Raw genomic sequence first — 85586 nt, 5'->3', positions numbered from 1 at the left:
AATTTCACCCTGACAGGAAGGAAAAAGAAAGCGTGTTTTGCAGCCTGTATTAACCCCACACTGCTTAATGAAACTTATCGACTACCACGATGAAAACTTTAAAGACAATTTGAAATATAAATTCACAACTGTGACATCAGTCTGTTTAGGCGCTGTTTTACGACTTTTTTATGGTTTAGTATTAACAGTTAAGCCCATAATAGTTAGGGGGCGAATAATTTAAGCAGGTTTTTTGCTGACTTTTTTTTACATTTGAAACCAGAAAAAATATAAAATTTAAAAATCTTTACCAAGAATAAAAGATTTTAAAATCAATAAGTTGGTTGATCTGCCTTCCGGCGGGTATTTATTAACATCTTAAAGATTTGATAATCACCCCTGAAACTTAAATTCGCAGAAAAAATACGTTACTTTCTCTTAACATCGCCAGCTTAGTGATTAACATTCTAGTTATAATTTGTATTAGTTAATTACAGAGATTAAATAATATTTCTATGAAACTCGCTCCCTGAGAGGTACGTTTAATCTGATTAATCTTTTTCAACTATTTGGAAACAGGCTAACCAAACATGCAATATATGACCTTTCTTCTTGCTGCATTAATTTTCTGCGGCTCTGCCGCCGCCGCGCCAGCGTCAGAACCCGTTTCACTACTCTCTCGGGCACTGCATGAGAGAATGCTGTTAATGAAGGATGTTGCAGCCTTCAAAAAAACGCACAATAAGCCGATTGAAGACCTGGCTCGGGAACAGGATGTGTTAGCCGAAGCCAAAGAGAAATCGGCAAAAGCTGGCCTCGATCCACAGTCTGTGACCGCTTTTTTTCAGGGACTGATGGATGCAAGTAAAGCGATTCAGTATCGTTACCTGGCAGACTGGTTGAGTGCTCCGCATGCCGTCCCACCCGCCAAAGATCTGGCAGAGTTGCGCCAGCAGATTAATCTGTTAGACGGACAGATTTTGCAAGCCATCAACCAGCAGCTGTCACAGGGTGGTTTTACCAAAGGCGATTTAGCTCAGCTACATCAGCAGCTAAATGTCCAGCATCTGAGTGATAACGACATCAATAACGTTTTGCTGGGGCTGGAGCACATTCGGCTCAAAAAATAACGGTCCGCCGCGCGCGGCGGAATGCACGTCCAACATCCTTGAACGTCTTCTCATACGTTTGCAACGTGACAGGTTATCTACCTTAACGGGTACCGCAATTTTTACTCTAAGAATCCTTAACTCCCCGAAGCGTCAGCAGGAAGTTGACGCTTCGTAACCCGGCAATTGCGCCTTTCGCGGTGAAAGCACGCTCATCCGGGTTACCTGCGTTTCTTCATTGCTGAAAGCCTGCAGGGCTGTTTAAAGAAAGGTAGGGAATGTCACGATTTATATGGCTGTAGCCGACTACGTCGGGCGTAAGGGGCCGTTCATCATCTGCGCCATCTTTTACGTCCTCTGGCGCCGTCATGCCGCTTAAGCGCCATTCGAAACACGGCTCTCACTGCATGCAGGGGTTAATTCAGATTAAAACGTCCGCTTTGTGCTGTGAGTTCAACCGATAGATGCAACACATTTATTGAACCCTTCTGCGGGTGATTCATAGTCTGGCGTTTTTCTCGGTCTTTCGTTGAGCTGCCTGGCAACACTGTTTAGTCTTTGCTGGCTGTGAACCGATAAGTCAGTTCCCTTTGGAAAATATTGTCTGAGCAACCTGTTCGTATTTTCATTTGAGCCACATTGCCAGGGGGATTGAGGATCGCAGAAGTAAATCTGGATGTCTGCTGCTACAGTAAACCGGGTGTGGCAGGTCATCAGTTCTTAAAGGAGCCTCACCCCTGATTGTTTAGAGCGTTGATACTCTCGGAAGCGCTTAAAAACAGGGCATAAATAACCGTCGCAAGCACTTTTTTTTGACAGTCAGTAAAAAACTGAGGTTTTTAGCAATAATATTTTTTTAGAAAAAGTATGAAAGTGACGCCTTTTTCCAGGGGCAAAATTAAATAATCCTCCCACTTTATGTCACTGCTCACTTGCAGGCAGGTAACAACGAAACAAATCGATTGGAAATTAATCAACTGTGATAGTATGAGTTTCATTCCTCTAAAGGGTAACCACCATGTCTCTTCTCGATTACGCCAGGAAGTTCATGAGTGCTCCGTCCACGGTAGTCTGTCCTGCCTGCGGTTTAAGTTCCTCCCAGCCTGCCTCAAAGATTCGCCTGAAACAGGCTATGCTTTGTCCGGGATGTAAATCTCTCTTTGTCTCTCCACGTTAGCACCTGACTTTCAGATCCGACGATCTTCCCTGTTATACCGTAAAGACCTGGACCTGCAGCTGATAAATCCCTGATGCCTTACGCCCATCCTGAGAGAACGTTTCTGAACTGATTTCTCAACTGCTCCTGCGCGTTAATGTCGCATGAGAGCAAGACTATGAAAATAAATCCTGGGGCATGGTTTCGCCGCGCCCGTATCATGACAAAAGCGCCAGGGCGCGCATCGTTTTCTTCCAATGACCCTATGGGGGAAAACACTCCGCGCCCGGAGCTGTTCTCAACGCCTCAGCTTGAGCGTTATGGTCAAAAGCTGGCGCATACGCATAAATTGTCGCCGGACAAGATGCCGTACTACCTGCTCAAACGATTAAGTGATAACGAAGCCGTTATTACACAAAACTGTTACACGCTTAACGCCGGTAAAAAAACCAGCATTATGCCCGCTGGGGAGTGGTTGCTGGACAACTACTACCTGATTGAGGAGCAAATTCGCAACGTCCGCCAGCACTTGCCGACCAGCTTTGGCAAAGGTCTTCCTTCACTCGCGTCTCCGCACCCTTGTCCGCGTATCTATGATATTGCTACCGAGGCGGTTGCGCATGGTGACGGACGCTGGGACACCGCCAGTCTGACCAGCTACATCGGCGCCTACCAACAGGTCACGCCGCTGACGTTAGGGGAAGTCTGGGCGTTGCCCGGTATGTTGCGACTGGCGCTGATTGAAAATCTGCGTCGGGTCAGTATTGAGGTGGTTCAGGCTCAGCAGGAACGCAGCCTTGCTGACAGCTGGATAACGCGGATGACCGACTGCGCCGAACATGCGCCAGCTGACCTCATTCTGGTGATCGCCGACATGGCGCGTTCCCGACCGCCACTGAGCAGTGCCTTTGTCGCGGAAATGGTTCGTCGTCTGCACGGGCAGGGGAATGCGCTGGCATTACCCTTGGGCTGGGTAGAACAACGCCTTGCCGAGCAAGGCCTCACAACCGAGTTACTGATCCATCGTTTCAACCAACAGCTTGCGGCCAGTCAACTTTCCGTCAGCAACAGTATTGCCGGGTTACGCCTGCTCAATGAAACCAACTGGGCTGATTTCGCCGAGAACATTAGTGTGGTTGAGCAGACGTTACGTCGCGATCCGGCGGGCATATATTCCAGTATGCATTTTGATACCCGCGATCATTATCGCCATGTGATTGAGATTCTGGCCCGGGAAAGTCAGCTCAGTGAGCCCGACGTGGCAAGCCGCATACTGGCGTTGTCAGCATCAACCCAACCGGGCATGCCCTCTCATCACATTGGATATTATCTGATGGGAGAAGGGCGGCGTCAGTTAGATCACCATTTGTCGGTGGCGAGCTCTGGCCTCAAACGCTTGCGGCACAGTCTCAACAGATATCCTCTGTTATCCTGGCTTGGGAGCATGAGCCTGTTAACCACGGCGGCCACCGCCGCAATATTGTATGACACAGCGAGTCTGGGCATGGCCTGGTGGTTGTTACTGCTGGCTTTACCTTTGATTGTGGCGTTGAGTCAGTTGGTCAGCGATATACTCAGTGAAGCGACGACCCGCTTTCGGACTCCCCGACCGCTGCCACGAATGGACTTTTCTGACGGGATTCCGGTGACATCCTCCACGCTGGTGGCGATCCCCTGCATGCTGACGAGTCACGCCGGCTTCAGCACGCTCCTCACAAGCCTTGAAGTGTGCTGGCTTGGCAACCAGGACGATAACCTCTGTTTCGCGCTTCTTACCGATTTTGCTGACGCGGCGACTGAAAGTACGGATGAACAACGCGCACTGTTTAGTCAGGCGATGTCAGAAATGCACCGGCTTAACCTGCTCTATCCTTGCCGCCATCAGCGCTTTTATTTGCTCCACCGCTCGCCTGAATGGAATGCATCGCAGGGGATCTGGATGGGTTATGAACGCAAACGGGGCAAGCTGGCGTTGCTGAACAGCTGGTTACGTCATCCAGACACGCAATTTTCCAGCGTTGCGGGCATGCCCGCGAACCGCTTACCCGGACAGATTAAGTATGTCATCACGCTGGACAGCGACACGCTCCTGCCACGTGATACCGCGCATAAGCTGGTCGCAACGATGGCGCATCCGTTGAACAAGCCGGAATACGATCCGCGATGTCAGCGGGTCGTCAAAGGATACGGTATTTTACAACCGGGGCTGGCAGAAGAGATGCCGCGTAACGGTCAGGGCCGCTATGCCGCGATGCGCAGCAGCGTACCGGGTAATAACCCTTATTCCATGATGTCTTCAGATATCTATCAGGATCTGTTTGAAGAAGGCTCCTTCGTCGGCAAGGGAATTTACGACGTGGATATTTTTGTCCAGGCCACGGCCAACACCTGCCCGGAAAATCTGGTGCTCAGTCACGATCTTCTGGAAGGATGCTATGCCCGCGCCGGGCTGCTGAGCGAGGTCTTACTCTACGAGCAGTACCCGAACAACTATCTGTCCGACGTCGCACGCCGTACGCGCTGGATCCGTGGCGACTGGCAACTGCTTAACTGGCTTAAGCTGCGGGTCCGAAAAGCGGATGGGACGCGGGATAAAAACCCATTGTCGGCGCTCTCTCGCTGGAAACTGTTTGATAACCTGCGCCGCAGCCTGGTCGCCCCCGCACTACTGGTGCTGCAGTTTAGCGCGCTGCTGTGGGTGCCGAATCCGGGATACTGGCTGGGCGTTCTGGCCCTGGTCTGGCTGCTGCCTGCTGTGCTCTGTATCCTTATCGATCTTGCCAACAAGCCGCATCGTCGTCCTCTGAGGCAACATCTGGTGCTGGTTACGGCGGGGGCACTGAAGCGACTTTCCCGGATCGGACTCAATTTTATTTTATTGCCCCATGAGGCGGGCTATTCGCTGTATGCGATCGCCGTAACGCTCTGGCGCCTTGGCATCAGCCAGCGCAACCTGACGCAATGGTCAAGCCACAGTCCGGACAGCCTTCAGTCCCAACTTTCTGCCTTTCGTTTTTATCGGGTAATGTGGCTGAATGTGGCTTGTGGTGCGGCACTCACGCTTCTGACGCTGTTAGTGGCGCCACAATGGCTGACCCTGGCCCTGATCATCAGCCTGTCATGGTGCCTGGCACCGCTATTATTGAGTGGACTGAGCCGCCCGCCAGCGCGTAAGGCGTTTCTGCCTGACCCGCAACAGAAACGACTTCTGCGTCAGACCAGCAGAGAAATCTGGGCGTTTTTCGAGACCTTCGCGACGGCGCAGGAAAACTGGCTTCCCCCGGACAATTATCAGGAAATCCCGGAGCCCAAAATCGCGCATCGCACGTCACCCACCAATATCGGACTGTCCTTGCTGGCGAACCTTACGGCCTGGGATTTCGGTTATCTCTCTGGCGCGGATGTCCTGCAGCGCATCACGCAGACGCTCGACACGCTGGATAAGATGGAGCATTACCGGGGACATTTGTATAACTGGTATGACACCCGCACGCTTGCGCCACTCAGCCCGCGTTATGTTTCCAGCGTTGACAGCGGCAATATGGCCGGCCACTTACTGACACTGCGCGAAGGGCTGTCAGCCATGCGTCATCAGCCCGTTTTCAACGACGTACGCCTACTGGAGGGGCTGAATGATACTCTGCATGTGCTGGAAAAATATTGGGGCCATAACGCGCCAGCCAGCCTGGGCGTGCTGCGCACGCAGTGCCTTAATGCTGCATCGTTACCTTCAGGGCAGTGGTTAAGCGAACTCAAAAAAATGCAGGTGCACGGCAACGAACTGGCCCGGCTGTCTCAGGAGGAAAGCCGCGTGGTGGTGCGCTGGACGGCGCATCTGGTCAGTCAACTGCAGCAGCTCTGTGATGAATGGACGACGCTGCTTGGCTGGCTACCGGTGACATATCATGCACAGGCCCTGCCTACGCTGAGTGAGCTGGCTGGCGGAATCACCCTTGAGGCGGTTATCGCGCCGACAGCCGTTATGACCCAGGCCCGGCGGCGACTGGCGATTATCAGCGAACTTGAACAACGTCTCGCTGACCATGCGCGAATGGATTTTACGTTTCTGTATAACACGGCTACCAGCATGCTAAGTGTGGGCTACAACTGCGATACCAACACGCTGGATAAAAGCCACTACGATCTTTTGCCTTCAGAAATCCGCCTGACCAGTTTTGTCGCTATTGCGACGAATCAGCTGCCGCTTAAAAGCTGGTATGCACTTGGCCGACTGTTTACCACCATCGATCATGAAACTGCCCTGATGTCCTGGAGCGGTTCAATGTTTGAATATCTGATGCCGAATCTGGTGATGCCAACCTGGCACGGCAGTCTGCTGGATGAGATGAGCAAATCTGCGGTAATCAGGCAGATAAACTGGGGCAAAGAGCGTGGCGTGCCGTGGGGCGTCTCTGAGTCTGGCTACCATGCGTTTGATGTTCAACATAATTATCAGTATCAGGCATTTGGCGTACCCGGCCTTGGTCTCCGGCGCGGTCTCGCCGACGATATGGTGGTAGCCCCTTATGCCACGCTGCTGGCGCTGTTGGTTTCACCGCAAAAGGCCTGCGACAATCTGCTCAGGCTGCAGGAAAACGGCGCGCGCGGCGAATATGGTTTTTATGAAGCGTTGGACTATACGCCATCGCGACTGGCAACCGGGCAGCTTTTCCTGGTTGTTCAATCCTGGATGGCGCACCATCAGGGCATGGCTTTCCAGGCGCTGGGGCATCTGCTGCTTGATGCCCCTATGGCCGGGCGATTCATGTCGAGTCCGGCGTTCAGATCGGCCAGCTTGCTGTTACAGGAGCGCGTACCCGATGAGGTTGAACTCTACAGCCCGCGTCGTCATTTTGAGTCCCATGAGGGAAGAATTAAGCCTGTGCGCTATGAACCGCGAATCTTCATGCATGCGGATACGCCGACCCCCGAGATACAATTATTGTCCAACGGGCATTACCATCTAATGATAACGCCAGGCGGTGGGGGATACAGTCGCTGGAACAACATCGCATTGACACGCTGGCGCAGCGACAGCACCCGTGATAACTGGGGAACGTTCTGCTATATCCGGGATCCGCTCACTGACGAGGTGTGGAGCAATACCTGTCACCCTCTGGGGGCCAGTGCGGACATCAGCGATGAAATCATCTTTACCGATGCGGGGGCCGAGTTCAGGCGCGTGCTCGGCTCGCTCAGCGTGAAAACCCGGGTTGTGGTCTCACCGGAAGATGACATCGAACTGCGTCGTGTCACCCTGATGCATCGAGGCCGAAGCCCACGAACACTCGAGCTGACGACCTATGCTGAAGTGGTGCTTGCCTCGGACATCAGCGATCAGGCGCACCCGGCGTTCAGCAACCTGTTTATTCAGACGGAAGCCGATCCCAGGCATGATGCCATTTTGTGCCACCGGCGTGCACGCTCGCCGGATGAACAGAGCCCGTATCTGTTTCATATGATGGTGGTGCATGGCGATTGTTCAGAGAACGTTTCATTCGACACCGACAGAGCGGGATTCATCGGCCGGGGAAAAAGCCCGGCTGATGCCCAGGCGGTCAGCATGAACGGACCGCTCAGTAACACGTCCGGTGCCGTGCTGGATCCGATACTGTCGATACGCCACGCGATTACGCTCCAGCCCGGACAGCCGGTGACCATTGATATCGTTTTTGGCGTCAGCGAAAACCGTCAGCAAAGCCTCGCGCTGATGGAAAAATACCGCGATCATCCTATCGCCGATCGTGTGTTTGAACTGGCCTGGTCCCACAGTCTGGTTGTGTTACGGCAGATGAATGCCAGCGAAGATGACGCAACTTTGTTCAACCGCCTCGCCAGCGCGGTACTTTATCCCTGTCAGGAACTGCGCGGTGACGAACAGGCCATTAGCCGAAACCGACGTGGTCAGTCGGGCCTGTGGGGTTGGGGGATCTCAGGTGATTTGCCGATTGTGCTGATCAGCCTGACCAGCGAGGAAAAAATTGCTTCTGTCACCACGCTGATTCAGGCACATCGCTACTGGCGACTGAAAGGGCTGGAGGTGGATCTGGTGATTCTTAATAACAGCCCTGGAGGCTACCAGCAGGCGCTGCAGACGCAGATTATGGATTTAATCTATGCCGGTTCTGAAGCCAGCCTGTTAGATAAACCCGGGGGGATTTTTGTCCGTAACGGTGAGCATTTGTCTGCCGAAGACAAGCAGTTGCTGATGAGCGTGGCCTGTCTGAGCCTGGACGATCGCGCTGACGGCATCAATGAACAACTTAACCAGCGTATTCATGCGACAAAAAAACGCGTCAGGCCTTTTGTGCCCTCGGTGACGTCAGAGAGCAATCATCACGCCGACTGGATACCGGAAACTCACCTGTTGCGCCATTTCAACGGATACGGTGGCTTTTCTCAGGACGGTCGCGAGTATCAGATCCTGCTGAGAGAAAACCAACCGACGCCAGCGCCCTGGTCAAACGTGCTGGCAAACGAGAACTTTGGCAGCGTGATTTCTGAAGCAGGCCAGGCCTACAGCTGGTTCGAAAATGCGCACGAATATCGCTTAACGCCGTGGGAAAACGATCCGGTAAGCGATCGTAGCGGGGAGGCATTCTATCTGCGTGATGAAGAAAGCGGCGCATGCTGGTCACCCATGACCCTGCCCGTGCGCGGTCAGGGCGATTATCTTACCCGCCACGGTTTTGGTTACAGCGTGTTTGCCCACCGTGAAAATGGACTGGACAGCGAACTGACAGTCCTGGTGGACGAGCAGGCGCCGGTTAAGCTTGCAATACTGAAGCTCAGCAACCATTCGGGCCGTACACGCAAATTGTCTGTCACCGGCTACGTGGAATGGACACTTGGGGCAACGCGCAACCACTCTGCTGCGCATATCATCACGCATTCGCCCGGCCTCGCGGGGGGAAGTGCGGTCATGGCCAATAACTTCTACGGTGCTAATGGCGGGGAACGCACCGCCTTTTTCGCCGTTAACGATCCTCAGAGTACGGTAACGGGCGACCGCCGCGAGTTTATCGGGCGTAATGGCTCACTGCGCGCCCCGGCCGCCATGACGCTTCGCAGACTCTCGGGTAAAACGGGAGCCGGGCTTGATCCCTGTGCCGCGCTACAGTCGACAACCTCCCTTATTGACGGTGACCAGAAAACATATGTTTTTGTCCTCGGCGTGGCCGATAACCCGGCACAGGCACAGGAAACGCTTGCCCGTTTTCTGCATGAGGATCATGCGCGTCAGGCGCTGAATCAGGTTCACCATTTCTGGCACAACGTGCTTGATAAGGTGGTTGTGCAGACGCCCGACAGCAGCGTTGATTTGCTGGTAAACGGCTGGCTGCTGTACCAGACATTAGCCTGCCGCATCATGGCGCGCAGCGGCTACTATCAGTCCGGTGGGGCATTTGGTTTCCGCGATCAGCTGCAGGATACGCTGGCGCTGAGCCACGTTGCACCGGAGCGACTGCGCAGCCAGATCCTGCTGTGTGCCTCACGGCAGTTTATTGAGGGGGATGTGCAACACTGGTGGCATCCTCCGCAGGGTAATGGCGTGCGAACCCGCTGTTCGGATGACTACCTGTGGCTTCCGCTTGCGGTTTGTCACTATGTGGATACAACGGGAGATACTGGCGTGCTGGCGCAGCAGATTCCCTATCTTGAAGGGCGTCCGCTCAAGCCCGGCGAAGAATCAGTTTATGATACGCCGGTTATCAGCCACCTCGAAGAGACGTTGTGGCAGCACTGCGTAAAAGCGATTGAGCGGGGGCTAAACTTCGGCCAGCACGGCCTGCCGCTAATGGGGGCAGGTGACTGGAATGACGGGATGAATCTGGTCGGTATTGAAGGCAAAGGTGAAAGCGTCTGGCTCGGCTTTTTCCTCTACGATATTTTGCAACGCTTTGCGGCGCTGGCTGAACAGCGCCAGGATGAACGCGTGGCAGCATTGTGCTATTCAGAAGCGCTGAGCCTGCAAAAAAATCTCGAATCTTACGCCTGGGATGGTGCATGGTATCTCCGCGGCTACTTTGACGATGGTACGCCGCTGGGGACAATAGAATCGCAGGCGTGCTGGATCGATGCGATTGCACAAAGCTGGTCCGTTTTGTCCGGCGCAGCTGATCGAGTGCGCAGTGCGCAGGCTATGCAGTCACTCGACAGCTATCTGGTGGATAACGATGCAGGATTGATCAAGTTGCTAACGCCACCGTTTGATGGTCATGGTCCTAATCCCGGTTACATACAGGGTTATCTTCCGGGTGTGAGGGAAAACGGCGGGCAGTACACGCATGGCGCCATCTGGGCGGTCATGGCGTTTGCCCGGATGGGACAAAAAGCGCGAGCGTGGCAACTGTGGTCAATGATCAATCCGGTAAACCACACGCTGCAGACTGAAGGCGTTAACATCTACAAGGCGGAGCCCTATGTGATGAGTGCAGATGTGTACAGCGTTGCACCTCATACCGGCCGTGCCGGGTGGAGCTGGTACACCGGTTCCGCAGGCTGGGCCTACCGTCTGGTGACTGAAGAGTTACTCGGAATAAAACGGCACGGAGAGACGCTGGTTATTCGCACTCACTTACCTGATGACTGGCCTTCGATCAGCCTGTCCTATCAACACGGGCGCAGTCAGTATTACATTAGGATTTCTCGTCACGACGGTGAACCTCGAGTGACTATGGATGGCACGCTCCTGCCGGATGACAGCATTCCTTTGCGGGATGATGGACAAAATCACAATGTCGATATTATTCAGCGCTGACCGTCCGCTCTGTGCCAGAAGCAGACATTGATAATTCAGCGTTACTGTGGTTATTTGGGTGCAGGCAAAGCGCCCGCCCCCAAAAAATCTCCCAAAGAAGCCGCATAGTTTCTCCCAGACATCAGGCTAACCCTGGTATATTGATGCCAAAAACCTGCAAAAGAAGAATAATATTTAGCGTCACGATAATCACTGTGCCAATTACCGATAATATTACTGTAAGTTTATTATTTACAAACTCTCCCATAATGTCGCGGCGGCGAGTAAACATTACCAGCGCTATCATGGGCGCTGGCAAAGCCAGACTCAGGACAACCTGACTGTAAACCAGGGCATCTGTTGCATTAACTCCCATTGAAACCACGACAAATGCGGGGATCATGGTTACCAGACGGCGTAACCAAACAGGAATGTAGAACCCCACAAATCCCTGCATAATCATCTGACCCGCCAGAGTTCCAACCACTGAACTTGAAATGCCCGACGCAATCAGAGACAACAAGAATACGCCTGCAGCACTAACCCCCAGTAAAGGTGTCAGCGTGTGATAGGCCGTCTCAATTTCAGCAACATCACTGTGTCCAGCATGGAATGCACTCGAAGCCATGATAACCATCGCAATATTGACCAGTCCTGCAATACTCAGTGCAATCACAACCTCAATATTTGAGAAAGACAGTAATTTGCGGCGTTCACTTGAATTTTTTGCTGGAGTGCGGCTCTGCGTTAACCCTGAATGAAGATAAATAGCATGCGGCATCACCGTTGCCCCGATAATTCCTACGGAAATGGTTAACGCCTGGGCATCAGGCAGCTTCGGAATGACCATGCCAAGACCTGCTGCAGTTCAGTTGACTGGGGCAATAAACATCTCGATCAGGTAACACAGCGCAATGACGGCAACCAGTCCACCAATCATCAGTTCTAACGGCCTGAACCCGCGTTTTTCAACCAGCAACAATGTGTAAGTGATCAGCGCGGTAATGCCCATTCCTACCAGTAAGGGGAGATGAAACAGGATTGATAGCGCCAGCGCACCGCCAAGAAACTCAGCCAGATCGGTTGCCATTGCAGCAATTTCGCTGACAACCCACATGCCCCATACCACGGGTGAAGAAAACTGGTCACGGCACATTTCAGCTAAATTTTTATTAGTGACGATACCGAGTTTCGCCGACAGAGCCTGGAAAAGCATGGCGATAATGTTGGCCATCACGACCACCCAAAGAAGGGTGTAACCATACTTTGCTCCTGCCTGAATATTTGTCGCAAAGTTTCCTGGATCCATATAAGCGATAGACGCAATAACCGCAGGTCCGGCAAAAAGTAACGGCGTCATTAAACGGCGTTGACGACCGGATAACACTTCTGCAATCGAACGATTGGTTCGTTCAGTTAAGGTTGAAGACCGAGTGGATCCGGACATAACGTTACTTACCCCTGTTTTGTATTTTTAGACTAATTTAAGAACCAAATCATAGCACTTGCTATACTTCATAGCGGAAGCTAATTTCATGATGAAATTAGTGCTATTCTGTATCTGAATGTAAGGGAAAGGTGAACGACTTGTTTCAGTTAAGTACTTAAGTACCACACCAACGCGAGCAATACTGGGAAGAATCAAAGGGGAATGTTCGCTTTTTTTCATAGTGGGCACTGCGCTTAGTAAACTCGTCTGCTTAGTGCCATAAGCGAAAGCAGCTAACAACAATTGTGTTGCCAACGGGGGAAAAAACGCAGGGTTCTCAGGAAGATGGCTGGAAGAACAAAATCATTAGAAAATGGCCCGAAAAGTGACCTGCTCCCCGTTATTTGACACAGCTTGAGCAAAGTCCGCTTTGTGCCAGAAGCGGAACTTACTTAGATCGTGCTATGTTAGTTTGCCGGGAGCAGGTCAGCCAGCTTGACAAGAGGCGCTGGCCCCGATTTAGCTTATAAGCACTGCGCTCACTTATGAGGCCGGGCTTTTTGTTAGCGTAGAATCAACTTCAGTATTCTGTTGCTATATAATTCGAGGTATCTAAACAGCGCCACCTCGCCCGTTATCAGCCTGAAGAGAGTACAGCTCAAAAGGTCATCTTTGTAACGTAAGTAATTCTTTCTCTAAGCGGTCAAGACATCCCGAGTTTATGTCTGAAGGAGACGTTGCACCTGTCAGTGTCATTGTCACTTTCATATCTTCAGCATACAGCCGTAGTAAATGTTCTACTCCTTGTTCTCCGGCTGCGGCAAGAGCATAAATGTACGCGCGCCCCAGTAAAACTCCTTTCGCCCCAAGAGCAAGCATGCGGATAACGTCAACGCCAGACCGAATACCAGAGTCCACTAATACGGTGAGATCGTCTCCAACGGCATCTGCCACACGTGGCAGAGCTCTTGCTGTTGGAACTGCGCCATCCAACTGCCTTCCGCCGTGATTAGAAACGACAATACCATCAGCGCCAAGCCTTACTGCATTACGTGCATCCTCAGGTTCGAGAATTCCCTTAATGATTAGGTTCCCTTGCCAGCTTTCGCGAATCCACTCCAGATCTTTCCAGGTGATAGATGGATCAAAATTGCTGCTGATGAATCCCATATAGTCGGCCATCTTCATCTTATGTCTGGTATAAGCCTCAATATTACCAAAGGATAGAGGACGGCCTCTCAGCCCGACATCCAGAGCCCATTGAGGGTGAATGCACGCCTGTACATATTGCCTAAGCGTCGACATCGGTCCAGACATTCCGGAACGTTTGTCACGGTATCTGGAGCCAGGTATGGGCATATCTACAGTAAACACGAGAGTCTTCATACCTGCGGCCCACGAACGCTCAAGCGCATTGCGCATGTATCCGCGATCCTTAAGCACATAAAGCTGCGACCAGAGTTCTCCAGATGCATGGCTCGCAACTTCTTCAATAGAACAAACTGATACGGTAGAAAGCGTATAGGGAATACCTGTTTTAGATGCAGCTCGAGCTGCCTTGACTTCCCCACGACGGGCATACATGCCAGTAGCTCCAACAGGACCCAATGCTATGGGTAAGGACCATGATGACCCAAGTACTTTGGTGGAAAGATTAGTTTCACCGACTCCACAAAGAACCCGCTGGCGAAGAGCTACGGATGACAGTTCGTAAGCATTGGCATTCATTGTATTTTCTGCCACAGCCCCACCATCTATGTAATCAAAGAGAAATCTTGGGATGCGCATACGTGCAGCTTCACGATAATCAGCGGGCGATGAAACTATCATTTTATCTTTTCCTTATTTAATAGAATCAGGTAGACGGTCTGAATACAGAAAAACTATATGCTTCATAAAGCCATTGCAGAAATGAATTTTTAGAACCGAAATCATTCCTTTTAGGAATGCCTTGAGTTTGAAGCTGATTATTTTTCCGGCGATATATAAGAAGACGTATTCAATGAATTTATCAGTGCTTACGGGGAAGAGCTTCTCGTCCGAGAGTGCAACACCCAACATTAAGGGTGGGATTTGATTACATTCCGGGCGCTACTACAGCATCAGGGAGGACATATGGTGTTCGAAAGGGTTGTTATGTTCATTATGTCAGAACTTCCATGTCTCTATCATTTTGACGTCCGCTGTTCGCTCATAGCAGACATATCTAAATTGTTTAATTGAACGTGCCAACATCAGACCAGCGCAGGATTGACCGGATCGTTCTCTTTCAGACACAATCGAAACGACGCTTCTGATGTGTCGGGGATACTTACTCAGAAACCGGCGGAATGGTTGTGGACTGTAGTTGTGCTAAACCCCGGCTCAGCTATGGCGTTTTGTCATTTATAGGGAGTAAACATGGAAGTAACGGTAGAAATGTGTCCGCCAGATGAATGGGAATCCATGGTGAAAATTTTTACCGAGATGGAAGAGCACTACTATGGTAAGGGCATCATTCAGAAAACACTGTTGAAGAATTATCTCCGCAATCGACTCTTCAGTCAGCTCTCCGGTACTCAGGTGCTCAGGGCTCGCCGCGATGCAAATATCGTTGGGCTGGCGTGTTGCAGCATTCTCTATCCTTCGCCCCGGTACAGTGGAGAGTTACACATCAAAGAGCTGTATGTTTCACGGAGTGAGAGAGGTAAAGGCACTGGGGAATCCATAATGCGCTTTATGGCAAAACTCGCTCTTGAGCATGAGTGTCGTAGCCTTAGCTGGAATGCCGAGAAATCAAACGCCGGAGCAAACCGTTTTTATCAATCTTTAGGGGGCAGAATAAATGGCGATATTGTGAATTATTATCTCCATGGTGACCTCCTGAGTAAACTGGCTTCCGGCAGTTTGGCACCGTCTGGAGGCTGTACCGGTTAGTCTCTCGCACTGATTTGGCTTGCCTGCAAGGCAGAGGCAACTGCGTAATATTGATGCCGTGTCCGCTCTGTGCCAGAAGCGGACATTACCAACCAGTTGATTAGCGGGTAGCAGGTCATCATGACCGCATTCTTATGCTAAATTTGGGTTTCGTGCATACAATAAAAGGATACGTATGAGAATCGATATCTGTGGAGATTCTGACATTCCCGATCTGGCAAAGATTTTTGTCGAGATGGATTCTTATTATTTCGGGAGTGAAGCGGCCAGCTATGAAGAAATGCTCTCTTATCTGACCCACAGGTTTTTTTCCGTCTATTCCGGAGTAAGTGTCGTAGGAGCATGGAAAAACGGAGTCCTTGTCGGATTTGCAACGTTCACACTGATGTTTCCTGCTCCAAAGTGCTCCGGTCAGGCATATATGAAAGATCTTTTCACTTCAGCGGCGGTTAGAGGTCAGGGAGTAGGTAAATCACTTATGCGATTTATTGCGGCTTTCGCCGTTGAACATGGCTTCACGCGATTTGACTGGACCGCTGAAACCACCAACCCGAAAGCTGCCGAATTTTACTTGTCCCTTGGGGCTTCTTTCATCAAAGAAAAGCAGTATTTTCGATTGGATCATCAGCGTTTAGCTGCGTTTGCTATGCACAACACACATCCCTAAAGCCTATCCCGGCTTAGAAGCTGCACTTCATGGCCGGGACGTTATTTTAATTTGGCAGAATTGCCGGTCTTCATCATGTTGACTTCCGCCTCTCGCTCATAGCGGACCTCCAGCTCGGTCAGCCTGTCCGCTTTGTGCCAGAAGCGGACCTTATAAACACTAAGGTACGATCGTTTAGGGGCAGTCTATGGTGAGTTATTATAGTGAGAACTCATCACGACCTAAGAAGATCGTAACAGATTCAGCCCCCTTGAGAGCGCAACATATAAATCAGTTGTGGACAATCCATCCGAGGCGTTCAGGCAGAGGCCAGCGCATGACTTCGCCGGTCCCTTCCTGAAAGGCAAGCATCAATATCTGTCGCGTGTTCTTTGGGACCAGAGGGGCACTCGCCCAGCAAATTGCTGACATGGGCTGCTACTGAAAATATGTTATTTCTCCAGGAGGATAAAAGTTGCGAGGGTGAACGAACTGAAGGTCACGGATGTCTGCGACTGGACATACGTCCCTAACCAGCAGTGTCGCTTGATTAATACAGAAAATGCTCGGTATGCCGGTCGCCAAAAAGCATGATGCCGAGCCCGGTCAGCATGACCAACACGCCGCCCATCTTGATGAGCGAAACCGGCCGTCTTATGGTGCCCAACAGACCAAAATGGTCGATCACCTGTGATGAGAGCAACTGTCCGACAATCGCCAACCCGAGCGGGGCTGAAAAACCGATTTTTGGTGCAAGTACCACATAGCTGAATAACGCACAGGCACCGATCTTTCCGCCCGTCAGACTCCACAGAGGCTGTGAAGGGATGGCAGCAAGGGCGGTGAAAACCCCTCCACGTAGCAGAGAGTAAACGCCGAGGCTCAACGCTACGGCCGTAAAGGAAAACAACGCGGCGGTGACCGGGTCGCCCTCGAGCCCTTTTGCAAGCTGGCTGTTCAGTGTTGTCTGCAGGGTAATACCCAGACCTGCTGCAAAAGCCAGTACGTAATAAATCGCGCTCATGCTGTTCATCTCAGTTAGTTTGCCTGCACCAGCGGCAGGAATTTTTCCGCAAAGATGTCAGGCTCATACCCTGCTGCCGCAAAAAGGTGTTCGCTTGATTCATCAATGGCTGCGCGAAGGCGTTCACTGTCCACACCCGCTTTCCCGGCTAACGCGGTCTGAAACGCAGAATGGAGGTCGGAGGTAAAAAACACCAGATGGCGGGGTGTAAAGGTATTGATCCCGTCGAACATAAATTCAAACACCTTGCTGGTTTCAGGGTTAAGCAGACCGCTGAAAGGATAGCGCTGGCGCAGGTCTCCGACGTTTTCCGGCGCACACCTGGTCTGTCAATGAGCTCGGGAGATGTCATCAGGGCGTGATGAAGCCGGGTGATGAGCCTGACAATGATGTTTGGGTTTGGCTCCCGCTCAATACGAATCCCCATGTCTATAAGGGTTTGGCAAGGGGGAACGCATGATGGAGTTATGGCGCGCATAGCGCCCCCGCTTTTTTGCTTCTGTTGTGTCCATAAGATGCGCGTCTGTGGAGGAGGATGGGGGCATTTTTTTCAGGCGGGCTGAACCAGGATGGTTGCTGCTGCTCCGCCAGAAAAAAGGCTATTCGTGATTCAGGAAAATATTTCCCATCGAATCAACGCGTTGAAATCAAGTAATTAATCTCGGATCGTTCCAGAGACGAAATCCTCCCTCGAATGCCAGTGTGTTGTCGCCTTTCCGGCACTTTGGCGGGAGTGAGTCGAGTTCATCTACGTTTCCTCCGCCTAAAACCACGTAGTCAGGCTGCAACGCGGTGGTCAGCATTTCCACCACGTCAAAAACCCGCGCCTGCCATTTTTTGTTCCCCTTTTTTACCCGGTAGGCTTCACCTACGTAGTGTTCGTAGCTATTGCCTTTGCGATAAGGTAAGTGAGCGATCTCCATGGGCTGAGCGACGTTTTCGATGATCATCGCAGCCCCTAGTCCCGTGCCAAGACCGAGGAACAGCATGCGTCCGCCCTGATAGGAACCCAGCGCCTGCATCAGGGCGTCGTTGACGATACGAACAGGGCAGCCAAATGCGCCTGCATAGTCAAACCCCACCCAGCCCTCACCGAGGTTGGCGGGCTCCCGAATGGGTTTATTGTCCGCGACGGGACCCGGAAATCCCATCGCAATCACATCATAGGACATGCCTTCAGCCAGGGTCTTAACCGCGGCAACCATGTCTGCGGCCGACATGTTTTTTCCACTATCTGCCTTCTTTTTTACCCCGCCAGTGCTGGAGAGGATCTTCACATGGCTTCCGCCGATGTCGATGGACAAAACAACATGATCTTTCTTTTTTTTAGTTTGCCGCGTCATTGGTAATTCTCCATAGGCTCAAACGGGATCGACCCAGCCGCCGGGGGGCATAAAGTCCGCCATAGCGGCAGGCCCCCAGGTTCCTGGTTTGTAGGCAGGTGGAACGGTTTTATCCTTCAGTATAGGTTCGACGATTTTCCAGGCCAGCTCTGCTGCATCCTGCCTGGTGAAAAGCTGACGATCGCCCGCCATGGCATCGCCAATCAGCCGCTCGTAGGGCGCCATATCGCCCAGACCATCGTCCAGCGCGGTGAGTTCGACCGCTTCACCCCGCATCTTTTCGCCGGACGCCTTGCGTCTCGCGCCAATGCCGATCGTAATATCCGGGCCGAGACGAAAGCGGATATAGTTGGCGGGCTCGTCGGTAATTTCATCGAAAAGGGTAACTGGCGGTCGCCTGAAGCGCACAACCACTTCCGTGGCATGCGCGGGTAAATTTTTCCCAGCACGAATATAGAAGGGAACGCCACTCCAGCGCCACGTTGTAATCTGAAAGCGAACCGCAGCGAAGGTCTCCGTCGGAGAAGACGCGGCGACACCCGGTTCATCGGTATAGCCTTCAAACTGACCCCGAACCACGTCATCGTCTGACAGAGGCGGCATGGCCTTTAACACCTGGACTTTCTCATCAACCAGATCGTCGGATGCGCCGGAAGAGGGTGGTTCCATGGCAAGTAACAGAAGCACATTAACCAGGTGATTCTGGATCACATCACGGATGCAGCCAACTTCGTCATAGAATTTGCCGCGTCCCTTGATGCCGAAGTCCTCAGCCATGGTGATCTGAACGCTTTCGATATGTTCACGATTCCATATGGGTTCAAGGAAGCTGTTCGCAAAGCGAAAGTAGAGGAGGTTCTGGATAGCCTCCTTGCCCAGAAAGTGGTCGATGCGGAAAATCGCGTCCTCATCGAAAACCTTGTGCAGCACCTCGTTCAGCTGTTTTGCCGAAGCGAGATCGCGGCCAAACGGCTTTTCCACCATAAGTCGGGCGTTTTTCGCGATACCGGCCTCTGCCAGCCCACCCGCAACCGTTTCGAACAGGGAGGGGGGAATGGCAAGGTAGTAGAGCGGGTTATGATGACCGGCAAGCGCCTCGCGCAGCCCGTCGAATGTTGACTGAGATCGATAATCGCCTGAAACGTAGGAAAGCCTGTCCGCCAGTGCGGCAAAGACCGCCTGATCGACCACATCGACATGTTTTTCAACCGCCTCTTTTGCACGCGCGATCAACTGGTCACGCGTCCAGTCTTCAAATGCAACACCGATAATGGGCGTACTGAGCGTTTTACGCTTCACCATTGCATAGAGAGAAGGGAAGATCATCTTGTAGGCAAGATCGCCGGTGACACCGAACACTACCAGCACATCTGATCGTTGCTGCGCCATCGCTGTGTACCTCCGCGTTACCTGGTTTTTTCCAAATGGCCGCCGAAGGCGTGCCGCATGGCTGAGAGGACTTTTTCGGCAAACAGTGCTTCGCCACGAGAAGAGAAACGCCCGAAAAGAGCAGACGCGAGAACCGGAGCAGGAACGCCCGTGTCGACAGCCGCCTGCAATGTCCAGCGCCCTTCACCGGAATCAGACACGCGGCCATCATAATGGTTGAGATTCGGGTCCTGTTTCAACGCTTCGGCTGTCAGATCCAGCAGCCAGGAGCCGATCACCGAACCATGTCGCCATACCTCTGTAACGGCGGGAAGGTTGATATCAAAACGATAATATTGCGGACTGGAAAGGGGCGCGGTTTCCGCATCAGCCTCCCGCTCGCCGGTTCCGCTATTGGCGGCCTTTAAAATGTTCAGGCCTTCGGCATAGGCGGCCATGACACCATATTCAATGCCATTATGTACCATCTTGACGAAGTGTCCGGCGCCTGCTGGCCCGCAATGAAGATAACCTCTCGGCGCCGTGCCCAGGGCCGCATCTTCCGCAATGTTCTGACCGGCACCGGGCGCAAGCGACGCAAAAATCGGGTCCAGGCGCTTCACGGCCGCCTGCGGGCCGCCAATCATCAGGGAGTAGCCACGCTCGAGGCCCCAAACGCCACCCGATGTGCCGACGTCGATATAGTCGATTCCGAGAGGTGAAAATTCCCTGGCGATATCGATAGCTTCACGGTAAAAGGAGTTGCCCCCATCGATAATAGCGTCGCCCTTATTCAGCGCTGCTGCGAACTCCCGCGCAATCTTTGGTGTTATCGCCGCGGGGAGCATGAGCCAGACCGCGCGCGGCGCCTCCAGCTTCGCAATCAGATCGCCAGGGGATAACGCGCCGGTTGCGCCTTCTTTAACCAGTGCGTCAACGTTATCGGCGTTCACGTCGTAAACGACGCATTCGTGGCCCTGTTTAAGAAGGCGACGTACCATGTTGGCGCCCATGCGGCCGAGACCTACCATTCCAATCTGCATATCATTCTCCATTGCCAATGCGGGTTTGATCGTTCGGTTCATTTACGACGTGAACGGTAAAATCGGTGTTTTCCCAATGTTCAACGTCAGGCCAGTAAAAGGTAAAGACAACACGGGTTCCTGCGGTTTCGTGCTGTACAGGCAGGTCCACGTAATAGGTTCCAAGCCCCGATGAGCGCGCCGGGGAGTCAGAAACGGTAGCCCAGTCATCCGTACTCCAGTGCACCAGGGCGTTCGCTTCCGTTTCCAGCCTCAGTTGCTTCCCGACAGGAAGGGAGGATACGCGGTTGTTAAAGCGCCATATGCGCAAATGCGATCCGGTCTGATTTCTGATATAGCGTTCAACGCCTTGGGGTGGCATATCGAAGACCGCGCCATCGCGAAGCGATCGCAGCAGTTTAATATGTTCGGAATGTGCCCAGACAAGCGGCATGGCGCTACCGGAAGGACGCCCGAAGAACAGCGCCTTATCGGGAATATCGGGGCCGTCCCATACCTGTTCCGGTAACAGCCCGCCCGAGCCTGCCGATTTTTCCAGCGTGGCCAGGAGCGCCTCAGCCGCGTCGTGCCTGCCCGCTGCCAGCTCGTAATGCGCGCGTTCGCCCGCCAGCAGAGGCCATGGACGCCCCTGGCCGATACCGTCGAACGGCGCGCCGTCTGCGTGTTCGCCATAGCCATCACCGGTGTACCGATACCACAATGGCCCCTGAGGTAAATCGACCCGAAGACTGTGGTCAATAGCCTTTATCGTATCAAGGATGTGCGGGTCGTCCGCTGCACGCAGGCCGAAACGCACCAGTGCCAGGGCATCCGGGCTCAGCACATCAGCGGTCGGCAGAAGCGCCCGATCCGGTGTCTGGTTGCGAATCTCGGTATTGCCGGATGCGCTGACCTCATCCGTTGCGCCCGACGGCGCGATGCGGACATAGTGACCGGAAATGCCAATCGAGGTGCAAAAATGGGGATCCCCGGCAAAGGTCCATTTTTCAATCTGCTCATTCCAGCAGTCTGCGGTTTCTCGCAGGTGGTTTGCCGCCGCTTCATCTCCGTCTATCGAAAGCAGATCCGCGGCGGCAAGCAGTGCAGCGATCTCGACCGCCAGGGTAAACGGACTGTAGCCTGAGTCTTCCTCCCAGCGGTCCTCCGCGGTCGCCGGGCCGTTGGTCAAAATGTAGCAGGCCGCGCGGCGTAGCATAGGCATAAAGCGTTTCTGCGCTTTATTGTCGAGATAGCCGAGTCTGCGCAGCATATCCATAAGCAGAAGGGGGAATGCACACTCATCCATCTGGATGCCTGGCCAGTAGGGTTTTCCATCCAGCCACAGGTTCTGTGGCCAGCGCCCGGAGGGCTCCTGAACACGACGGAGATATTCCAGAATGGCGAGTGCCTGGTCGGCGTCGCCTGCGGCCAGGAAACCCCCTGCCGTTTCGACCAGGTCTCGCGGCCAGACCAGATGATAGCCGCCAAGATCGTCATCGCCCTTCGAAAATCCCCAGGGTATCGTCAGGCTCGCGACAACGGCGCCGGGACAATCAGCGGCTCTGTGCGAGGCCAGTACCGCCGTTGAAACCCGGTATGTATTGACGCCGTTTCGCGCTTCTTGATCGAGTGGAATGAGCCTGTCCTGCCACGCTTGCCAGTTGCGAATATACCCATCGCGCGCTTTATCAAAGCCCGCGTTAAGACTGGCGGTTGCCGCCGCTGCGGCCTCGGATTCCGTTTGGCCGAAACCAATAGCCAGCGTGGCTTCACTGCAGGCGCTGGTGAACGCCAGCTCTCCGGCAAGCGCGACATTGCCATCGTCTGCCCGCCGGTATTGGTTCACAAGGCGTCCCTGTTCTTTAAGCTGCTGCCAGCCGTCTGACATACCGACAAACCCGGCGCTCATTGCCGTCCAGGGGATGTCGCAGACGAGCGCCAGATAGCGGGAGCGGCCGGTGGCGAAAAGCACTGGCTTATCGTCAAATTCGCCGATCCAGGCGGCGTTCATTTGTCCGGCATTCACCAGATGGGGAGCGAGCAGTGCGGTGACGGTGTAATGCTCAACGTTCCCCTTCAACGCGGTGAAACGGACCCGCTGCAGCACACAGTCACGGGCCGGATCAGTAATGATGTCCTTCTCAAGCCTGTAGAGGCCGTCACGCGCCGTGTTGGTGATGGTGAAGGCCGGAATGCCTGGCGAGTGGGGTCGGGTTTCGGTCAGGCAGTCGCGCTTTTCTTCGGAGAAATAACCTTCAGGCCCCGTGATAACGAAGACGCAATCGCGGGTACAGGCGCTGTCAACGCGTGGATAATAGATTTCGTTGAGAACGCCGTGGCTCAAGGTGAACCAGACGCGCGAGTCTGATGAAAGGGCCGTGCCGATTCCGCTCTTGGCACTCGATGTCCATCGGGCTTCAATTCCTGGCCTTCCCGGGGCGGCGTCAACGCCTGCGCGTAATGGCGGGTCGTCATGCTTCATGCACGTTTGCAACGGGACGGCGTCGCTGTCAGCGTTTGACATTTTTAGGATACCTTGGCGGTCTGCGTAAAAAATCTAGACGACGACGTTGCGGAGTAAATCCTGGCTTCATGCGGCGGCTTTTCTGTCCCGGGGCAACCCGGTTCACCTTGCGCCTGAGCAATGTAGAACCAAACTCCAAGATTTATATAGCGCTGATAGTGTGTTGAATCAACCATCCCTATCAGCGCAGCAACACCGAAAATTATTCACGACAAGACGACTTTTCGCCGCTCACCTTCATCCGCACATGAACGTCTTTCTCACTGACTCATTAACCGCCGCGACCCGCTCCCCTTCATCGCGCGGACACTAAACCCGCGCCCCATCTCTGGGTAGCCAGGGCGACGATGCGCCTTGCTTCAGACGAACCCGACTGATGCCCGGCAGCGCAAGAACGTGCGTCCTGATAGCACCGCTCTCCCGTCTGGATTTTCAGCTAACCGCATGAAATCACATCATTTAAAGGGCTTTGCCCGACTACGTCGGGCGTACGGCGCTGAGCCGCATCTTTGCACTTATCGCTGTAGTCCTGGTCAGGCTAAAGGTCTGGCTCAACGATCGCTTTGTGCCCGTAGCGGACGTGATAGCAGGGTAGGTCAGATATCTAATGTACAAGGCCCGATCGGGCAAGGCAGCGTGAGATACCCTGTGGCCAGCTACGTTGAGCCTGGCAGGTAAATCGACAGTGCGCCCCTGCGTAATGTCTTTTTTTGCAATGTCTAAAAGCAGAAAACTTACATCGTGTTACGACATAAACCCCATCGCTAAAGGTGACTGTATGTCACAGCCGAAAATGACAGATGCTGATTACATCTTGCTGGCCAACTTCCGCACGGAACTACGCAGATTTATTGCCTTTAGTGATAGTCAGGCACGCAATGTGAGATTGACACCACAGCAACATCAGGCGCCACTGACTATTTGGGTAGCGCGAGAAGCAACGGCAACGGTGGTTAGGTTGCAGAGCGGCTGATTTTAAAACCGCACGGCGCGTCTGGGCTGATTAGCCGCCTGCAGGACGCCGGGCTCATCACTCGTCAGGCCGATGAATCGATTGACGCCTCAGGCGGAAGCCTTGCTTGAGGCGCGCGCTGGCGCATATCGACGTGCGCAAAACGCGAAAACCTTTGCAGGTAGATCTGGTCGATGAGCTTGATGGCTGACAGCGCTGGAGCTGTCCGCCGCGGTTAGCGTAAACAATCGATATATTTTTGCGCCGACTGCTTCACCACACTGCTGGCATCGGCAATAATATCGCGCCCTTCAAATGCGCTGTAAAGTTTCCTGAAATCATAGGGTTGAAGTCGATTGACGATCGCAGTGATTGTCGCGGCGGGTAAAGGAAGCATATTGGGATAACTCCACATAAAAGAGACTGCGTTTGACCCTGCGCTAACCTGCACGATATCACCAGACAGCACGATGCCATCCTCCTTTGCCCAGTGCAGCACGGTTCCACCTTCAAAGTGTCCTCCCAGACGTAACAGTGTCACATCAGGCATGAGGGTTTTTGCCTCACCTTCCCACAACCGCAGATAGGGGCTGTCACGCATAATCCACTCGCTGTCACTGGCGTGCAGGTAAATCGGGGCATCAAAGACCGCTGCCCAGTCTTGCATGGTGCTGTAGTAATGAGGATGAGAAACCGCAATCGCGCTGATGCCGCCCAGGGCACGAACGATGTCAATCGTGGCATCGTCAAGATCAGGAATGCAGTCCCAAAGTACGTTGCCCTGCGCGCCCTTTACAAGAAAGGCCCGCTGGCCAATAGCAAATTCAGGAACCGTTTGCAGGCTGAATAATCCCTTTTCCAGCTGAGACCATTTATTACTATGGGCCGCATGCAACGCCTCAGGTGAAATCCACTGTTGTCCTGTTGGCGGGACATACTGACGTTCGTCCTCACAGATTTTACAGCGATCAATGTGAACATCCTGCTGTTGATATGACGTGCCGCACGTGAGGCAAATTTTGATCATCCTGCGCTCTCCCTTAACCCTTTCAGATTAATTTTAGAGCCTGTATCAGGTGCAGGTTTCAATTTGTGCCATAGGGCGTGAAGGACAATTAATGGCTGTAGACCAAAAAGTGGACGTTGTTGATGTAAAACTGCGCCACCTGGGTCATGCCAAGACGCTCGTGCGCCTGAATTGATCGACGATTGTCAGCCTGGATAAACAGCACCGGGGCCTTAGTACCGTAGTGACTGCGCAGTTCATCGTACAGACGCAGCAGCAGGCCCTGACCGCGGGCCCGGGTGCTGATGCAGGCCGGGCCATAAATCCAGCACTGCTTCCCGGGCGGCCAGGCGCGCAACATGGCGTTCACCACCTCCGGGCCTTGCCGGAATGATGAGGTGCTAAATAACACGCCGGCAATCCCTGCCGCACACTGCGCGACTGCCACTATGGCGCCAGGGTGATTCAGCATGCCGGCAACTTTTTCGGCGGGGAAATCGCCATTCAGCGCGCCGCCATTGCCCGCTGCGTTTTCCTGAAGCAGTGCCGTGATGCCTGCCAGGTCATGCGTCGTTGCTTGCCGGACGAGATAGTTATCCGGGGTAGGCATAATGCGATACTCCCTTAAAGATGATGCCGCCGTCCGGTTTTACGGGGTATTGCGGCGGTACAATGCCCACTCATCTATGCGCTCTCCCGAAGGCAAGGTACAGTATCCCTCTTCGCCAGCCGCTGTTTTCACGCTGTCAATTTTGCCGCCGACAGCAAGGCAATGTTGGGATGCAGGATTAGCCAGCTGTGATGTCGATGTTTCACGCGGTGAGGGTGAGGACAGACAGCCAGAGAGCAGCAGAGAGAGTAAAATCGGTAAAAAGGTTCTCATATAACCTGCTTGTTGTTGAAGAGCGCATTCACATGCTATCCGGATTTATCGGGTAAATCATTATAGCCACTCAAAAGGAGAAGGATGATGTCTGACAAACCGTTAAAAATCGTCACGCTGCTGGGAAGCCTGAGGCAAGGCTCGTACAACGCAATGATCGCACGTGCACTCTCACAGCTGGCGCCAGAGGGGATGACCATAGATGCACTGCCATCCATTCGGGATATTCCACTGTACGATGCGGATCTTCAGCAAGAAGAGGGATTCCCCGCCACGGTTGACACGCTGGCTGCACGTATTCGCGAGGCTGATGGCGTCATTATCGTCACACCCGAATATAACTACTCCGTGCCTGGCGGTTTAAAGAATGCCATTGACTGGTTATCTCGCGTACCGAATCAACCCTTGGCGGGTAAACCGGTGGCGATTCAAACCAGTTCCATGGGCGCTATTGGTGGAGCACGTTGTCAGTATCACCTGCGTCAGATTCTGGTATTTCTCGATGCCATGGTGCTGAACAAGCCGGAATTTATGGGTGGGGCGATCCAGAATAAAGTCGATGAGCAGGCCGGGAAGGTGATTGAGCAAGGCACGCTGGAACATCTGGCAAAACAGTTAGCCGCGTTCAGTGATTTTATTCGCAGGGTAAGCGAGGGGTGATTTAAGTTAATCCTCTGAGAAGAACCACGCTCTGCAAAAAGCGTGGTTCTTAAATTGTCGATTAACGAAGTAAAGACAGCATAGTCTGAGGTACCTGATTGGCCTGGGCCAGTACCGACGAGCCCGCCTGCTGCAGAATCTGCGCGCGTGACATGTTCGACACTTCCGTCGCATAGTCCGCATCCTGGATACGGCTTCGTGCTGCAGTCAGGTTAGTCACGGTGTTATTCAGGTTACTGATTGTAGACTCAAAGCGGTTCTGAGATGCACCCAGCAGGCTGCGCTGACTGTCGACGGCCTTGATGGCTTTATCGATATCCGCCAGTGGGGTGCTGCCTGATGCGGTGCCACCACTACCGCCGGTTACGGCACCCTTCAGCACGTCAAAACCAATAGCCGCAGTGCTACGGGCGGTTCCGTTAACTGTCTGGCCAGTGGTCACGCTGGTATTCTGCACGGTGCCTGACGAGGCGTTACCGGCCGCAGCAAGATCGAAGCTGTCACTGGAACTCAGAGTGATACCGATAGTCTGGCCATCCTGCGCACCGACCTGGAAATTGTAAGTGCTGCTACCCGATCCTGTGTTGAGGACTTTCAGACCGTTGAAATCTGTCTGCTTGGTATCGCGGTCAATCTCCTGCATACGCTGGTTAACTTCAGCCTGGATTGAGTCAATATCAGATGCTGAGTTGGAGCTGTTCTGAGCCTGAACAGTCAGGTCACGGACACGCTGCAGGTTGTTGTTTATTTCATCCAGTGCACCTTCAGCCGTCTGAGACAATGAAATACCGTCATTGGCGTTACGTGCGGCAACCGTCAGGCCGTCAATATTCGATGTGAAACGGTTAGCAATCGCTTCACCGGCCGCGTCATCTTTGGCGCTGTTGATACGCAGGCCTGATGACAGGCGCTCGATAGCCGTACCCAATGATGACTGTGACTTATTCAGGTTGTTTTGAGTAATTAACGACAGAACGTTTGTGTTGATCACTGACATGGTAAATTCCTTCTTATAGAAACGTATTATTTACGCCTTATTATTATCGAGCTGACTACGCCAAACTTTAATGAAAAGACGCCAGTTAAGATTAATTAGTGAATGGTTTTTTTTACAGGGCGGTGAAGTTGTAAATACAGAAACAACTCAGAAAAAAGTTATTATAAGCACACACAAACCTCAATCAGAAGAATAACTTTTTAAAGGTTAAAAACCTTTTGTTACAGCATTTATCATCAAAAAGCACAGATGATTAAATATTTACATTATTAGCCGCATGGTATGATGAGTCATGTTTTTTCTGTAACACAGCCTCTCATTAAGGAAATTACATTAACTCTCCCTAATTAAAAAGTAAGATATATCATTATCCGGCATTACGATGATAATAATTATTTTTTTACATTTTCCCACAAGAAAGACAGACGTCCGTAATCATGAAAATTGCTGGCAGCGTTAAAACCTGTTTGTCATGAAAAACGACGGGAGTTCAGCCTTGGCTCTCATGCCCGGAGACATCGGTTAGCGGACGGGTAATAATGTTGAACGGCTTTATCGTGTTCAGCTTAAGCAGAGAAGGGAAGAACGGGGAACCGGTCTGGGAAAAGACAACATCAAACTGCAGCGCGCTGATGGCAAGGTGTACCATCAGCGCGGAAGATAAAAATTTCGGCCAAACCAGAATTACATTTTTGCGAACTGTGCAGAGAGGTAATCCCCCGTCTGCGTCATTGAAGACACCAGCGTACTCAGATTGGTGAACTCCGTTTTATACTGCGCCATGACCGCGGTGATCTGATCATTAACGTTGTTATATTGATCAGACAACTGTTTTAGCGAGGTATTAATCCCTGTCGTCGCGTTTGATACCGTGCCGTTGCTGGCTAACATATCATTGAGTCTGTTGGTCACCTGCGTCGCGAACCCCGTAGTTTTGCCATCACCGGTCAGAAAACTTAAAACATCTGCAGGCTGATTGGTTAAGGCGGCATTCAGCTTGGTGCTGTCTACCGTCAGGTCACCTTTATCGTCCTGGGTAATGCCGAGTTGTGAGAGTACCTGAATGCTTCCGCTACCCTGAGGATCGGAAAACTGGCTGCGCAGGCTGGTCTGGATATTCATTAACGTATTATCCCCCAGCAGATCGCCATTATCGGTACTTGGCGCCTGGCCTTCCTGCACGGGTGTATAATTTGTCTGATCTGCAATGGTTTTTTGCAGGGAATTATAGGCATCAACGTACGTCTGAATCGCCGTCGCCATAGGCGTGGTATCCGTGGCGATAGATAAGGTTTCAGGGGAACCGCTGTTAACTTTATTCAGATTCAGTGTGACCCCTTCAGGGGCATCGGTGACGATGTTGCTGCTGCGCGTGATAGCCAAACCGTTTATCTTCAACTGAGCATCCTGAGCAGCAACCTGCTGTGTCATGCCGTTATTACTGCCGCCACTGCTGTAACTGATATACTGTGACAGCGTCGAGTCATTGGTGCTGACGGTCATCGCATTCGCGGTACCGCTATCACGTGCGGTCAGGGACAAATAGTAGGTGTTATCGTTTGCCATAATCACGCTGGCATTAACGCTACCTTGCTGCTTGTTAATTGCATCACGGATATCTGTCAGACTGGTCTGATCCTGGTTTAAGGTCACGGTCAGCGGCGATTTCTGCCCAGACTGGCTGATGGTAATCGTACGTGATGCCATGCTGCTGTCACCGAGATCGGTACTTTCGCTGCTGGCGGACTTAGAAAGCAGAGACTGCGCGGCGGCGAGCTGATCGACCTCAACGGAATAGTTTCCGGCTGCGGCACCGCTGGCAAGCGTGGCAGTAAAGGCGGTATTTGAGCTGGTGACTTTGGTTGTGGCAATGCTCGAGGCATTTTCCAGCGCAGAGGCGGCCGTTTGCAATTTCGACATTGAACTCTGAACCACGCCCCAGGCCGTCAGCTGCGCATTATAAGACGCCTGCTGATTAGTAATCGGTGTCAGTTGCGCCTGCTCAGCTGACTGTAAATTATCATATAACGTATTGAGGTCGAGGTTAGTACCAGCGCCAAGTGTGCTTATGCTTGCCATATTCTTGTCCTGATGAAGTGACACCAGAACTAAAAATACAATGCATTAATCAGGGGTTTTTCTGATTTTAAATGTTGTTGCAAATCGGTTTATTGTCATTACTTAACCATCAATTTTCTGTTAAGGAGGTAAAAAATTGTTAACGCAATAACAATTTGAAATTCTTCCGGGGCGGTTAATTTGGCTTTTGAATAATCTACATCGGTGCCGTCTGCAAACACATCAGCGATTAATCAGTCATTTAGCCAGCATCCTCCACCTTAAGCCAAATTCATTTTTCCTAATCATCATGGCTCAGTTATTCACTCTGCTTATCCTGTTTAAACCACGATCGACGACAAATTGATGCAAAAAACGGAAAAATACTTAATGCAAATTATGCGGTATCCTGAAAATATCCGTCGCTAATCAATGCGTTTACAACCGGGCCAGAAAGGTGGATGACTGCTTTTTATTGCGTATTCTTCCCTGTTTCCGGTAAAAAATATTTTCGCTGCGCGTTAAGTTTACGATTGTTACATCCATTTACGGCAGCGATCGAAACGTTAACAAAGGTGCACGTTGAAGCACATATCGCAAAGCGGAGCCCAACCCGATGTCAGGGCGCAGGGCGACGTGAAGAGGTGCATATTAATGCGTCGGCTTTATACCTGTCGGGAAAAACGTGCGTCAAAAAGGAAGGGGATGTTTACCGCCTGTCTGACGATCGCACTGAATTCAGGATGCTCGGGATTGAGAAGATAATTCGATTCCACGGGCGAAAGGGCACTGGGCACGCGCAGTGCGACCGATCCCCCGCTTTGTATCCAGGCATCACCAAATAAACGCAGCGCTGCAGGCGCTTCCGGTGCGGCCCAGTCGTCAGGCAGTTGCTTGATATCAATCCATTCAATCAGCCTGTCGGGAACGTCAATGCTCATGAGGGTAAAAAAGTCCAGCACGCTGGCGCTTTGCAGATGGATAAGCGTCTCCAGCATGGTGAGGGAAGCAGTTTCAGAAGCGTAGACCATCGATACGCCGACGCTGTTCCAGCGTCCGCCGCCTTCACGGGCACCAAAACCGCTCCAGGCCGACCCCAGATAGCGCGTTTTGGTCATGCGATAGAGCTTCAAGAATACACACCGTGTTCAAGCCGGGTAATGAGTTTCAGCACTTCATAAGCACCGGTTTCTGACGCAACCAGATCGGCCGGTTTTTTATTGCCTAAGGCGCGCGCAGGCTCATTGAGCCACTGCCGTGCCTTTTCTTTATCACCCTCAAACAGCTCAACCGCACGATCCATCACGCGAATAAAACGCACCAGCCGTTCGCTCTGCTCCGCAGTAAAGCGGCTTTTAACGCCGCGGGTGAAGGTTGAGCCCGCAATGCCGGTCATACGGCGCAGTTCTGCCTGAGAGATTTGCGCCCAGGTGACAATGCGACTGGCTACCGTGCCGTCCAGACCATCATCGATTTGATCCATCAGCATCACGCCGTCAGCACTGCTCAGGCCAGCAAATTGCCATAGACGATCCGGTTCTGCAGCGGATACGGGTAAAGTGAACTGTTTCATCATCACCTCCATTTGGTTGTTCTATTATAGCCAAATGGTGATATCGTTCAATCAGTTATTGATGCACTGTCATCATAAGAAAATAAAGTCGTTTTATCATTTCTCTGGCTGCAGACAGAGAAACGAAGTTATACCGCCTTGACGGTCAGCGCCGGGGCTGACAAGAAAACGTAAAGCGTGGCTGAAAACAAAGGAAAAACGGCTACGAACGACGCATTTAGCTGGACGTCATTACAGGTACACCATGGTCAGTGTGGCTTCTACAGGCAGGGCATCATTTTTTAATATGGCAAGATTTTTACCCAAGGCAACTCTTATCGATGACTGTGTTATATTGCCGCTCTTAAACGCAGGTACTGGGCTCAACCGATAGGGACTATCCGTTATGAAACGACACGATATTAATTCTTCCTCCCTTTTCCGCAGTGCGGGATTCGACCCGACGTCAGGCGTACTGGAACTTGAATACCGCAATGGCACCTGCCGTCGCTGGCTTGCCGTGCCTGCTCATACCTATCAGGGATTCTGTGCTGCCCTCGATCAGGACGCTTTTTTCCGCGAAAGTATCGACAACCGTTTCTTCTCCATGTATCAAAAGAGTGATGCCTAAGCGCATTGCTGAAGCCCTGAAAACATTGACCGCCGTCACCGTTTTCAGGGCATTGACGTGGCAGGGATAACCAGACACATTCGGGTCTGCCTGTTGCTGGCTGCCAGTATTATCCCTGCAGGCTGATCTTTCTGTCTGCGCAGTGAGGTAACGATGAAAAAATCGCTTATCCGCGTTTTTTTAAGTTTAGTCACCCGCATGGCTATGGTACTCGTTGCACTGACAGGAATAACGGTTGCCGCCGAAAACATTCCCTCGTCCGCGCGCTCCGCTGAGCAACCCTGCTGTGGTCCCGTCACGCCTGCCGCTCAGGCGATCCTCACCGTGCTTGATCGGTCGGACGTTGAGCATTTATGGCTCAATCATCATCACGTCAACTGGGAAACCGGTCAGCCTGACAAGCCGGATGACTATTCAGGCCCCGGCAATCATACTCACTGCAGTGCGTTTGCGGCGGCCATGGGGGCCCGGCTGGGTGTGTATATGCTCAGGCCACCACAGCACAGCCAGATATTGCTCGCAAGCGCGCAGACACGCTGGTTCGACAGTCAGGAAGGGCGTCAGGCGGGCTGGATTAGGGCGGCCGATGCACTACATGCACAGCAGCTTGCTAACCAGGGAATGCTGGTCGTGATTTCCTATGAAAGCCCCGATAAGCACAGGCCTGGTCATATCGTTATTGTCCGACCTTCATCAATCACGCTGGCGAAATTGCGCGCAGAGGGGCCCTACATCACCCAGGCCGGAACCCATAACCTGCTTGTCGGCAATGCAGCCACTGCGTTTGCGGGCCACCCGGGGGCCTGGCCTAACGGCGTGAAGTTTTTTGCGCACGCATTACGGCAATGACGCCGGGAGAGATGCGAGGCCAGTTTAGCCTGTGGTGTAAACGGCCTGGAACAGTAGCGTTCTGCCCGCCATTTTTACGCCCGAATCTGAATCCCTTCGGTAATGATGTGCTGGACACTCTTCACCGTTTGTTCAAAAAACACAGGATCGCTGAGTGTTTTACCGGTAATCGCCTCAACCTGCACACCAAAATCTGCGTAATGCTGAGTGGTGGCCCACAGCATAAAAATCAACTGCATCGGATCGATGGGTGCGATCAACTCATCTTTAATCCAGCCGCGAATCACGTCCGATTTATCCTCCACCAGCGTTTTCAGGCTGCCGCCCAGCTCCTGTTTCAGCAGCGGTGCGCCCTGAACCATCTCCAGACAAAATAATCTTGAGGCCTGAGGATGGTCACGGGAGACGCAAAGCTTCAGACGAATATATTCCCGTATTGCTTCCAGAGGATGCTGATCGGACTGCAGTGCTTTAAGCGGTGCCAGCCAGATATCCAGCAGCCCTTTGAGCACCGCAATGTATAAATCTTCTTTCGAGGGAAAGTAGTAGAACAGATTGGTTTTCGAGACATCCGCGCGTTCAGCAACCTGCTCAAGACGGGTGCCGTGAAAGCCATACAGTGAGAAGAATTCCAGTGCAGCGGCCATGATAGCGCCACGTTTGGCAGCAACCGCTCGCGAACGTCGCGTCACAGATTTCGATGGCGTTTTCGCGGCGAGGTTTTCTCCGGCGTCAGACCCCGGGTTTTCGGACAATGGCTTCACAACATTTCCCTGATACACACAACAAGGCCAAAAGCATAACAAATAGGCATTAAGGCGACTATCGTCATACGCGTTATTTATAAACACAACCTGATAACAACCCAGCACAACCAATATTTAACAAAACTGCACCATTTGCGCTCAACTCTGCCTGATTAACGTGCAGTTATTTTTGAGTAAATGGTCTGTTTTAGACCATTTGCTCCATTACAAATCTACACAATCCCATAACATTATGTTTTAAATGACTTTTTAAAAACTGGCATCCGCTTTGCAAATGTCCTTACGTCAGGAGATTTCAGCACGGTGCAACAGGAACGCGCAGGACGCACTTAAGCCGCGCAGAGATTTTCGCAAGCCCTTGTTGTCGTCCCAATTATTTTCAATCGAGGTGAGCTATGAAAATCGGTGTCTTTATTCCTATCGGTAACAACGGTTGGCTAATTTCAGAAACTGCGCCGCAGTACAAGCCAACCTTCGAACTGAATAAAACCATTGTGCAGAAAGCAGAGCACTACCATTTCGACTTCGCGCTCTCGATGATCAAACTGCGCGGCTTCGGCGGTAAAACGGAATTCTGGGAACACAACATGGAGTCATTCACGTTGATGGCCGGTCTGGCCGCCGTAACGTCCCGCATTCAGCTCTACGCCACCGCCGCCACCCTGGTCATGCCACCGGCAATCGTTGCGCGCATGGCTGCCACAATTGACTCCATCTCCAACGGCCGGTTCGGCGTGAACGTGGTAACCGGCTGGCAGAAACCGGAATACGAACAAATGGGCATGTGGCCTGGCGATGACTATTTTACCCGCCGCTACGATTACCTGACCGAATATGTCAGCGTACTGCGCGATCTGTGGGGAACAGGGCACTGCACGCTTGACGGCGAATTTTTCAAAATGGATGACTGTCGCGTCAGTCCACGCCCGCAAAGCGAAATGAAAGTCATCTGCGCCGGACAAAGTGACGCCGGCATGGCGTTTTCCGCCAAACACGCCGATTTTAACTTCTGCTTTGGCAAAGGCGTCAACACGCCAACCGCTTTTGCACCTACCGCAGCCCGCATGAAAACAGCGGCTGACGCTGAAAACCGTGACGTGTCCTCTTACGTGTTGTTCATGGTGATTGCCGATGAAACCGACGAGGCCGCGCGCGCCAAATGGGAGCTGTACAAAGCCGGTGCTGATGCGGAAGCCCTGTCATGGCTCACCGACCAGAGCAGTAAAGATACCCGCTCCGGCAGCGATACCAATGTTCGCCAGATGGCCGATCCCACGTCAGCGGTCAACATCAACATGGGGACGCTGGTCGGCTCCTGGGCCAGCGTCGCCAGAATGCTTGATGAGATCGATACGGTTCCCGGTGCGGGCGGCGTATTGCTGACCTTTGACGATTTCGTCGAAGGCATTGAAAACTTTGGTCGTTACATCCAGCCGTTAATGAAAACGCGCCAGCACATCGGCATTGAGCAGAAAGAGGTCGCATGATGAACATTGTTGAAAATCAAACCGTGGTTCGCCGCGCGCCCGATAATGCTGGCGAGGAAAGGGTGCTGGCCGCGCGTCCTGAAGCCATTGGTTTCACCCCGCAGCAGACGGCGCTTATTGTGGTGGATATGCAAAACGCTTACGCCTCGCAGGGCGGTTATCTTGATCTGGCAGGCTTTGACGTGTCTGCCACCGCGCCGGTCATTGCCAATATCAAAGTGGCGATTGCCGCTGCTCGCGCGGCAGGCATTAAAGTGATCTTTTTCCAGAACGGCTGGGACAATCAGTATGTCGAAGCCGGGGGCGCGGGCTCGCCCAACTTCCATAAATCCAATGCGCTGAAAACAATGCGCAAACGTCCCGAGCTGATGGGCAAACTGCTGGCGAAAGGGGACTGGGATTACGATCTGGTCGATGAACTGCAACCCCAGCCGGGCGATATTGTGCTGCCAAAACCACGCTACAGCGGCTTCTTTAATACCCAGTTGGATAGCCTGCTGCGCAGCTACGGCATTCATCATCTGGTTTTCACCGGCATCGCCACCAACGTGTGCGTCGAATCCACCCTGCGTGACGGCTTCTTTCTGGAATATTTTGGCGTCGTACTGGAAGACGCGACACACCAGGCGGGCCCCGAGTTTGCGCAAAAAGCCGCGATTTATAACATCGAAACGTTTTTTGGTTGGGTCTCCAGCGTAAGCCACTTCTGCGACGCGGTGGGTTACAAAACTGAACAAAACGCGGCCTGACCGCTTGTGAAAAGGACAATGAACGATGCCTAAACGCGCCATTATTCCAGCCGGCAGCGGTGTTCCGCTGGCGCCATTTGTTCCCGGTACGCTTGCCGATGGGGTCCTGTACGTTTCCGGTACTTTGCCTTTTGATAAAGACAACAACGTCGTACATGTGGGCGATGCGGCAGCACAAACCCGCCATGTACTGGAGATCATCAAAAGCGTGATCGAAACCGCAGGCGGCAGCATGGATGACGTCACCATGAACTCGATTTTTATCACCGACTGGGCGAATTACGGGGCAGTGAATCAGGTCTATGCGGAGTATTTCCCGGGTGAAAAACCGGCAAGGTTCTGCATTCAGTGTGGGCTGGTGAAACCGGATGCGTTGATCGAAATCGCATCGATTGCCCACCTTGGCAAATAATCTGTTCGGTGATGTATTTCATCTGAGGAAACAGTATGTATTACAAGGTATTGGGTCAGCAAAACGCTGATGCAGAAACCGTCGTGCTCTCCTCGGGTCTCGGCGGCTCCGGGGGATTCTGGCAGCCTCAGCTGGCGATGCTCTCGGCGCATTTTCGGGTGGTGGTCTATGACCAGTACGGCACCGGCGCCAGTCAGGGTAGCGTACCCGCCGGTTACCGGATGGAGGATATGGCCGATGAGCTGGCAGGCTTACTTAACGCGCTGAATATCAGCCGCTGTCATCTGGTCGGTCACGCACTGGGCGGCATTATGGGTCTGCATCTTGCCCTGCGTTATCCCGCGCTGCTGCAAAGTCTGGTGGTAATTAATGGCTGGACAGTCCTTAACAGCCAGACGCGCCGCTGCTTCGACGTCCGTCGGAACCTGCTGCTTAACAGCGGCGTAGATGCCTACGTGCAGGCGCAGCCGCTGTTTCTGTACCCGGGTGACTGGCTTTCTGAACATGAAGCTTTCCTGCAGGAAGAGCGCCAGCATCAGGTGGCGAACTTTCAGGGGATGGAAAACCTGCTGCATCGCCTGCAGGCGCTGATGGACTCCGATCTGACCACCTCGCTCAAAGGCGTCATCGCGCCGACCCTGGCGTTGAGCGCTAAAGATGATTTGCTGGTGCCCTGGTCCTGTTCAGCCGATCTCGCCTCGCGTCTTCCCCATGGCGAGCACCGGCAAATGGGCTACGGCGGACATGCCATGAGCGTAACGGACCCCGATACGTTTAACCCGATTTTACTGGACTGGCTGCAGCGGCAGGCTTCGCATCCATCCGGAACACCGTCTGATTTCATACCTGTGGAGATGCCATGACCGAAGCATTAACCGCCAGCGCGCTGGCCACGTTGTTCACCGAAGCCCGCACCCATAACGGCTGGCTGAATAAACCGGTAACAGGCGAACAACTGAAAACGATTTACGAACTGGCGCGCATGGGGCCGACCTCGGCGAACTGCAGCCCGGTGCGCATCGTATTTATTCAGAGCCAGGAAGCGAAACAACAACTGGCGCCGGCACTTTCCAGTGGCAATCTGAAGAAAACGATGACCGCTCCGGTGACGGCGATTATTGCCTGGGATCCGGAATTCTATGAGCTGCTGCCTGAACTGTTTCCGTCCGGCGATGCCCGTTCATGGTTCACCTCCAGCCCACAGCTGGCACAGGATACCGCGTTCCGCAACAGCAGTTTACAGGCTGCGTATCTGATTATGGCCTGTCGCGCGATCGGCCTGGATACCGGACCGATGTCCGGTTTCGACAATGCCAAAGTTGATGAAACCTTTCTGGCGCAAGAAGGCTGGAAATCGAATTTTCTGATTAACATTGGTTACGGCGACAGCAGCAAAGTCTATCCGCGCGCACCGCGCCTGGACTTTGACCGCGCCTGTCGCGTGCTGTAAGCATCACCGATCATGACTGAGGACACGAGCATGCAATCAACCCTGAACGCCACACTGCCCGCGACCGACATGCCCCTTGCTGAAAAAGAGGCTGCCGTTGAGAAACAGGAATACCGCAATGCCATGGCGCGCCTCGGCTCTGCCGTCAACATCATCACCACTGACGGCCCCGGCGGTCGGGCAGGTTTCACCGCCTCTGCTGTGTGCAGCGTCACCGATACGCCACCGACACTGCTGGTGTGCCTGAACCGTTCTGCGTCGGTACATCCGGCGTTTATACAAAATCAGGTGCTGTGCGTAAACACGCTAGCCGACAGCCACGAATCACTTTCTAATTTATTCGGCGGAAAAACGCCGATGGAACAACGCTTCGACGCCGCCGAATGGACAGATCTCGCCACCGGCTCCCCGATCCTCACTAACGCGCTGGTGTCATTTGACTGCAAGGTCACGCAGATCACCCGGGTCGGTACTCACGATATTATGTTTTGTGAAGTTGTTGCACTCCGTTGCAACGATGACTGCCACGGACTGGCGTATTTCGACCGACGCTATCATCCGCTGATGCGTCAGATAGCCTGTTAACTCAATCCGCATTCAACTTAGTAAGGATCGTACATGGCACATTCCTGGTTTCCGCAATGGCGTAAAAGAGAAGGTAATCTGGATGGCGCGGTGATCGCACCGGATGAACGGCTACCGTTTGGCGCGACGGTGATCATGGGACTGCAACACACGGTGGCGATGTTTGGCGCCACGGTACTCATGCCATTGCTGATGGGGTTTGACGCCAATATGGCGATCCTGATGTCGGGCATCGGCACGCTGCTGTTCTTCCTGGTTGTAGGCGGGCGCGTGCCGAGTTATCTCGGTTCCAGTGCTGCATTTGTCGGGTTAGTGATTGCCGTGACCGGCTACAGCGGCCACGGCGTGAACCCGAATATCGGCGTCGCGCTGGGCGGGATTATCGCCTGTGGCCTGATTTACATGCTGATCGGTTTTGTCGTCATGGCGGTTGGCACGCGCTGGATTGAGCGCCTGATGCCGCCGGTGGTGACGGGCGCGGTAGTGATGGCGATTGGACTCAATCTGGCGCCGATTGCCATAAACAGCGTATCCGCTTCATCGTTTGACAGCTGGATGGCGGTGATGACGGTGCTGTGTATCGGATCGGTGGCGGTGTTTACACGCGGTCTGGTACAGCGACTGTTACTGTTGCTGGGTCTGGTGGCGGCGTACCTGATTTATATGGCGATCACCAACGGCCTCGGGCTGGGCACGCCGGTGAATTTCAGCGCCGTGGCGCAGGCGCCCTGGTTCGGCGTGCCCACCGTCACTACGCCGGTATTCAGCACGCACGCTATGCTGATGATTGCGCCGGTGGCGGTGATCCTGGTTGCGGAAAACCTTGGCCATATTAAAGCCGTGGCGGGGATGACCGGTAAAAATCTCGATCCCTACATGGGCCGCGCCTTTATCGGGGATGGCCTGGCGACCTTGCTTTCGGCTTCGGCGGGCGGCACCGGCGTGACAACCTATGCCGAAAATATCGGCGTCATGGCCGTCACTAAAATTTACTCCACGCTGATTTTTGTTGCCGCAGCGATCATGGCCATTGTGTTGGGTTTTTCGCCTAAATTTGGTGCATTGATCCACACCATTCCTGGCCCGGTGCTCGGTGGAGCATCCATCGTGGTATTTGGCTTGATTGCCGTAGCTGGCGCCCGCATCTGGGTACAAAACCACGTTGATTTGGGCCTGAATGGCAATCTCATCATGGTGGCAGTTACGCTGGTACTGGGTGCGGGCAACTTCACCCTAAGCCTGGGCGGCTTCAGCATGGGCGGCATCGGCACCGCGACCTTTGGGGCGATTTTACTCAATGCTTTCCTGAGCCGCAGCAAAATGGCAAAGACGCCGCCTGAGATTGAGGCAGCCACAGAAACGGCGCTGAGAGAGCCGTAACCTTTTATTGCTGCGTCTGTTGTCTGTGGGTGTTAAGGGTGCCTGGTGATCGTTGCATAACACTAACCAGGCATTTTTCACCGCCTTTGCGCGCCTGACATATTATCTTTTCCTATGCATTCCCCCGCAAACTGAACTGATTTTCGCCCTGATCCCTGAATTAACGTGGGTGCCATAACCTTTTCATCTGACTATAGCCTGCGGTTATATCCTCCAACTAAACAAGCATTCGTCACCTTTTGAAGCGCATGAAATAGTGGGTTCAGAAACTTACCTTTGTCTGAAACGAGAAATATCATGCTAATTCCACAACCCTATTTACTTTTTCTTGGCGATGTCACCGATCCACTCGCGGCAAAAACGGCGCGCGGTATTCATATCTGGCGGCCGGAGCAGTGCGTGGGCGAAATTAAACTCCCGGGCTGTACTGTCAGCCTGGGTCTGGATGAACTTGACATCATCAGCGCCAAAGCACGCGGCGCGAAAACGCTGGTGCTCGGTACTGCTAACGCAGGGGGCTATCTGCCAGAACACTGGCTGGATACGGTGAAAAGTGCCATCAAAGCAGGCATGAACGTTGCCAGCGGACTGCATCACCGTCTGGTGGACGAGCCCGAACTGGTGACGCTTGCCCAGACGTTTGGTGTTGAGCTTTTTGACTTACGCCATATGCGTCCGACGCTGAGCGTTGGCAGTGGTAAGAAGCGGACAGGCAAACGGATACTGACTGTTGGCACCGACTGCTCCGTGGGCAAGATGTATACCTCACTGGCGCTGGAAGCGGCGATGCGTGAGCGCGGAATGAAAGCGGATTTTCGCGCTACAGGTCAGACAGGGATTCTGGTGGCGGGTGAAGGGATTGCCGTGGATGCGGTCATCGCGGATTTTATTGCCGGTGCGGCCGAAGCGCTGTCACCCGCGAATGATGAGGATCACTGGGACATCGTTGAAGGGCAGGGGTCACTGTTCCACCCCTCTTACGCAGGCGTCAGTATGGGGCTCATGCACGGTGCGCAACCTCACTGGTTGGTGATGTGCCATGAAATGGGGCGCCCCCATATGCGCCATTTACCTCATCAGCCAATGGTCAGCCTGAAAGACTGCGTTGAAGCCAATCTGCGCGCTGCCCAGGTGACCAGCGCGTCCGTCCAGCTGGCGGGGTTTGCCATTAACACCTCAAATTACACGGAAGACGAAGCGCGCGCCTATTGCGCCGAAGTCAGCGCAGAGTTTGGTTTACCGGCTACGGATCCTGTGCGTTTTGGCATCGACGAGATCGCCGCACTGCTTCAGGCGCGGGGGTGAAATGAGACAGTTGCAGATTGACGTGGTGGAATTGCCGCTGGCACGGCCCTTTGCTATTTCGCGCGGTACGCGTACCGCCGTCACGGTTATCCGGGTCACGCTGGAGCAAAACGGTTTCATTGGGCGGGGCGAATGTACGCCCACGGCGCGCTACGATGAAACGCCAGACAGCGTTCAGGCCGAGCTTGAGGCAGTGCGCGCTGACGTTGAAGCCGGCCTGAGCCGTCATGATCTGCAACACCGCTTACCCGCCGGTTCCGCGCGCAACGTGCTGGACTGTGCGCTGTGGCGACTGGATGCCGCCCGCGCCAGTCAAACGCTATGGCAGAAAAGTGCACGTCCTCAGCCACGCTCGGTGATCACGGCGGAAACCCTCAGCCTCGATACGCTGGAAAATATGGCGCTGGCGGCGGCGGATGCCGTATCGCGTGGCGCCATCCTGCTCAAAATTAAGCTCAATCGTGATGCGGTTCTGGAAAAGGTGGCGGCCATCCGCGCTGCGGCACCGCGCGCCACGCTGATTATCGACGCTAATGAGGCCTGGTCGGGAATGGACCTGGAAAGCCTGCTGGCCGCACTTCAGGGCTATAACATTGCTATGGTCGAGCAACCGCTTCCCGCCGGTCAGGATCAGGACCTGCAACGTTTTCATCATCCGGTTCCCGTTTGTGCTGATGAGAGTTGCCATACGCGCGAGGATATTGCCGGACTGCGGAACCGCTACGAGATGATCAACATCAAGCTGGATAAGTGCGGTGGCCTGACGGAAGCGCTGGCGATGGTAGAAGAAGCACAAAAGCAGAATATGCGCATCATGGTCGGCTGCATGCTGGGCTCATCACTGGCGATGGAAGCCGCATTGCCGGTGGCGGTTAACGCAGAGCACGTCGATTTAGATGGCCCTATCTGGCTTGCTGCCGACAGTTCTCCTTTTTTGACCTACTCCGAAGGCCGTATCTGGCTATAACTCTACGAGGCGACGATGACGGACACACGACTCACTTCTTCTGCCAACAGTGCCGCCGGTTCATCACCCGTGCTTGATATTCGGGATCTCAGCGTCTCATTTCGTGGGCGCAGCGGCGAGAATCAGGCACTAAAAGGCATCAGTTTTGCCATTAATCCGGGCGAAATTGTCGCCGTAGTGGGTGAGAGTGGCTCAGGGAAATCAGTCACTTCTTTGGCCGTAATGGGCTTACTGGCGAACAGCGGCCGTATCGATCGCGGCAGCATGCAGTTTCGCGATCGTGGCGGAAAAGTACATGCGCTGGAAACACTGGATGAAAATCAGCGCCGCACGTTGCGTGGTTGCGAAATGGCGATGATCTTTCAGGAGCCCATGACCTCGCTGAATCCGGTGCTGCGCGTCGATGACCAGCTCACTGAAGCGTTACGCGATCATCAACAGTGCGACAAGAAAGAAGCGCATGCGCGCGTGCGTGAATTGCTTCGACAGGTGCGTATTGCCGATGTGGATCGTGTCATGAAAAGCTATCCGCACGCACTCTCAGGCGGTATGCGCCAGCGGGTGATGATTGCGCAGGCGCTGGCCTGTGATCCGCAACTTCTGATTGCTGACGAACCTACAACCGCGCTGGATGTTACCGTGCAGGCGCGCATTCTGCACATTCTGCGTGAGCTGCAACGCGAGAAACAGATGGCGGTGCTGTTTATCACTCACGATATGGGCGTCGTGGCTGAAATCGCCGATCGTGTCGTGGTCATGCTGCGTGGCGAAGTCGTCGAACAGGGCAGCGTCGCAGCGGTTTTTGCCGCCCCGCAGCACCCGTATACCCAGGCTTTGCTGGCGGCGGTGCCGAGACTGGGCGACATGCGCGAATATGCGTGGCCGCAACGCTTTCCGCTGCTCGGCACACAGAATACCGTCGAAAATGAACAGCATACCGCGCGCTACGACACCGCGCCGTTGCTCGATGTGCGTGGGTTGAAAGTCTACTATCCCATCCGCAGCGGCATCTTTTCGACGCTCACGCATCATGTCCATGCGGTTGAGCAGATTGATTTCAGTCTGTGGCCAGGTGAAACCCTGGCGATCGTGGGCGAAAGCGGCTGCGGCAAATCGACGACCGGCCGTGCGCTGATGCGCCTGATCAACAGTGACGCCGAAAGCATTCACTTCGAAGGGAAAGAAATCTCTCACCTGAAAGAGGCAGCATTCCAGCCGCTCCGCCGTGAAATTCAGATGGTGTTTCAGGATCCCTACGCCTCACTGAACCCTCGGCTTACCGTGGGTTTCACCATTGCCGAGCCCTTGCTGTTACATGGCATGGTGTCCTCACTGGAACAGGCTTCGCCACAGATAGATGCGTTGCTGAAGAGCGTTGGTCTGCTGCCCGAGCACGCGCGTCGGTATCCACACGAATTTTCAGGTGGTCAGCGCCAGCGTATTGCCATTGCCCGCGCCATGGCCCTGAAGCCCAAAGTGATTATTGCTGATGAAGCGGTATCGGCCCTTGACGTCTCCATTCAGGCGCAGGTGGTGAACCTGATGATGGATCTGCAGCAGCAAACGGGCGTGGCGTGGATTTTCATCTCTCACGATATGGCGGTCGTCGAGCGCATTGCCAACCGTGTGGCGGTGATGTACCTCGGCCAGATTGTGGAGCTTGGGCCGCGTCAGTCGGTATTTAATCAGCCGCAACATCCTTATACCCAACGCCTGCTGGCCTCCGTGCCGGTGGCGGATCCCGAGAACCGTCAGCCCCGTATTATCGATGACAGCGAAATCCCTTCGCCGTTAAGAAAAGTGGGCGAAACGGTCACTAAACCCCGTTATCGACAGGTTGCGCCTCAGCACTGGGTCGCTGACGGCATTGCATTGCGATAATTCAACGACCAGGAGATTTTTATGAAAACGCTGTTTCGCCGTACTTCACTCGCCCTCGCATTGACGACGACGCTGGTCATGACTGCACAGGCACAGGATCTGCGTATTTCAATGTATGCCGATATTACGGGGCTGGATCCGCACGATACCTCAGACAATGTCAGCTATTCGGTGCAGAGTGGTATCTTTGAACGACTGTTTCAGTTCGATCCACACATGAAGCTCCAGCCCTGGCTGGCCACCGGTTATACCTCAAATGAAAATGCAACGGAGTTTACGCTGACGTTGCGCAAAGGCGTCACCTTCCAGGATGGCACACCTTTTGATGCGGAAGCCGTCAAAGCCAACCTTGATCGCCTGGCAGACCAGAAAAAAGGGCTAAAGCGTAACAGCCTGTACAAAATGATCGATAAGGTTACGGTGCTGGCACCCGATCAGGTAAAAATCGATCTTAACCAGTCGTTTGGTGCCTTTATTAACACGCTGGCACATCCTTCCGCAGTGATGTGGAGCCCGTCCATTCTCAAGCAATATCCAGACGAAGCCCAACTCCGGTTGCATCCGGTGGGTACCGGTCCGTTTAAATTTGTTGACTGGACACCGGGCAAAGCGGTCACGCTGGCGAAGTATGACGGTTACTGGCAGCAGGGATGGCCAAAAGTCGATCATGTTATCTTCTCACCCAGCCCGGAAGATGCAACACGCGTAGCCGCGTTGAAGTCGGGTCAGGTTGACGCAATCTGGCCATTGCCTTCGGATCTGATTGCTGCCGTGAAGCAAGACAGCAACCTCTCTGTTCAGCGCGATCCCAGCATTTATCTTTATTACATGGCGATTAATACGCAGCACAAGCCACTGGCAGATGTTCGCGTGCGTCAGGCAATCAACTATGCGATTGACCGTAATCTGTGGCTGAAGGTGGCCTTTGCTGGTTTAGGTAAACCTGCCACATCCGCCATGCCCGAAGGTGTCCAGTTTTATCAGAAACAAAACGATCCTGATTATCACTATGCGCCGGATAAAGCCAAAGCGCTGCTGAAAGCGGCGGGCTATCCGAATGGTCTGGATCTCAAACTCTGGGTTACGAATGCAACGGCCAGCGTGCGCGCCGCTCAGGTACTGAAAGCGCAGCTGGGCACGGTGGGCATTCGTGCCACAGTAACTCCGATGGATTCCGGCACGCGCAACGCTAAGTTATGGGGCGTACAGGACCCGAAAAAGGCGGAATTTGACCTGTACTATGGTGGCTGGTCGACGTCCACAGGCGATGCCGACTGGGCGCTGCGTCCGCTGTTTGCCACCGAATCCTGGGTGCCCACCTCCTACAATGTCTCCTATTTCAGCAATCCTGATGTAGACAAAGCCATTGCCGCCGGGCTGGCAACGGCCGATCCGGCAAAGCGTGGTATCGCCTATGCGCAAGCACAGAAACTCATATGGCAGGATGCACCGGTGGCATTCCTTGGTACGCCAGACAATCTCGTTGGCAAACGCCGCACCCTGAATGGTGTTTCCATGCTGCCTGATGGCAATTTGCTCTTCACTCAGGCGTCGTTTAAATAAGACGCGGATTGCTCTCACGTCCCTTTCCCTCGCAGGGCAAAAGGACGTGAGGGCACCCGTCACAGTGCATTTCAAGGAATGGCATGTTTGCATACATCCTTCGCCGATTACTGGAGATGATCCCGGTTTTGCTGGTGGTCTCGCTGCTGGTTTTCGGTTTTATCAAGCTGCTGCCGGGCGACCCGGCGCGCATCTATGCTGGACCGGATGCGCCCATTGAGGCGGTTGAAGCGGCGCGTCAGCACCTTGGGCTTAACGATTCGCTGCCACAGCAGTACGTCCACTGGATCGATAGCCTGTTACACGGCGATCTTGGCACCACCTACCGCACCCAGCAACCGGTGCTGCAGGTGATTAAACAGGGCTTCATGCCAACGCTTTGGCTCGCCTTAGCGGGGTTTGCCTGGTCAGTGATTCTCGGCCTCGTACTTGGCGTTCTCGCGGCACTGAAGCGAGGAAAATGGCAAGACTGGACGCTGATGAGCATGGCGGTGGGCGGTATCTCAATGCCTGCTTTCTGGCTGGGTCTGTTGCTGATCCAGTTCGTCGCGATGCCTTTTGGGCTGTTCTCAGTCAGCGGTTTCAACAAAGCCAGTGATATTGTCCTGCCCGCCATCACGCTGGGTTCGTCAGTGGCGGCAGTGATGGCTCGGTTTACCCGCTCAGCCTTCCTGGAGGTGGCGCAGGAAGATTACGTGCGGACCGCGAAAGCCAAAGGACTGCGTAACCGCCTCGTGACGTGGAAACATGTGATGCGTAATGCACTCATTCCGGTGATTACCATGCTCGGTTTGCAGTTCGGTTTTCTGCTGGGCGGCTCCATCGTCGTGGAGAGCGTCTTCAACTGGCCGGGGTTAGGCTGGTTGTTGATTGAGTCGATAAAAGCGCAGGATCAGCCGGTTATTCAGGCGCTGGTGATGCTGTTCGTGTTTGAATTTATTGTCATTAATCTGCTGGTCGATCTGCTTTACGCGGTCGTCAATCCGGCGATTCGTCTGCGACAGGAGCCGAGATGAGTATTCAATCGCTGACTGAAAACCCGCCTCAGGTCATCCGTTCGCCGTGGCGCGATTTCCTGCATGCCTTTGTGCGTAATCCTCTGGCGCTGGTCTCAGGCGGATTTGTACTGTTGTTGATCGTGGTGGCGATCTTTGCGCCCTGGCTAGCCCCCTGGGATCCGATGGCACCAGACTGGATGGCGTTGTCGTCACCGCCCAGCGCGGCACACTGGATGGGAACCGACGAGCTGGGGCGTGATCTGCTCAGTCGCATTATCTATGGGGCGCGTATCTCGCTCTATGTCGGCGTGCTGTCCGTAACGCTCGGCATGATTGTCGGTGTGGTGTTGGGTTTACTGGCAGGCTATTACGGCGGCTGGGTCGATATGCTGATCATGCGCGGCGCCGACGTGTTATTCGCTTTTCCCGGCATGTTACTGGCCATTGCGGTTGTCGCGCTACTTGGAACCGGCCTGAACAATGTGATCATCGCGGTCGCGGTGTTCAGCGTACCCGTTTTTGCCCGTATTGTGCGCGCCTCGACGCTGTCATTGAGACAGGCCGCCTATGTGGAAGCCGTTCGCTGTGCCGGTGCACCCGATCGCATCATTATCCTGCGACATATTTTGCCCGGTACGCTTTCCAGCGTGATTGTCTACTTCACTATGCGCATCGGCACCAGTATTCTCACCGCAGCGGGCTTAAGCTTTATTGGCCTGGGGCCGGAGCCGGATGTGCCTGAATGGGGTAATATTCTGGCGATGAGCCGGAGCATGATGATGGCTGGCGCATGGCACATGAGCGTGTTTCCGGGGCTGGCGATTTTTATCACGGTGCTGGCGTTCAACCTGCTCGGCGACGCGCTGCGCGATACGCTCGACCCGAAACTGAAGAGCTGACCATGGATTTTCAACAATTGCAGCGCGATCTGCTGCTAAACCACTGGCGTCACGCGCGTACGTTGGGACAGCCGCGCGGCGCTTGCGGGCCCGGCAATCGAATCAGCGATGTTGCCGGCGTGCGCGTCGGACATTACACGCTGAATGATGGAGAAAGGCAGACTGGCGTCACCGCTATCGTTCCGCCGGGCGACAATGTGTTTCTCACGCCGCTGCCGTGTGGCGCGGAAGTCCTCAATGGCTTTGCAAAACCGGTCGGGCTGGTACAGGTCGAGGAGCTTGGCGTGTTACAGACGCCGATTCTGCTCAGCAACACGCTGGCGGTGGGCACGCTGTTTACTACGCTGGTCCGGGATGCCATCCGTCGTAATCCGGAGCTGGGGCGGACATTGCCCACGGTAAATCCGCTGGCACTGGAGTGCAACGATGGCTGGCTTAATGATATCCAGTCGTTGTCCATCACCGAGGCGATGGCGCAGGCGGCATTGCGCACGGCCTCCGCCGATTTTGCACGCGGCAGCGTCGGGGCAGGGCGCGGGATGAGCTGTTTTAGCCTGAAGGGCGGGATCGGCACGGCCTCTCGTGTTATTCCCTCGCTCAACGCCACGCTCGGGGTGCTGGTGCTGGCAAATTTTGGTTCGCTAAGCGCACTAACGCTTGACGGTGTGCGACTCGGCGACATGATAGCGCCGCTGCTGGCCGGGCAACCGCCGCAGCGTGATGCCGGCTCTGTCATCATCGTGATGGCCACGGATGCGCCACTGGATGCGCGTCAGTTGAAACGCATTGCCCGGCGTGCCGGCGCCGGCCTTGGACGGTTGGGCAGCTACTGGGGCCACGGTTCAGGCGATATTGCCGTGGCGTTCTCAACGCAACCCCTGCCGCAACCGCCTCAGGATGACCAGCTGGAGCCGCTGCTTGCCGCCGCGGCAGATGCAACCGAACAGGCTGTTCTGGATGCCTTGTTGAGCGCGGAGGCCGTCACCGGCTTTCGTGGTCACCATCGGCCCTCACTGACTCAGATTCTGGACAAATTAACCGCATGAAAATTTTTATCTCTGCCGATATTGAAGGTATCGCGGGCGTCATGCGCCCGGAGCACTGCACACCAGGCAACCCGGAATATCAGATGGCCCGGGGGCTGATGGAACAGGAAGTCAATGCCGCGATTGAGGGCGCTTTCGCGGGGGGCGCAACGGAGGTGGTGGTCGCCGACAGCCATGCGCAAATGACCAATTTACGTGCGGAAAATATTGATCCACGCGCCCGACTGGTGCAGGGTAAACCTCGCGGTCTGTCGATGGTTGAAGGGATCGAGCAGCAGACGTTCGACGGATTATTTCTGGTGGGCTATCACAGCGCAGCAGGCGAACCTGGCGTACTGGCGCACACCATTAACGGCCGCGCATTCTGGCGTATCCATATCAATGGCCTTGTGATGGGGGAAACCGACATTTATGCCGCCGCTGCCGCTGAACAGGGTACGCCTCTGTTGTTGGTCACCGGCGACGATCAGCTCCAGAGCTGGATAGCAGAATATTATCCCACGGTTGATTACGTCTGTGTAAAACGCGCCATTTCCCACACCTGCGCGGAATCCATCAGCCCCAAAGCGGCGCAGCGTGCAATATGCGCCGCGGCAAGCGCCGCACTGCAGCATTCACATCAGGCAAGCACGACTCGCCTGGCCGCGCCTTATCGCATGCAGCTCCAGGCCAGCAAACCCGTGCTGGCCGATCTGTTTAGCCTGATTCCTGGTGTCACGCGCATTGATGCGGTTACCGTGGAGTATCAGGCGGAGCGGATGGGTACGTTGATCGGCTTGCTCAGTGCCTTTTCCTATCTGGCGAGTACCCAATCGTCATAAGAGGATGTGCGTATCGGCAGCGGCAACGTTAGCGCGCCTGTTCTGCTGCCCTGAAACACCGCTGCCATACAGGATTACCCATCGGCCAACCGCGCGGCTGGCCATCCAGCGATGTCGCTTCCGTTGCACCACGATGGGGCGAACGCCTGTCCTGACAGCGTTTCCATTCTGTCCGGCCCGGAGGTGCAAAAACCAGCGCGGCAGAGCCCATTTCATCTCCTCTCTTCAGACGCAGTCATCGACTCATACTGATAGCCAGATGAAGGTCGGCGACTCAGCCACCGTCAGCTTTACGGTACAAATTTTGCAAGAGAGCAGGGATTGCCATGTAATGACCCGGGGTTTGGGCTCTGCCGGAAAGCGGTTGCAGGCTTTCCCGTAAAGTTGCGGTGTTGGCAGTCTCATGCAGGCACTGCTGTAAAAGGGTGGTGACAACGGCCTGCGGTCAGGTGAATCCAGTTAAGGTGAATAATAATGCGGCTCCGTCACATAGAGGTATTTCAGGCCATCGTACAGACCGGTAGCATCAGCGCTGCAGCGCGCTTGCTGAATGTGTCCCAGCCGAATATCAGCCGCGTGCTGAATCATGCGGAACAGCAATTGGGTTTTGCACTGTTTGAGCGACGGATACAGGGAATGAGCGTCACGGCGGAAGGGCGACGCCTGCTGCCCGAAGTAGAAGATCTTTATCAACGTTTGCAATCCATTACTCAACTCACCGAACAACTTCGACGCGGCGAAGGGCAGATAGTCCGCGTGGGTGCGGCTCACGCGTTCGGTCAAATGGTGCTGGCACCCGCATTGGTAACCTGGCGACAACAGGTGGCCTCGGTCAGTGTCGAACTGGTCACGGAGCACTTCAAGACTTTGTGCCAAATGATTCTGGAAAATCAGCTTGATTTCGCCCTTGTGTTTGGTCAACAGGTGGATGCAGACCTTTTGGCTGAACCGCTGTTCCAGTCTTCCATGGTGGCGCTGCTGCCGCTCAATCATCCCCAGCATGAACCCGTTTCGCTGGAGTGGTTATGCAGCAATAATCTGCTGATGATGCAGACCCAGGATCCGCTTGGGCGCGTATTACACCGCGCGCTGCGCGATAAAAAGCTGAATCCCGCTGTGTCACTGTCGATTAAAACCTATTCGGTGATTGCGGATATGGTCCTGGCAGGCGGCGGCGTGGGCGTCGTGGATCTGTTCACGGCATGCCGCTATGCCGACCAGCTAAAATTGCTCCCCGTCGCGCAACCGTTGCCGTTTGAAGTGATGCTGATCAGCCGTCGTGATAAACCCCAGTCACAGTCCACTCTGCAACTTAAGCAGGTAATACGTAACAGGCTGTGGGAGATTGCCCGACAGTGCGAAGCACAGTTTCTGGTTGAGAAAGCAAGCTAAAAACGGCTTCTGGTGAATCTGGTGGTACACCTGTTATCGGCAAAGGTTTGCGTCACTGTTTTGCCTTTTGAAACCTGTTCTGGTCGTCCCGGTGCAGTCAGGGATACTTATTTCTTTTAAAGACATCCGGCGCTTTCTGTCCCCGTCAGTTGTTCCGGCAGGGACTGAGAAGGGCACACACTTTACTTCTGAATCCAGCAAGGGCCCGGCCTGCCAAAGAGGTATCCCTGGAGTAACGGACATTCATTCGTCTTTAGCCACTCCGCCTGTGCAGGCGTTTCCACGCCCTCTGCGGTCACTTCAACCTGGAGTTGACGGCAGAGTGAAAGAACGGAGCTGACGATGGCTGCCGCTCCGGAGTCCAGGTGCAAATCGTTAATAAACGACCTGTCTATTTTTATCCTGCTGAACAGTCCGGAACTGAGGTGGTTCAGTGAAGAAAAGCCCGTACCAAAATCATCCAGTACGATATGAATTCCGGTATCCCTGAACCTGCGAATCATTTCGTAACTGCCTTCGGGGTTGTCGAACAGCGCCGACTCGGTGATTTCGAGCTCCAGCCGGTTTGGGTGCAGCCCACTCTCAATAAGAACCGTTTTCACCCTGTTGGCCAGCTGTGGATCACGAAACTGACGGGGCGAGATATTAACTGCCACGCGTTCGTGCCCTGACCACTCCGCCATATCGTTGCAGGCTCGCTCAAGCGCGAATGCGCCAATATCATGAATAAGCCCGGTTTTTTCAGCGAGCGGGATGAACACGTCAGGCGAAACATTTCCCCTTACAGGATGATTCCAGCGCAGCAGAGCTTCATAGGAAACCACTTCCTCACTGATGCTGCAGACGACGGGCTGGTAAAAAATCTGCAGCTCACCGTTCTCGAGCGCACCACGCAGGTCATTTTCCAGGCTAAAGCGCTCTGCCGCCGAACTGGCTAGCTCATCGGTAAAAATTACCCAGCCTTTGCGCCCGGCTGACTTGGCAGCGTAGAGGGCGATATCGGCTGCCGATAACATGCTTTCGGCATCACGCGCATAGCCCGGAAAGAGGCAAACCCCGAAGCTGCAACCCGAGGTGACTTTCCGCCCTTTCAGCATGAAGGGCTCCTTCAGGACCATCGTCAGGCGTGACGCTGTTTCGCTTGCGTCCTCTGCCGAGCTAATGCCGGGCAAAACGGCAACGAACTCGTCACCGCCCGTGCGGGCCAGAATGTCGCCCGGGCGCAGGACTGACAGTAGCCGTGCTGAAACCTCAATGAGCAAGGTATCGCCCGCCGCGTGACCCAGAACGTCGTTGACGCTTTTAAACCGATCTATGTCAGACACCATGACCGCAAAGGGTTCGTCACCGTCCAGAAGCGTTTCAAGCTCAGGCATCAGGCCACGGCGGTTGAGAAGCCCTGTCAGCGGGTCATGAAGGGCCAGATGGTTCGCTCTGACCGCAGCCTGATACTCCGCCGTGACGTCCAGTATGGTATACAGGAGATAGTCATCTCCGCCGCCCGAATTCAGCCTTTCAGCGGAAATCCGTAGTGAAAATTCCGGCTCATTATCGCCCGAAGAAACCGTTTCACTAAAGCCCTGGTCGGGGAGGAGGTCAAATGCCTGCCTGAACACAGCCGCGAGATTGTCTGGCAGGCCCGCAGGCAGGGCGGTTCGGGTATTCCCACTGCGTACCCGTTCTTGCAGACAGGACAAATTCATAGCCGTCGGGTTCGCGCGTATGATGTCCCCCGATGCAACGTCACACAGGATGAGCGCGCAGGGCGTGTGGCTGAATACGGCGTCGAGCACCTTATTTGTGTCTGATAACTCGGTTTCCCTTTTCAGGATAACTTTTTGAGCGATGCGGAGCGCCGCCCTTTCCTGATAGCCTTGTGAAACGTCCCGCACGATTTTGATAAAGGCCGCATTATCTTCATCGGACGGATTGAGAAATTCTATTTCAACTGATGCCCGAAACGCGCTGCCGTTTTTGCGCAGGCGCCAGCCTTCTCCTGTGAACTTGCCGCGCTCACGGGCCTCCCTCAGGTTGGCCTCAGGGATATTCCTGGCCTGCTCATCTTCATCATAAAAAACCGAAATATGCTGCCCTCGGATATCGCGGCTATCCCATCCCTTGATCTCACGGCATCCAAGATTCCAGCTCATCACTTCTCCGGTGGAAGACAGCAGATATATCGCACAAAGAGACGTTCTGGCCACGGCGGCCCCCAGTTGGTCATTGGTTACGGATTTCATGTGGCTATCCTTGATGAGTTCATCGACCTGTTCGGAGATGATCTGGCGTTAAAAACGATTATCGGCGCCGTTAGCCAGAAACAGAGACAAAAATTTGTAAAAATTTAGTTAGAGGCCATATTACGCCACCTGTCTGGACCAGCCCAATCATAATGCACACGGGACTTAGCAGCGTTCGCTTTTCGCTGTAGAGTCAGTCGTTTCACGCACAATTAATTTTTTAAAAGTCTGCCGCAAGTGACTTAATGCAAATCCAAACAGCGCTATCTGCTGTACGCATTCCGGAGGCACCGATCTCACCAATACGGTTATCATCCCGCAAAAAGCGCGGAAGCCTTTTGCCGCTATCCTGTTTATGTGTTTAGATTGATAGAAATCTATCATCACCAGGCTGAGTAATGAAAAAAATCTCTATGTCAGCGGTGGCACGAGCAGCCGGCGTGGGCGTCGCTACCGTGGATCGCGTGCTTAACAACAGAGCTTCTGTTAAACAGGAAACCCGGCAACGGGTCCTGCGCGCCGCTGAAGCCTTAGGCTACCGTGAAGACCTCATTAAGGTCATGACGCCGGACGTGACAGCGGCCAACATCCCCGTGCGTATCGGGTTCATTTTGCTACCCAATAATTATTCTTTTTATCAGGTACTTTCAGAAGAAATCAGTCGATGCGCAGAGGGAAAACTGGCGACGAAACCGGCGTTTATGTGGGCCGATATTCACGATGTGGAGAACGTCGTATCGTCTCTGGAAGCGCTGGCAGAACGCGTTGATATCATCGGGCTTGTTGCTCTGGATCATCCCCTTATACGACATACGATTAAGCAGCTTTCCGCCTCAGGTGTGCAAATTTTCACGTTGTTTTCTGATCTCTCCCCCTGTGGTCAGGCGGGCTATATCGGGCTGGATAACCTCAAAGCAGGACGTACGGCGGGATGGTTTGCTGAACGCATGACAGAAAAAGAAAGTGTGATTGGCGTGCTACTGGGTGACCACCGTTTCAACTGCCAGGAAAGCTGTGAAATAAGCTTTCGTTCATACCTGCGTGAAAACAGAAAAGATGCCGTGGTTCTGGAGCCTCTCCAGACGCTTGAATGTATCAATGGGGGCTATCTGGCCGCGACGCAGCTGCTGAAAGACAACCCATTCATTACAATGATTTATGCGCCATGTGGTGGTGTGGAAGGGGTGATTAAAGCCGTTTCTGAAAGCCCGCGGGATGATATAAAAATTCTCTGTCATGGTCCGTTTATCGGCGATGAAATGGCGCTGATTGAGGGACAGATCGACATCATGATACGTCACCGCATTGATGCCGTGGCTGAAAAGATCGTCTCTGTTTTTATCAGCAGATATCAAGAGAACGATCGCAATCCGGTTTACGTTACCCTGCCTTTCGATCTCATCACTCGGGAAAATATCTGAATCACTCCGGCTTCTGCCGAAGGCTTGCGCAGCCTGCATTTGATGTAAAACAATCAAATAAATGATATAAAAAAATCATGATCGCTATCAAATAACTCACTTCGAAGAGTTGCCGGTGTTAAAAAACCGGCGCAATACTGCGCGCATTGAGCCAGACGATTGCCGTCGGGGCGCTCAGTGTTCATCAGTGTTGCCGCATCCGGAGAAAAAACATCATGACGATTTCCATCGCGACTGCGCCCTGCAGCTGGGGAGTGGATGACCCGAAGAATCCTTTTCTTCCCCCCTGGCAGAGCGTGCTTAAAGAAGCCGCGCTTGCAGGTTATAAAAGCCTGGAACTGGGGCCGTGGGGATATTTGCCCGTCCAGCCGGATGCGCTAAAAGCTGCGCTTGCCGAATTCCAGCTGTCGATCGTTGCTGGCACCCTTTTCGACGATTTGGTGAGTGAAGAGAACTTTCCGGCCATGATCGCGCTGACCCATAAAATCTGTCACAACCTGAGCTTCCTTTCCGAACAGGGCAAACCTACACCTTATCTCGTCATCATCGATTTCGGCGATCCTGAACGGGCAGCCACCGCGGGCCAGTCTGAAAAAGCGCCACGACTGAACGACAGCGACTGGCAGACCATGATGAGACATATCACCGTTCTGAGTGAGATCGCCTGGAAAGAGTACGGTGTCAGACCGGTCATTCATCCCCATGCAGGCGGCTGCATTGAGTTTGCCGATGAACTGGAAAGGCTGGTTCGCGATATTCCTCATAGCGTTGCCGGCCTTTGTCTGGATACCGGCCATTTGTATTACGCCGGCATGGATCCTGTTGCTGCGCTGGAACGTTACTGGGACCGGATTGATTACCTTCATTTCAAAGACGTCAACGAGGTTGTCTGGCGTCAGGCCATCAAACAAGGGCTGGATTTTTTCACCGCCTGTGCCCAGGGCGTCATGTGCCCACTTGGCAGCGGCGCTATCAACTATCCCGATGTCCACGCATTTCTGCGCCAGCGCCATTATCAGGGCTGGATCACTATTGAACAGGAAAGGGATCCGCGTGATGCGGACACCAGCCTGCGTGACGTCACAGCAAGTCTGCACTATCTGCACTCAGTCGGTTTTTAAGGAGAAAGGTCATGATTAACGGCATTAAACCGCTTAAAAATTCACTGCGGTGGGGCATGGTGGGCGGCGGCGGTACCAGTCAGATTGGCTACATTCACCGTTCATCAGCACTCCGCGATAACACATTTACCTTAGTTGCCGGGGCGTTCGATATTGATGCTGCACGTGGCCGCGCCTTTGGTGAAGCTCTGGGCCTTTCCCCGGACAGGTGCTATGCCGACTATGAAACCCTGTTTGCATCAGAAGCAAAACGCGATGATGGCATCCAGGCTGTCTCGATCGCCACACCTAACAACACGCACTTTGCGGTCTGCTGCGCAGCGCTTGAAGCCGGTCTCCATGTGATATGTGAGAAACCGCTGTGCTTTACGGTGGAAGAAGCTGAACATCTGGCGAAGCTGAGCCGGGAGAAAAAGAAGATCGTCGGCGTGACCTACGGTTACACCGGTCATCAGCTCATCCTTCAGGCCAGGGAGATGATCGCGCAGGGATTACTGGGTGACATTCGCATCGTCAACATGCAGTTTGCACACGGTTTTCATCACGAAGCCGTTGAACAGAATAACGCCAGCACCAGCTGGCGCGTCGACCCGCGCTTTGTCGGACCCAGTTATGTTCTGGGTGATTTGGCGACCCATCCGCTGTGTATCGCTGAAACCATGGCACCCGAACTGAAAATCAGACGGCTGCTTTGCTCACGCCAGAGCTTTGTGAAAAGTCGGGCGCCTCTCGAAGACAACGCATTTGTTCTGATGGAATACGAGAACGGCGCAGTGGGAAATCTGTGGGCCTCAGCCGTCAACTGCGGATCAATGCATGGGCAGAAAGTCCGCATCGTTGGCTCCAGAGCCAGTATTGAGTGGTGGGATGAGCAGCCAAACCAGCTGCGTTTCGAAATTCAGGGTGAGCCGGTGCGCATTCTGGAAAGAGGCATGGACTATCTGCACCCGGCTGCTCGTGAAGATGACCGGATAGGCGGCGGTCATCCGGAAGGACTTTTCGAAGCCTGGTCGAATCTCTACCGACGTTTCGCGCTGGCAATGGATGCAACCGATCGGGGCGACGACGCATTCCTGAAAAACTTCTGGTATCCCGATGTCCATGCCGGCCTGGCTGGCGTCAGATGGGTGGAAAACTGTGTCCGTTCAGCCGACTCCGGCTCGGTGTGGGTGGAATGCTGAGGTCCTGGTCGTGAGAACCGGACTCAGCCTGTCACACAGGGTTGACAACGCCTGACATTCGATCCGTTTAATGATTTTCGCTGCCTGAACCCGACTCAGGCAGCAAGAGACAACGCAAAGGTGGCATCAATGAAAATCGCTTTCGATGTAGATGTAATCAAAGATCTGGGCATCACCAAAATGGTCCAACAGGTGTCGGAATGGGGATACAACTACATTGAGCAGTCTCCACATCCGGAAATTAACCCTTTCTATAAGCATCCTCGTGCCAGCCGCGAGATCATGGCTGAGTATAAAAAGGCGCTGCGCGAAACAGGTGTGGAAATTTCATCGTTTATCTGTGTTTATCGCTGGTCTGGTCCCGATGAACTGCGCCGACAGGCGGCCGTTAAAAACTGGAAACGTATGGTGGAGATCGCCGTCGAAATGGGCGTACAGGTCATCAATACCGAACTGGCGGGCGATCCTAATCAACCCGAAATCTGCGATGAAATGTTTTACCGCTCAATGGAAACGCTGCTTCCGCTGTTCGAACGTGAGGGTATCCGTGTTGAAATTCAGGCGCACCCGTGGGACTTCTGTGAAGAGAGCGATGAGACTGTCAATATGGTCAGGTCGTTCAGGAGTGATAACGTTAAATATGTCTACAGCGTTCCTCATACCTTTTTCTATGATAAAGGAAAAGGCGACGTAGAGAAGATGCTCCGTCATGCCGGACACGATCTGTCCCATGTTCTTATTGCCGATACCATGAACCACACAAAGCATTGCCGTTACATCGTTAACCCACCAGGCGTGGATGCCACTATTCATCAGCACGTTGGCATCGGCGAAGGCGAAGTAGATTTTGACACGCTGTTCCGAACCTTGCGGGACATGAAGTTTGCAGAGCAGACGTTCAAAGTAGGGGGAGAGCCTATTGTGGCCGCATCGCTTTTTGGTTATCCGGAAAAAATGAAGTATCAGGCCGTGGAAACCCGCGAGCGGATAGAGCGAGAATTGCTTACGCCTCATCCATGAGTGATGTGCCCGGTGAGATGTAAAATTGCTGCCGGGCTTTTTAAAATATGCCTTCCCAGTATTTGCATGCCAGCGTCTTCCTGTAGAACAGGCCATAATCAGCACCGTCGGTGCCGCACAAAGGTCGGGTGCCCCTTTGTCGTACTCGCCTGCTTACCGCTGCGTCCATCGATTTTACGCCTTTCTCTCCGGTAATGACGGATGACTTTTTCTCTCACGCCTCACCACAGAAGGCTTAATCAGAATCAGGGAATCAGGGCTGATTTTTACACTGCGCAAATTAAGCTGGCTCAGAAGGGGGCAACCGCCCGGTAGATCACTAACAGATCGTCGTTATGTTGACGAGACAGGCCAATGCAGACCATGCGCTTTCGCATAGCCTGTCTCTGTGGTCTGCACCGCTACATCATTTGTGGCTGGCGAATAACGTTACCTTTATCAAAGCGTGAGAGCCGGTAGGGGGCAAGGTCGGTATAAACGGGCTTATTCGTCATCATCTGTGCACACAGCAGTCCCGCACCCGGCCCGATGGCAAAACCATGACCACTAAAGCCAGAGGCAATAAACATGCCGGGGATCTGGTTCACTTCATCAATAACCGGCACCAAATCCGGTGTGGTATCAATCCAGCCCGCCCAGGCATAATCGACTTTTGTTCCCTCCAGCGCGGGGAACAAGCGGATTAATTCTGCCAGACCATCATTAACGATGCGTTTATCCGGCGTGGGATCGAGAACCCGGATTTTTTCAAAAGGGGAAGGCGTTTCATGAGACCAACTCCCCGAGGCTTCAGGGCCTGAAAAGAATGAGCCATTCAGCCGGATTTTCAGTTTCTTTGCCACTTTACTGCGGAACATAGGATAAAACTTTGCGGCATATCGGATGTTCTGCGGCGCCAAATCGATCTGGCCCAGGCCCGGAACGGCAACGGTATAACTGCCATCCAGACGGCGACGAACACAGAGTTGCGGCGTGCTCAGACAACCTTTTACAATTTCCGGGGCGGCGGTTGTTTTAAACACCGTGCCCAAAATATTGGCGGCAGGGAGTTCAATCCCATATTGCCTGCAGAAACGCGAATTCCATGCACCGCCGCAACAGATCACCCGGCTGGCTTTGACTAATCCGCGTTCTGTCCAGACGCCAGAAACACGACCGGCGCTGATATCCAGTGCCCGCACCGCGCAACGCTGAAAAATGCTGGCGCCCAGGTTTTGCGCACCTTTCGCGATGGCCGGTGCGGCCTGTGACGGTTCCGCGCGACCATCCGTCGGTGACCACACGCCGCCTCGCCATGCTGTTTTGTCACCAATGCGTTCCTGGGCCTCACGCGCGGACAACAACTGGCTGGTAAAGCCAATCTGCTTTGCCTGCTGGCCCCATTTTTCCCAACGCGCCAGGTCAGCGTCATTTAGCGTGCCATACAGGATGCCGCTGCGCCTGAAGCCCAGATCCATCCCGATTTCAGTACTGAGTTCATCCCAGCGCTGCAGGCTTCGTATCGCCATCGGCAACTCATGCAAATCACGGTTCTGTTGGCGCACCCAGCCCCAGTTTCTACCTGACTGCTCACCGGCAATCACGCCTTTTTCAAACAACGCAACAGAAACGCCTTGTTTCGCCAGTTCATATGCCGTTGACGTCCCAACAATGCCACCGCCTATCACAACAACATCGACAGAGGTGGGGAAGACGGAACTGTCATTAACGCTATCGACCTTAATTCGCATGAGTTAACCTTGTTTCAAATATGATGTCGGGGCGGAATATGCATAATCCACAACACACGGGCTTCGGTGTCGCTGTCGTTAAAAATGTTATGCGGCAGATGGCTTTTAAACTGAAAGCTGTCGCCCGCTTCGATGAAGGTCGTTTCACCATTCACCTCAAGCGCAAGCCGGCCCTCCATGACCACACCTGCTTTTTCACCTATCCCCGTCAGCATCTCTTCAGAGCGCGTGCGGGGAGGGATGCTGATATACATGAACTGGATATCGTGTTCGCCGGACGGCGATAACATCTCTTTGCTAATGCCCTGCTTGCCAACCTGAAAATGCGGTCGCTCACGCCAGCGACGAACATAGTGTTCAGCACCTGGCCGCATCACCTCATGTTGTTCAAGAAAAGCGGTCAAGGGGACATTCAAGACCACCCGAAGCTGCTCCAGTACCCGTACCGTCGGGTTAGCCAGATTACGTTCAATCTGGCTAATTGCCCCTGCCGACACATTGGCCTGTTGCGCCAGTTCTTTGATAGTCATATTGCGAGACTTGCGTATTAATTTTAACCGTACGCCAATATTGATCTCGACGGCACTCTGATCCTCAGAGTGCATTAACGCTGTTTTCATCACCATGTTCCTTAAGGTTTCGTGCCTCCGTGCATGAAAGCGCGATTAGGGCATTCCCCACTTAGCTTTGATTTTTTGCAAAGTGCCATCCGCTTTCATCGCCGTCAGGGCGGTATTGATATCGGCAAGCAGCTTATCGTTGCCTTTTTTCACACCAAAGGCCATGGGCGCGATATGCTCGGGCTTGTAACCATCCACCACATGCATGCCTTTGTACGCACCTGATTTTTCCTGATATTTCATGATCGGGTAATCGTTCATGCCCGCCGCGATACGACCCAGCGACAGATCACGCATCATGTCTGCCGGACTGTCGTACACTTTCACCTCTTTCGGGATACCGCTCTTAATCAGAGCCTGCGTGTAATCGGTGCCTGTCATGGTGCCAACGATATCACCTTTCAGATCCTGCTGAGAGCGATAGACTTTTTTGTTGTCATCACGCACGACCAACCCGGGTCCGAATGCGGTGACCGGCTGTGAGAACGAGATACGTTTTTCACGCTCGGGTGTTGGTGTCATCCCGGCCACGATCATGTCAATTTTGCCAGCAATCACAGACTGAATAAGCGTAGAGAAGGGTACAGCCGTAAAGTTAACATCCAGGTGCTGACGTTTAGCCACTTCGGCAGCCACATCCGGCATGAAGCCTTCAATCTTACCGGTTTTCGTATCCAGAAATGTCGTTGGCGCACTGGAGGGCGGCGAGCCTGCCGTTAGTGTGGCAGCGTGCGCACTGTAAGTGACGCCGAGGGCAACAGACAATAAAGCCATAGTAACGTGCGACCGAATAGACATCACTCACTCCTGATTAACATGCGAACAATTAACTTCACTATAATGAAATTAAATCCCCCCCTGTCAATCTTTTCTTTTTAAAAATGCCGCGCCTCACAAATTAACACAAAACCCTTTGATTTCGGGGCAAAGTGAGCCTTCAATCCTTTTTGTTACATGAATAAGTTAATGCTATGACGTCATCAGATGAAAAGTTTGACAATATTTACGGGTAGCCATATTCATTAAAATGAATTTTAGCCTCACACTCAACACCGGCGGGAGCGCATAATGGACTGGAGCAGTATTCACGTTTACCTTCCCTTTCTTTTGCAAGGGGCGGAAATGACAATTTATATCACGATCTTGTCCTTGCTCATCAGCACGCCGTTAGGTCTGGTGTTTGCTGCCGCAAAAATGTGTCCTTTTAAAATCATCTCCTGGCCCGTGAGCGTCATCATCAATATCACGCGTGCCTTACCGATGATTGTGGTGCTGTTTTATATCTATTTTGTTTTCCCCGATATCGGCATTACCCTGACATCGTTTCAGGCCAGCGTGGTCGGTATCGCTTTCTGCTTTTCTACCTTCCTCGCAGAGATTTTTCGCTCGGGTATTGAATCGGTCGATCGTGGTCAGCTTGAAGCGGCGCGCTCGATGGGCATGAGCTTCTTTAAAGCGATGCGGCGCGTCATCCTGCCTCAGGCTTTTCATGTCGCGCTGCCGCCGTATAGCAATACGCTGGTGATGATGCTGAAAGATTCTGCGCTGGCTTCAACGATTGCGGTTACCGAAATGACCCGGCAGGGACAGCTTCTGGCCGCCTCAACCTTTGATAACACCACCGTATATACGCTGGTGGCGTTACTTTATCTGACCTTGTGCATGCCACTACTGGCTTTCACTAAGCACCTTGAAAATCGTCAGAAAAAAGGAGCCTGAGATGATTGAAATTCTCGATGTCCATAAGCGGTTCGGTGCTGTCGAAGTGCTGAAAGGGGTAAGTTTCCGCGTCGATGAGGGCGAAGTGGTGTGCCTGGTGGGGCCCTCCGGTTCCGGAAAATCGACTGTGCTGCGCTGTATTAACGGGCTTGAAACCTATGAAAGCGGCACCATTCGCGTGCTCGACCAGCATGTTGACAGTAAAAGTAAAAATATCAATTCGCTTCGTCGCCAGATAGGAATGGTTTTTCAACGATTTAACCTCTTTCCGCACCGTAGCGTGCTGGAAAACGTGATGGAAGGTCCGATTTACGTTAACGGTGAATCGCGCAGTAAAGCCGAAAAGATAGCCAAAGAGTTACTGGAAAGAGTAGGACTGGCCGACAAAGTCTCCGCCTGGCCGTCGCAGCTTTCCGGTGGTCAGCAGCAGCGCGTGGCCATCGCACGAACGCTGGCATTGCAGCCGAAAGCCATTCTTTTCGACGAGCCGACATCAGCACTGGATCCGGAGTTAGTCGGCGAGGTTCTGCAGGTCATGCGCAACCTGGCACAGCAGGGAATGACCATGATCGTGGTCACGCATGAGATGCAGTTTGCAAGAGAGGTCGCCGATCGCGTCTGTTTCCTGCACAGCGGACAAATTGTGGAGCAGGGCCACGCTGAACAGGTGCTGTTGCGCCCTCAGGAGGCGCGCACGCAAGATTTCCTGCGGCGGGTTCTGGGAACATCTGCGTCCGGAACAGGATGAGACGGGAGCAATTCTGTCACTCCTGAGACTTTTTAGCGCCTCAAGAAAGCGCATGACGCGCAAACAGCGGATTGACGACGTTACCGTGCAGATACACCCGCCTTGCTGATGGCCACAATCAGCGCGGTTCCGCCGAATCCCCATCACCAGAATGTTTTCGCAGACTTAATTTTCCTGTCACAAGCGCCTTTAGCATTGTCAGTTCCCTGTCTGAATCCGGTTATATTCGGTCAACGACAGGCTCAAACAGAAACTTTCCTGACATTCTCTTTGAAGACACGCTACCAGACCGAAAGGATGGCCGCGTGTGCGTGAGGCCCGTCAGGTACGGGGAAAGCGTGTCCGGAGAAGGAGAACCGTGCAGCTTCCGGATGATGCATTTACCCGGCATCAGTCGTCGGACAAAAAAAGGCCCGTCAGCATGAACGCGACGGGCCAGCACGGAGGCGACGAGAATATTTCTGACAACAGACACATCACAGCGGAGTAACGTTGACCGGTGTTCTGTGAAAGACGTATTTCAACTGCAGGGAGAGTTTATCGGGGCTTGCTGCCATTCTCTCTGGCCTGGTGCTCCAGGCATCTTATAAAATTCTCTATTATCTGCACAGAGTAAGTTATGGCCAGCAACTCTGCCGTGAGCCGGACATCCATACGCATCAGCGTCTCCATGACGCCGGGCTTGCTGAGGACCGGCTTCATATTTTTTACCCGGTCCATCAGATGTGTCCAGTTATTGATAAAGGTGTCCGGGTCAGCATAGGTTCCATCCCTCAGTTGCGTGTAAATCGCGTCAACATCCGCTTTCATTAGCCTGACGGCCTTAATCAGTCTTTCCTCGTAAGTGGGCTGGTTTTCATCAGACACGGAACGTTTCCACCATACCTCTCAGCGCATGCGCCTGCTCAGACAGTGACTGCGAAGCCGAGGATGACTCCTCGACCAGCGCCGCGTTGTTCTGCGTCACGCCGTCCATCTGACTCACGGCAACACTCACCTGCGAAATGCCCTGCATCTGCTCTGCGGACGCCAGGGAGATGTTATCCATCGCCTCAGCGAGCTCACCGACCAGGCCGACCACCTTCTGGATACTCTGTCCGGTCGATGAAGCTACGCCGACGCCGCTTTCAATCTGATCGACGGCCTGCTCAATCAGCGTCTTGATGTCCTTTGCGGCCGTCGCGCTGCGCTGTGCCAGCGTACGCACCTCTCCGGCTACCACGGCAAATCCGCGTCCCTCTTCACCTGCGCGGGCCGCTTCCACCGCGGCGTTCAGTGCCAGAATGTTGGTCTGGAACGCGATGCCCTCAATCACTGACGTGATGTCGCGGACTTTTGCGGCACTCGCTGAGATGTCCTGCATGGTCGCTGACATGCGCTGTACGTCCGACCCGCCTGCGTGAGCCAGCTGCGCGGTCCCACGGGCGGACTCTGCTGTCTGCTGCGCACTGGCCGCGTTGCTCTTCACCGTGGCGGTCAGCTGCTCCATGCTGGCGGCCGTTTCCTGCAGCGCAGCCGCCTGCTGTTCGGTGCGGGATGACAGTTCAGTATTACCCTGCGCGATTTCGTCCGAGGCGAGGGCCACAGAGGCAGAGGTCTCTTTAATCTGCGACACCAGGCCGCGCAGGTTGGCCTGCATGCTGTCAAGCGACGCCAGCAGGCTGGTCGTGTCGTTGCGGCGAAGCACGACCGGCGATGTGAGGTCGCCGGCCGCAATGGTGGCGGCCAGTGCCTGCGCCTGGGCAGGCTCACCGCCCAGCTGGCGCATTAGTACACGGACAACCAATACACAGGCCCCGACACTGATGAAAATGGATGCACCGGCCAGAAGGATCAGGATGAGAGATGAGCGTGAAGTTGAAGTGCTGTTCTCCTTCACCTCAGCAAAGCTTGTCTTCTGCTGTATCCCTGTCACAACCTGCAAATCGCTGAGCATTTTATCCTGCACGGGCTGGACCTCTTTTGTCAGACACTCAAAGAAGTCTTTATCGCGATTGGCCAGGCCAAGCTGACTGGCCTTTGCAAAAATGGCAAAAAAAGAGGCCTCTGTATCGGTCAGTCTCTTGAAAGCGTTCCGTCCTGCCGGAAGAGAATCGATCTTCAGCAAGTCACCAAGAGCCTGGCGGTTAGCGCTATATTGCGCCTGAGTTTTCTGCATGCGCTCTGCTACGGGTTTCATTGCCACAGGATCGCTCAGCAGCCCAAGCGTTCTGACGTCTATGGACATCTCTCTCAGTTCACCGAGCATGTCCTGCGCAATTTGGTACTTTTTCATTTTGATGTTTACGATCCTGTCCATTCCTTCCCGGGCTTTATAGAGCGCATTCAGCGCAGTACCGGTGCAGATGATGAACAGGAAGATAAGCAGGCCGAAACCTGCAGCAAGGCGAGTCGATATTTTCATGTCTTTTCTCGTTATATAGGGCGTTCTGGTGTTGGTTAATCTTTGCCGGACGTCAAGAGCAGTCCGACCGAATTAATCCTAGATGGGTTTTTGCATTTAGTGCTTATTTCGCTCCAATATTACTGAGAATAATCTGAAAAAAATTGTTTCTGCGTACTTCAATTGCCTGCGCAACGGCTTTGCCTGACGTCGGAATCTGTCATCTCAGTCACGTCCTGCCCCACTGATGGGGTTGCCTTCAGAAAACCCTTATGATGAGAAATCCTTCACGCACAATAAGTTGATTGAGAGACTAAACATCCTTTTCCAACAAACATCTCTCCCCGATCGAAAAGCCGCGATTATCCGTGCCATTACTCGACTTACCTGAGTCCGTGACCAGACAATACCAGCTTGACGTGAAATGAATGCCCCTTTTTAGGAGGCGCAGGCCATCTGGGCTGATTGACAGGTGGTCAGTAAAAAGAGGCCTGTTGCATGGTCAACATGACACGTCGTCAGTATGTCAAATTGATTCCAGTGATAAATGATCGACCTGCGTCACAATTAAAGAAAGCAACTATCGTGACGATAACGTTAGGGCGTGATTTGCACGCTTTGACTACAGGGAGTCAACATGGCCGTTATCAACACAAATACGCTGTCACTGGTTACGCAGAATAACCTGACAAAGTCACAGTCTTCACTAGGCACGGCGATTGAGCGCCTGTCTTCCGGTCTGCGCATCAACAGCGCAAAAGATGATGCAGCCGGTGAGGCCATCGCTAACCGTTTCACCTCCAACATCAACGGGATGACCGTTGCCGCCCGCAATGCCAACGACGGTATTTCGCTGTCGCAGACCGCCGAGGGCGCGCTGACTGAAATTAACAATAATCTGCAGCGAGTTCGTGACCTGACCGTTCAGGCGCAGAACAGCTCTAACTCAGCCTCGGATGTCGACTCGATTCAGGCTGAAGTTAACCAGCGCATGCAGGAAATCGACCGCGTTACGAAACAGACTGATTTCAACGGTATCAAAGTGCTGAACACCGGCTCCGGCAGCACCACCTACAATTTCCAGGTGGGCGCAAAAGACGGCGAAACTATTGGTATTGCGCTGAGCTCAAGCGACGGTTTTGACCTGGCTGCAGCGGGCAACGCTTCTACAGGCACCACTCAGAATACCAGTTCTACGACAGGCCAGACGGTCAACGGCAATGCCCGCACCACGTCAGCCATCGGCTTCGACGTGCTGAAAGGGGCTGTCACCGGCGGTTCAGGCGGCACAGCGTCAGGTACCACGCCACTGGCCGACATTGATAAAGCCATCAAAGCGGTCGATAACCAGCGCAGCCTGCTGGGTGCCTCGCAAAACCGTTTCGAGTCCACCATCAGCAACCTGAACAATACCGTGACAAACCTGACCGCGGCCCGCAGCCGTATTCAGGATGCGGATTACGCGACGGAAGTGTCGAACATGTCCCGCGCGCAGATCCTGCAGCAGGCGGGCTCTTCTGTATTGGCCCAGGCCAACCAGGTGCCACAGACCATGCTGTCACTGCTCCGCTAATAAACGCTGAGGAACTGGATGCTGTCTGATGCAGTTCCTCACGATTTCGTCCCGCTCTGTAACCAGAAGCGGGCAAAACCCTGATTCTCGTCGCGGTGGAAATGTCAGGTTGAACATGGGATGTGGGGCGGAGTAGCACTCTGAACACGCCATCAAGATGCTTAAGCAGGGCTATGGACTGATTTAAGAACACCATCTTGCCAAACGCCCGTATTATCGGCTCCCGGCACGAAGCCGTTTTCTTTACTGTTTCATTTTCGAGTGTTAACCGAGGAAAGATAATGAACAATATTAAAATCGGCGTCCGTCTCGGTGCCGGATTTGGCTTTATCCTGCTTCTTCTCATCGTTATTACCCTGGCCGGTTTAATGCGTATCGACTCACTGGGCGACACCGTGGATAAACTGGCCGGCGATCGTTTTGACAAGGCTACCGCTGCCAGTAATCTTCGCTTTTACGTTACTGATATGAGTCGTATGGTTCGCAGCATCGCGCTTGTCGACGATCCGGCGCAAAAAGAAAGACTGAAACAAAATTATGAGCAGGCCCGCACCCGGCTTGAAACGGCTTTCAACAAAGTCGATCACATACTGCACGCTCCCAGAAGTCGCGAGCTGATTGACGTCATGAAAAAAGCAGGGAAACAGTATCTATCTTATTCTGAGCAGGCGGTAAAACTGGGTATGGAAGGCAAGCGGGATGAGGTGACGCAACTACTCACCGGGCCGGCTTATCAGGCTCAGGACGAATACACAACGGCTATCACGGACCTCGCCAGCTTCCAGGGGGAGCAGATGAAGACCGCGGGAGCTAAAGCCGCGTCAGAGCAGCGCAACGCCGTAACGTTACTCGTTTCACTCAGCCTGGCTGCCATTGTACTGGCAGCAACGCTCGCCTGGTTTATTACCCGCAGTATCGTCAGGCCCGTCAATATCGCACTTGAAGCGGCGGTAAGGGTTGCTGAAGGTGATCTCACTGCAGAGGTGCCGGTGAGCGGACGGGACGAAACCGGGAAACTGCTTGAAGCTATTCGTGGCATGCAGCATTCCCTGGTGCAAACCGTGAGTGCCGTTCGGGCGAATGCGGAAAGCGTTGCCGCAGCAAGCCTTCAGATAGCTCAGGGAAACACCGATCTGTCACAGCGCACTGAAGAACAAGCCAGCGCGCTGGAACAGACCGCTGCCACGATGGGTGAACTGGGTGTCACGGTCAGGAATAACGCAGATAATGCCAGCCAGGCCGCCACGCTGGCCGTTACGGTACGTGAGATTGCCCGGCAGGGTAATGACATCACTTCAGATATCACCGATACCATGAAGGGCATAGGCGAAAGTTCAGGGCGCATTGCGGATATCACTTCAGTGATAGACAGCATCGCTTTCCAGACCAACATTCTGGCGCTCAATGCCGCCGTCGAAGCTGCCCGCGCGGGTGAGCAGGGTCGCGGCTTTGCCGTTGTCGCTGGTGAAGTTCGTTCACTGGCGCAGCGCAGTGCGACTGCTGCGGGTGAGATTCGTCAGCTCATTGAGGCCAACGCTCAGCGCGTCAGTGAAGGCTCAACGCTGGTAGCGCGTTCTGCTGGCACGATGTCTGCCGTTGTTTCTTCGGTGGGCCAACTCACTGACAGGGTAGAGGAAATTACCGCCGCTACTGCTGAACAGGCGCGCGGCATTGAACAGGTCAGCATAGCCGTGACAGAAATTGATGACGTCACGCAGCAGAATGCTTCACTTGTGGAAGAGTCTGCCTCTGCGGCAGCAAGCCTGCGTGAACAGGCCGATCTGCTAATGCAGTCTGTATCCGTTTTTACACTTTCAGATCATTCATCCTCCGCCGTTAAAACAGCACTTGTTGCGCCCGTAACGGTTACCGCATCCCCGACGACGCATGACAATTCCATGCGATCAAAAGAGACAACGCTGGAAGAAAACTGGACAACATTCTGAGCATGCCCCGATGTGAGGGGGTAAGCAGGCAACGCTACGTGAATTCTGTATAACCCGCAGGGGTTCTGTGCGCCAGTTTTCACGTAGCGCGCCCGGTGATTAACGGGCTTCAGGTCCAGAGGGGACGCAGGTGAGGTGCCGGGTGCGTAACCGGGTACGCGGCGGGATGTCTTATTTAACATAATTAGTATTATGCGCACTTTAAGGTAACGGCTAAATTCAGATGTCCGCCTCTGGCTGTATTGAGATGTCCGCATTATCGTCCTTTTTCCAGGGTTTCCCGGCTGAGGACGCAACTGATGACGGCTTAGGATTCGGAGTGCTGAGAGCATGAACAGACGTTTGGCCCCCATACGTCTTGCCAGCCAGCTGCTAAGCGGTATGACCAACATCAGGCCCAGGATGTAGACATTACTTATCCATGCCAACTGGCTAACGGGTAGTTGGAGTACTTACCTCTCCTGTGACATCTCTCACCCCCTGCCAAAACATTTCCGTTTAGTACTGGAAAAATACTCTCTGTATCCGGCCAGACATTGCTGATAATTTGTCCAGACTCTGGTTTAACATAGCTGACACAACGCTTAACGGACGCATCAGAAAACGAACAGCATCAACGTAAGGCTTCGTGCCACGAGGGGCCGTTTCTGACATTTCAAAAAGCGACACGACTAACAGCAAACGAATACCGCTCATCTTCCTTTTCTGGCAACCGTTTCGACGTGAAGAAAGAACGTATTACTGAAACGCGACGCTCTGCCCTTTTGCTTACTAAGTATTCATTGCCCGGATGTTCAGGCGACCGTAAAAATTAACGACACTGGCGAGTAGGGAAAAATGATGAATAAAACGATTCTGGCGCTAGCCGCCGTTGCAAGTGCTTCGGCCATTGTGCCGCTGATGGCTCAGGCATCTTACGCGTATGTGGGAACCTATAATCCCAATGGCGAAGGGGTTTATCGATTTATCCTCAATGCGCAGGGTGAACTGTCGGGAAAAACATTGGTGAGTCAACTGCCCAACCAGGCACAGATGGTGGCGTCAGCGGATGGTAAACATCTTTATGTGGCGAGTGAGACCGAGAAAGGCAGCATCACCGCTTATCAGATTGGTACGGACGGTTCGCTCACGGCATTAAATCAGGTCGACACGCAAGGCAAAGGACCGGTGTACCTGTCCCTGACACCCGATCAGCGTTACCTGATGGTCGCAAATTATGTCAGCGGCAGTATTACAGTGTTTGCGGTGACGCCAGAAGGCAAGCTGAGTGAGGCTGTCGATCATCATCAGGACAGCGGCCCGGCTGGCGCAGGCAAACCGGCCGCAGCGGTAGAAGGCAGCTTTGCCATCAGCGATCACAATGGTCCGCATGCACATATGGTCGCCAGCGATCCCACGGGCCAGTTTGTTTACTCGACGGATTTGGGGCTGGACCGCATTTACCAATACCACCTGAATAAAGACGGTACGCTGACGCCCGGCAAACCCGCATGGATAAACGCCTCGTCTGCCGGTGCAGGCCCCCGCCATTTCGTTTTTAGCGCTGAGGGTCATGCGCTCTGGTTAGTGAATGAAGAAGCCTCCACGCTCACACATTACCTCATTAATCCGCAAAGCGGTGCTTTGCAGGAAAAGGCCACGGTTTCTACGCTGCCTTCCGGTTATAAAGGCACCAGTTTTGCAGCCGGGTTAGTCATTGATAAGGGCGGGAAAAATCTTTACGTCGCCAACCGTCTGCATGACAGCATTGCGCATTTTGAGGTCAATGCTAACGGCACACTGACGCATAAAGATGATGTGTGGACGCGCGGGGATTACCCCCGAACGCTGACATTATCCCCTGATGGCAGCATGATTTACGTGATGAATCAGCGTAGCGATAACATCACCAGCTTCAGGGTGGATAAAGCGAGTGGTGCCATCAGCTTTACCGGGAACTATGTTGCCGTAGGCGCGCCTTCACAGATGGTTATTGTTCCCTGAAAGATTGATGCAGATAACATGCACGTCACGCTGTGGTGCGTGTTACCGACGCAGCGTGCAGGTGCACGAGAAGGTTAGCCTCGCGCACCTGCACGTTCAAGATCACTAACGGGCATGATCGATAAGCACTCAGGCCCAGCGATTATCGCTGCCAGTGCCAACGCAAAATCAAGTGTTATCCTCCACAATCACCGCAACCCGCTGTCCGGCGCGCACGGCACTGCCTGGCTGTACGTTAACCTGCTGGATGATCCCATCGCAGGGTGCCAGCAACGGAATCTCCATTTTCATGGATTCCAGCACCACCAGAACATCCCCCGCCTGAACCCGACTTCCCACCGTGGTTTGCACTTGCCAAAGGTTGCCGGAAACCGGGCTTTCGACACCCTGCTCGCCCTGCTGTAGCGGTGCATCACCGCCCTCTTCTGCCACGTTCTCCTGGCTGTCGAAATGGGCCTGACCACTGGCGATCCAGCGATCGCGTTCCGCATTGAACGCCTGTTGCTGGTGGTCACGAAACGCCGCGATGCTTTGCGCCTCATGAGCGAGAAACTGCTGATAATCACTCAACCGCAGCGTACTGGGCTCAATGCGCAGCGGATAACGCCCCAGCGGGAAATCGCGGCGGATTTGCACCAGTTCCTCGGCGGATACAGGGTAGAACCGCAGTTGATCAAAGAAGCGCAGCAGCCAGGGTTTCCCCGCAAAATCAGCAACCTCTCGATAGCGATTCCACATCTGAAGCGTGCGCCCCACAAACTGATAGCCGCCAGGTCCTTCCATGCCGTAAACGCAGAGGTAAGCGCCGCCGATACCCACCGAGTTCTCTGCCGTCCAGGTGCGCGCCGGGTTGTATTTTGTGGTGACCAGGCGATGGCGCGGATCCAGCGGTGTCGCAACCGGCGCCCCCAGATAGACATCGCCCAGCCCCATAACCAGATAGCTGGCCTCAAACACCGTCTCCCAGACCGCCTGTTCGTCAGGCAGATCGTTAATGCGGCGAATGAATTCAAGGTTACTGGGGCACCACGGTGCATCAGGGCGTACCGTCGTCATGTACTTTTCAATCGCCTTGCGACAGGCGGGATCGTCCCAGGAAAGCGGCAGATGTACTACGCGAGTTGGCACCTGCAGATCATCACTCAGGCAAACCCTGAGCCACTCGCCGCGTACCCAGTCCAGCAGCGCGTCATGGGTGAGGATTTCAGGCTGAAAATGGATCTGCAACGAACGAATCCCGGGCGTGATATCAATCACCCCGTCTTTTGCATGCGCTTCCAGCGCCTGCATCAGGGCATGAATGCGAAAACGCAGAACCAGATCCAGCTCCGGCTCCCCGGCTTCGAGTAGCAGATGCGTATCGCCAGAAAGTCGCGCGACCAGACGCTTATCGGCCTCACCGCAGGTCATCACGATCGGCGAGGTCAGCGGCGCAGGTTGCCAGGCTGTCGCCTGGCAACAGAGCGTTGCCAGTTCCTGGCCTCGCGCTTTAGCCAACTGGCGCGCGGTGGTTAAATCCACCGAGGTAAAGCGCACTTTATCACCGGCTTTCAACTGCCCTAACTGCCAGAGATCGGCTTCGATGACTGTGACCGGACAAACGAATCCCCCGAGGCTGGGTCCATCCGGGCCCAGAATCACCGGCATATCGCCGGTAAAATCAACCGCACCTACCGCGTACGGATTATCGTGAATGTTTGACGGATGCAGTCCGGCTTCGCCCCCGCTGTCTCGGCTCCAGATGGGCTTGGGCCCAATCAGGCGGACGCCCGTGCGGCTGGAGTTAAAATGCACTTCCCATTCCGTGGCAAAAAAAGTGGCGATATAGTCCGGCGCGAAGAACTCCGGCGCACCGTGTGGACCATAAATTACCCGTAGGGTGCGGATCTGCGGGAGATCCGTGCGCAATGCCTCAGGAAGTGCCACGCCAGCTTCCGTTGCTGCCTGTGGGGCCAGGTGCAGCACATCGCCGCTACGCAGTGCGCGTCCGGCGTGGCCGCCAAACTGGCCAAGCGTAAAGGTGCTTTTACTGCCTAAATACGTTGGCACCTGAATGCCGCCGCTCAGGCAGAGATAGCTTCGCACGCCCGCCCCACTCACAGCACCCAGCTTTAACGTCGCCCCGGCGGAAAGGGTAAAAACACAATCCATCGGCACGGGCTGGCCATCCAGGGTAGCGCTCAGTGGTGCACCGCAGATGACGGCCTGGATGGCGGTATTGAATTTCAGAGTGGGTCCGGTGAGGGTAATTTCCAGTGCGGCTTCCCCCTCGTCATTGCCCAGCAGCCGATTGCCTGAACGCAGGGCGCGGTCGTCCATCGGCCCCGATGGCGGTACGCCGACCGCCCAGTAGCCCAGACGGCCCGGATAATCCTGCACGCTGGTTTGCGTACCGGCGCCTAGCACCTCAACCGTCGCTGCCTGATAGCTCAGCTGTTCCAGACAACGGGTCCAGGGTTCTCCCTGAACAAAGGGCGCAAACGCTAAAATTTGCTGCAGATAGAGGCGGTTGGTTTCAACACCGTATAAACGCGTTTCTGCCAGCGCCTGCGCCAGTGTGGCAATGGCCTCCGGGCGGCTGGGCCGCCAGGCGATCGTTTTCGCCAGCAGCGGATCAAAAAAGGGCGGCACTTCGCAACCGGCTTCAATCCAGTGATCAATGCGCAGGCGAGCATCCTGTTGGTCGGGAAAGGCAACGTCTGTCAGCAGGCCCGGTGAAGGCTGAAACTGCCGTCCCGGATCTTCCGCATAAATGCGTGCCTGGATAGCATGGCCTTGTGGCGCAAGCCCGGCAACCAGCTCGCGCAGGGGCGGCAAGGTGTCCGCAGCCAGTTCAATCATCCATTTCACCAGGTCAACGCCCCAGACCTGTTCTGTTACGCCATGCTCGACCTGAAGGCGAGTGTTGACCTCCAGGAAGTAAAATTGTTGGTTCAGGCTGTCATAGACAAACTCCACGGTGCCCGCGCTGCGATAGTTCACTGCTTTACCCAGCGCAACTGCCGCCTCGCAGAGCGCCTGTGCCATGCCTTCAGGCAAATTGGGGGCAGGTGTTTCTTCGATGACCTTCTGGTTACGCCGCTGCACCGAGCAGTCACGCACACCCAGCGCGATAACGTCTCCTTGCCCGTCACCAAAGATTTGCACCTCAAGATGACGTGCGCGTTCGATATAGTTCTCGAGAAACACGCCGGCATCACTAAAGTTGTTCTGCCCCAGCCGCTGCACGGTATCAAACGCTTCCGTCAGTTCATGCGCATCGCGACAAACGCGCATGCCAATCCCGCCGCCACCCGCCGTACTTTTCAGCATCACCGGATAACCAACGGTCTCGGCGACGCGGCAGGCTTCGGCGGCATCGGCCAGTAATTCGCTGCCTTCCAGCAAGGGCACACCTTCAGCTTTCGCCAGAGCACGGGCCGTGTGCTTCAGACCAAAAGTCCGCAACTGCTGTGGCGTTGGGCCAACAAAAATCAGCCCTGCGGCCTCGCAGGCCTCAGCGAACCCGGCGTTTTCAGAGAGAAAACCGTAGCCCGGGTGAATCGCCTGTGCACCGCTTTGCTGCGCTGCGGCAATAATTTTTTCAGCGGCCAGATACGTTTGTGCCGCCGGGCCGTCGCCAAGGGATAACGCTTCATCGGCATCACGAATATGCAGGCTGCCCAGATCGGCCTCGGCATAGACAGCCACCCCCTTGACCTGCATGGCGCGCAGGGTGCGCAAGATGCGGCAGGCGATCGCACCGCGATTAGCAATCAGTAAGGTATCAAACATAAGCGGAACTCTCAGGAAAGCGGGTCGTCCCGCAGAAAGTCGACATGTCCCCTGGGGCCGTCCCCGGGGCTTCTCCTGTTCAGGCGTGCGTATTGTTCAGTCGCACCAGGCTCAGTTCCATACCAATACCTCGGCGGGCGTGGGATTCCAGCCGTTACAGGGGTTATTCAGCTGCGGACAGTTTGAGATTAAGACCACCGCATTACACTCGGCGCGCAGTTCAACATATTTGCCGGCGGCGGAAATACCGTCTTCAAAGGTCAGTCCACCCTGCGGAGTGACGGGAACGTTCATAAAAAAGTTGATGTTGGCGCCGATATCGCGTTTATGCAGGCGACCGTCATGCAGGCAGGCACAAAGAAAATTATCCCGGCAGCTGTGCATATAGCGCTTGTCGTGAGCATAACGTACCGTGTTACTTTCCTGCGCGCAGGCACCGCCCAACGTATCGTGGCGGCCACAGGTATCGGCGACAATGGTCAGCAGCGGATTGCCCATATTCGAGTAAAGTACGCTGCCGGTGGTCAGGTAAGCATTACCCTGACGGCGCAGCGTACGCTGGGGATCGTAACGCTCGCGCGGATTATCTGCGTTGTAGAACAGCGTATCGATCGCCTGATTCCCTTCCAGGTCGAGCAGACGCAATGTTTGCCCTTGTTTGACCTCAAACAGCCAGGGTTCGCCCGCCGGAATCACATGACGGTAAACCGCATCCTCTGGGCGGCGGTCGCTGGAAATAATCATCATCGCTGACTCCTTACAGGGCAAAAAGTTGGGTGTTATGTATTGCGCGCTGATTTTCATCGCGGATGAACAGCGCTTCAGTGGTAGCCTGTACGTCATCGGCCTGATACCAGCTCAGCTGGATGGGACGCGGTGCATAGTCAGGGGCAGGATCCATTGGATGGGGGAGCGCGGTCAGGACGATCAGCACGTCCATTGGGGCAAACAGCTCAACAACATCCCCTGCGCGGCTATGTTCGGTATCGAAGCGGAAGCGGCCATCTTCATCGACGGTGACTTTGCTAAAGAAGTTAACGACCATGAGCAGATCTTCAAGACCCAAATCCCATTTGCCCATCTCGACCAGCAGATTATCGACTCCATTGCGGTAAAACCCATTCCGCAGCTCCTGATAGCGCCCTGCGCCATATTTTTCGCGCGTTTCCGCCGCGTTAAGTACGCCACCAAACGGGTCGTGCCAGCCACAACTGTCCGCCACGATCCCGGCGAGTACGCGGCCCATATCGGAATAGAAACAGTGGCCGGTAGTGAGCCGGGCCGTATGCTGGCCCTTCAGCGTATCCGGTAGATTAAGGCGTTCACTTTTCTCATGCGGATTGAGCATCATCATGCTGACGTTCGCGCCGCCATCAATATCGGTCAGGCGCAGGATGTGCCCTTTGCGCAGAATGAATGAGGTATGCGCCCCGCCGGGAAGCCGCTCTTCGCGCAGACTGGGGGCTGAGTGAAAACGTGCCGTCATTGCTGTCTCCTTAATGCATAAACGTTGTCTTTACTGTCTGTCATCAGCTGTGCCATTCGCGCCTCATTCAGCGGAATGTCATAGGTGATACGCGCGCCCCAGGCATGAGGGGCCTGGGGATCGTGGCGGACTTTGTCAAATACCAGTAGCCGTGTACCCAGGTTGAAGCCTTCAGTAAGATCGTGGGTGACCATAAAGACCGTCATTCGGGTTTCACTCCACAGTTGAAGCAGCAGCGCGTGCATGTCTTTGCGGATACCGGGATCCAGTGCGCCAAAGGGCTCATCCAACAACAGCACTCGCGGTTGCATGATAAAAGCCTGGGCAATTGCCAGCCTTTGCTGCATTCCGCCGGAGAGCTGTGCCGGATATTTATCCAGCGCATTTCCCAGCCCCACTTTGTCCAGCATCTGTCGTGCCTGCTGCCGGGCCGCGCGTTTTCGGGCGCCGAACAGGCGACCCGACAAGGGCGAAGCAGGCAGTTCGAGCCCTATCGCGACGTTATCCAGTACATTGAGATGGGGAAACACGGAATAGCGTTGAAACACGACGCCGCGGCTGCGGTCGGGTTCTGTCGCCAGTGCCTTACCATCCAGGGTGATCTCTCCCCGGGTGGGTTTTTCCTGACCCAGCAGCAGGCGCAAAAACGTCGACTTCCCGCAGCCCGATGCACCGACCATAGAGCAGAACTCGCCCGCCTTAACCTGCAAATTGATGCGTTCCAGCACCACGTGGTCGCCGTACTCCTGCCAGATATTGTTGATACTGATAAAACTCATTCCCGGCCTCCTTCCGCCCATGGGAAACAGGCGTTGTGCAGCTTGCGCAGGCCCAGATCCATCAGCCAGGCCAGCAGCGTGATCCAGATGACATAGGGGATAATCACATCCATCGCCATGTAGCGACGCACCAGGAAAATGCGATAGCCCAGCCCGGCAGTCGCCGAAATCGCTTCGGAGGAAATTAAAAAAAGCCAGGCCGATCCCAGAAGCAGCCGTACCGAGGTGATAAGCCGTGATAACAGCTGCGGCAGCACGACCCGCAGCACGACCGTCCAGCTATTGGCTCCCAGGGTTTGCGCTTTGATTAACAGTTCCGCCGGAATTTCCCGTGCCCTCAGTTCAAGATCGCGTGCCAGCATCGGCGTAATGCCAATGACGATGAGCATGACCTTCGACAGCTCATCCAAGCCGAAAACAATAAACAGCACGGGCAGAATCGCCAGCGGCGGCACCATTGAGACAACCGTCATCAGGGGTGACAGTGCGGCGCGGGACATCGGAAAAACGCCCGCGGCAATGCCGAGGCACAGGCCAATCAGCGAGGAGAGCGCCAGCCCCATGAGCAGACGGCTCAGGCTGATAAACGTATCGGCCCACAGCAGGTATTCACCACTGCGCTTATCTGGCGTGAAGGCCATCCGATCAATCGCCTCAATCATCTGCGACAGTCCGGGCAGCAGTTTGTCCTGCGGATTGGCCTCCAGCCGCACCGCTGATCCGATAAACCAGGCGGCGATGATCAGCACGAAGGGCAACAGCATTAGCGTCAGGCGCATGCCCTGGCGGGGATAGCGGTTGATGTAGCGCATGACATGAACTCCCGTGGTCAGTGGTTACAACTTGCCCGCAGCGGCCAGCTTAAGATATCTGTCGTCAAAGCGCAGTTTGCTGTTAGCCCTATCGCCAACGGTGACGTTGCCCGGGAATGTCATGCCGATAAAATCAGCGCTCTGTGCGCCCTGACCCAGCAGACCTTTGTCAAACGAGAAGTTCGCCACGCGTTGCATGGTCTTTGGCAGATCAGGCGAAGAAATAAAGGCCAATGTCTCAGCAGGCGTCCAGAACAGATGCGTTGTTTTAAGCTGAGCCTGATAGCCCGCGAGGTCGGTACCGGAATCTGCCGCCATTGCACTCAGCGCTTGTTTATCACCCGCCTGCATTTTTGCCATCATTTCAAACCACGCACCGGTCAGCGCTTTGCCGAGGGCGGGATTATCTTTCAGCGTTTGGGTGTTCACGACCATCATGTCGATGAGTTCGCCGGGCACCTGGGTGGAGCTAAACACTTCGGTGGTTTGTGGCGTCTTTTTGATGACGGACAACTGCGGGTTCCAGGCTACCGCTGCCCGCACATTGCTGGTGCCAAAGGCCGAGACGATATCCGCATCGGAGGTATTAACCACTTTCACATCTTTTTCCTGCAGTCCGGCTTTTTCCAGCCCGCGAACCAGGAGATAGTGCGATACCGAGAGTTCGGGCAGATAAACCGACATACCTTTCAGATCGCTGAGTTTTTTATTCACCCCTTTTAGCACGACGCCGTCGTTGCCATCGGAATAGCTGCCGGTAATGAGTGCTGTCGAATCTACCCCACCTGCCGCCGGGATAGTCAGCGCATCCATGTTGGTCATGGTGCAGCCGTCAAACTGCCCTGCCGTGTACTGGTTGATGGATTCGATGTAGTCGTTGAGTTGAACAATATTGATTTTGATGCCGTATTTGCTGGCCCATTTATCAATAATTTTTTCATTGCTGATGGTGCCCCAGGGCATCCAGCCCGCATAGATCGTCCAGCAGATGTTGAATTCTTTTTTAACCGTGGCGAAGGAAGAAAAGCTGATCAGCAAGGTGAGTGACAGCAAAAGCGTGCGGATGAACGGCGTTGTTTTCATGGTTAACCTCTGGTTGGCACAAAAAAGGAGCAGCGCGACACCTGACGGTGCTGCTGTCTCCCGGGCTTTTGTCCCGCCGTGTAACCTCTCAGAGGTCGCCAGCTCTCGGACCAGACATTCACCTGCGTGAACCGGAACCCTAGCCAGCTATTTAATTCAGATTATGTGTTGCGCTGCTTACCGATCAGGTTTTTGCAATTGACGTGCCAGAATTAATAACAATAAAAATCAGTGATTTAGCATTATCCCTGGTGACGAAGCACCAGAATGATGAGTGACCGAGGGGCATTGCACACAATCAGTGCTGACTGGAACACGAAATATGCTGTGCAGTCCTTACATCATAAGCATCAGCGCGGTTTTCTGGGCGACGTTGCAGCGGTAGTGTCCATCCTGACGAGGCGTAACGGTATAACGCCTGACGCAATACCGCTGATGGCGCGAGGTGCTTTAATCCTGTAGATGTCGCGCGGCCAAAGGGGAGCCACTATTACGCGATAGCCATCCTCGTAGCTTAAGGGAACGCACACGCTTTCAACGGTGACCATCCGCACTTCTCTTGTGTTGACCCTCCATTAGATGCCCGCACGCGGGTATGGCAGTGGCGTGCTACACAGAGACTGGCTTTGCGTTCTGCCGGTTCTTTAACCCACCATAAACGTCGCGCGTTTTTTGCAGCAGGGTCATCCGGCCTGCACTACAGTTAACTGACTCAGTAACCAGCAAAAACATAACCATGTCCTCTTCCCTTCGCTCAAATCTGTTTGCCCGGTTGCGCCTGCTGATCTCTGTGGTGGCAGGTCTCGTCTGCTATGTTTTACTGCCTGAGCATCTGGGGCAAATGCAGAGACTGTTAATCAGTTGGAACGTGCTGGCATGGCTCTATCTGTGGTTTATCTGGTTTCGCATGTTGCGTACCGCTCCAGATGAGATTAAACGAATCGCCCAGATGCAGGATCAAAGTGCCGCGCTGGTGCTGGGGCTGGTCATCGTGGCCTGTATGATCAGTATGGTGGCCATCATGAGCGAGCTTCCCACGTTAAAAAGCCTGACGGGCTCGTCGCGGGCCCTGCATCTGCTTTTGACTGCCATGACGCTCATCGCCTCATGGGCCTTACTGCCCAGCGCATTTGCCATGCATTATGCCCATCAGCATTACCTGCTTCGCAGCAACAGTATCACGCCGATGATCTTTCCGGAGAAACCGACGCATCCGGCTTACTGGGATTTTCTCTACTTCTCATTCACCATCGCGGTGGCATCCCAGACGGCGGATGTGGCGACGGGCACGACAGAAATGCGCAAGATCGCCTTGTTGCAGTCGGTTATCTCTTTTATTTTTAATCTGGCGATTCTGGGACTGTCCGTGAATGTGGCAGCCAGTTTGTTAAGTTGAGAGTCTGCCTGCGACGATAGCCAGCAGAGAAGCGCATTGACTGTTACGGGAATTTACCGCTTAAAGCCTGTGCGACGGGAAGCTGCACCCTCTTTGAGAGGGTGCAGAGACTGCGAGAAAAATTAACCGCCCTGCTGCTGTTGCCCTTGCTGTTGACTGGCCGCTTCTTTCTGTTTCTTTTTGGCCATATGATGTCCAACAGCGCAGCCTGCTGCGGCCCCAGCGACACCGTGATGTTTAACATGCCCTGCCACGCCGCCCACGGCCGCGCCCTTTAGACAGCCTTTGGCTTCAGCTTGTGAACTCATCGCCATGAGCAGACTCGCGGTAACAAGAACAACTGACAATTTTTTCATCGAATGACTCCCTGATAAATAGCGAATACGCATTAATGTCTACTGAGCATAGTTAATCAGGACGCTTCTGCTGACCGAAGTCAGTAAATCTTGAAACCGTTTACCCGCCGTTAAGCATTTAACGTTGCGGGAGTGATAGCGATATCATAACAGGCGCTTTTTAGCACAATATTCAGTCCTTAACGCTTATCGATAACGACGGGAAGGAGATGTAAGAGAATATAAAAAACTGCACCTTACTCAGTCAGACGTCCAGCTTTTGAGGTGCAGTTCGTTGAGGGGGTTGAGCATAATTAAAAGGCTAAATAATCAGTTCAGGATGTAAAACCGAGCAGGTTCAGGACATATCATCCTGAGTTTCATCGTGTGGGCAAGGTTCGCCGGTGTCATCACAGGCAGGATTAATGCGCAAACCGCCTGAAGGCTTTTGATGAGCAGCAAGTTTGATGTTCCCCGCACTGCCCGCATTGTTCCTTTGCAGCGTAGAAGCTGACTGTTGTTCATGTACAGATACAGCCAGTGCCGCATTCTGAAAGGTAATCAAGGTCGCGATGGTGAACGCCGTTGTTTGCAGTGCCACTTTTACGGATAACATTTTCATAACTTGCCCTTTAGAGATTACGCCAGGAAGGACAGAACGGTTAGCCGTTCTGCTCTGTGCTGTATTCAAACTCAGCAGTGTGAAAATAGAATCTTTATATTTCCATTTTAATACGGACCTGATAAATCAGATTAACCCTTGCCAGCCTGATGCAGAGAGCTCCAGGCGTAGGGAAATAATAAAGATTAAAATCATTATCTTATTTACCTCATTCTGCTCGTTGATATTGCAACATCCCCCCTTACTTACACATTTTTCAGATCCTGACTGAGCAGAGCATTAACCAATGACGAGCGGATGAGTGGTAACTGGCTGCACTTTCTCTCAAACTGTCTAAACCTGGCATCGATAGCACCATACTCAAAAACCTGTGTAGGCTGCGGCCAGAAATTTCATGCTTTTAGGGCAATGTATTCTGCGCATAACTTTCATGCCGAAGCGTTTAAGACGCGCTTTGTTTTTCTGTTTTTGTATACGCTGACGTATCAATTCAGACCACGCTGCATCGTTAACGACTGCTCAGGAAGCATGAAATGAAAGTACAAAAACTTGATCAACCCGCTTCAATCAAGACGCTGGAATCATGGGGGACCGTTGAGGGCCTTCCGGGATCGCCCGAGATTGCACTGGCCGGGCTGCAGACGGTGATCCCCGGTCATGAGAATACAGATATGGGCATTTTTGAATGTACGGCGGGCAGTTATCGTCGCGGCGTTAAGCAAGCAGAGATGATGCATTTCCTGTCAGGAACGGGTTCCTTCACAGCGGATGGCGAAGCACCACAGCATTTCAAACCTGGCGATACCTTGTTCTTTGAAGCGAATACAGAAGGGACATGGGTCATGGAGACCACCATGCGCAAGCTTTATGTGATTTTCGACACCCTGTAAAAGTTCGATCACTGATTCATCCCACTGAGGATGAATCAGGACAGCATAAAATCGACGGCATCGTTCGCATGAATGCGCGTTGTATCGAATACCGGTAGCGCGCTTTGTGCTTCTGAAACCAGCAAACCAATTTCCGTGCAGCCAAATATGACTCCTTCTGCACCTTGTGAAGCCAGTTCCTGTATCACCTCAAGATAAAACTGGCGGGAGCCTTCCGTAAATTTCCCCATGCAGAGTTCATCAAAAATGATTTGGTTGATGACGTTACGCTGTTCTGCAGGTGGTACCAGGGTAGCAATTGAGAATTGTTTATTCAGGCGGCCCAGATAGAAGTCCTGCTCCATGGTATAACGCGTGCCCAGCAAGGCTACTCGGGTCATGCCTTTGCTCGTTATCGCCCTGCCCGTCGCATCCGCGATATGTAAAAAAGGCAAATGACAGCGAGATTCAATCGCCCCCGCAACCTTGTGCATCGTGTTGGTACATAAGACGATTGCGTCTGCACCGGCACCCGCCAGACCCACGGCCGCTTCAGCCAATAGTTCACCAGCCCGATCCCAGTCGCCACTGCGCTGGCAGGCTTCAATTTCATGAAAATCCACGCTGTGCAGAAGCAGCTTTGCCGAGTGTAAACCGCCTAATTTGCTTCTGATTCCCTCATTGATCAACCGATAGTAAGGAAGCGTTGATTCCCAGCTCATGCCGCCTATAAGGCCGATTGTTTTCATCACTCTCCTTTGAAATAGATCACTGCCAAAGCCTGTCGAGGATAATAAAACTGCGCGTTGCCTGAAAGGATTATGACGGGTTAGCCGCGTGTTTTCAGGCGTTGCGCTAACCCGTTACCGCCAGAGCCTTACCGCCGCCGGGCAGCGGAAATCCAATGCCCGGCAGGGATCTACCATCACGTTTTATTGCCTTTTTCACTCGCCTGCTGCAATGCCGTGATGACGATGCCCGGCGTTAACACCTGAGGCAGGACAACGGGTTTCCCGCCGTCAGCAGGATAAACCACATACAGCGGCAAACCGCCACGGCCAAAGTCACTAAGTGCCTGCTCAACGTCAGGATTGTACTTTGTTGAGTCAGCAATCATATAAATGGTGTTGGTGCGCGCCATGGCCGTCTTTACTGCCTGGGTTGACAGCGAGGTACGTTCATTAACCTGACAGGTAATGCACCAGGAGGCGGTAAAGTTCACCAGAACCGGTTTACCCTGGCCTTTTATAGCGTCCACATTTTGGGGAGACCATGCCACCGCAGCCGCTGCCACAACATCCGAAGAATCAGGGGCTGCCGTCGAGGTTTTCAGCGTAAATAACGGTGGTACCAACAGGATAATTACAACAGCTGTGGCGATGTGCAGAGCCCAGTGCCGCCTTCCCATCATCTGCCGCTTCTGAGCCAGGCCATACAGCCAGGCGGCAAAACCCAGCAGCAGGCAACAGGTCAGTATCGCTGCCAGCGCCGTCGAGCCAGCCTGCCGTTCCAGCACCCAGATTAACCAACCCGCCGCACCCAGCATCGGAAACGCCAGGCCATGTTTTAGGGTGATCATCCAGGCACCCGGCGACGGCAGTATTCGGGCAACGACAGGGAAAAAGGAAATCAAGGTGAAAGGCGCAGCAAAGCCCAACGCCAGAGAAAGAAAGATAATAAAGCTGATAACGGGGGGCTGTACAAGCGCATAACCTATGGCGCTGGCCATAAAGGGCGCGCTGCACGGGGTAGCAACAACAATAGCCAGCGCCCCCGTTAATGCGGACCCGGTCAATCCACCCCGCTCGCCCCCGACTTCGCCGGCCCGCTGAAGTGATAATCCCACCTCGAACAGGCCAAACAGATTAAGTGCGGATGCCAGCATCACCAGAACCAGCAACGCAATCACCAGCGGTGACTGCAGTTGAAAACCCCAGCCCACTGATGATCCACCGAATCTCGCCAGCAACAGCAGACCAACCAGTAACATCATGGTGACCACTACGCCAGCCAGAAAAGCGAGCCCTTCTGCACGAGCCTGTGCGGGCCTGGCGTGATGCCGTATCAGACTCAACGCCTTGAGCGAAATGACCGGGAACACACAGGGCATGAGATTAAGTATGATGCCGCCCAGAAAAGCGGCGGCGATAGCAGTCAACATGATTTATCTGTCCAGATCGGGAATTAAGCCGGGTTGGCCTGGCGGTATTTTTTCACGGCATCCAGCGTTTTCTGAATGTGTGATTCTGGATTTTTATCCGTATAACTCAGCAGGATTTTGCCATCCGGTGCAATAACATAAGACGTGCGATCGGAAAGCGTTTTACCTTTCATCTCCATCGTACTTTTGTATTCTGCAGCCACTTTTGCGCCCGGATCGGCAGCAACGGTGAATTTATCGCGGCATTCAAGTTTAGAAAATTTCTCAATCTGGTCAGTATTACCTGCGGTGACGCCGATTACCGTTGCGCCCTCTTTTTTAAAGTCATCTGTCGCTTCTGCAAAGGCATGCGCCTCTAAGGTACAGCCTGCACTAAACGCCGCCGGGAAAAAATATAGAACGACCGGGCCTTTTTGCAGTGCCTGCTGTAAAGAGAAGGTGGTTTCTTTACCTGCCAGTGCGGCTTCCAGTTTGAAATCCGGCGCCTTTGCACCCACCGGCAGTGCCGCGAACGCGGAGGTCATTGGAAGGCTCAGTGCCAGTAATGATGCAGCCGTCAGCATTTTCAGGTGATTCTTGATACGCATTCTCTTTTCTCCGTCGACAAGCAGGCATAAGTGCCCCTTGCACGTTAATACTAGGTTCATTCACTAAAAATGAAAAAGTTTGCGTCATGGAATAACGCGATAGCGTCACCAGAGCGTTAATGCAAACGTGTCTGGCATCTACAGTAAGATAGTCTTACAACCGATCATTTAGATATGCGGTTAGGCGATAATTTTGTGTCAGACGGTAAATATTCAGGGAACAGAGAGATGCCCTACCTGATAACGCTGAAAATGGCCCGAATCTTGCGCGGGCGCCGTTGTCCAGAGACAAAAATCTATGTGGCGCCAGTGAAAGGTATCCAGAGCCGATACGCGTGCTAACGCCCCGGCTTGTTTTGGGGGCTGTGTTAACCCGGCGAGATCGGCGTAAGCAGGAACGGTGCTGACGTCCAGGGAAGCAAAACCGGCTTGAACCATCTCTGGCGACAGCCTGGCCGATAAGACCGGGTAGGTATGCACCTGCGGCCAGCCAAAATCCTCAGTAAGCTTTTTAAAACCTGCCCCAGACAAAAAACAGTGCATGCTCTCTGCGTCCTGCCAAAGATAAAAGGGCGCATACACATTTTCATCCGTGTTTGTGGGACCTTTGGCTTTGCACGCATAAAGCCAGGCTTTGAATATGAGACCAGGAAATCCCGCCATCTTATATCCGTTGTCATCAATCCGGCGTTGAATAATCGTCATGTCGTAATCGGCGGGAAGAACAAAACGGTATTGCATAGCAAGCATGGTTTTCTCCTTAAAGTTGGGGAATATCCGCCAGGTCAAACATCTTCCCATGACTAAAAGACCAGTCTTCTGGCTGAGTGAAATGAAGAACGATCATGACATCATGAGGTTTTATACCCATCGATTTTTCAAGACGCCGGGTGAGATCCTGATAAAAGGCCTGTTTCTGCTGCGTATTACGCGTTTTACCTGCGGTAATGGTAAACAGAAGAAAGTCATTGCTGCGGCCCGCCTCAGCACCACAAAGATAATGCCGATCAAAAATCCGGCTGTGCGCGTCATAACAATCAAAAAACTGAAAGCAGTCTCCGCGCGGAACGGAAAATGAAGCTTCAAGCGATTGCTGTAACGCAGCAGAAATTTTCTCTCGCCACTGCTGAAAACGCGCTGTTGAGATGGCTATATGGCTTACAGGCATCGGTATCCCTCACTCAGGCAGTGTGTTTTTGAAGACGGTCAACGCGGAAACGGCGTTCGGCCAGCCGCAATAAAAGGCAAGATGCGTTATCACTTCGATAATTTCATCGTCTGAAATGCCATTTTGGCGAGCAAATTCCAGATGCCAGCCCAGCTGTTCATTTCGATACAGTGCAACGAGGGCGCTGACCGTAATCAGACTTCTGTCCCGCGGTGAAAGCCCGTCCCGCTGCCAGATATCGCCAAATAAGACCTCTTCACTGAGACGTGCCAGCTTGGGTGCT

70 protein-coding genes, 3 pseudogenes and 1 riboswitch (1 of these 74 running past the window's edge) are annotated in these 85586 nt (G+C 53.7%); of the genes and pseudogenes, 35 read left to right on the top strand and 38 right to left on the bottom strand.

Features of this window, described 5'->3' with window-relative positions; all coding sequences use genetic code 11:
* Nucleotides 1-569 precede the first annotated feature (569 nt).
* Nucleotides 570-1109, top strand: a complete 540-nt coding sequence (locus tag P9J57_RS21845) for a chorismate mutase (protein WP_013027843.1) — start codon at nucleotides 570-572, stop codon at nucleotides 1107-1109.
* A 432-nt stretch (nucleotides 1110-1541) separates the two neighbouring features.
* Here the strand turns inward: P9J57_RS21845 and P9J57_RS21840 are convergent.
* Nucleotides 1542-1802, bottom strand: a pseudogene (locus P9J57_RS21840) (IS30 family transposase); the annotation flags it as partial.
* Nucleotides 1803-2106: 304 nt separating this feature from the next.
* On the opposite strand from P9J57_RS21840, the gene P9J57_RS21835 reads away from it, so the two are divergent.
* Nucleotides 2107-2265 (top strand): YnfU family zinc-binding protein, encoded by a 159-nt coding sequence (locus P9J57_RS21835; RefSeq protein WP_217267919.1) that lies wholly within the window; start codon nucleotides 2107-2109, stop codon nucleotides 2263-2265.
* 157 nt (nucleotides 2266-2422) lie between these two features.
* Nucleotides 2423-11005 (top strand): GH36-type glycosyl hydrolase domain-containing protein, encoded by an 8583-nt coding sequence (locus tag P9J57_RS21830; protein WP_483279523.1) that lies wholly within the window; start codon nucleotides 2423-2425, stop codon nucleotides 11003-11005.
* Between the two features lie 121 nt (nucleotides 11006-11126).
* On the opposite strand, the pseudogene P9J57_RS21825 reads toward P9J57_RS21830, so the two are convergent.
* Both P9J57_RS21825 and lldD read right to left on the bottom strand, forming a co-directional pair.
* Nucleotides 11127-12431: pseudogene (locus P9J57_RS21825) on the bottom strand (Nramp family divalent metal transporter).
* A 648-nt stretch (nucleotides 12432-13079) separates the two neighbouring features.
* A complete protein-coding gene (gene lldD, locus P9J57_RS21820) occupies nucleotides 13080-14243 on the bottom strand; it encodes an FMN-dependent L-lactate dehydrogenase LldD (protein WP_019105834.1) in 1164 nt (387 codons plus the stop codon).
* A gap of 570 nt (nucleotides 14244-14813) precedes the next feature.
* Between lldD and P9J57_RS21815 the strand changes: the two genes are divergently transcribed.
* Nucleotides 14814-15329, top strand: coding sequence for a GNAT family N-acetyltransferase (locus P9J57_RS21815; protein WP_019105832.1), 516 nt, complete (start codon nucleotides 14814-14816; stop codon nucleotides 15327-15329).
* Between the two features lie 175 nt (nucleotides 15330-15504).
* Nucleotides 15505-15996 (top strand): GNAT family N-acetyltransferase, encoded by a 492-nt coding sequence (locus P9J57_RS21810; RefSeq protein ID WP_014598351.1) that lies wholly within the window; start codon nucleotides 15505-15507, stop codon nucleotides 15994-15996.
* 529 nt (nucleotides 15997-16525) lie between these two features.
* Here the strand turns inward: P9J57_RS21810 and P9J57_RS21805 are convergent.
* The 9 genes from P9J57_RS21805 to P9J57_RS21765 form a co-directional block, all read right to left on the bottom strand.
* The gene (locus P9J57_RS21805) at nucleotides 16526-16999 is read right to left on the bottom strand and encodes a DMT family transporter (RefSeq protein WP_041458039.1); all 474 of its coding nucleotides are present in this window, start codon (nucleotides 16997-16999) and stop codon (nucleotides 16526-16528) included.
* 14 nt (nucleotides 17000-17013) lie between these two features.
* Entirely contained in the window at nucleotides 17014-17232 is a 219-nt protein-coding gene (locus P9J57_RS21800) for a hypothetical protein (protein WP_014333126.1), read from the bottom strand.
* A 414-nt stretch (nucleotides 17233-17646) separates the two neighbouring features.
* Nucleotides 17647-18342 (bottom strand): ROK family protein, encoded by a 696-nt coding sequence (locus P9J57_RS21795; protein WP_013027850.1) that lies wholly within the window; start codon nucleotides 18340-18342, stop codon nucleotides 17647-17649.
* 18 nt (nucleotides 18343-18360) lie between these two features.
* Nucleotides 18361-19731 carry a glucose-6-phosphate dehydrogenase gene (gene zwf / locus P9J57_RS21790; RefSeq protein ID WP_014333129.1) on the bottom strand — a complete coding sequence of 457 codons (1371 nt, stop codon included), beginning with the start codon at nucleotides 19729-19731 and terminating at the stop codon, nucleotides 18361-18363.
* 17 nt (nucleotides 19732-19748) lie between these two features.
* A complete protein-coding gene (gene gnd, locus P9J57_RS21785) occupies nucleotides 19749-20753 on the bottom strand; it encodes a phosphogluconate dehydrogenase (NAD(+)-dependent, decarboxylating) (protein ID WP_158150430.1) in 1005 nt (334 codons plus the stop codon).
* A gap of 1 nt (nucleotide 20754) precedes the next feature.
* On the bottom strand, nucleotides 20755-23256 hold the full coding sequence (locus tag P9J57_RS21780; RefSeq protein WP_105080770.1) for a glucan 1,4-alpha-glucosidase: 2502 nt from the start codon (nucleotides 23254-23256) through the stop codon (nucleotides 20755-20757).
* A 1187-nt stretch (nucleotides 23257-24443) separates the two neighbouring features.
* Nucleotides 24444-25235, bottom strand: a complete 792-nt coding sequence (locus tag P9J57_RS21775) for an MBL fold metallo-hydrolase (RefSeq protein ID WP_014333133.1) — start codon at nucleotides 25233-25235, stop codon at nucleotides 24444-24446.
* A gap of 88 nt (nucleotides 25236-25323) precedes the next feature.
* On the bottom strand, nucleotides 25324-25824 hold the full coding sequence (locus P9J57_RS21770; protein ID WP_014333134.1) for a GNAT family N-acetyltransferase: 501 nt from the start codon (nucleotides 25822-25824) through the stop codon (nucleotides 25324-25326).
* Between the two features lie 39 nt (nucleotides 25825-25863).
* Nucleotides 25864-26097, bottom strand: a complete 234-nt coding sequence (locus tag P9J57_RS21765; RefSeq protein ID WP_013027857.1) for a putative hemolysin — start codon at nucleotides 26095-26097, stop codon at nucleotides 25864-25866.
* Nucleotides 26098-26184: 87 nt separating this feature from the next.
* Between P9J57_RS21765 and P9J57_RS21760 the strand changes: the two genes are divergently transcribed.
* The gene (locus P9J57_RS21760) at nucleotides 26185-26757 is read left to right on the top strand and encodes an NADPH-dependent FMN reductase (RefSeq protein WP_483279554.1); all 573 of its coding nucleotides are present in this window, start codon (nucleotides 26185-26187) and stop codon (nucleotides 26755-26757) included.
* A 61-nt stretch (nucleotides 26758-26818) separates the two neighbouring features.
* Here the strand turns inward: P9J57_RS21760 and P9J57_RS21755 are convergent, their stop codons facing one another.
* The 4 genes from P9J57_RS21755 to parS form a co-directional block, all read right to left on the bottom strand.
* Nucleotides 26819-27754: a flagellin N-terminal helical domain-containing protein gene (locus P9J57_RS21755; protein ID WP_013027859.1), complete on the bottom strand. Its 936-nt coding sequence runs from the start codon at nucleotides 27752-27754 to the stop codon at nucleotides 26819-26821.
* Between the two features lie 684 nt (nucleotides 27755-28438).
* Entirely contained in the window at nucleotides 28439-29833 is a 1395-nt protein-coding gene (fliD, locus tag P9J57_RS21750; protein WP_014333136.1) for a flagellar filament capping protein FliD, read from the bottom strand.
* A 644-nt stretch (nucleotides 29834-30477) separates the two neighbouring features.
* Nucleotides 30478-30945 (bottom strand): RES family NAD+ phosphorylase, encoded by a 468-nt coding sequence (locus P9J57_RS21745; protein ID WP_013027861.1) that lies wholly within the window; start codon nucleotides 30943-30945, stop codon nucleotides 30478-30480.
* Nucleotides 30942-31385, bottom strand: coding sequence for a type II RES/Xre toxin-antitoxin system antitoxin (parS, locus tag P9J57_RS21740; protein ID WP_014598335.1), 444 nt, complete (start codon nucleotides 31383-31385; stop codon nucleotides 30942-30944). The genes P9J57_RS21745 and parS overlap by 4 nt, the downstream gene beginning before the upstream one ends.
* Before the next feature lie 385 nt (nucleotides 31386-31770).
* Between parS and P9J57_RS21735 the strand changes: the two genes are divergently transcribed.
* Together P9J57_RS21735 and P9J57_RS21730 are read left to right on the top strand one after the other, a co-directional pair.
* Nucleotides 31771-31995 (top strand): KTSC domain-containing protein, encoded by a 225-nt coding sequence (locus P9J57_RS21735; protein ID WP_013027863.1) that lies wholly within the window; start codon nucleotides 31771-31773, stop codon nucleotides 31993-31995.
* A 153-nt stretch (nucleotides 31996-32148) separates the two neighbouring features.
* Complete coding sequence (locus P9J57_RS21730; protein WP_019106864.1) at nucleotides 32149-32844, top strand: hypothetical protein; 696 nt, start codon at nucleotides 32149-32151, stop codon at nucleotides 32842-32844.
* Between the two features lie 74 nt (nucleotides 32845-32918).
* Here the strand turns inward: P9J57_RS21730 and rutR are convergent, their stop codons facing one another.
* Nucleotides 32919-33608, bottom strand: coding sequence for an HTH-type transcriptional regulator RutR (rutR, locus tag P9J57_RS21725; RefSeq protein ID WP_014598333.1), 690 nt, complete (start codon nucleotides 33606-33608; stop codon nucleotides 32919-32921).
* A 398-nt stretch (nucleotides 33609-34006) separates the two neighbouring features.
* Here rutR and rutA point away from each other — a divergent pair, with 398 nt between their 5' ends.
* From rutA to P9J57_RS21645, 16 genes are all read left to right on the top strand, one after another.
* Nucleotides 34007-35098: a pyrimidine utilization protein A gene (gene rutA, locus P9J57_RS21720; RefSeq protein WP_013027866.1), complete on the top strand. Its 1092-nt coding sequence runs from the start codon at nucleotides 34007-34009 to the stop codon at nucleotides 35096-35098.
* Nucleotides 35098-35847: a pyrimidine utilization protein B gene (gene rutB, locus P9J57_RS21715; RefSeq protein ID WP_014333147.1), complete on the top strand. Its 750-nt coding sequence runs from the start codon at nucleotides 35098-35100 to the stop codon at nucleotides 35845-35847. The genes rutA and rutB overlap by 1 nt, the downstream gene beginning before the upstream one ends.
* Before the next feature lie 25 nt (nucleotides 35848-35872).
* On the top strand, nucleotides 35873-36259 hold the full coding sequence (gene rutC, locus P9J57_RS21710) for a pyrimidine utilization protein C (protein WP_013027868.1): 387 nt from the start codon (nucleotides 35873-35875) through the stop codon (nucleotides 36257-36259).
* Between the two features lie 35 nt (nucleotides 36260-36294).
* Entirely contained in the window at nucleotides 36295-37122 is an 828-nt protein-coding gene (gene rutD / locus P9J57_RS21705) for a pyrimidine utilization protein D (RefSeq protein WP_014598331.1), read from the top strand.
* Complete coding sequence (locus P9J57_RS21700) at nucleotides 37119-37709, top strand: malonic semialdehyde reductase (protein WP_013027870.1); 591 nt, start codon at nucleotides 37119-37121, stop codon at nucleotides 37707-37709. The genes rutD and P9J57_RS21700 overlap by 4 nt, the downstream gene beginning before the upstream one ends.
* A 69-nt stretch (nucleotides 37710-37778) precedes the next feature.
* Nucleotides 37779-38294 carry an NADH-dependent FMN reductase RutF gene (gene rutF / locus P9J57_RS21695; RefSeq protein WP_088900766.1) on the top strand — a complete coding sequence of 172 codons (516 nt, stop codon included), beginning with the start codon at nucleotides 37779-37781 and terminating at the stop codon, nucleotides 38292-38294.
* A 33-nt stretch (nucleotides 38295-38327) separates the two neighbouring features.
* On the top strand, nucleotides 38328-39674 hold the full coding sequence (gene rutG / locus P9J57_RS21690) for a pyrimidine utilization transport protein G (protein ID WP_483279522.1): 1347 nt from the start codon (nucleotides 38328-38330) through the stop codon (nucleotides 39672-39674).
* A gap of 297 nt (nucleotides 39675-39971) precedes the next feature.
* Nucleotides 39972-40979 carry an N-acetyltransferase DgcN gene (gene dgcN / locus P9J57_RS21685; protein ID WP_014333151.1) on the top strand — a complete coding sequence of 336 codons (1008 nt, stop codon included), beginning with the start codon at nucleotides 39972-39974 and terminating at the stop codon, nucleotides 40977-40979.
* A gap of 1 nt (nucleotide 40980) precedes the next feature.
* Nucleotides 40981-41946 carry an N-acetyl-D-Glu racemase DgcA gene (gene dgcA, locus P9J57_RS21680; protein ID WP_014333152.1) on the top strand — a complete coding sequence of 322 codons (966 nt, stop codon included), beginning with the start codon at nucleotides 40981-40983 and terminating at the stop codon, nucleotides 41944-41946.
* A 15-nt stretch (nucleotides 41947-41961) separates the two neighbouring features.
* A complete protein-coding gene (locus P9J57_RS21675) occupies nucleotides 41962-43827 on the top strand; it encodes an ABC transporter ATP-binding protein (protein ID WP_064374341.1) in 1866 nt (621 codons plus the stop codon).
* A 21-nt stretch (nucleotides 43828-43848) separates the two neighbouring features.
* A complete protein-coding gene (locus P9J57_RS21670; protein ID WP_013027876.1) occupies nucleotides 43849-45390 on the top strand; it encodes a glutathione ABC transporter substrate-binding protein in 1542 nt (513 codons plus the stop codon).
* A gap of 83 nt (nucleotides 45391-45473) precedes the next feature.
* On the top strand, nucleotides 45474-46406 hold the full coding sequence (locus P9J57_RS21665) for an ABC transporter permease (RefSeq protein ID WP_013027877.1): 933 nt from the start codon (nucleotides 45474-45476) through the stop codon (nucleotides 46404-46406).
* A complete protein-coding gene (locus P9J57_RS21660) occupies nucleotides 46403-47287 on the top strand; it encodes an ABC transporter permease subunit (protein WP_013027878.1) in 885 nt (294 codons plus the stop codon). The genes P9J57_RS21665 and P9J57_RS21660 overlap by 4 nt, the downstream gene beginning before the upstream one ends.
* 2 nt (nucleotides 47288-47289) lie before the next feature.
* The gene (locus tag P9J57_RS21655; protein WP_483279521.1) at nucleotides 47290-48333 is read left to right on the top strand and encodes a DmpA family aminopeptidase; all 1044 of its coding nucleotides are present in this window, start codon (nucleotides 47290-47292) and stop codon (nucleotides 48331-48333) included.
* Nucleotides 48330-49154: a M55 family metallopeptidase gene (locus P9J57_RS21650; RefSeq protein ID WP_013027880.1), complete on the top strand. Its 825-nt coding sequence runs from the start codon at nucleotides 48330-48332 to the stop codon at nucleotides 49152-49154. The genes P9J57_RS21655 and P9J57_RS21650 overlap by 4 nt, the downstream gene beginning before the upstream one ends.
* Nucleotides 49155-49628: 474 nt before the next feature.
* A complete protein-coding gene (locus tag P9J57_RS21645) occupies nucleotides 49629-50546 on the top strand; it encodes a LysR family transcriptional regulator (protein ID WP_014333158.1) in 918 nt (305 codons plus the stop codon).
* Nucleotides 50547-50728: 182 nt separating this feature from the next.
* Here the strand turns inward: P9J57_RS21645 and P9J57_RS21640 are convergent, their stop codons facing one another.
* On the bottom strand, nucleotides 50729-52786 hold the full coding sequence (locus P9J57_RS21640) for a putative bifunctional diguanylate cyclase/phosphodiesterase (protein WP_013027882.1): 2058 nt from the start codon (nucleotides 52784-52786) through the stop codon (nucleotides 50729-50731).
* Nucleotides 52787-53184: 398 nt separating this feature from the next.
* Between P9J57_RS21640 and P9J57_RS21635 the strand changes: the two genes are divergently transcribed.
* From P9J57_RS21635 to P9J57_RS21620, 4 genes are all read left to right on the top strand, one after another.
* Nucleotides 53185-54207, top strand: coding sequence for a LacI family DNA-binding transcriptional regulator (locus tag P9J57_RS21635; RefSeq protein ID WP_105078541.1), 1023 nt, complete (start codon nucleotides 53185-53187; stop codon nucleotides 54205-54207).
* Between the two features lie 215 nt (nucleotides 54208-54422).
* The gene (locus P9J57_RS21630) at nucleotides 54423-55328 is read left to right on the top strand and encodes a TIM barrel protein (protein WP_014604639.1); all 906 of its coding nucleotides are present in this window, start codon (nucleotides 54423-54425) and stop codon (nucleotides 55326-55328) included.
* An 11-nt stretch (nucleotides 55329-55339) separates the two neighbouring features.
* Nucleotides 55340-56509 carry a Gfo/Idh/MocA family protein gene (locus tag P9J57_RS21625; RefSeq protein ID WP_024472086.1) on the top strand — a complete coding sequence of 390 codons (1170 nt, stop codon included), beginning with the start codon at nucleotides 55340-55342 and terminating at the stop codon, nucleotides 56507-56509.
* Between the two features lie 129 nt (nucleotides 56510-56638).
* Entirely contained in the window at nucleotides 56639-57529 is an 891-nt protein-coding gene (locus P9J57_RS21620) for a sugar phosphate isomerase/epimerase family protein (protein WP_022622872.1), read from the top strand.
* 401 nt (nucleotides 57530-57930) lie between these two features.
* Here the strand turns inward: P9J57_RS21620 and P9J57_RS21615 are convergent, their stop codons facing one another.
* Genes P9J57_RS21615 through P9J57_RS21605 form a run of 3 tightly spaced genes read right to left on the bottom strand, consistent with a single transcriptional unit; the run spans nucleotide 57931 to nucleotide 60677 of the window.
* Nucleotides 57931-59259 carry an NAD(P)/FAD-dependent oxidoreductase gene (locus P9J57_RS21615; protein ID WP_022622871.1) on the bottom strand — a complete coding sequence of 443 codons (1329 nt, stop codon included), beginning with the start codon at nucleotides 59257-59259 and terminating at the stop codon, nucleotides 57931-57933.
* A 14-nt stretch (nucleotides 59260-59273) separates the two neighbouring features.
* Nucleotides 59274-59879 (bottom strand): cupin domain-containing protein, encoded by a 606-nt coding sequence (locus P9J57_RS21610; protein WP_483279520.1) that lies wholly within the window; start codon nucleotides 59877-59879, stop codon nucleotides 59274-59276.
* A gap of 45 nt (nucleotides 59880-59924) precedes the next feature.
* Complete coding sequence (locus P9J57_RS21605) at nucleotides 59925-60677, bottom strand: ABC transporter substrate-binding protein (RefSeq protein ID WP_014333166.1); 753 nt, start codon at nucleotides 60675-60677, stop codon at nucleotides 59925-59927.
* 270 nt (nucleotides 60678-60947) lie between these two features.
* On the opposite strand from P9J57_RS21605, the gene P9J57_RS21600 reads away from it, so the two are divergent.
* Entirely contained in the window at nucleotides 60948-61598 is a 651-nt protein-coding gene (locus P9J57_RS21600) for an amino acid ABC transporter permease (protein ID WP_013027890.1), read from the top strand.
* 1 nt (nucleotide 61599) lies between these two features.
* Nucleotides 61600-62346 (top strand): amino acid ABC transporter ATP-binding protein, encoded by a 747-nt coding sequence (locus P9J57_RS21595; protein WP_029569660.1) that lies wholly within the window; start codon nucleotides 61600-61602, stop codon nucleotides 62344-62346.
* Nucleotides 62347-62883: 537 nt separating this feature from the next.
* On the opposite strand, the gene P9J57_RS21590 is transcribed toward P9J57_RS21595, so the two are convergent.
* Both P9J57_RS21590 and P9J57_RS21585 read right to left on the bottom strand, forming a co-directional pair.
* Nucleotides 62884-63213: a hypothetical protein gene (locus tag P9J57_RS21590; protein ID WP_024472083.1), complete on the bottom strand. Its 330-nt coding sequence runs from the start codon at nucleotides 63211-63213 to the stop codon at nucleotides 62884-62886.
* On the bottom strand, nucleotides 63206-64750 hold the full coding sequence (locus P9J57_RS21585; protein WP_105082599.1) for a methyl-accepting chemotaxis protein: 1545 nt from the start codon (nucleotides 64748-64750) through the stop codon (nucleotides 63206-63208). The genes P9J57_RS21590 and P9J57_RS21585 overlap by 8 nt, the downstream gene beginning before the upstream one ends.
* Before the next feature lie 616 nt (nucleotides 64751-65366).
* Between P9J57_RS21585 and P9J57_RS21580 the strand changes: the two genes are divergently transcribed.
* Nucleotides 65367-66302, top strand: coding sequence for a flagellin N-terminal helical domain-containing protein (locus P9J57_RS21580; RefSeq protein ID WP_013027894.1), 936 nt, complete (start codon nucleotides 65367-65369; stop codon nucleotides 66300-66302).
* Between the two features lie 281 nt (nucleotides 66303-66583).
* Nucleotides 66584-68248 carry a methyl-accepting chemotaxis protein gene (locus tag P9J57_RS21575; protein ID WP_210476258.1) on the top strand — a complete coding sequence of 555 codons (1665 nt, stop codon included), beginning with the start codon at nucleotides 66584-66586 and terminating at the stop codon, nucleotides 68246-68248.
* 323 nt (nucleotides 68249-68571) lie between these two features.
* Here the strand turns inward: P9J57_RS21575 and P9J57_RS21570 are convergent.
* A pseudogene (locus tag P9J57_RS21570) lies at nucleotides 68572-68697 on the bottom strand (MFS transporter); the annotation flags it as partial.
* 388 nt (nucleotides 68698-69085) lie between these two features.
* Here P9J57_RS21570 and P9J57_RS21565 point away from each other — a divergent pair.
* Complete coding sequence (locus P9J57_RS21565; RefSeq protein WP_064374335.1) at nucleotides 69086-70231, top strand: lactonase family protein; 1146 nt, start codon at nucleotides 69086-69088, stop codon at nucleotides 70229-70231.
* Nucleotides 70232-70399: 168 nt separating this feature from the next.
* Here the strand turns inward: P9J57_RS21565 and uca are convergent, their stop codons facing one another.
* From uca to P9J57_RS21535, 6 genes are all read right to left on the bottom strand, one after another.
* Nucleotides 70400-74005, bottom strand: a complete 3606-nt coding sequence (gene uca / locus P9J57_RS21560; RefSeq protein ID WP_210476280.1) for an urea carboxylase — start codon at nucleotides 74003-74005, stop codon at nucleotides 70400-70402.
* A 111-nt stretch (nucleotides 74006-74116) separates the two neighbouring features.
* The gene (locus P9J57_RS21555; protein WP_014333187.1) at nucleotides 74117-74752 is read right to left on the bottom strand and encodes an urea amidolyase associated protein UAAP2; all 636 of its coding nucleotides are present in this window, start codon (nucleotides 74750-74752) and stop codon (nucleotides 74117-74119) included.
* Nucleotides 74753-74762: 10 nt separating this feature from the next.
* Entirely contained in the window at nucleotides 74763-75491 is a 729-nt protein-coding gene (locus P9J57_RS21550) for an urea amidolyase associated protein UAAP1 (RefSeq protein ID WP_014333188.1), read from the bottom strand.
* The gene (locus P9J57_RS21545; protein WP_014333189.1) at nucleotides 75488-76270 is read right to left on the bottom strand and encodes an ABC transporter ATP-binding protein; all 783 of its coding nucleotides are present in this window, start codon (nucleotides 76268-76270) and stop codon (nucleotides 75488-75490) included. The genes P9J57_RS21550 and P9J57_RS21545 overlap by 4 nt, the downstream gene beginning before the upstream one ends.
* Nucleotides 76267-77082 carry an ABC transporter permease gene (locus tag P9J57_RS21540; protein ID WP_014333190.1) on the bottom strand — a complete coding sequence of 272 codons (816 nt, stop codon included), beginning with the start codon at nucleotides 77080-77082 and terminating at the stop codon, nucleotides 76267-76269. The genes P9J57_RS21545 and P9J57_RS21540 overlap by 4 nt, the downstream gene beginning before the upstream one ends.
* 24 nt (nucleotides 77083-77106) lie before the next feature.
* Nucleotides 77107-78165, bottom strand: a complete 1059-nt coding sequence (locus tag P9J57_RS21535; protein ID WP_014333191.1) for a putative urea ABC transporter substrate-binding protein — start codon at nucleotides 78163-78165, stop codon at nucleotides 77107-77109.
* Between the two features lie 55 nt (nucleotides 78166-78220).
* A riboswitch (guanidine-I (ykkC/yxkD leader) is annotated at nucleotides 78221-78319 on the bottom strand.
* A 582-nt stretch (nucleotides 78320-78901) separates the two neighbouring features.
* On the opposite strand from P9J57_RS21535, the gene P9J57_RS21530 reads away from it, so the two are divergent.
* Entirely contained in the window at nucleotides 78902-79561 is a 660-nt protein-coding gene (locus P9J57_RS21530) for a DUF1345 domain-containing protein (RefSeq protein ID WP_014333194.1), read from the top strand.
* Nucleotides 79562-79683: 122 nt separating this feature from the next.
* Here the strand turns inward: P9J57_RS21530 and P9J57_RS21525 are convergent, their stop codons facing one another.
* Nucleotides 79684-79917 (bottom strand): hypothetical protein, encoded by a 234-nt coding sequence (locus P9J57_RS21525; protein WP_029571370.1) that lies wholly within the window; start codon nucleotides 79915-79917, stop codon nucleotides 79684-79686.
* 337 nt (nucleotides 79918-80254) lie between these two features.
* Nucleotides 80255-80518 carry a hypothetical protein gene (locus P9J57_RS21520; RefSeq protein WP_029571371.1) on the bottom strand — a complete coding sequence of 88 codons (264 nt, stop codon included), beginning with the start codon at nucleotides 80516-80518 and terminating at the stop codon, nucleotides 80255-80257.
* Nucleotides 80519-81051: 533 nt separating this feature from the next.
* Between P9J57_RS21520 and P9J57_RS21515 the strand changes: the two genes are divergently transcribed.
* The gene (locus tag P9J57_RS21515) at nucleotides 81052-81408 is read left to right on the top strand and encodes a cupin domain-containing protein (protein WP_013027915.1); all 357 of its coding nucleotides are present in this window, start codon (nucleotides 81052-81054) and stop codon (nucleotides 81406-81408) included.
* A gap of 35 nt (nucleotides 81409-81443) precedes the next feature.
* On the opposite strand, the gene P9J57_RS21510 is transcribed toward P9J57_RS21515, so the two are convergent.
* The 6 genes from P9J57_RS21510 to P9J57_RS21485 all read right to left on the bottom strand — a co-directional run.
* Nucleotides 81444-82136 (bottom strand): aspartate/glutamate racemase, encoded by a 693-nt coding sequence (locus P9J57_RS21510; protein ID WP_014604652.1) that lies wholly within the window; start codon nucleotides 82134-82136, stop codon nucleotides 81444-81446.
* Nucleotides 82137-82312: 176 nt separating this feature from the next.
* On the bottom strand, nucleotides 82313-83548 hold the full coding sequence (locus tag P9J57_RS21505; RefSeq protein WP_013027917.1) for a protein-disulfide reductase DsbD family protein: 1236 nt from the start codon (nucleotides 83546-83548) through the stop codon (nucleotides 82313-82315).
* A gap of 23 nt (nucleotides 83549-83571) precedes the next feature.
* Entirely contained in the window at nucleotides 83572-84135 is a 564-nt protein-coding gene (locus P9J57_RS21500) for a peroxiredoxin (RefSeq protein ID WP_014333199.1), read from the bottom strand.
* A gap of 213 nt (nucleotides 84136-84348) precedes the next feature.
* Complete coding sequence (locus P9J57_RS21495; protein WP_029571372.1) at nucleotides 84349-84885, bottom strand: DUF4865 family protein; 537 nt, start codon at nucleotides 84883-84885, stop codon at nucleotides 84349-84351.
* A gap of 10 nt (nucleotides 84886-84895) precedes the next feature.
* Nucleotides 84896-85303 (bottom strand): tautomerase family protein, encoded by a 408-nt coding sequence (locus tag P9J57_RS21490; protein ID WP_014333201.1) that lies wholly within the window; start codon nucleotides 85301-85303, stop codon nucleotides 84896-84898.
* A gap of 9 nt (nucleotides 85304-85312) precedes the next feature.
* On the bottom strand, nucleotides 85313-85586 hold the 3' portion of the coding sequence (locus P9J57_RS21485) for a carboxymuconolactone decarboxylase family protein (protein WP_014333202.1). 41 nt of this gene lie beyond the right edge of the window; only the last 274 of its 315 coding nucleotides appear in the window; its start codon lies off the right edge, out of view; it ends in the stop codon at nucleotides 85313-85315.

Source organism: Pantoea sp. nfd-35, from assembly GCF_056892255.1.
Note: the sequence above shows the minus strand (reverse complement) of the source record. Positions and strands in the feature narration are given on the sequence as shown.

What these genes read in the sequence shown, in the direction of transcription:
- P9J57_RS21845 (WP_013027843.1), top strand. Translation starts at nt 570, where the DNA reads ATGCAATATATGACCTTTCTTCTTGCTGCATTAATTTTCTGCGGCTCT.
- P9J57_RS21835 (WP_217267919.1), top strand. Translation starts at nt 2,107, where the DNA reads ATGTCTCTTCTCGATTACGCCAGGAAGTTCATGAGTGCTCCGTCCACG.
- P9J57_RS21830 (WP_483279523.1), top strand. Translation starts at nt 2,423, where the DNA reads ATGAAAATAAATCCTGGGGCATGGTTTCGCCGCGCCCGTATCATGACA.
- lldD (WP_019105834.1), bottom strand. Translation starts at nt 14,243, where the DNA reads ATGATAGTTTCATCGCCCGCTGATTATCGTGAAGCTGCACGTATGCGC.
- P9J57_RS21815 (WP_019105832.1), top strand. Translation starts at nt 14,814, where the DNA reads ATGGAAGTAACGGTAGAAATGTGTCCGCCAGATGAATGGGAATCCATG.
- P9J57_RS21810 (WP_014598351.1), top strand. Translation starts at nt 15,505, where the DNA reads ATGAGAATCGATATCTGTGGAGATTCTGACATTCCCGATCTGGCAAAG.
- P9J57_RS21805 (WP_041458039.1), bottom strand. Translation starts at nt 16,999, where the DNA reads ATGAGCGCGATTTATTACGTACTGGCTTTTGCAGCAGGTCTGGGTATT.
- P9J57_RS21800 (WP_014333126.1), bottom strand. Translation starts at nt 17,232, where the DNA reads ATGTTCGACGGGATCAATACCTTTACACCCCGCCATCTGGTGTTTTTT.
- P9J57_RS21795 (WP_013027850.1), bottom strand. Translation starts at nt 18,342, where the DNA reads ATGACGCGGCAAACTAAAAAAAAGAAAGATCATGTTGTTTTGTCCATC.
- zwf (WP_014333129.1), bottom strand. Translation starts at nt 19,731, where the DNA reads ATGGCGCAGCAACGATCAGATGTGCTGGTAGTGTTCGGTGTCACCGGC.
- gnd (WP_158150430.1), bottom strand. Translation starts at nt 20,753, where the DNA reads ATGCAGATTGGAATGGTAGGTCTCGGCCGCATGGGCGCCAACATGGTA.
- P9J57_RS21780 (WP_105080770.1), bottom strand. Translation starts at nt 23,256, where the DNA reads ATGTCAAACGCTGACAGCGACGCCGTCCCGTTGCAAACGTGCATGAAG.
- P9J57_RS21775 (WP_014333133.1), bottom strand. Translation starts at nt 25,235, where the DNA reads ATGATCAAAATTTGCCTCACGTGCGGCACGTCATATCAACAGCAGGAT.
- P9J57_RS21770 (WP_014333134.1), bottom strand. Translation starts at nt 25,824, where the DNA reads ATGCCTACCCCGGATAACTATCTCGTCCGGCAAGCAACGACGCATGAC.
- P9J57_RS21765 (WP_013027857.1), bottom strand. Translation starts at nt 26,097, where the DNA reads ATGAGAACCTTTTTACCGATTTTACTCTCTCTGCTGCTCTCTGGCTGT.
- P9J57_RS21760 (WP_483279554.1), top strand. Translation starts at nt 26,185, where the DNA reads ATGTCTGACAAACCGTTAAAAATCGTCACGCTGCTGGGAAGCCTGAGG.
- P9J57_RS21755 (WP_013027859.1), bottom strand. Translation starts at nt 27,754, where the DNA reads ATGTCAGTGATCAACACAAACGTTCTGTCGTTAATTACTCAAAACAAC.
- fliD (WP_014333136.1), bottom strand. Translation starts at nt 29,833, where the DNA reads ATGGCAAGCATAAGCACACTTGGCGCTGGTACTAACCTCGACCTCAAT.
- parS (WP_014598335.1), bottom strand. Translation starts at nt 31,385, where the DNA reads ATGAAACAGTTCACTTTACCCGTATCCGCTGCAGAACCGGATCGTCTA.
- P9J57_RS21735 (WP_013027863.1), top strand. Translation starts at nt 31,771, where the DNA reads ATGAAACGACACGATATTAATTCTTCCTCCCTTTTCCGCAGTGCGGGA.
- P9J57_RS21730 (WP_019106864.1), top strand. Translation starts at nt 32,149, where the DNA reads ATGAAAAAATCGCTTATCCGCGTTTTTTTAAGTTTAGTCACCCGCATG.
- rutA (WP_013027866.1), top strand. Translation starts at nt 34,007, where the DNA reads ATGAAAATCGGTGTCTTTATTCCTATCGGTAACAACGGTTGGCTAATT.
- rutB (WP_014333147.1), top strand. Translation starts at nt 35,098, where the DNA reads ATGAACATTGTTGAAAATCAAACCGTGGTTCGCCGCGCGCCCGATAAT.
- rutC (WP_013027868.1), top strand. Translation starts at nt 35,873, where the DNA reads ATGCCTAAACGCGCCATTATTCCAGCCGGCAGCGGTGTTCCGCTGGCG.
- rutD (WP_014598331.1), top strand. Translation starts at nt 36,295, where the DNA reads ATGTATTACAAGGTATTGGGTCAGCAAAACGCTGATGCAGAAACCGTC.
- P9J57_RS21700 (WP_013027870.1), top strand. Translation starts at nt 37,119, where the DNA reads ATGACCGAAGCATTAACCGCCAGCGCGCTGGCCACGTTGTTCACCGAA.
- rutF (WP_088900766.1), top strand. Translation starts at nt 37,779, where the DNA reads ATGCCCCTTGCTGAAAAAGAGGCTGCCGTTGAGAAACAGGAATACCGC.
- rutG (WP_483279522.1), top strand. Translation starts at nt 38,328, where the DNA reads ATGGCACATTCCTGGTTTCCGCAATGGCGTAAAAGAGAAGGTAATCTG.
- dgcN (WP_014333151.1), top strand. Translation starts at nt 39,972, where the DNA reads ATGCTAATTCCACAACCCTATTTACTTTTTCTTGGCGATGTCACCGAT.
- dgcA (WP_014333152.1), top strand. Translation starts at nt 40,981, where the DNA reads ATGAGACAGTTGCAGATTGACGTGGTGGAATTGCCGCTGGCACGGCCC.
- P9J57_RS21675 (WP_064374341.1), top strand. Translation starts at nt 41,962, where the DNA reads ATGACGGACACACGACTCACTTCTTCTGCCAACAGTGCCGCCGGTTCA.
- P9J57_RS21670 (WP_013027876.1), top strand. Translation starts at nt 43,849, where the DNA reads ATGAAAACGCTGTTTCGCCGTACTTCACTCGCCCTCGCATTGACGACG.
- P9J57_RS21665 (WP_013027877.1), top strand. Translation starts at nt 45,474, where the DNA reads ATGTTTGCATACATCCTTCGCCGATTACTGGAGATGATCCCGGTTTTG.
- P9J57_RS21660 (WP_013027878.1), top strand. Translation starts at nt 46,403, where the DNA reads ATGAGTATTCAATCGCTGACTGAAAACCCGCCTCAGGTCATCCGTTCG.
- P9J57_RS21655 (WP_483279521.1), top strand. Translation starts at nt 47,290, where the DNA reads ATGGATTTTCAACAATTGCAGCGCGATCTGCTGCTAAACCACTGGCGT.
- P9J57_RS21650 (WP_013027880.1), top strand. Translation starts at nt 48,330, where the DNA reads ATGAAAATTTTTATCTCTGCCGATATTGAAGGTATCGCGGGCGTCATG.
- P9J57_RS21645 (WP_014333158.1), top strand. Translation starts at nt 49,629, where the DNA reads ATGCGGCTCCGTCACATAGAGGTATTTCAGGCCATCGTACAGACCGGT.
- P9J57_RS21640 (WP_013027882.1), bottom strand. Translation starts at nt 52,786, where the DNA reads ATGAAATCCGTAACCAATGACCAACTGGGGGCCGCCGTGGCCAGAACG.
- P9J57_RS21635 (WP_105078541.1), top strand. Translation starts at nt 53,185, where the DNA reads ATGAAAAAAATCTCTATGTCAGCGGTGGCACGAGCAGCCGGCGTGGGC.
- P9J57_RS21630 (WP_014604639.1), top strand. Translation starts at nt 54,423, where the DNA reads ATGACGATTTCCATCGCGACTGCGCCCTGCAGCTGGGGAGTGGATGAC.
- P9J57_RS21625 (WP_024472086.1), top strand. Translation starts at nt 55,340, where the DNA reads ATGATTAACGGCATTAAACCGCTTAAAAATTCACTGCGGTGGGGCATG.
- P9J57_RS21620 (WP_022622872.1), top strand. Translation starts at nt 56,639, where the DNA reads ATGAAAATCGCTTTCGATGTAGATGTAATCAAAGATCTGGGCATCACC.
- P9J57_RS21615 (WP_022622871.1), bottom strand. Translation starts at nt 59,259, where the DNA reads ATGCGAATTAAGGTCGATAGCGTTAATGACAGTTCCGTCTTCCCCACC.
- P9J57_RS21610 (WP_483279520.1), bottom strand. Translation starts at nt 59,879, where the DNA reads ATGAAAACAGCGTTAATGCACTCTGAGGATCAGAGTGCCGTCGAGATC.
- P9J57_RS21605 (WP_014333166.1), bottom strand. Translation starts at nt 60,677, where the DNA reads ATGTCTATTCGGTCGCACGTTACTATGGCTTTATTGTCTGTTGCCCTC.
- P9J57_RS21600 (WP_013027890.1), top strand. Translation starts at nt 60,948, where the DNA reads ATGGACTGGAGCAGTATTCACGTTTACCTTCCCTTTCTTTTGCAAGGG.
- P9J57_RS21595 (WP_029569660.1), top strand. Translation starts at nt 61,600, where the DNA reads ATGATTGAAATTCTCGATGTCCATAAGCGGTTCGGTGCTGTCGAAGTG.
- P9J57_RS21585 (WP_105082599.1), bottom strand. Translation starts at nt 64,750, where the DNA reads ATGAAAATATCGACTCGCCTTGCTGCAGGTTTCGGCCTGCTTATCTTC.
- P9J57_RS21580 (WP_013027894.1), top strand. Translation starts at nt 65,367, where the DNA reads ATGGCCGTTATCAACACAAATACGCTGTCACTGGTTACGCAGAATAAC.
- P9J57_RS21575 (WP_210476258.1), top strand. Translation starts at nt 66,584, where the DNA reads ATGAACAATATTAAAATCGGCGTCCGTCTCGGTGCCGGATTTGGCTTT.
- P9J57_RS21565 (WP_064374335.1), top strand. Translation starts at nt 69,086, where the DNA reads ATGATGAATAAAACGATTCTGGCGCTAGCCGCCGTTGCAAGTGCTTCG.
- uca (WP_210476280.1), bottom strand. Translation starts at nt 74,005, where the DNA reads ATGTTTGATACCTTACTGATTGCTAATCGCGGTGCGATCGCCTGCCGC.
- P9J57_RS21555 (WP_014333187.1), bottom strand. Translation starts at nt 74,752, where the DNA reads ATGATGATTATTTCCAGCGACCGCCGCCCAGAGGATGCGGTTTACCGT.
- P9J57_RS21550 (WP_014333188.1), bottom strand. Translation starts at nt 75,491, where the DNA reads ATGACGGCACGTTTTCACTCAGCCCCCAGTCTGCGCGAAGAGCGGCTT.
- P9J57_RS21545 (WP_014333189.1), bottom strand. Translation starts at nt 76,270, where the DNA reads ATGAGTTTTATCAGTATCAACAATATCTGGCAGGAGTACGGCGACCAC.
- P9J57_RS21540 (WP_014333190.1), bottom strand. Translation starts at nt 77,082, where the DNA reads ATGCGCTACATCAACCGCTATCCCCGCCAGGGCATGCGCCTGACGCTA.
- P9J57_RS21535 (WP_014333191.1), bottom strand. Translation starts at nt 78,165, where the DNA reads ATGAAAACAACGCCGTTCATCCGCACGCTTTTGCTGTCACTCACCTTG.
- P9J57_RS21530 (WP_014333194.1), top strand. Translation starts at nt 78,902, where the DNA reads ATGTCCTCTTCCCTTCGCTCAAATCTGTTTGCCCGGTTGCGCCTGCTG.
- P9J57_RS21525 (WP_029571370.1), bottom strand. Translation starts at nt 79,917, where the DNA reads ATGAAAAAATTGTCAGTTGTTCTTGTTACCGCGAGTCTGCTCATGGCG.
- P9J57_RS21520 (WP_029571371.1), bottom strand. Translation starts at nt 80,518, where the DNA reads ATGAAAATGTTATCCGTAAAAGTGGCACTGCAAACAACGGCGTTCACC.
- P9J57_RS21515 (WP_013027915.1), top strand. Translation starts at nt 81,052, where the DNA reads ATGAAAGTACAAAAACTTGATCAACCCGCTTCAATCAAGACGCTGGAA.
- P9J57_RS21510 (WP_014604652.1), bottom strand. Translation starts at nt 82,136, where the DNA reads ATGAAAACAATCGGCCTTATAGGCGGCATGAGCTGGGAATCAACGCTT.
- P9J57_RS21505 (WP_013027917.1), bottom strand. Translation starts at nt 83,548, where the DNA reads ATGTTGACTGCTATCGCCGCCGCTTTTCTGGGCGGCATCATACTTAAT.
- P9J57_RS21500 (WP_014333199.1), bottom strand. Translation starts at nt 84,135, where the DNA reads ATGCGTATCAAGAATCACCTGAAAATGCTGACGGCTGCATCATTACTG.
- P9J57_RS21495 (WP_029571372.1), bottom strand. Translation starts at nt 84,885, where the DNA reads ATGCTTGCTATGCAATACCGTTTTGTTCTTCCCGCCGATTACGACATG.
- P9J57_RS21490 (WP_014333201.1), bottom strand. Translation starts at nt 85,303, where the DNA reads ATGCCTGTAAGCCATATAGCCATCTCAACAGCGCGTTTTCAGCAGTGG.